This window comes from Streptomyces sp. NRRL S-920 (assembly GCF_000717945.1).
In the GTDB taxonomy this organism is placed as follows: domain Bacteria; phylum Actinomycetota; class Actinomycetes; order Streptomycetales; family Streptomycetaceae; genus Streptomyces; species Streptomyces alboniger.
Genome location: NZ_JODF01000002.1, coordinates 113,450 through 227,509, shown reverse-complemented (window position 1 = coordinate 227,509; position 114,060 = coordinate 113,450). Strand labels below are relative to the sequence as shown.

The following is a 114,060-nucleotide window of genomic DNA, read 5'->3' as shown; positions in this document are numbered from 1 at the left end:
CGGAAGAAGCGGCAGAAGTACGCCGGGTCCCCGAACCCGACCCGCCCCGCGATCTGACGCACCGACAACTCCGTGCGCAGCAGCAGGCGTTTGGCCTCGTGCACCCGGGCCTGCCGGATCAGTTCGCCGGGCGTACGGCCCGTGGACGCCTTCACGGCCTCGCTGAGATAGCTGACCGAGACGCCCAGGTGCTCCGCGCACGTCCGCACCGAGTGCGGCGCGCCCTCGGGAGTGCCGAGCAGCGCCACGAACTCCGCGGCCACCGAACCGGGCCGCGAGGGCGGCGGCAGGACCGCGGGCTGCGGTGCGGGCTGCCGCGCCGCCCGCACCACCAGGACGTGCAGCAGGGCCCGCAGCACACCCGGAAACCCCGCGGCACCCGTGCGGTACTCGCTGTCCAGTTCGGCGACGAGGCGAGCGGTCCACTCCGCCGCCTCGTCGGACAGTTCGAGCCAGGAGCGCCGCGCGAGCCCCCGCAGAAGGGCGCGGTCGGCGGGGTGGTCCAGGAGGAAGTCGTCGGTGAAGAGGACGACATGACCCTCCAGGCCGGTCACTCCCTCCCAGTGGTGGACCTGCCCGGGGGCGATGAAACACAGGTTGGGCGGGCGCAGCGTGAAGCCCGTGAGGTCGACGACGTGCCTGCCGGTGCCGCCGGTGACGTGGACGATCTCGTGGAAGGTGTGCCGGTGCGGGAACGGCGCGCGCGCCATCGGACCGAAGGCGTCGAACGTGCCGATGGCGAACGGCAGCGCGTTGGGCATCGGCACCTCCAGGCGGTGCGTCGGCATGCCGTCCCCGGTCGGCTCCCCGCTGTTCCCCTCGCCGGGCAAGACCGTTGTGCGCATTGCGTACGCTCCTCATCCCTACGCCGTCCGCCACGGCCGCCACCATGGCACGCGCGGTCACCGCCGGGGAGAGGACGTACGGCGGTGGCCAAAAGGCGCGTACTCGTGCGACCCGCACTGTCCCGTGCGGCGTACGCCGATCACGGCGGCGTCAGGGGCACGTCAGCGCTCCCGGCGAGGATCGCGACGACACGGAACCAAGCCGCCAGGAGGCAGCTGACATGGCCGTCGCACACCACGCACCCGACCGGAACGGGAACACGCCCGGCGCGTGCCGCCGCCGGGGCGGGCGAGGCCTGCGGGCCGCCCTCGCGGGCGCCGTCGCCTGCGCCGCGGCCCTGGCCGTCCCACCGGCCTCGCAGGCCACCGCCGCCACGAGGTCCGCCACCACAGCGGGCTGCCAGGCGCGCGCCGACGCACGGCACACCGACTGGACCGGGATGCACTTCCTCGGGGACGTGGTCTGCCCGCACAACACCGGCTCGGTCCGGGTGCAGTCCACGACCGAGAGTTCCGTCAACGGCCAGATCGCCTTCTCTCCCAGCTGGTTCGTGTGCTGGAAGCGCGGCAGCCCGTACCAGGGAGGGGACATCTGGTACTACACGCAGGGCGACACGGTCTCCGGTGCCAGGACCGCGAAGGGCTGGGGGTACCTCCCGGCCGCCGAACTCGCCTCGGCCACGCATCCGGTGCCGGGCCTGAAGCAGTGCACTTGGTCGTGAGGACCAGTGCCGTTCTCTGGAGTACGCGCATGAGCCCCGCACTCGCACAGCACCCCCGAAAGCGCCGCGCCGCCCTCGCGGGAGCCGCGCTCTGTCTGACGCTGGCCGCCGGGCCGGTGCCGGCCGCACAGGCGAGCCAGGCAGCGCCCCGCGCCGGTGCGGCCGAGGCGTCGGCGACCTGCTCGCTGCGGCAGAACCAGCCGCACAGGGACACCCTGGGCAACGTCTTCAGCCTCGATCTGTACTGCGACAACCTGATCTCCGACACGTTCGGCCGCCCCGCCTTCAACGCGCCGGTCACCGGCCGCCTCAAGTACACGCCGAGCTGGTTCGTGTGCTGGACCGAGGGCGACCCCGCGCCCGACGGAAACAAGGTCTGGTACTACACGCAGGGCGACGAGGTCGTCAGCCTGCCCGGCATCAAGGGCTGGGGCATGGTGCCGGCCAGGGTCGTGGAGACCCAGAAGCACCCCTACCCCGGGCTGCCCCGCTGCCCGTGGTTCTGATCCGCATACCCCACCACACCGTTCGGGAGAGTTCACCGTGACGTCACGACCCAACCGACGCGACCGCGTCCGTACGCTCGCCGCCGCGCTGCTCGGCTGCGCGCTGCTGGCGGGACCCGCCGTGGCACTGGACGGGGCCGCGGACGACGTGCGCGTCCAGCAGGCCACCAACGGGGAGTGGCGCCACTGCCCGTACACCGGAACCCACCCGGAACTGGGCAAGGGCCACGCGAACGACGCCGTCGGGCACCTCCAGTGCGTCCTGAACAAGGTCTACGGCTACAAGAGCGTCACCATGGACAAGATCTTCGGCGACGCCACCCTGGCCGCGGTCAAGAACTTCCAGCAGAGCGTCGGCCTGAGCGCGGACGGGTTCGTCGGGCCCAACACCTGGGCGGCGCTGCATCCGTAACCACGTGGTGGACCGATGGATCTCCGCTCGGCGATCATGGGGCGCAGCCGAAGCGCGACGGCGAGACCGTCGTACACCCCCGGCGCCCAGGCGCCGCGACCCGCGGAGAGACCATGCGTGTGCTCGCCTTCGACCACCTCGTCCTGAACGTCGCCGACATCGAGCGCTCGCTCGCCTTCTACACCGGCCCGTTGGGCCTTGAGCCGGTGCGCGTCGAGGAGTGGCGGGCCGGCAAGGCCCCCTTCCCGTCCGTGCGCATCAGCCCCACCACCATCATCGACCTCGTCGCGGCCCCCGAAGGGCAGCCGGCGGGCTCCAACGTCGACCACATCTGCCTGGCGGTCGAGCCGCTCGACTGGCAGCAGGTCATCGACTCCGGCGTCTTCACGGTCCTGGACGGCCCCGGCGAGCGTTTCGGCGCCCGGGGCACCGCCCTCTCCCTCTACGTGCGGGACCCCGACGGCAACACCGTGGAGCTGCGCTGGTACCCGCAGGACGCCTGACACCCGGTCAGGCCTCCGGTCAGGCCTCCGAGAGGCCGAAGCGCCCGTGGAACGCGCGCAGGAAACCGGGCGCGTACCAGGCCGAGCGGCCGAGCAGCCGCATCGACGCGGGGACGAGGACACCGCGTACGGCGATGGCGTCGATGAGGATGGCGAGGCCGCTGCCCAGGCCGAACAGCTGCATGAAGCTGATCTCGGCCGTCCCGAACGCGAAGAAGCTCACCGCGATCAGCGCCGCCGCCGCGCTGACGACGCGCCCGGTGTGCCCGAGACCGTTCACCACGGCCGACTCGTTGTCCTCGCCCAGCTCGTGCAGCTCCTTGATCCGGCTGGTGACGAACACCTCGTAGTCCATCGAGAGGCCGAAGGCGACGCAGAACATCAGCACGGTCATCGACGTCTCCATCGGCTGCGGCGTGAAGCCGAGCAGACCGGAGAGATGGCCGTCCTGGAAGATCCAGGTCATGACGCCGACGGTCGCTCCCAGGCTGACCGCGTTGAGGGCCAGCGCGCGCAGCGGCTGGACGACGCTGCCGGTGAACAGGAAGAGCAGCAGGAAGGTGGTGACCACGATCAGGCCCACGGCGAGCGGGAGCCTGCCGCCGATCGAGTCGTTGGAATCGACCAGTTCGGCGTCGCCGCCGCCCACCAGCGGTTCGGTCCCCGAGGGCGGGGCGGCCGACCTGACCTCCTCGACCAGCTCCTTGGCCGCGTCCGACTTCGGCGTCAGCGCGCTCACCACGTTGAGCTGCTGCGCGCCGGGGCGGCCGAGCGCCGCGTTGCCGGGACCGGCCGCCGCGGCCCGTCCGTCGGTGTAGACCCCCGTACTGGCCTCGACGCGGGCGACGCCGTCGAGCCGGGACAGCCCGGCCGCGTACGCCTCCAAGGGGGCCCTGTCCACGGACTCGTCGATGACGACGCGCAGGGCCGCGGCGTCGTTGCCGTCGAAGTTCTCCCGCAGCGACACCGAGACCTGGCGGCTCTCGGCGCCCTCGGGCAGCACGCGTTCGTCCGCCGTGCCGAAGGTGATGCCGAGCAGCGGGCTCGCCGCCGCGACCAGCACCGCGAGCACGGGCAGCGCGGTGAGCGCGGGCCGGCGCATGACGGTCCTGGCAAGACGCCCCCACCAGGACGCCCCGGATCCGGAGCGCCCCGGCCTCGCCCACGGCATCCGGCCGCGGTTGACCCGGTGGCCGAGGACGTTGAGCAGCGCCGGCACCACGAACAGGGTGGCGAGGGCCGCGATGACGACGACACCCACCCCGGAGTAGCCGAACGAGCGCAGGAAGTACTGCGGGAACACCATGAGCGCCGCGAGCGCGGCGGCCACGGTCGCGGCGGAGAACGCGACCGTACGCCCCGCGGTGCTCATCGTCGCGCGGACGGCGTCCTCCACGCCCACCCCCGCCGCGAGCTGCTCCCGGAACCGGCTGACCATCAGCAGGGCGTAGTCGACGCCGAGGCCCAGACCGAGGGCCGTGGTCAGATTGACCGCGAAGACGGACACGTCGGTGACGCTGCCGACGAGGTACAGCTCGGCGAACACCCCCACGATGGCGATGAGCGCGATGGCCAGTGGCAGCAGCGCGGAGACCACCGTGCCGAAGACGACCAGGAGCAGCAGCAGGACGAGCGGTATGGCGATGGACTCCGCGAGGACGAGGTCCTCGCCGGTCTGCGGCCCCATCTCGTAGCTCACGCCGGCGCTGCCACCGGCCTTCACCGTGAGCGCGTCCTTGTACGTACCGGCGTAGACGTCGATGACGCCCTTGGCGTTCTCCTGCCGCTCCGTGTCGTGTCCCTTCACCCGGGCGAGGACGAGGGCCTCGCGGCCGTCCTTGGAGCGCAGGCCGGGACTGTTCGTGTCCCAGTACGAGACCACGTTGTCGAGGTCCCGCTCCTCCTTCAGCTCGGCCACCAGGGCCCGGCCGTTCCGTTCGGCTTCGGGACCGTCGACGCGGCCCTCGGAGGGACGGACCAGCAGCACCAGGTTGGTCTCGCCGCCGAACTTCTCGTCGATGACCTCCCTGGCCCGCGACGACTGGGAGGACGGATCGTCGAAACCGCCGCCGAGCAACTTCCCGAACGCGCCGGCGCCCAGGGCGCCCATGAGGGCCACGGCCACGACGGCTATGACGAGTACCAGCCGGGACCGGCGGATCGCCAGTTCGGCTATGCGTTCAAACACGCACGTTCTCCTTTGGTGTCCCCGCGTTTCCTACGGATGAAGGCGGATGAAACGGGGGTCGCACGCTTCGCCGCCGCGAGTGACGCTAGTGAGGACACGGAAGATCTGGCAGTGTCAGATTTTCTTCACGGCAGGCAACTGACCCTGGCGGTGCGGGCGTTACCGTCGTACCGTCGCCGCATGCTCGCCGACCGAGAAGCCGCCGCCCCGCCCACCCTGCGCCAGCGCCGAAGGGCCGCAGCCACTCAGGAGATCCTGGACGCCGCCGAGCTGCACATCACCGCACACGGGCCCCCGGCTCTGTCCCTGCGCGCCGTCGCCCGCAGCCTCGGCATGACCGTCCAGGCCCTCTACCACTACTTCCCGAACCGGGACGCCCTCGTCACGGCTCTCATCACCAAGGCGTACGGCGACCTGGCCGACGCCGTGCAGGCAGCCGTCGACACCGCTGCGGACGGCGCGGACGTGCCGCGCCTGGTCGTCGCGGCCGAGGGCTACCGCCGATGGGCCATCGCCCGCCCCGAGCACTTCCAGCTCCTCTACGGCACGCCGCTGCGGGAGTACGAGGCGCCCGCCGACGGCCCGACGACCCGGGCCATGCGCCGGATGAGCGCGATCTTCGAACGCGAGATGTTCGCCGGGTTCACCACGGCGCAGCTCGCCGAGGCCGACACCCCCGCGCTGTCGCCCGCGCTCCGGGCACACCTGGAACAGCTGCCCCCGGACGGCCTGGGGGAGCTGCCGCCGGCCGCGACCACGCTGCTCCTGAGTGCGTGGGGACATCTGCACGGCCTCGTGGTCCTCGAAGTCTTCGGCCACACCTCCTTCACCGGCGACCACCAGGCCGAGATCTTCCGCGCGGCCATGCGGAACCTGCTGGAGGACGTCCACCGCCGGATCCCGGCGCACGCGCCGTGACGCGCGCCGGGGCCGAGCGGCGCGTCAGGGATGCTGGCCCGGCCCCTGCTCGTAGTGGGCGATCCTGCTGGGGGACAGGTCCGTGGGGTCCTCACCCGCTTCCAGAAGCGTGTCGGCCGGGCCGATGATCAGCGGATCCGCCTCGCCCACGGCGTCCTTGTCCTTCGCCTCGTAGTCCATACGCAGCAACAGGTGCCGGATCGCCTCAAGACGCCCCCGGCGCTTGTCGTTGAACTTGATCACCGACCACGGGGCGTGAACCGTGTCCGTCGCCCGGAACATCTCCACCTTGGCCTTGGTGTACGCGTCCCAGAGGTCGAGCGAGGCCAGGTCCGTCGGGGACAGCTTCCACTGCCGTACGGGATCCACCTGACGGATCGCGAAGCGCGTACGCTGCTCCGCCTGCGAGACGGAGAGCCAGAACTTGATCAGCACGATCCCGTCGTCGGTGAGCATCTTCTCGAACAGCGGGGCCTGCTGGAGGAACTGCCGGTGCTCCTGCGGGGTGCAGAAGCCCATCACGGGCTCGACGCCGGCGCGGTTGTACCAGGAGCGGTCGAAGAAGACGATCTCCCCGGCCGACGGGAGCTGCGCCACGTAACGCTGGAAGTACCACTGGCCCGCCTCGCGCTCGGTGGGCTTGTCCAGGGCCACGACGCGAGCGCCTCGCGGGTTGAGGCGTTCGGTGAAGCGCTTGATGGTGCCGCCCTTGCCCGCGGCGTCCCGCCCCTCGCAGACGACCACGATGCGCTGCCCCTGCTCGCGGACCGTCTTCTGCAACTTCAGCAGCTCGATCTGGAGGAAACGCTTCCGGCGCTCGTAGGTCTTCCGCCGCATCTTCTCCCGGTAGGGGTAGTTCTCCTGCCAGGTCCGCAACGGCTCGCCCTGCTCGTCGAGCAGCACCGGACGCTCCGGCCGGGCCTCGTCCACCCGCAGCCCGTCGAGCAGGCGCTCACCCTCCTCCTCGGCCCCAGCCCCGTCCGATGCCATGGCGTCTCCTCTCATCGCTTCATCACCTCACCGCCGAGTAACACTGTCTACCCCCATATCGAGCGGCAACCTCGCAGAAATCGCCTCGACCGTTGTCCGGATCAGGTGGCGCGGGCCCCGCGGACCGGCGCGGACAATGACGTTCGGAGCCATGGTGGGCCGGGGGTGGTAGCTGTGCCGCGCGGAGAGCGACCGCTGGAGGACGACGGGGGCGAGCTGACCGCGTTCGCGGCCGACCTGCGCAAGCTGCGGGAGAAGGCGGGCGGCCCGCCGTACCGGCAGCTCGCGCGCGCCGCCCACTACTCGTCGACGACGCTGGCCGACGCGGCGGGCGGCCGCAGACTGCCGAGCCTGCCGGTCACCCTCGCCTATGTGCGGGCCTGCGGCGGGGACACGAGCGCCTGGGAGGCGCGCTGGCACGCGCTCAGCGCCCGGCTCGCCGCCGCCGAGGCACCCGACGAGGCCCCCGTCGCCGGTGACGGTGAGCGGCGCGGACCCTACGTGGGGCTCGCCGCGTTCCAGCCGGAGGACGCCGCCTGGTTCTTCGGGCGGGAACAGCTGACCGACGACCTGGTCCGCCGGGTCCGCGAGCGCCACTTCCTCGCCGTGTTCGGCGCCTCGGGGGCGGGAAAGTCCTCGCTGCTGCGGGCGGGCCTGCTCCCGCGCCTGCACGAAGGTCCCCACGCCGAGTGGACCACCGTCCTGTTCGCGCCCGGCGCCCACCCCCTGGAGGAGTGCGCCGCCCGGCTCGCCGCCGTCGGCGCGGACACGGCCACCGCCCTGCGCCGCGAGCTGGCGGCGGACCCCCGGGCCCTGCACCTGACCGTGCTCAAAGCGCTGGCCGAGCGGCCGCCCGGCGCCGAACTCCTCCTGGTCGTCGACCAGTTCGAGGAGGTGTTCACCCTCTGCGCCGACGCCGCGGAACGCACCCGGTTCATCACCGCCCTGCTCACCGCGGCCCAAGCGGCCAACAGCCGGACGCGCGTCGTCCTCGGCGTGCGGGCCGATTTCTACGCGCGCTGCGCCCAGTACCCCGACCTCGTCGAGGCGCTGCGCGACGCCCAGTTGCTCGTGGGGCCGATGACCACCGACGAACTGCGCCGGGCGATCAGCCGGCCCGCCGCCCGCGCGGACTGCACCGTGGAGGGGGCGCTCCTCGCCCGCGTGATCGCCGACGCCACCGGCAGGGCCACGGTGCTGCCGCTGGTCTCCCACGCGCTGCGCGAGACCTGGCGCCGCCGCCGCGGCAGCGCCCTCACCCTGTCCGGGTACGAGGCCGCGGGCGGCATCCGGCACGCCCTCGCCCAGACGGCCGAGGCGGTCCACGCCGGGCTCACCGGCGAACAGCGCCGCCTGGCCCGCGCCGTCCTGCTGCGCCTCGTCGCGATCGGCGAGGACGCGGATGCCACCGGACGCCGCCTGCCCCGCGCCGACCTGGACTCCCTCGACGAGGACCGGGCCGGTATCGGGACGGTCGTCGACGCGCTGGCTCGCGCCCGCCTGATCACGCTGGACACCGACACCGTCGAACTCACCCACGAGGCGCTGCTGCACGCCTGGCCGCGACTGCGGCACTGGATCGACGAGGACCGGGCGGGACTGCTGCTGCACCAGAGGCTGAGCGAGGCGGCCACCGCCTGGGACCGCGAGGGCCGCGACCCGGGGGCGCTGTACCGCGGCACACGGCTGGCGGCGGCCGAGGAGTACGCGGCCACGCCCGACGGCGCCCTGACCGCACTGGAGCGGGACTTCCTGGCCGCGAGCACCGCGGCCCGCGACCGCGAGCGGCGCGCCGCGGTCCGCACCACGCGGCGCCTGCGCCGGCTCACCGTCACCCTGTCCGTGCTGCTGGTCATCGCGCTCGTGGCGGGCCTGATCGCCTGGGACCAGGACCGGACCAGCGAGAGCCACCGGCGCGAGGCCGTCACCGAACAGCGCAGCGCCCTGTCGCGGCAGCTCGCCGCCCAGGCGTCCGTCCTCCTCGCCGACGAGTCCGACCTGGCCTCGCTCCTGGCCGTCTACGCCTACCGCATCCGCCCCACCGCCGAGGCCACCACCAGTCTCCTGGCCGCGGCCTCGCGCCCGCTCCAGCAGCGGCTCACCGGCCACAAGGGGGAAGTGGGGTCGGTGGCCATCAGCTCGGACGGCCGCACGGTGGCGAGCGGCGGCCAGGACGGCACGGTACGGCTGTGGAACGCGGCCACCGGCAGCGCGCGCACCACACTGGAGGGACACAAGGGGGCGGTGCACTCGGTGGCGTTGAGCCCCGACGGACGCACGCTGGTGAGCGGCGGCCAGGACGGGACCGTACGGCTGTGGGGCACGCGAACCGGCGAACAGCGAGCCCTGCTGGCGGAGCATCAGGGCACGGTGCGGTCGGTGGCGTTCAGCCCGGACGGCCGCACGGTGGCGAGCGGCGGACGCGACGGCACGGTACGCCTCTGGAACACCGTGACCGGCGAACTGCGCAAGCCGCTGAGGGGGCATCAGGGCCCGGTGCTCTCGGTCGCGTTCAGCCCGGACGGCGGCACGGTCGCCGGCGGGGGCGAGGACGGAGGCGTACGGCTCTGGAACACCAGCACCGGCGGGACACGCACCGCGCTCGACGGGCACGAGGGGGCGGTGAGATCGGTGGCGTTCAGCCCGGACGGCCGCACCGTCGCCACCGCGGGACACGACGGCTCGGTGAAACTGTGGAACCGGACGACCGGCGAGGACGGCCTCACGCTGACCGGACACGGCCGTGACGTCGAGTCGGTGGCGTTCAGCCCCGACGGGCGCACGGTCGTCAGCGGCGGCCGCGACGGGACCGTACGGCTGTGGGACACGGCGAGCGGGGCGCGGCGTGCCGTGCTGAGCGGGCCGGGGGGCGGCGTGCGGTCCGTGGCGTTCAGCCGGGACGGCAGCACGATCATCGGCGGCCGCCGCGACGGGACCGTCCGGCTGTGGGCCGTGGCCACCGGCAAGGCGCGCATCACGGTGTCCGGGCCCCGGGGGGCGGTGAACTCGGTGGCGTTCAGCCCGGACGGCCGCAGGGTCGCGAGCGGCGGGGACGACGGCACGGTACGGCTGCGGGACGCGGCGACCGGCAGGCCGCGCGCCACACTCGACGGTCACGAGGGGCCCGTGCGGTCGGTGGCGTTCGGCCCGGACGGCGGCACGGTCGCCAGTGCGGGCCAGGACGGGACCGTACGGCTGTGGGACACCGCCACCGGCGAGCAGCAGGCCGTGCTGACCGGCCATCGGGGCGGTGTGCGGTCCGTCGCGTTCTCCCCGGACGGCCGCACCGTCGCAGGCGCGGGCGGCGACGGGACCGTACGGCTGCGGGACACCGCAACGGGCAGACGGCGGCACGTACTGACGGGCCATCAAGGAGGCGTGGAATCCGTCGCGTTCAGCCCCGACGGGCGCATTCTCGCCAGCGGGGGGATCGACGGGACCCTGCGTCTGTGGGACACGGACACCGGCAGGGCCCGGCGCGTCCGCGGCGGGGGCGGCTCCCCCATCCGCTCGGTGGCGTTCGCCCCGGCCGGGTACACCGTGGCCGGCGGCAGCGACGACGGCATCGTGCGGCTGTGGGACGCGCGGTCGGGACGGGCCCGCGGCGAGCTGACCGGAGTCAGGCGCGGCGCCGAGACGGTGGACTTCAGCCCCGACGGCCGCACGGTGGCCAGCAGCGGTCGCGAAGGGACCGTACGCCTGTGGGACGCCACCACCAGCATGCAGAAGGCCGTGCTGCCCGGCCACGCGGGCCCGGTGCGGACGGTGGCGTTCAGCCCGGACGGCCGCACCGTCGCCAGCGGCGGCGACGACGGCGCGCTGCGGCTGTGGAACGTCCTCCTCAGCGCGGACGAGGCGATCAGCAGGATCTGCCGCTCCCTGCGCAGGGACCTCAGTCCGCAGGAACGCGCCCGGTATCTGCACGATCCCTACCAGCAGTCGCCCCGCCGGGCCTGCACGGGCTGACCCGGCAGGTGCGAGCCGTCCGGCTCCCGGAGCGTTGTCCGGCGCTTGTTGTCCGGTGCCCGGCCCCCGGCGCCGGACAACGCCGCACCGGTAGAAGCGAGACGTCGACCACTTGGCGGCCACGTCCGTGGCCACGTCCGGGAACAAGGAGCCAGCTGCGACCATGACGTCTTTGACCAGCACGTCGAGCACGACTGCGCCCTCGGTCGCCCCGCCACCGCCGCGCCGGGGGCGGTTCTGGCGCTCGCCGCCCGACCAGCCGCGTTGGGCGCGGCCCGGACTCCTCGGGATCGCCGCCCTCGCGGCCCTGCTCTACACCTGGAACATCACCAGCAGCGGGCTCGCCCCTTACTACTCGCTGGCCGCCCGCAGCATGTCCGAGAGCTGGAAGGCGTTCCTGTTCACCACCGTCGACCCGGCGGCGACCCTCACCATGGACAAGATCGGCGGCTTCCTGTGGCCGCAGGCCCTGGCGGCGCGGGTCCTCGGCTTCCACGACTGGGCCCTGACCCTGCCGCAGTGCGTCATGGGCGTGGTCTCCGTGCTGGTGATGTACCGGGTGGTGCGCCGCTGGCAGGGGCCCGCCGCCGGGCTGCTCGCCGCGGGCCTGCTGACGGTCACGCCCGTCGCGGCCTCGATGTTCGGCCACGCGATGATGGACGGCTCGCTCATCATGTGCCTCGTGCTGGCCGCCGACCAGTACCAGAAGGCGGTCGGCACCGCCCGGCTCCGGCCGCTGCTGCTGAGCGCCGTGTGGATCGGCCTCGGCTTCCAGATGAAGATGATGGAGGCCTGGATCGTCGTCCCCGCCTTCTTCGTCGGCTACCTCGTGGCGGCCCCGGCGCGACTCGGGCGGCGCCTTGGCAGCCTCGCGGCGGCGGGCGTGGTGCTCCTCGCGGTGTCGCTGTCGTGGGTGGCCCTGCTGACCTTCACTCCCAAGGACGACCGGCCCTACGTGGACGGCTCGACCAACAACAGCGCCGTCGCGATGGTCTTCGGCTACAACGGCTTCAACCGTCTGCACGCCGGACTGATCGAAGGCGGCGCGCCCGCGTCCGGCCGCCCGCTGCCGGACGACGGACGCGCGAACGCCGGTGACGCCGGCGACAAGAACGGTGCGGGGAGCGCGCCGACGGCCCCGCCCGCGAGCAGCGGGCCGGGGCAGCCCGGGAGCGGCCAGGAGAAGGGGGGCGCCGACGAGAAGGGAGGCGCCGGACGGCAGCCGTCCACGGCCCAACCGTCCGGCGCGCCCTCCGACGGCACCCGTGAGCCTCCGAAGCTCTCCGAGGCCGCCCTCTGGCTCAAGCTGGTGCGCGAGCCTTTGGCACCCCAGATCGGCTGGCTGTATCCGCTCGCCGTGATCGCCCTCGCCATGGGGTCGGCGAAGTACCGAGGGGCGGCCCGCACCCATCCGGCCCGCGCGGGCTTTCTGATGTGGGGCATATGGCTGGTCACCGCGGCCTTCGTGCTCAGCGCCATCAGCAACCTCTTCCACACCGCCTACCTGGCCGTCCTCGCGCCCCCGCTCGCCGCCCTGTCCGCCGCCGGGACCGTCGCCCTGTGGCGCGCGTACCGAGCCTCGCCCGGTGGCCGAAAGTCCTGGGTGCTGCCCGCGGTCATCGCCACCGAAGCCTGCTGGACGATGTATCTGGCCTACGACTACACGAGCTTCGCGCCCTGGCTCATCCCCTCGCTCGTGGTGGCCACGCTCATCGCCGTCCTGGCCCTCGGCTTCCCGCGGGGCAACCTCCGCCGGGCCGGGCTCATCGGGCTGCTCGCCGGGTGCGCGGCCATGTTCGCCGCGCCGACGGCGTGGTCCCTGTCCGTGCTGAACGAGCGGTACGCGGGGTCCGCGTTCGACGCGTCGGCGGGCCCGCCCCCCGGCGCGGGGGAGGGGGCGGGGCCCGGGAGGGTCATCGGCAGTCCGGACGATGCGGGCGGTGCGAGCGGCGCGGGTGACGGCGCCGGTACGGGCACGGGTGCCGGTAGGGGCGCGGGACTTGTGACCACGACCCACCAGACGCGCACCTCGCTGACCGCCGAGGAAGGCAGGCTCCTCGCCTACGTCCAGAAACACAACGGCGACGCCGAGTACACCATGTCCGCGGAGAAGACGATGCTCGCGGCCCCGTACATCTACGCCGAGGCGGTGCCCGTCCTGCCCGTCGCCGCCATGCACGGCGGCGACGTCCTGCCTCTCGCCGAGTACCAGGAACTCGTAGCCGCCGGTGACGTCAGGTTCGCGCTGGTCACCGAGGAGGGCGCGAAGAGGTCGAGGATCGGCTCCTGGGTCAGGTCGGCCTGCGCGGAGGTCGATCCGCGTGTGTACGGCGGCCGTGGCGCTGGTGACGACGGCGACCGTCGCTCGCCGAGCCTCTACCACTGCGAGGCGGCCGACGCGGCCAAGCCCTGACGCTCACACGACGTCGCACGACGCGACCACAGACACGGGGGACACGGGGGAACACGGGGGATCACGGGGGAACACGGGGGAAGGGGGAAATGGGGGAGCGGCGGCCGTCCCGGCCAACACCGGGACGGCCGCCACGACGTCACCTCACCGGACGTGGGCGCTCAGCGGTACGGGCGTCAGCCGTCCGATGACCGCCTGTCCGTCGCTCGGCCGGGTGCCGGGTTCGGCGTCGGGCAGTGCGCGGATGCCGAGGGTGTAGATCAGCGCGGTCTTGTCGGTGGTCCCGGTGTTGAGGTGCGGGTTGGACGACACCACGAGCGTCCTGCCGCCGTCCTCCAGCTGGGTTTCGAGGTTTCCCGTCACGTACGGGGTGACGAAGTAGTAGCCGTAGGAGGCGCCGCCGGTGAAGGCGAAGCCGGTGGGGGCGGTGAAGCGCTGCTCGATGGTGCCGGGGTTGACCGGCTGGTTGTTGAGCGAGCGGATCTCCAGGTTGAACGTGGTGGTCTGGCCCGGCGCGGCTTCGGGGACCGACTCCTGCACCACGCGCAGCGCGGTCTCGTTCTGCGCGCTGCCGGTGATCCTTCCGGAGAGCTGGACGGGGGTGTGCCTGCCGACACTGGCCGAGCCGTTGTCGTACCGCCCGGGGGCGGCGTCGGCCCTGGCCTGGACCGGGATGGTGTAGATCACCGAACCGGTGTCGCTGGTGGTGGTGTTGAGGTGCGGGTTGGCCGTGATGAGCAGGGTGCGGCCGCTGTCCTCGATGCGGTGGCTGAGATTCCCGGAGATGACTCCGTGGATGGTCTCGTAGTACGCGTACGTGGGCTGGCCGGTGAAGACGAAACCGCTCGGTGCGGTGAAGCGCTGGGTGATCGTGCCGGGGTTGACCGGCTGGCCCGCGGGCGCGGTGTACTTCAGGTTGAAGGCGGTGGACTGGCCCGGCGCGACGTCCGGGATGGTGTCCTGGAAGATCGTCAGTGCCGTCTCGTCCGCCACGGAGGCCGGCACGACGACGGTCACGGGGAGGACGAAGGCGTTGTCCTTCAGGTTCAGGTCGCCGCCGTACTGGATCTCCAGCGTGGAGGTGTACGTGCCCGGCGGGGTGCTCTCCGGTGCGCTGACCCGGAACACCCCGTCCAGCGCGCCCTGGTGGGCCACCAACTGCTGCCCGGTGAAGGTGCGGGTGAGCCGTCGGCCCGAGGTGCCGGGGCCGCCGGTCAGGCCGTCGGCCAGGTTCAGTACGACGGTCACGTACCGTCCGTCGGCGGAGTTGGGGCCGCGGTTGCGGATCCGGGCGCCGAGGTCGAACTCCTGGCCGCGCTGCACCCGGTAGGGGCTGACGACCTCGCCGTGCAGGTCGGCGGAGGGCGGGGGCGGCGGGGTCATCTGGGCGACGGCCGTGACGCCCCGGACCCGGTGGTTGTGGCTGTCGGCGATGTAGAGGTTGCCGGCCCGGTCCAGCGCTATCCCCCAGGGGTGGTAGAGGCGGGTGCCCGCCGCGGGGCCGCCGTCGTCCACGTACCCGGCGGTGCCGTTGCCCGCCACGGTGGTGATGATGCCGTCCGAAGTGACCCTGCGGACACGGTGGTTGTGCCCGTCGCCGATGTAGAGGCTGCCGGCCTCGTCGAGCGCCAGCCCCCAGGGGTAGTGGAGCCGGGTGCCGATCGCCGGTCCGCCGTCGGAGACGTATCCGGCGGTGCCGTTGCCCGCCACCGTGGTGATGATGCCGTTGGGGGTGACCTTGCGGACGCGGTGGTTGTAGCGGTCGGCGATGTACAGATTGCCTTCGGCGTCCACGGCCAGCCCCATGGGGTGGTAGAGCTGTGTCGAGATCGCCGGTCCGCCGTCGGAGACGTATCCGGCGGTGCCGTTGCCCGCCACGGTCGTGATGTTGCCGTTGGGGGTGACCTTGCGGACGCGGTGGTTGTGGTGGTCGGCGATGAAGAGGTTTCCGCCGCGGTCCACGGTCAGCGCGTGCGGGTAGTGGAGCCGGGTGGCGATGGCGGGCCCGCCGTCGGAGATGTATCCGGCCTCGCCGTTGCCGGCCACGGTGGTGATGTTGCCGTTGGGGGTGACCTTGCGGACGCGGTGGTTGTTGGTGTCCGCGATGAAGAGGTTGCCCGCGTCGTCCACCGCCACGTCAGCGGGGTAGTGGAGCCGGGTGGCGACCGCGGGTCCGCCGTCGGAGATGTATCCGGCGGTGCCGTCGCCCGCGACGGTGGTGATGGTGCCGTTGGGGGTGACCTTGCGGATGCGGTGGTTGTAGCGGTCGGCGATGAAGAGGTTGCCGTTCTTGTCCACGGCCACCCCCATCGGGTGGTAGAGCCGGGTCAGCGCCCCCGGCCCCCCGTCGGACATGAACCCGGCCACGCCGTTGCCCGCGACCGTCGCTATGGCGCCTTCCATCAGGCCCGCGGGCTGCGGACCGGTTCCGGTGCTGGTGGAGGTGGTCATGAGAGCACTCCTGTCTGAGATCGGAGGACGTGCGCGGAAAGGGACATCGGGATGGCCATGACTGGCGCTCCTCGTCTGCTACGTGACGCGTGCCGTGATGGGCGTCGGCGCGAGGCGGCCGGCACTGATCCTTCCGGCACCGGGAACCTCTCCACCCGCGTCGAGGACGGCGGCAAGATCCTGATCGTCGAGGGCCGTGATGGTGCCGAAGGGCATGTCGACGCGGGCGCCGACCGCGGGCCCGCCGTCGCCCGCGGACTCGGCCCGGCCGGTGCCCGCCACCGTCGCGATCGTTCCGTCCGCCATCTGCTGAGGTGTGCTCACAGCTGCTCCTCGGTGTCCGTCGGAAGGTCGTCGGGCCGGGGCCGGGCGCCGAGCAGCCAGCCGCAGGCCGCCGCGCAGCGGGCCGCGGCCCGCCCGTCGCCGTACGGATTTCCGCGCGACGGGGTGCGTGGCCGAATGGCGCCGCCCGAAAGAACGCCCTCCCGAGCGAATTCCTTTTCCGCGGCCGCCACGATCTCGGATTCCTCGGTGCCCACCAGTCTGGCCAGACCGGAATCAATCCCTTCGGTACGTTCGGTGTGATCGCGGGTCACCAGAACAGGAACACCGAACGCGGCCGCCTCTTCCTGTATCCCGCCGGAGTCGGTAATGGCGAGCGCCGAACGTGCCAGTAACCGGGCGAAGGAGCCGTACGGAATCGGCCCGGGCAGGTGGACATTGGGCAGCCCGCGCAATGAATGCTCAAGGGCGGACCGGACGGAGGGGTTCATGTGGGCGGCCACCACGAACACCACTTCCGGATATCGACGGCCGATATCGGCCACGGCCCTGCCGATCCGGCGGATGGGTTCCCCCCAGTTCTCCCTGCGGTGCGCGGTGACCAGAACGAGCGGCGCCCCGGACAGCTCGATTCCGCGCACCAGCGGATCTCGGCCCTTGACGGGCCGCCGACTCGCCGCGATCACCGCGTCGATGACGGTATTTCCGGTCACCACGATCCGATCCGGTGCCATGCTCTCGGCGAGCAGGTTCCGGTGGGCGGTGTGGGTGGGCGCCAGATGGAGATCGCTCAGCTCGGCGATCATCCGGCGGTGGGCTTCCTCGGGGAACGGACTGCGCAGGTCCCCCGAGCGCAGCCCCGCCTCCACGTGGACGACGGGAAGGTGGGCGAAGAACCCGGCCATGGCCCCGGCCAGCGCCGATGAGGTGTCTCCCTGCACCATCACCGCGTCGGCGGCCGAGGACCGCAGCTGGCTGCCGAGCCCGCTCAGCAGCCCGGCGGTCAGGTCGGTGACCGAGGTGCCGCCGGGCGGCAGGGCCAGTTCGGCCTGGGCGCGCAGCCCGAAGCAGGCGAGGGTTTCGCGGACCACCTCGCCGTGCTGCCCGGTGGTCACCACGATCGGCTCCGCCCAGTCCTGCCGACTCAACTCCTGGGCCACCGGCGCGAGTTTGACGGCTTCCGGGCGGGTGCCCACGACCATTGCGATGCGCTGTCGGACATTCAACGCTCTCTTATCTCCATCCGTCGCGCCGGAAATTAGAACACTATTTCGATGGCGTCGCGCAGGGAATGGTGGCGCACTGGATCACCGCCCGTCACTTAGCAGTGCGGAAGATCGGGAATGGGCGCGGAAGTTGAAAGGGATACCGGCCTCTCGCGGGGTCGGGGCGAGGGCCGCTGCTGAAGCTAACTCCCCGTGCGTGCGTCGTGCAATGGCGGTTCCCGGGCGAATGGCCGGATCGGAGCCGCATGCGCATTTCCCGAGCGGAAATTCCCTGCTGCGCCTGGCGGATAACGCAGTCCGGTTCCCCCGGAGTCGGCGTGAATCCAACTGCCGCTGTCGTATTCGCTCCGCATCGGGGTCTGGTCACCGGCGGTTTTCTGAGCGAGAGTGAACCGGCTCCCACGCTTTGCACTTGACGTGCCCCCTGCTGCCCGGAGGTGCCGCCGCACGATGTACACGGGATTCACCTGGCCGCTGGTGGGCGGCATGGCGGCGGCCCGTGCCATGGGCGGTACGAGGCCCGGCAGGGGCGCCCTGCTGGCGCTGATCGGCGCGTCGGTGGTGCCCGTCGGCTTCGTCCTGGGGCGGGAGACCCAGCGCCGGCTGACCGGAACGGGACGCCCGGCACCGGCCCGGGAGACCGGTAACGAACCGCTGCCGCCCGCCCGTGCGGAGCCCCTGCCTGCCGTTCCCGTGGCGGTGCCGACAGGGGGACATCGGCAGGTGCCGGCACCGGGACGCCGGCAGGTGCGGGCGCCGGGACACCGGCAGCGGCGGAAGGGGGAGGTCCATCGGTGAGACGCGCTCTGCTCAAGGCCGTTGACACCATCGGCTACACCGTCATCGGCCTGTCCGCGGGCTACCTGGCCCTCGCCATGGGCGCCGGGCTGCTCGAACTGCGGCGCCAGAAAGCCGCGTTACGGGTCCAGGGCGACACCGCCTACGGCAGCCCGCACGCGGGCCGACGCGACCGCCGCCACCTCTACGTCCTGGTCCCCTGCCTCAACGAGGAGTCGGTGATCGGTACGACCGTCACCGGGCTGCTCGGACCCCGTACCACCGTCGTGGTGATCGACGACGGCTCGGACGACGCCACCGGCGAGGCCGCCCGGCAGGCGGGGGAGGAGGCGCGGGCGGCCGGCCGGGAGGGGGAGGCGACGGTGCTGCGCCGAGAGCCTCCCGACGCCCGGCAGGGCAAGGGCGAGGCGCTCAACCACGGCATCCGGCTGATCCGCGAGCGCGTCGCGGCCCGCGGCCAGGACCCCGCGGAGACGATCGTCTGCGTCATGGACGCCGACGGCCGCCTCTCCGACCGGGCGCTGCGGCACATCCTGCCGCTCTTCGACGACGCCCGGGTCGGCGGCGTACAACTGGGCGTACGCATCCGCAACCGCCGCGGCAACTTCCTGACCTGGTTCCAGGACTACCAGTTCTGGGCAATGGCCGCCGTCACCCAGTTCGGCCGCAACCTCACCTCCACCGTCAGCCTCGGCGGAAACGGCCAGTTCACCCGCCTGACCGCGCTGGACGCCCTGGGCGAGCGCCCGTGGTCCCAGTCGCTGACCGAGGACCTGGACCTGGCCATCAGCCTGGCCGTACGCGGCTGGCGGCTGCGCACCACCGCCCACGCCTCCGTGGACCAGCAAGGGGTGAGCGACCTGCGGCGCCTCATCCGCCAGCGCACCCGCTGGTACCAGGGCCACATGACCGCGATCACCCGCATGGGCGAGATCTGGCGGGCGCCCCGCATGCGCCACCTCGCCGCCCTGGAGATGGCCGCCTACCTCCTCGTCCCCTGGATCCTCGACCTCCCCTGGTCCCTGCTCTTCCAGTACTGCCTCATCTGGTTCCTCCGCAGCCCCAACGTCCTGGTCCTGCGCGGCAGACGGGCCGCGGCCCTCAACACCACCTGGCTCAAGTGGCCGGCCAACCTCCTCGCCTGGTACCTCCTCACCTTCGCGCCCGCGCTCGCCACGTCCTTCACCTATCTGCGCCGCGACAAGGAGGTGGGCCCGGCCAGAGCCCTCCTCCTCGGCCACTCCTTCGTCCTCATGAACTACCTCTCCTTCCTCTGCGCCTGGCGCGCCCTCTTCCGCATGCTGCGCGGCCGGACCGCCTGGACGAAGACCACCCGCGAGACGGAGGCTCCTGCCGCGTGATCCGTTGGCCTGCCGCCACCGACGCCAGGGGCGCGTTCACTAGGCCATTGGCCCACCCCAAAGGGCTTCGGTTGAGCCGGGTGGTGGGTTAATGGTCTGATGGGTCTGTCGATGGCGCTGCGGATCCCCGTGGCGCCTTTTTCATGCGGGCCCATCGCGGGTGTACCGAGCGACAACCGGCGCGGGCGTACCGAGCGACAACCGGAAGGGGCGGAAGAGCTGTGCTGAAGAGGGTGTTCGTGGCGCCGGATCCGGGGCGGGCGCGGTTGCGTTTCGCCTCGCGGGCCGTCCTCGGCATCGCGCTGGCCGTGGCCGTGTGCGGGCTGCTCGGCCATTCGCTGGTGGCCGCGATCACCGGAGGCCTCGCCGCGCTGCTCGCCCTGTTCACGGTGACCGACTCGACCGTGCGGGCGCAGGCGGCCACCACCGCGCTGCTGCCGGCCGTCGGCTTTCCGGTACTCGCTCTCGCCGCCGCTCTGCACGACGTCCCCGTCGCGCGGGACGCCGCGTTCCTGGCCGTGATGGGCGCCGGGGTCTACGCGCGGCGGTGGGGGCCGCGCGGGCACTCGCTGGGCGTGTTCGCGTTCATGATGTTCTTCGCGACGCAGTTCCTGCACACCGTCCCCGCCCAGCTCCCCGAGCTGTACGCCGCCGTACTGCTGTCCCTGTGCGCCTCGTCGGCCGTGCGGTTCGGCGCGTGGTGCTACGAACGCCGCCTGCCGCCCCCCGTCCTTCCCGCGGCGCCCGCCGGCACCGGCCTCGCCCGGACCACCACGCGCCAGGCGATCCAGGCGGTCACCGGCGGCGCCTTCGCCCTCGCCGTAGGCCAGGTGCTCTCCGACGAGCGGTGGTACTGGGCCGTCGGCGCCACCTGGTGGATCTTCGTGAACACCGCGTCCAGCGGCGAGACCCTCGTCCGCGGCTTCCGCAGGGTGCTCGGGACCGTGCTCGGCATCGCCCTCGGCCTCGTCGTCGCCGTCCCGCTGAACGGCGCGCCCGTACCCTCGGCGATCATCGTCGCCCTCAGCGTCTTCGGGATCTTCTACACGGCTGCCGTCTCCTACACCTGGATGATGCTCGCCGTCACGGTGATGGCCGGGGTCCTCTACGGCCTGCTCGGCGTGCTCAACCCGGCCCTCCTCGCCCTGCGCGTCGCCGAGACCGGCGTCGGGGCGCTCGGGGCCGCCCTCGCGGTGCTCCTCGTCCTGCCCGTCACCACCCACGCCACCACCAACGCCTGGATCCAGCGGGCCCTGCGGTGCGTGCACGCCTGCACGGCGGAAGCCGCCGCACGCCTGGCCGGGTCCGAGTCGGCCGACCCCGCGCCGCGCGTCGCCGAACTGGAACAGCTCCTCGGCAGGGTACGGCTCTCGCTCGCACCGCTCGTCCACCCGCTCAGCCCGCTGCGCGCCCGCAAGGAACGCGCGCGCCAGGTGCTCCTGCTGCTCGACGACTGCGCCCGCCAGGTCCGCGGCCTGGCCTCCATCGCCGCCGACCCCGAGGCCTCCCACGACGACCGCCTCGCCGCCGCCTGCTGGCGGGTGGAGGTCGCGGTGGAGGCGCTGACGGCCCCGGCGGAGGGTGCGCGCGGCCGGGCGCTCAAGCCCGCCACCGTGCCGCACGGCGCCGTGGCCGAACCCGCGCTGGCCCATCTGCACGGCCTGGAGAAGGCGCTCGCGGAGCTTGCCGACCCCCTGCACAGCCCCACCCGCACGCCGCTGATCGGGGCCTGAGAGCCGAGCCTGAGAGCCGACGACGCGCCGCCGGACCCGAACGTCGCGGCGGAGAACGTCGCGCCGGACATGAGAAGACCCCGGCTGGACGGGGGAGACCAGCCGGGGTCGTCGATGGTGACGTGCGGAGGGCGGTCGCCTCTCGGCGAAAGGCTCCATGGGGCTTCAGCCGAACGATCGTCCCCATGGGCTATAGGTGAGGCCCGGGGACACTGTCCCCTCCGCAGCCACATGGGTAAGAACGGCGGACCCCACCGCGTTGTTCCGGCCGACCGCCCGGCGCCCGCGTGACCTGTGACACGTGCAAGCGGACAGGCCGGTACGACGGTCCGCCCGGCGCGGGGAGGCCGCTTGGTCTAGACCGCCTGCTAGCGTCGGCCGCACGGGCGGCGCCAGGGACGCGGCGCCCCGGCCGAGAGGGGACAGCAGTGGGCGACGGCAACCACGCCGGACGGGCGTACATCGGATCCTTCACCGCCGCGGGAGGCCTCGGTGTCCTCACCGCGGCCGTCGACGAGGACACCGGCGCGCTCACCGTCCTCGGCGCCACCGACGCGGTCGCCGACCCGTCCTACCTCGCCCTCTCGCCCACCGGCGACACGCTCTACGCGGTGAGCGAGACCTCCGACGGCGCCCTCGCCGCGTACCGGCTCGAAGGGGACAAGCCGCAGCTCGCCGGCCGCCCCGTGCCGGTCGGCTCGGCGCCCACGCACCTCGCCCTGTACGACGGCCACGTCCTCACCGCCAACTACCGCTCGGGCAGCGTGAGCGCCGTCCCGCTGCGTGCCGACGGCAGTCTCGCCGCCCCGGCGGGCGAACTGCGGCACACGGGCTCCGGGCCGCACCCGCAGCGCCAGCAGGGCCCGCACGCCCATCAGGTCCTCGCGGACCCGAGCGGCCGTTGGGCGGTCAGCGTCGACCTCGGCACGGACTCCGTACGCGTGTGCGCCCTCGGGGACGGCGGGCTCGCGCTGCACCGCGAGGTGGCGCTGCGTCCCGGCTCGGGGCCGCGGCACCTGGCCTTCCACCCGCGCGGCGACCGCGCCTACGTCCTCAACGAGCTGACCCCCACGCTCACCGTCTGCGCCTGGGACGCCGACGACGGCATGCTCAAGCCGCTCAGCGAGGTCGCCGTCCTCGTCGACGCCCCGGACGGCGACGTCTTCCCCTCGGAGGTCGTCGTGGCGCCCGACGGGCGCTTCCTGTGGGCCGCCACGCGCGGCGCGGACGTCATCTCGGTCCTCGCGCTCGACGCGGCGGGCGAGGCGCCGCGGCTGACGGCCACGGTGCCGTGCGGCGGGCACTGGCCGCGCGACCTGGCCATCGACCCCTCGGGTCGGCGCCTGTACGCCGCCAACGAGCGGTCCGGCGACGTCACCTGGTTCACGATCGACGCCGGTACGGGGATCCCCCGCAAGGCCGGCTCGATCGAGGCACCGGCCGCCTCCTGCGTGATCTTCAACTGAGACGGCCCCTCCGGTACGTACGCCGATGGGCCCGCCCCCACATCGGGGCGGGCCCATCGGCGTACGTGCGCGGGGCTCAGTGCACCGGCGTGCCCGACGGCTGCTGCGGGGTGATGCCGAGCGTCGTCATGTACTTGGAGAGCGCCAGCTTGCCGATGGCCGGGTAGGGGCCGAGCGGCTCGGCGACCGAACAGCCCGCGTCCTTCGCGGCCACGTCGAGCAGACCCGGGTCCAGCTCGGGGCCGATCAGGTACGGGGCGAGCGCCAGCTGGGCCGAGCCCGATCCGCGCAACTGCTCCGCGATCGCCGCGACGGAGCCTTCCTGGTCGAGCGCGGCGGCCATCACCGGCACCGCGAGGCGCGCGGCGAGCAGCATGCCGGTGATCCCGGCGGCCTGGACGGCCTCCTCGCCGCCGACCGTGGCGAGGACGATGCCGTCCGCCGCGGTGGCCACGGTGAACAGGCGGGCGCGGTCGGCGCGGGCGAGCCCGGCCTCCGAGAGGCGCACGTGCAGGGCCTCGGCGAGCAGCGGGTGCGGGCCGAGCACGTCGGTCAGCTCGGCGGCGGCGCGGCTCTCCACGACGGCCTGCCGGATGCGGCGCATCAGCGCGCTGTCGGGGCCCGCGAGGAGCGGTACGACGACCGCGACGGGACCGTCCGGCTCGGCCACCTCGGCACCGGCGGCCCGCGCCCGCTCGACGCGGGCGGCACGCTCGGCGGACGCGTGCGCGAGCACGGACTGGAGCGAGGGGAACTGGGGGAAGGACGTGACGGTGGCGTCCTCCTCACCGTCGACGTAACCGATTCTGGCGTCGAGGCCGGGCAGCTCGGAGCGGGCGATGCTCACGACTTCCTCGGCGAGGCTGCGCGTGGTGGTGCTGGGGGCGCCCGGCACGGCGAGGACCAGTGCGGGCGCGCCCTCAGGAGCCGCGACGGGCTCCGGACGGCGGTGCCGGCCCGGCTGACGGGGGCGCGGCATTCGTACGGGCAGGCCGGATGCGGGCCCAGTGGAGGAGCTCATGCGCCCGCATGCTACTGGCTTGCGGGACCTCCCTGTTCGGGGAGGGTGCAGGTGGGCGGTATAAGTCCGTTTTTGTCTGATGAATTACGTAGAGGTCAACTGTCGCCTTGCTGATGGACGGAGAGCATGCGCGCGTCGACCGGCAGCCGCAGCCCGCCCCGGGCGATATCGACCGCTATGCGCAGGGCGCCGTCCAGCGGGTCACCGGCCGCGGGAACCGTTCGCGCGTACGGCAGTTGGCCGGCCAGTTCCTCGCGCAGCGGGGCGAGCAGCGGCTCGCCCAGCTTGAACAGGCCGCCCGTGAAGGCGACTTCACATACCCCGGCCGCCGGGCGGACCGCCACCGCGGCGTCGGCGATATGGCGGGCCGCGTCCCGCAGGATGCCGCACGCCACGGTGTCGTCCGCCGCGCAGCGGGCCACCTCGGGCGCGAAGGAGGCGAGGACCGCGGGCCGGTCGGCGCGGGGATAGAGCCGACCCGGCAGGTCCGCCAGGGGGCCGAACATCTTCTGCGCGCGGGCGAGGAGCACCGCGGAGCCGCCGCGTCTGCCGTCGTGCGCCCGCATCGCCGCCTCGAGTCCCGCACGGCCGATCCAGGCCCCGCCGCCGCAGTCCCCGAGCAGATGGCCCCAGCCGTCGGCGCGGCGCCAGGCGGTGAGGTCGGTGCCGATCGCGATCATCCCGGTGCCCGCGGCGACGACCGCTCCCGGGCGCTCCCCGAGCGCGCCCGCGTAGGCGGTGACGGCGTCCGCCGCGAGCGCCAGGCGCCGTACGCCCAAGGTCTCCTGGAGCGCGGACGGCAGCTCGGCGCGCAGGTCCTCACCGAGGGCCGCCATCCCCGCGGCGCCGACCGCGACAGCCGTGATCCGCCCGCCGCCCGCCCGCTCCAGCAGCGCGCCTGCCATGGGCAGCAGCTGCTCCATGAAGTGCCCGGCGTCGATGCCGCGCGACCCGGTGCGCACCGGGACCGTGGAGCGCACGGGCTCCCCGGAGTGCACCAGGTCCCGGCGGGGCGTGCCGTCCGGCGGGGCGAGGGCGGCCCGCAGCCCGGAGCCCCCCGAGTCCACGCCCAGCACCCACGCCGGGCCGGTCACGGCAGCCGCCAGTCCACCGGCTCCGCCCCCTGCCGCACCAGCAGGTCGTTGGCCCGGCTGAAGGGGCGCGAGCCGAAGAAGCCGCGGTCCGCCGACATGGGGGAGGGGTGCGAGGACTCCACCGACGGCAACTGCCCGAGCAGCGGCCGCAGATTGCGCGCGTCACGCCCCCACAGGATCGACACCAGCGGCTTCCCGCGCGCGGCCAGCGCCCGGATCGCCTGCTCGGTGACCTCTTCCCAGCCCTTGCCGCGGTGCGCCGCCGGTTTGCGCGGGGCCGTGGTGAGCGCTCTGTTGAGGAGCAGGACGCCCTGCTGGGTCCAGGGGGTGAGGTCGCCGTTGGACGGCGGGGGCAGGCCCAGGTCCGTGTTCAGCTCGCGGTAGATGTTGAGGAGGCTGCCGGGCAGCGGCCGGACGTCGGGCGCGACCGAGAACGACAGCCCCACCGCGTGGCCGGGCGTGGGGTAGGGGTCCTGGCCGACGATCAGGACGCGGACGTCGTCGAAGGGCTGCTGGAACGCGCGCAGCACGTTCGCTCCCGCGGGGAGGTAGGTGCGTCCCGCGGCGATCTCCGCGCGCAGGAAGTCGCCCATCCCGGCGATCCGTTCGGCCACCGGCTCCAGGGCCTTGGCCCAGCCGGATTCGACGATTTCATGCAAGGGTCGTGGTGCCACGGCGTCACCCTACTGCCGTAACGCGCGCGCCGATCAATCGATGACCGCCGCCCGCACGCAGAGCACGTCCGGCAGGTGCGAGGCGAGCAGCCGCCAGCTGTCGCCGTCGTCCGCCGAGGCGTACACCTCGCCGTTGCGATTGCCGAAGTACAGGCCCGCCGGGTCGTTGCCGTCGCTGCACATGGCGTCGCGCAGCACCGTGCCGTAGTGGTCCTCCTGGGGCAGGCCCGCGCTCAGCGGCTCCCAGCTCTTGCCCGCGTCGGCCGTGCGGTAGACGCGGCAGCGGTGGTCGGCGGGGACCCGGTCGCTGTCCGCCGTGATCGGGAAGACGTACGCCGTGTCGGCCCGGCGGGGGTGCGCGACCACCGCGAAGCCGAAGTCGGAGGGCAGGCCGCCGCCGATGTCCGTCCAGTGCGCGCCCGCGTCGTCGCTGCGGTACACCCCCCAGTGGTTCTGGAGATACAGCCGGTCCGGATCGGCCGCGTCCCGCGCGACCTTGTGCACGCACTGGCCGAACTCCGGGTTGGGCTCCGGGAGGAACACCGCGGAGACGCCCTTGTTCGAAGGGGCCCAGCTCGCGCCGCCGTCCAGGGTGCGGAACACCCCGGCGGCGGACACCGCGACCGTCACCGCCCCGGCGTCGCGGGCGTCGGTCAGCACGGTGTGCAGACCCTCCCCGCCGCCGCCCGGCATCCACTGGGAGCGGGTGGGGTGCTCCCACAGCGGGCGTACGAGCGCGAAGCTCTCGCCGCGGTCCTCCGAGCGGTACAGCGCGGCGGGCTCCGTGCCCGCGTACACCACGTCCGGCTCGGCGGCCGAGGGGTGCAGCTGCCACACCCGCTCCAGTGACGCCCCGGTGTCCTTCGGGAACTTCACGGCGGGCTTCGCGGGCTCGGTCCAGGTCCGGCCGAGGTCGTCGGAGTGGAAGACGGAGGGGCCCCAGTGCGCGCTGTCTCCGCCCACGAGGAGGCGGGGGGCGGGGCCCCGGGTGTCGATGGCGACGGAGTACACCGCCTGCGCGTTGAAGTACGGGCTGTCGTCGAACTCCCAGGCACCGGAGCGCCTTCGGCCGATGAACAGGCCCTTGCGCGTGCCTACGGTCAGCAGTACATCGGCCATGGCGGCCACCTCCGCGACGTCGTTGTCTCAGGTATTCGTCAGTCTGCACCCGACCACTGACAGTCACCTTCCGACGCGGCGTTCTCGCAGGTAGACGCCGTGTCCTCCGTTCGTCGGCCGCGATCCTCGGCCCGCGGTCCTCAGCCCGTCGGCCGCCCCGGCGACGCCAGCTCCGCGGCCACCTCCGCGATGGCCGCGGGGCCCACTCGGCAGCACCCGCCGACCAGCCGCGCCCCCGCCGCCCGCCAGCCCGCCACCCGACCCGCAGCGAACCGCGCGGGGCCGCGCCAGGACCGGGCCCCGGCGTCCCACGTCTCGCCGCTGTTCGGGTAGACGACCACGGGCTTGCCGGTGACGCGCGAGGCCCGCGCGACGGCCGCGTCGGCGTCGCGCGGATCGCAGCAGTTCACGCCGACCGCGATGACCTCGTCCACGTCGGCGGCGAGCGCGAAGGCCTCGTCGAGGGGCTGGCCCGCGCGCGTGCGGTCGCCCGCGACGCTGTACGACAGCCAGGCCGGCACCCCGAGGCCGCGCACCGCCCGCAGCAGGGCCCGCGCCTCGTCGGTGTCGGGGACCGTCTCCAGAGCGAGGACGTCCGGTTCCGCCGTGGCGAGGGCTTCGAGGCGGGGCCGGTGGAAGCGCTCGAGTTCGTCCACGGTGAGGCCGTACCGCCCCCGGTACTCGGAGCCGTCGGCGAGCATCGCCCCATAGGGGCCCGCCGACGCGGCCACCCACACCTCACGCCCGAGCCCGGATCCGGCGGCCCGCGCCAACTCCACGCTCAGGCGCAGCAATTCGGTGGTGCGGTGCGCGTCGATGCCGTGCCGGGCGAACCCCTCGTACGTCGCCTGGTAGCTCGCGGTGGTGGCGACCTCGGCGCCCGCCCGGTAGTACGCGCGGTGGGCCGCCTCGATCACCCCGGGCTCGTCGGCGAGCAGCCGCGCCGACCACAGGGCGTCACCCAGGTCGTGCCCGGCGGCCTCCAGCTGGTTGGAGAGCCCGCCGTCGAGCACGACCGGGCGACGCGAAAGAACATCGACGAATCTCACACCGCCGACGTTAGCGAAGGCGCTGCCGACGGAAAGTGGCAGGCCACCTGGTGGCCCGGTCCGTTCGGGGTGCTCGCGGGCGGTTCGGTCGTGGCGCACACGTCCTGGGCGAGGGCGCACCGGGTGCGGAAGCGGCAGCCCGACGGGGGATTCGCCGCCGAGGGGGTCTCGCCCTTCAGCGGCGCGCGTTCCGTGGGGGAGGCGGCCTCGGGGTCGGGGAGGTTGACCGTGTCGAGCAGGCCGCGTGTGTAGGGGTGCAGCGGACGTGCGTACACCTGTTCGGCCGGGCCCGACTCCACCAGCTTGCCGAGGTACATCACACCCACGGTGTCCGCCAGATGGCGTACGACGGCCAGGTCGTGCGAGATGAACAGATAGGTCAGGCCGCGCTCGCGCTGGAGGTCCCGCATCAGGTTCAGGATCTGCGCCTGCACGGACACGTCCAGCGCGGAGAGCGGCTCATCGGCGACCACCAGATCGGGCGAGAGCGTCAACGCCCGTGCCAGGCCGAGGCGTTGACGCTGGCCGCCGGAGAACTCGTGGGGGTAGCGGTGCACCGCGCCGCGCGGCAGACCGACGGCGTCGAGGAGTTCGCCGACCAGCCTCTCCCGCTCGGCGCGGCTGCCGACGCCCTGGATCACCAGGGGCTCGCGCAGGATCTCGCCGACCCGCATCCGTGGATCCATCGCGGCGGTGGAGTCCTGGAACATCAGCTGCACGCGGCGCCGGTGCGCGCGCCGCTCGGCCCGCGACATCCGCGCCGGATCGACGCCCCTGAAGCGCACCGCCCCGGCGGTCGGCTCCTCCAGGCCCGCGACGATCCGCCCGAGCGTGGTCTTGCCGCACCCGGACTCGCCGACCATGCCGTACGTCTCGCCCTCGCGGATCGTGAGCGACACCCCGCCGACCGCGCTGACCGTGCCGCGCCTGCGCGAGAACGGGCCGCCCTTGAGCGGGAACTCCTTGACCAGGGCGTCGAGTTCGAGGAGTACACCACCGGGCTCCGCGGCGGGCGGTACGGGTGGTGGGGCCACGACCTCCTCCGGCGTGACGGCCTCGTCCGGCACCGGGTGGAAGCACGCGAACCGGTGCTCCGCGCCGCGGACCTCGTCGTCGGCGAGCAGGGGTTCGCCGGTGCGGCACTCGTCGGTGGCGAAGGCGCAGCGCGGTGCGAAGCGGCAGCCCGTGGGGCGCACCGCGAGGTTCGGCGGCAGGCCCGGGACGGTGTGCAGTGCGGTGCCGCTGCCCGCCGCCCGCTCGGGCAGTGCGGCGAACAACGCCTCGGTGTAGCGGTGGCGCGGGCGCGCGAACAGGTCGCGTACGTCCGACTCCTCGGCGACCTTGCCCGCGTACATCACCGCGACCCGGTCCACGCGGTTGGCGATGACGCCCAGGTCGTGGGTTACCAGGATCATCGCCATGCCCAGCCGGGAGCGCAGGTCGTCGACCAGCTCCAGGATCTGGTGCTGCGTCGTCACGTCCAGCGCGGTGGTCGGTTCGTCCGCGATCAGCAGCTTCGGCTCGCAGACCAGGGCCATGGCGATCGCCACGCGCTGGCGCATGCCTCCCGACAGCTGGTGCGGGTAGCCCTTCATGCGCTCGGCGGGCTGCGCCAGGCCGACCAGGCGCAACATCTCCTCGGCCCGCGTCCACGCCTCCTTCCTGCCGATGCCCGGGCGGTGCAGCAGCAACGGCTCGGCGACCTGCGCGCCGATCGTCATCGTGGGGTTGAGGGAGGTGAGCGGGTCCTGGAAGACCATGCCGATGGCGTCCCCTCGTACGCCCTGAAGGACGGGCGCGGGAGCGGCGGCGAGGTCACGGCCTTCGAACAGGACGCGTCCGCCGGTGATCGCGCCGCCCGGCGGCAGCAGCCCGAGGACGCTGAGCGCGGTCATCGTCTTGCCGCAGCCGGACTCACCGACGATGCCCAGGGCCTCACCGGGGGCGAGGGTCAGGCGGACGCCGTCGAGGGCGTGGACGGTGCGCTCGCGCGAGGCGATGTCGACGCGCAGGTCCTCGATGGTGAGCAGGGGTTCCGTCGCGGGCCGGGGCGCGGCCGCGCACTGGGGCTCGGTCATCTGTCGTGTCTCCCGTTACTTCCGCAGCCGCACTTCGAAGGCGTCCCGCAGCCCGTCACCGATGAAGTTGAACGCGGCGACGACCAGCACGATCGCGATGCCCGGCGGGAAGATCAGCCACCAGTAACCGTTCTGCGTGTAGGTGATGCCGGCGGACAGCATCGATCCCCAGTCGGCCGAGGGCGGCGGGATGCTCAGCCCGAGGAAGGCGAGGTAGCTGACGTAGAGGATCGCGTCGGCGATCTGGAACGTGCAGTTGACGATGACCGTGCCGATCGCGTTCGGCACGATGTGCTTGAAGACGGCCCGCGCGCCGCCGCCGCCCATCATCCGCATGGCCTGGACGTACTCGCGGTCGCGCAGCGCCAGGGCCTCGCCGCGCACCAGGCGGGCGGGGGACAGCCACGCCACCGCCGCGATGATCATGATGAGGACGCCCTTGCTCGGTGTGACGATCGCGGCGACGACGACGAGCAGGAACATCGCGGGGATGGCGAGCGCCGCGTCCGTGATCCGCATCATCACGGCATCGGCCCAGCCGCCGAAGTAACCGGCGACCGCGCCGTAGACGGTGCCGAAGAGCGTGGCCAGCAGGCCTGCCGCCAGGCCGATCTCGAGCGACGTCCGCCCGGCCACCATCAGCCGACCGATCATGTCGTAGCCGAGGTCGGTGGTGCCGAGGAGATGGCCCGGGCTGCCGGGCGGGAGGTTCGCCCGGGAGAGGTCGGTGTGGACCTGCTCGGTGGAGTACAGGAGCGGGCCCAGGTAGCTGAACGCGAGCAGCAGGAGCAGCACCACCACGCCCGTCAACGCGAGCTTGTTGCCGGTGAAGACCTGGAGCGTGCGGCGTGCCAGCGAGGGCGTGGCCCGCGCCGCCTCCTCATGGCCGGGGGCGGTGACGGGGGCTGCCGTGGTACTCATGCCACGCTCCGTATCCGGGGGTCGAGAACGGCGTACAGGACGTCGGTGAGCAGCGAGCCGACGACGGTGGCGACACCGACGACGAGCGTCACGCCGAGCAGGACGGGGAAGTCGGAGCCCTGCGCCGCGTTCCAGAACAGCAGCCCCATGCCTGGGTAGTTGAACATCGACTCGACGACGAGGGCGCCGCTGAAGAGGGTCGGGAGGTAGAGGCCGAGGAGGGTCGCGAGGGGGATCAGCGCGTTGCGCAGGACGTGCCTGACCATGATCCGGCGGTTCGACTGGCCCTTGGCCATCGCCGTGCGGACGTAGTCCCCGGTGAGGTTGTCGAGCACTGCCGAGCGCATGTAGCGGCTGAACATCGCGATGATGCCGAAGGCCATGGTGACCACGGGGAGCACCAGACCGGAGAGGTCGCCGAGGAGTTCGCCGACCGTCTCGCCCTGGGGTGCCTCCGCGGGGAGGACCGGCATGACCTGCGCGAACAGGATGATCATGATGAGGCCGAGGAAGAACACCGGCGTCGCGTACAGCAGGAAGGCGAGCCCCGTCAGCGCGTAGTCCGACGCCTTGCCGCGCCGCACGGCCTGGAGCAGGCCGAGCGGGACCGCGATGATCACCGCGAGGGCGGTGGACAGGACGGTGAGGAGCAGTGTCTTCGGCAGGCGCTGTCTGAGCAGGTCGAGGACGGGCGAGTTGAGTTTGAAGGACTCGCCGAGGTCGCCCGTGAGCAGCCGCTTCAGATACATCGCGTACTGCGTGGGCAGTGAACGGTCGTACCCCTGCTGGTGGTTGAAGCGCTCGATCTGCTGCGGCGTGCCCTTCGGGCCGAGGATGGCGCGCGCGGGGCCGCCCGGCAGCAGGTGCAGCAGTACGAAGACGATGACCGACACCAGGAAGAGCACGACGACCGCCTGGAGGAGGCGTTTGACCAGAAAGCCGGTGAAGCCGGTGGAGCCCTTGCTGCCGGTCACTTCCCGGCCCCCTTCTTCTTGACGTAGTACCAGTGCTGGGGCGTGAAGCCGACCGTCGGGTTCTGCACGACGCCGCGCAGGTCGTTGCGGATCACCGAGACCTGGTACGCCGGGTTGGGCATCCACATCACGGGCAGCTGCTCGGCGAGGTACTCGCCGTACTCGTGCACGGCCTTCATGTCGGGGGAGTACTGCACGCCCCGGATGACGCGGTCGGCCCGCTTGTCGCTGTAGTTGCCGAAGTTGGCGGAGGCCCCGGTCGAGAAGAGCTGCTCGCCGCTGGGGTTGAGCGGGTAGTACCAGCTGCCCGCGGTCCCGAAGAAGGACATGTCCCAGTCGCAGCCGGGGTCCTTCGCCTCGCACGGGACGGAGTTGCCGAGGACGGAGTTGAGCGGCTGCTGACGCACGCTCAGCTCGATGCCGGCCTTGGACAGCGACGACTTCAACTCCTGCATCATGTTCGTCGTCTCGGTGGAGCCGGACTGGGAGAGCAGGGTCAGCTCCAGCGGCGCGTCCTTCTCGATGCCCTTGCCGCACCGGTCCTCGCCCGTCCCCGGGCGTACGCAGCGGGCCGTGCCGTCCTTGGTGCGCCAGCCGTGCGCGGCGAGGAGACGCCGGGCCTCGCGCACGTCGTACGGGTACCGGTTCCGCTCCATGGCCTTGGACAGGTACCGGCTCTTCGGTGTCGTCGGCACGGGACCGAGCGTCGGGGTGGCGCTGCCCTGCCAGACGACGTCGCTCATCGCCTGCTGGTCGACGAGGTGCTGCATGGCCTGGCGGATGTAGAGCTGGTCCATCATGGGGCCGCCGTGCGTGGAGTTGAAGTTGTAGACGATGTACGTCGCCGCCCACCCCTCCCACGGATCGACGCGGTAGCCCTTGTCCTCGAACTTCTCCTTCTGCGCCATCACCGAGGGAGGGATGTAGCCGTAGTCGACGCCGCCCGAACGCAGCACGTTGAACTCGGAGTCGGCCGTCGTGAACGGCTTGAAGACGACCTTGTCCAGGTGGGGGCGTTCCGACGCCGGGCCGGTGTACTTCTCGTTCGGCACGATCGTGACCTGACCGCTGTCCCGCCAGCCCGCGAGCTTCCACGGCCCGTTGACGGTCTTCCACAGCGGGTCGGAGCCGTACGAGCCGAGGCTCTTCGCGTGTTTCGTGAGCCGCGCGAAGACCGCCCTGGCGCCCTCGGCCGTGCGGTCCCAGTCGCCGATCCGCCCGCCGTCGGTCTTCGCGTCCCAGGCGTGCTGGGGCAGCGCCCGCAGTAGCGTGAGCTGGTTGGCGGTGAACCAGTCCGGGTTGTACGCGCGTGCGAGGTGAATCCGTACGGTGTGCTCGTCGAGCGTCTCGAACCGCTTGACGTTGTCCGGCATCGCGCCGACCGAATAGCCGCCCCACTCCGCCTTGTTGGCCTTGACGAGGCGGAACCAGAACTCCAGGTCGCGCGCGGTGACCGGCTTCCCGTCGGACCACTTCACGCCTTCGCGCAGCGGCACCGTCACCGTCTTGTTCCCGTCGCTGTACTTCGGGGCGAGACCGAGCGTGCCGGGTCCGTGCGTGGTCAGCTCGCCCTTCGCCGTGTCCATTACGGCGTCGTACACCGGCGTGAACAGAAGTGAGTAGATGCCGCTGTTGTACGAGGCGCCGTAGCCGGGCGCGCCGATCGGGAAGATCCAGTTGGGTGTCGCGGCCGGGGGCAGGGCCATCGTCGCCGTGCCGCCCTCCACGGGGGTGCCGCCGGTGGGGCCCATGTCGATGCGGCCGCCCTCGCGGACGCAGCCGGTGAGGACCATCGCGAGGACGAGCAGAGCTGCCGCCGCGGAACGAGGTGAGCGCATGGCGATGGGCCTCCCAGGGGGACGGGGGCGGCCCCGTGCCGGAGAACGACGGGGCGGCGCCCGAACGCTAGGCCGCACGCGAAAAACAAGTCAATAGCTTCGTTCGGAAGAGACCCGAAAACCCGGCGGGGGTAGCGGACTTGATTCGAGGAGACCTAGTCTTCGTGCCGCGATCGAAGTAGAACATCGAAGCAACAGGCAGCAACAGGCAGCAACGGGGGGCGGCATGGCCGGAACACCACTCGGCGGACCAGGGTCGGCGCAGCACATCGTCCACCTGGTCTCCTCGGGGGCGGCCACCTCCCGGGCCGATCTCGTACGCGAGTTGGGCCTCGCCCCCTCGACGGTCTCCCTGCGCGTGCAGGAACTGGTCGACGCGGGGCTTCTCAGCGAGTCCGGCGAGGGAGCGTCGCGCGGCGGTCGCAGGCCACGGCTCCTGCGGGTCGCCGCGCACGGAGGCGTCGCGGTCGCGGCGGACCTCGGCAGCCACCACGCGCGGCTCGGCGTGGTCGACCTGGGCGGCACCGTCACGGACGCCGTCGATCTGCCGCACGACATCACCGCGGGACCCGAGTCCGCCGTGGACTGGCTCTGCGACCAGGTCGACCGCCTCATCGCCCGCCAGTGCGAGGAGGGCCGTGCCGTACGCGCGTTCGGTGTGGCGTTCCCCGGGCCTGTGCAACCGGATACGGGCCGCGTCCTGAGCCCCTCCCGCATGCCCGGCTGGCACCGCTACCCGCTCAGGGACGTCCTCGCCGAGCGGCTCGGCATCCCCGTCACCGTCGACAACGACGCCACGATGATGGCCGTGGGGGAACACCGCGTCGCCCGCCCCGGACTCGACCACCTCGTCGTCGTCAAGGCCGGACGCGGCATCGGCAGCGGCATCATCTCCGCGGGGCGCCCGCACGGCGGCGCCAACGGCAGCGCGGGCGACATCAGCCACGTCCGCGTCGACGCCGCGGGCGACCGCCCGTGCAGCTGCGGCAACATCGGCTGCTTGGAGACCGTAGCCAGCGGCGCCGCCCTCATCCGCGAACTCGCCCGCCAGGGCGTCGAGGCCGCCGACACCGGCGACCTGCTGCGCCTCGTCGCGGACGGCGACCCGCAGGCCACCACCCTCGTCCGCACGGCGGGGCGGCACATCGGCACCGTCCTGTCCGTCGTCGTCAACTTCTTCAACCCGCAGGCCGTGGCGCTCGGCGGCGTCCTCGCGACGGCCGAACCCCTGGTGGCCGCCGTGCGGGGCGTGCTCTACGAACGGTGTCTGCCGCTGGCCACGGCCGATCTGGAGATCACCACCACCGTCACTGGCGTCGACGCCGGCCTCCTCGGCGCCGGCCTCACCGCCCTGGGCCACCACCTGCCGACCTCGCCGGCCGCCCCCACCCCCCAGGAAGCGAGTGCCCCCGCATGACGCCCACCGCGAACCGCCGCCTGCGCATCGGCATCGGCGGCATCGGCATCGAGTCCTCCACCTTCTGCCCGCACCGCTCCACCACGGACGACTTCCGGCAGACCCGCGGCCAGGACCTCCTCGACCGCTACACCTGGACGCGCCCCGGCTCCGACCTCGCCGCGGCCGTCGAGTGGGTGCCGCTGCTGCACGCGACCTCGCTGCCCGGCGGCCCGGTCGAGGCCGCGTCGTATCTGACCCTCAAGGACGAACTGGTCACGCGCATACGGCGAGCGGGCCCGCTCGACGGCCTCGTCCACGACATCCACGGCGCGATGAGCGTCGTCGGGCTCACCGACGCCGAGGCCGACCTCACCGAAGCGGTGCGCGCCGCTCTCGACTCCGTCGGCACCCCGGACGGCACCGGCCGCCCGATGATCTCCGCAGCCATGGACCTGCACGGCAACGTCTCACGCCGTTTCGCCGAGCCCGTCGACCTGCTCACCGCCCACCGGCTCGCCCCGCACGAGGACGCCTGGGAGACCCGCGAGCGCGCGGCCCGCAACCTCGTCCGCTGTCTGCGCGAGGGCATCCGCCCGCACCGCGCCTGGGTACAGGTGCCGGTGCTCCTGCCCGGCGAGAAGACCAGCACCCGCCTGGAGCCCGCCAAGTCCCTCTACGCCTCGCTCGCCGAGATCGAGAAGCTGCCCGGCATCCTCGACGCCGCGCTGTGGGTCGGCTACGCCTGGGCCGACGAGCCGCGCTGCAAGGCCGCCGTCGTCGTCACCGGCGAGGACGCCGCACTCGCCGCGGCCGAGGCCGAGAAGCTGGCCCGCCGCTACTGGGACGCCCGCCGCGACTTCGTCTTCGTCGGACCGACGGGCAGCGCCGAGGAGTGCGTCGAGCGGGCGGTCGTCTCGTCCCGGCGGCCCTTCCTGATCAGCGACTCGGGCGACAACCCGACGGCGGGCGGCGCGGGCGACCTCGCGTACATGCTGGGCAAGCTCCTTGAGAACGACGCGATCCGCTCCGGGCGGGTCACCGCCGTCCACCCCGGCGTCACCGACCCGGCCGCCGTCGCCCGCTGCTTCGAGGCGGGCGTGGGCGCGGAGGTCACGCTGAGCGTCGGCGGCAAGGTCGACGCACACCACGGCGGGCCGTACGAACTCACCGGCACCGTCGTCGCCTTGCAGCACGCCACCGACCAGAAGGTCCGCGCGGAGGGCGGCGCCTACGACCGCGGGGTCGACATGGCGGCCGTCCGCACCGGCGGCCTCACCGTGATCCTCGTCGCGCGGCGCAAGCCGTTCCACACCCTGGCCGACTTCATGGGCCCGCGGGACGGCGGACTCGGCATCGACCCTCGTACGTACGACATCGTGGCCGTCAAGATCGGCTACCTGGAGCCCGAGCTGTACGACATGGCGGCGGACTGGCTGCTCGCGCTCACTCCCGGCGGCGTGGACCAGGATCTTTGCCGCCTCGGGCACCACCGCGTGGAGCGGCCGCTGTACCCGTTCGACGCGGACGCCTACGCTGACGGGGGCCCCGATCTGACCGCAGTGCGGCTCGCGCCGCTCGACTAGTGAGAAGGCTCCGTGAAGCGTGCCGCCGCCTTGTCCGCCCTTGTCTGCCTGCTGGCCGCCACCGCCGCCGCGCCCGCTCTGCCCGACGCGGGCGCGCGCCCGGACCGCCACCGCGGCAGCCTGCTGGACTCCGTGCCGAAAAAGGGCGTCCTGAAGGTCTGCACGACCGGCGACTACGCGCCGTTCACGAAGCTGGACCCCGTCGGCAAGAAGTACAGCGGCGTTGACATCGAGATGGCGCGCGACCTCGCCAAGAGCCTCGGGGCCGAACCGAAGTTCGTGGCGACGACCTGGGCGAACCTCACCAAGGACGTCGCCGCGCGCCGCTGCGACATCGGCGTCGGCGGCGTCTCGATCACCCTGCCGCGCGCCCGCCACGTCTACTTCGGCGAGCCCACGCGCGAGGACGGCAAGACGCCGATCGTGCGGTGCGCCGACAAGGACAGGTTCGGCGCGGGGACGCTGAAGGACATCGACAAGCCGGGCACCCGGGTCATCGTCAACCCCGGCGGCACCAACGAGGAGTTCGCGCGCGCCCACATCAAGCGGGCGACGATCACGCTCCACCCGGAGAACACCACGATCTTCCAGGAGATCATCGACGGCCGGGCGGACGTGATGATGACGGACGCGAGCGAGACCCGCTACCGGTCGAGGATCCACCCCGAACTCTGCTCCCTCCACCCGGAGAAGCCGTTCACCTTCTCGGAGAAGGCGTACGCGATCCCGCGCGGCGACGACGAGTTCAAGGCGTACGTCGACCAATTCGTGCACCTCGCCACGCACGACGGGACGTACGCGAAGTACGAGGCGGAGTGGATGAAGTGACCCGGCACCCTCGTTTGGCCGGGAATCGCGGGGGGACCCGCCCGTCATGACCGTTCACAAAACCGCCGTGCTTGTCCTGGACTGTTCGGAGCCCGAGCAGCTCGCCGAGTTCTACGCCGGGCTGCTCGGCGCGGAGGTCCGGCTGAGCAAGGACCCCGACTACGTCGAGATCACCAATGAGAACGGGGTCTGCCTGGCCGTCCACAGGGAGCGCGACTACATCCCGCCGAGCTGGCCCCGCCCCGAGGACTCGCAGCAGGCGCACCTGAGGATCATGGTGGCCCGGCACGACATGGACGAGGCGGAGCGCGAGGCGGTCGGCCACGGCGCGCGCCCCGTGGACACGAAGAACAACAGCGGTCCGCGGGACACCCGCACCTACTCCGACCCGGCGGGCCACTCCTTCACCCTGGCGGCCATCCCCGAATGACCCGCGTGCACGGCCGGGGCGTGCTCAGACGGACCGGTGGTACTGGTCCGGCACGTGCACCTCGGCGCCGACCTCGCGAGCCGCGTGCCGCGCCCACGAGGGGTTGCGCAGCAGCTCCCGGCCCAGCAGGACCGCGTCCGCCTCGCCGCCCGCGAGGATCTTCTCGGCCTGCTCCACGTCGGTGATGAGGCCGACCGCGGCGACCGCGAGATCCGTCTCGGCCTTCACCCGCGCGGCGAACGGGACCTGGTAGCCGGGCTCGACGGGGATGCGGACGCCCGCCGCGTTGCCGCCCGTGGACACGTCGAGCAGATCGATCCCGTGCTCCTTGAGCGCGGTCGCGAAGCGCACGGTGTCGTCGGCCGTCCAGCCCGCCTCCTCCAGCCAGTCGGTGGCCGAGATGCGGAAGAACAGCGGCTTGTCCTCGGGCCACACGGCCCGTACGGCGTCGACGACCTCCAGGGCGAAACGCGTGCGGTTCTCGTACGAACCGCCGTACGCGTCGGTGCGCTTGTTGCTGTGCGGGGAGAGGAACTCGCCGATCAGATAGCCGTGTGCGCCATGGATCTCGGCGACCTCGAAACCGGCGTCGAGCGAGCGCCGCGCCGCGTCGGCGAACTGCCCGACGATCTCGCGGATCTGCTCGACGGTCAGCTCCGTCGGCACGGGGTGGCCCTCGTCGAAGGCGACCGGGCTGGGCGCGACTGGCTGCCAGCCGTGCTCCCGCGGACCCACCGGCCCGCCGCCCGTCCAGGTGCGCCCCGTGGACCCCTTGCGTCCGGAGTGCGCGATCTGGATGCCGGGGACGGTGCCCTGGCTCTTGAGGAACGCCGTCGTGCGGCGGAACGCCTCCACCTGGGCGTCGTTCCATATGCCGAGGTCGTACGGGCTGATGCGGCCCTCGGGGCTGACGGCGGTCGCCTCGACGATGATCAGGCCCGTGCCGCCGACGGCACGCGCGGCGTAGTGCGCGAAGTGCCAGTCCAGCGGGACACCTGCTTCGGGCCCCTCCGGGAGGGCCGAGTACTGGCACATCGGGGGCATCCAGACCCGGTTCGGGATGGTCAGCGATCGCAGGGTGTACGGCTCGAACAGGGCGCTCACGGCGGACTCCATTACTCGCGGCTGGTCTTCCGCTCGTACGATAGACCTCGTAGTACGGCAGTTGTCAAACTACGGCGATCGTCAAACTACGGCGCATGCCGAACTACGGTGACTGTCGTACGATGGCGCCATGACGACCGCCGCCGCCAGCAGCAGGACGCTCGCCCACCCCGAGCCCGAGGAGATCCGGCTCGACGCGGTGCTGCACGCCCTCGCCGACCCCATGCGGATGCGGATCGTCCGGGACCTCGCCAAGGAAGAGGGAGCGGAACTCGCCTGCTCGCACTTCGGCCTGCCCGTCACCAAGTCGACGAGCACGCACCACTTCCGGGTGCTGCGCGAGAGCGGTGTGATCCGGCAGATCTATCGGGGCACGGCCAAGCTGAGCGTGCTGCGCCGCGACGACCTGGACGCGCTCTTCCCCGGCCTCCTCGACAGCGTCCTCGCCGCGGCCGCCCGCGAGGCGCAGAGGCTCGGCGCCGACGGCTGACCGGCAGCCGCGAGAAGACCCGCCCGCCCTGCGGGCGAACGACGGGACTTCACGGAGACGCCCTAGCGCCCCTGCGCCGCCCGCCGCAGCCCCGCCCAGTCCGGGATCTTCACCACGCCCCGGCCGAGCGAGCGCCCCAGCTCGGCCTCCGCGCGTTCGATCGCCAGCCACCCCGGCCACTGAACCGGCCGCACACCCGCCGCGCGCAGCCCCGCCAGCGGATCCTCCGGAACGTCCCTGCGTACGAGTTCGGGGGCGTCGTCCAGCAGGGACCGCACCGTCTCCTTGGCGCAGGGGCGGTTGGTGCCGATGACGCCGGTCGGGCCCCGCTTGATCCACCCGGCGACGTACTCGCCCGGCGACGGCGCCCCGTCGCGCAGCACCCGCCCGGCGGCGTGCGGGACCGTGCCCCGCTCGGGGTCGAACGGCAGCCCGTCCAGCGGCACCCCGCGGTAACCGACCGAGCGCAGGACCAACTGCGCCGGGATGTCCTCGTACTGCCCCGAACCGCTCACCCCGCCCCGGCCGTCCGGCAGCGTGCGCTCGAAGCGCGCCCCGGCGACGCGGCCCGCGGCCCCGGCCGTCAGGGCGACAGGACGCAGGAAGAAGCGCAGGCGGATCCGCCGGGGCAGACCGCGCGGCGGACGCTCGGCCCAGCCGCGCAGCACCTCGATGTTGCGACGGCTCGCGGCGGGCAGCCCGGACGGGTCGGCGTACGCGGGGTCGAGCGCCAACTCCGCCGGGTCCACGACGACTTCGGTGTCCGGGAGCGAGCCCAGCTCCCGCAGCTCCTTGGTGGTGAACCGCGCCTGCGAGGGCCCGCGCCGCCCCACCATGTGCACCTCGCGCACCCGGCTCCCCGCGAGGACGCCGAGCGCCGCGTCCGGCATGTCCGTGGGCAGCAGCTCGGCCGCGCCGCGGGCGAGGATCCGGGCGACGTCCACCGCGACGTTCCCCACGCCGATGACGACGGCCGACTCCACGCCCCGTACGAAACCGTCCTGTTCGAAACCGTCCGTCAGCACGTCCGGATGCGCGCTGTACCAGGAGACGAACTCGGTCGCCGAATGACTGCCCGGCAGATCCTCGCCGGGCACTCCGAGCCTGCGGTCCGCCGCCGCGCCGACGCAGTAGACCACCGCGTGGTACAGATCGAGGAGCCCGGCCGGCGGCAGGGCGCCGGGGCCGATCTCGACGGCCCCGAGGAAGCGCACGCGCTCGTGCTCCAGGACCGCGCGCAGATTGTTCTGGAGCGACTTGATCTTCTCGTGGTCCGGCGCGACGCCGTAGCGCACGAGGCCGTACGGGCAGGGCAGCCGGTCGAGCACATCGACCCGCACCCCCGGCACCCGGTCCTGCTGGACGAGGGACTGCGCGGCGTACACCCCGCTGGGACCCGAACCGACGACGGCGACGTGCAGCACGGTGGTGCTCCCTCCGCGAGGCGACCCCGGGACGGTTTCAGGATCGCACTCGGGGTGCCCGCTGTCAGGGTGCGCGGCCCAGCCGTTCCGCGACGCCGCCGTCGGCATCGGGTGGCGCGCCACTGGGCGGGACGCCGAGCGCCCAGTCCAGTCCGTACCGCTGGAACAGCTCGGCCCGCAGTGTCGCGAGCGGCATCGGAGCGCCCGGGATGAGCAGGGCGAAGACCGCGCCCATGAGCAGAGCGCGCAGCAGCGGATAGTCCCTGTCGACGTCATCCGATCCGTACCGCGCGACGGTGTCCCGCAGCAGCTCCGCCAGACGCTGCTGCTCGGGGCACTGCACGAACCCCTCCGCCTGGAGAATGCCCGCCATGTGCGTGCGCATGAGCAGCGGTTCGTCCCGGGCCAGGCCCAGGATCGCGTCGATGGCGCGCGCCAGCCGCTCCGCACCCTCCGCGCCGTCGGTGCGGTCAGTGCCGCCATCGGGGGGCGGCTCACGCTCCAGGGCGGCTTCCAGCGTGCGGTGCATCAGCCGGTGCACCGCCGACTGGAGGAGCTGACGCTTCCCCGGGAAGTAGTACGACACCAGACCGCGGGCCGCGCCCGCCCGGTCGGCGATGTCCCCGAGCGTCGTCGCCTCGTAACCGCGCTCGCCCACCAGCTCCACCGTGGCCTGGAGCAACCGCTCGCGCGAACGCCTGCGCAACTCTTCATTGACCGACGGGCTACGCGGGGACATTCTGTAACTCCTGCGTTGACTGGCTCTGAGCCAGTATACTCGTCGTGTCCCGCACCGAGGTCGTCATCAGGCCAGGCGCGGGTCGAAACAGCCTGGGGCAGGCAGCACTGCGGGGGAGTGTTGCCTGCTCACAGGTGTTTCCGCAGGCCCCAGGTGGTTCTACAGCCCACAGGTGTTCGACGAGGTCTTCGACGCCTCACCTCACCCGGCCAGGTCGAGCACCGGCCGCAGCGCGTGCGGGCGCCGGTCGGCCGGCAGATGGTCGACGAAGTGCACCGCGCACCCGAGCGCCGCCGCCCCGCCGTCGGCCCGTCGGTCGTCACCCACCATCAGCGTGTCGCGGGGATCGGCTCCCAGCGCCTCGCAGGCCAGCGCGAACAGGCGCGGGTCCGGCTTCTGGATGCTGTGCTCGTACGACAGGACGTACGCGTTCACATACGCGTCGAGCCCATGGGCGCGGAAGACGGGCCGCAGATCCCACCCGATATTGCTGACCACCGCCACCGGGACACCCCGGCCGCGCAGCCCGGCCAGGACCTCCGCCGAGTCACCGTAGGGACGCCACGCCTCGGGAGTCATGTGCCGCTCGTACAGCGCGTCGTACAGCCGGGGATCCGGCAGCGCCACCTCCCGGGCGACCCCCGTGTACGCGGCGCGGTGCTGCTCGGCGCTCCGGTCGCGCTGCGCCCACAGTTCGGCCAGCCGCGCGGGCACCGAGACCGGCACGGTCCCGCCGGGCATCGCTCCCACCCGCTCCAGGCCGGCCGCGGCCCGCGCCAACTCCTCGTCGGCGAACGGCACTCCGAGATCGTCGGCCACGGCGCGCAGCCAGGCTTCGGTGGGCTCGATGCGGAAGAGGGTTCCGGAGAAGTCGAAGAGTACGCCCTTGATCGTCATGGTCAGGATCCTCCGCGGGCGCCCGACGACCGGTCAAGAGCCGCTCGCGCCATGCCTGCCGGGCCCGTACGCGTACGTCGTGATGGCCAGCGCCACCGTCAGCGCGCCGAGCAGCCAGCCGCCGAGGACGTCCGTGGGCCAGTGGACGCCGAGCCAGACGCGGGTCACCCCCACCCCGGCCACCGAGAGCACGGCGAGGGCCACGGCCGCGCGCCACGCGGTGCGGCCCACCCCGTACAGACGCAGCAGCCACAGCAGCATTCCGCAGACGACCGCCGCCGTCATCGCGTGGCCGGAGGGGAACGCCGCGTAGTGCGCGGAGTCCACGGGGTCCGACCACACCGGACGCGGGCGGTCCACCGCGGCCTTCAGCGACTGCTGCACCACCGAGGCCATCACACAGGTGCCCGCCAACCAGAACGCCAACCGGCGGGCGCCGCGTGCCGCGAGCCAGACGACGGCCACCGCGCACAGCGCGCGCATCGTCCATGGGTCCCACACCCAGTCGGTGAGGATCCGGCTCGCCCGGGTGAGACCCGGGTCGGCCACCGCCCAGCGGTGCGTGGTGCGGGCGATGCCCTCGTCGAGCGAGATCAGCGGCTTCCACTCCAGCGCCACCAGGAGGAGCAGCAGGAGGGACGGGACGCAGAACAGCGCCGCGGCGCGCGCGGCCCGGCGGGCGGGCGGTCGGGTGGGGGAGTCCAGTGTCGCGGGGTGCATACGGGGATCCTCGCCGACGGAAGGGGATGGAAACCATCTCCGGGCGAGCGGCGCGGCGTCACCCGGGACGGCCCGGTGCGGGTACCCGCGATCGCGCGGGGTGCCCATCGCGACCCGCGGCGGCCACCTCGCGGAAGGCTTTCCGGCCGCACCCCGGCCCGCCGACGTGCCCTAGGGCGTGTCCGCGAAGTCCCGTCTGCGCCGCGGCGCGCGGCACGCACTCTCGCCGCGTCGGCCGAAAGCCCGAGTACGCCCAGTACGAGGGCCTCCGGCCGGCACGCCGAGAGCACGCACCGGACGCCGCGACGCCCGCCCTGCGGGCGAACGACGCGACTTCGCGGACCCGCCCTAGCCCAGCGCCCGCAGACCCGGTACGAAGGTGACGAGGACGGGGATCACCGGGACCAGCGCCGCGGTGGCCGTCAGGCGCAGTCTGTGGGCCGCGGTGAGGCGCGGGTGGGCGGAGAGCAGCCGGTGCACGCGGTGCGGGACGTGCGCGTGCGGCGTCGGGCAGGGGCCGAACACGCCGCGGTCCTCGTTCAGTTCGACGAGGGCGAGCGCGATCGTCAGCCGCCCGAAGCGGCGCGACGCCACGTCGTCGGCGGCCAGCTCCACCAGGCGGTGCATCTGGTCGCGGAACGCGGCGAACACCCGTACCTGCGGGAAACCGGCGGCCAGCGCGCCCGAGCAGTGCAGCAGCCAGTCGTGCCTGGCCTGCGCGTGCCCCTGCTCGTGCGCGAGCACCGCATCGAGCTGACGGCCCTTCAGGCGGCGCAACGCGGCGGTGGTGATGACCAGTTGAGGCGCCTGGCCCGGCAGCCACCAGGCGTCCGGACGCTCGCCCTCCAGGACGACGAGGCGGTCGGCGCCCGGCTCCTCCCCGGGCAACAGCGGGGCACGCACGAGCAGCTCGGCCCGGCGCCCGGCCCGGCGGGCTCGCGCCAGTGCGATCTCCCGGGTCAGCATCGCCGCGGTCCACACGCCACCGCAGGCCAGCGCCACGGCGGTGGCGGCCGCCCAGGGGCCCGGCGCCTGGAGGGCGTACGCCTCGACCACGGCATGCGGGGCGGGCGCGAAGAGATGGCCGCGCACGGCCTGCCACGCGGCGGCCGCGCTGAGCGTCATCGACAGCGCGCAGCAGAGCAGGACGCCCGCCACCACGCACTGCCAGGCCCAGAGCGCGACCACCGGTTCGCGCTCCGGCCAGTCGGCCCGCGCGAGCATCCGGGGGGCGACGACCGCCGTCAGGGCGCCCAGCAGCAACAGTGCGACGGGGACCATCATGCCGCCCAGCCTATGAGGGCCGGGCTACCGAGGGGTATGGGCTGTCTCCTCAAGTGATGGACGCCACGGCCGATGTCCGCACGTCGCATAGGAAATGGGCCCCGATCGGGTCGCTCCGTTCCGCCGCCGAGTGGCGTCCGCCCGCGCGCGCGGGCGGACGCCGTAGTGTCGGAAGATGATCGAGACCATCGTGTTCGACGTGGGGGAGACCCTCACCAAAGACGACCGCTACTGGGCATCGTGGGCGGACTGGCTGAAGATGCCGCGGCACACCGTGTCCGCGCTCGTCGGCGCCGTCGTCGCGCAGGGCGGAGACGGCCAGGACGCGCTGCGGCTCATCAGCCCGGACATGGACATCGCCTCCGCCTATCACGCGCGCGAGTCGGCGGGCCGCGGTGAGCATCTGTCCGAGAGCGACCTCTATCCGGATGTGCGGCCCGCCCTCGGCGGTCTCCACAAGCTCGGCGTCCGCGTCATCGTCGCGGGCAACGCGACATCACGCGCCGCCGAACTCCTGCGCGGCCTCGATCTGCCCGTCGACCTCGTCGTCACCTCGGGGGACTGGGGCGTGGCGAAACCGGACCCCGCCTTCTTCGCACGGGTGCTCGAAGTCGCCCAGGCCGGGCCCCGCGAGACGCTCTACGTCGGCGATCACCCCGCGCACGACGTCTTCCCCGCCCAGCAGGCGGGACTGCGCACCGCGCACATCCGCCGCGGCCCGTGGGGCCATCTGTGGGCGGACGACGCGGCCGTGGCCGAGGCGGCGGACTGGCAGATCGACAGCCTCACGGCGTTGGCCTCGCTGATCGGCCACTGAGGCGTCCGGTCCGGGAGGAGCCGGTGCGCCCAGGCCGGCCCGGCGGGGGTCAGAGCGTCAGCAGCATCGCCAGCATGCCGATCCCCATCGACAGCCGGCACGCCCGCGCCAGCTCCGGCCGGTCGCCCCAGCCGAGTACCCCGGGGCCGCCGCCGCCCCGGCCCGCCACGGCCGTCCGCGCGGGGGCGAGCCGCGCGCCGGACCACAGGACGTACCCGGCGAAGTAGAGCAGGAGGGCACCCGTCAGCGCGGGCAGGCCCGCACCCCCGTGACCCGCGTGCGCGCCCGGCGTCGTGATCATCGCCAGCGACATGTACACCATGGCGGACGCGCCGATGAGGTGGTGGAGGTGGTGACGGCTCGTGCGGGCCGTCAACAGCGCGTGCAGCGCGGCCGCCCCGAACACCGCGGCGTAGCCGAGCCAGGCCCAGCGCGGCAGCGCGATCACCGCGGCGGGCACGGCCATCACCGCCATCCCGAACCCCATGAGCGCCTCGCCGCCCGCGGTACGGCGCTGTTCCTCGATCCGGCTGCGCATCCGCAGCAGACAGTAGGCCCCGGTCGCCGCGCACAGCGCGACGAGCAGCCAGGCGGCCTGCGTCGGTCCGTGCACCGCGCACCTCCCCCTGTCGACGGTGTCGTCGGGTCGATGCCCAGGCTCGCGGAGCCGTACGCGAGCGCACGGGGGTGCATGGGGAGCACAAGGGGGAGCGAGGCGCCGCCCGCCGAGGCATGTAGTTTCTCGGTAAAACACTTGCTAATGTTTTAGGTATGAACAGTACGCCACCCCCACCGCAGGCCCCGCCGCCGTCATCGCCCCCGTCCCCTCCCTCCACCCGTCCGCGTCGGCTCGCGCTCGCCGGGGTGCTGCGTCCGGGCAAGCCGTCCGACATCTGGTTCAAGCCCGCGTGCAGCGTGGTCGTGGCCACCGCGATACCGAACCTGACGCTGCTGGCCCTCGGGCGGCTCGACCTCGTGATGTACACGATGGCCGGTTCGTTCTGCGCGCTGTACGCCCACAACCTCCCGTACGCCGCCCGGGCGCGCGCCCTGGCGGGGGTCGTCGCCGGGATGTCGGCGAGCGTGGCCGTCGCGCTGGTCACGGCCTCGCTGACCAGTAGCGCCGTGGTCCTCGTCGTCGTCGGCGCAATCCTCGCCGCCACGCAGAAGGCGCTGTGCGACGCGGCCCGCATCGGGCCGCCCGGCCACCTGATCCTTACCTTCATCAGCTCGGCCACCCTCTTCGCCCCGCAGAGCCTCGGGCAGGTTCCCGGCCACCTCGCGCTCACCCTCGCCGGCGGGGCCCTGGCCTGGCTGATCGGCATGGCGCCCGCCGTCGTACGGCCGCACGGCCCCGAGCGCCGGGCCACCGCACGGGCCCTGAACGCGGTCGCGGCGTACGCCGAGAGTGCTCAGGCCGCGTCCGCCGACGGCCAGGACTCCGCGCCTGCCGTCGAGCGGGCCCGTGCCGCCGCGGCCGGTGCCGTGCACGCCGCCTGGCAGTCGCTGCTCGCCACCGGCGCCCGGACCGCCGAGGCCCGGCACGCCCTGGCCCGCCTCGTCATCCGCGCCGAGGAGGCCCTGGCCGCGCCCGCCACCGCCGACCCCGCGGCGCTGCGCGCCTGGGCGGCCGGCCTGCGCGGCACGGGCGTCGTCCCGCGCCCCGGCGGCGTACGCCCCGGTGAGCGCGACGAACTCCTCGGCGTCGCCGCCGAACTGGCCGGGCCCAAGGTGCCGCCGTGGCGTCGGCTCGCGCCCGGCTCCCCCCTGCTGCCCATCGCGCTGCGCACCGCCGTGGGCTGCGCGCTCGCCGGATACGGCTCGCTCGCGCTCGGCGTCGGCCGCCCCTACTGGGCCCTGGTCACCGCCGCCGCCCTCTACCAGGCCAACGTGACGCTCACCTGGAACCGGGGGGTGCAGCGGGTGGTCGGCAACCTCGTCGGCGTACTCGCCTTCGCCGCCATCGCGCCGTTCGCCCACCTCGGCCACGCCGAACTCGTCGTGAGCTGCCTCGCTCTCGCCTTCGGCGCGGAGGCGCTGATCAGCCGCAACTACTGGCTCGGCACCGTGTGCGTGACGCCGATGGCGCTGCTCGTCACCGAGTTCGCGCGGTTCCAGCAGCCCGGCGAGCTGATCCTCGACCGCGTCGTCGACACCCTGCTCGGCGCCGTGCTCGGCGTCGCGGCGGCCGTCCTCGTCACCAACCGGCGGGCCGTCGACCAGATCGAACAGGCCGTCGATGCCGTGGACCGGGCCAGGGAGCGGGCCGAGGCCGAACTCGCCGGGGCGGGCGCGGTCGAACCGGCGCGGCGCGCGCTCACCGCGGCCCTCGTCGATCTGCGTGCCGCGGCCGACGTGGCCGCCGGGGAATGGTGGCCCGGGGCCCTGCCCGAAGAGCGGGTCATCGCGGCCGAGCGCGCCGGACACCGTACGCTCGCGGCGACGGTCCGACGACGGAGTGACGAGAACGGTCAGGGGACGCGGCCTCGCGCGAGGGCCGCCGACGCCTGGGAGGGCGCACGAGCATGAGAGCAGAGAACGGTCCGGTGGCGGGCCCCGGTGGGGACACCGTGGCCGCGGTGGTGCGGCAGTGGCAGGCGGTGCGCCCCGACATCGACACCGGGCCGATGGAGGTGATCGGCCGCATCAACCGCTGCGCGGCCCTCCTCCAGCAGGCCGAGGACGCCCCGCTGCGCAGGGCGGGCCTGACCCGCGCCGAGTTCGACCTGCTCGGCGCGTTGCGCCGCACCGGTCATGAGCTGACGCCCGGGGAACTGGCCCGCGAGACCTTCTCCTCCGGGGCCGCGGTCACCAAGCGGCTCAAGCAGCTCCAGGAGCGCGAACTGGTCGACCGCCGCCCCGACGCACGGGACCGCCGCGTCGCGCACGTCCGACTCACGGACGCGGGCCGCGACCTGGTCGACGCGATCCTGCCGGAACAACTCGCCTACGAGACAGTGGTCCTGTCCGTACTCGACGGCACCGGCCAACGCGAACTGAGCGGGCTGCTGGGGGAGTTGCTGACCCAACTGGAGGGCCGACTCGGGGTGCGACGGGGCTGACGCGGGCGGGGCGGTCCCGGCGATCTTCTTGGCGCCGCGCCGGTTCACGCCGCGCACGGGCCGCCGCCCAAGATCCGATGGTTGACCCGGCCCGAACGTGGCGGCAGAGTACGGGAACTCACCTGGTCCGACCGGCTGACCGGGCGACGCGTCCCGAACGGCGCCCGCGGTCGATCACGCGGTCGGCCGGACGACTTGGAGGTTCTCCATGGCCACCGCACCCCCCACCGTCCCCGCCGTCGACATCGATGCCGCCGTCGCCTTCACCCAGGACCTGGTGCGGCTGCGCACCGTCAACGCCGCCGGGGCCGCCGAGGTCGAGCGGCCGGCGGCGCTCCTCGTCCAGCGCCTCTTCACCGCGTTCGGATGGACGTACGACGTCGTGGAGGTCGCCCCGGGCCGGCCCAACACCGTGGCCGTCGTCGAGGGCGGGGGCGGCGAAGGACCGACCCTGATGTTCGAGGGGCACATCGACGTCGTCACCGAGGGAGATCCGGCCGACTGGAGCGTCGACCCCTACGGGGCGCTGATCCGCGACGGCAGGCTCTGGGGGCGCGGCGCCGCCGACATGAAGTCCGGCGTCGCCGCCATGATCTACGCCGTACGCGCCCTCCAGCTCGCCGGGCCCTTCCCCGGCCGGATCGTCGTGGGCGTGCTGTGCGACGAGGAAGGGCTGATGCTGGGCGCGAAGGCGTTCGCTGCCGCGCCGCTCGCGCGGTCCGTGGACGCCGTCATCGTGTGCGAACCCGAGGGGTACGAGGTGTGCACCTCCGCCCGCGGCGGCATCCGGCTCCGGCTGGACCTGCACGGCGTCATGGCGCACGGCGCGATGCCGCAGGAGGCAAGGAGCCCGATCGTGGCGGGCGCCCGCGTCGTCGAGGCGCTGGCCGCCGTCCAGACGTGGGCCGAGGAGCGCTACGGCACGCATCCGCACGCGGGGCGCGTGACCGTCACGCCGACCGTGCTGCTCGGCGGCGACCCCGACCAGCTCAACGTCATCCCCGCGCACGGCGTCGTCGGCGTCGACGTGCGCACCATCCCGGGCACCGACCACGCCGAACTCATCGACCGCGTAGAGGAATCGGCGCGCGCCGCGGCCGCCACGGTCGGAGTGGAGATCGGCCTGACCGTCGTCGACGACCGGCCCGCCGTCGAGATCGCCGAGGACCACCCCGTAGTGAGTGCGCTGGTGGCCGGGCACCGCCAAGTCCACGGCGCGCCACCACCGTTCGGCGCCGTCCCCGGCACCACGGACGGCACGATCCTCACCCGCGACGCCAAACTGCCCACCGTCGTCTACGGCCCCGGCGGCAAGTGGATCGCGCACCAGAAGGACGAGTACGTCGAGGTGCGCGAGATCGGCGAGTACGCGCGCGTGTACGCCGCCGCGGCGCGCACCTTCCTCACCGGGGGCGCCCGGTGACGACGTACACCACCACGTACACCCCGCCCCCGGACGGGCTGCCCATCGGGGACGCCTGGGTCTCCGCGCCGGGCCGCCGGGCCGTCACCTTCCCCTACGACGGCAGCGAGATCGCCCGCGCGCCCGTCGGTGACGCGGCGCTCGCGCGGCAGGCCGTCGAGCACGCGGCCGGACTGCGCAGGACGGTCGGCGCGCTGCCCGCCCACACCCGGCGCCAGGTGCTCGCCGACGTCGCGGCGGCGCTCACCGACGAGCTGCCCGGCCTCGTGGACCAACTGGTCCTGGAGACCGGCAAGCCGCGCGTGGACTGCGACATCGAGATGCTGCGGACCGTCGCCACCTGGCAGGCCGCCGCCGACGAGGTGGGCCATCTGCACGGCGAGACCGTGCCGTTGGACGTCCAGCCGTCCGGCGAGGGGCTCTTCGGATTCTGGACGCGGCGCCCCGTCGGCGTCGTGGTCGGCATCGCGGGCTTCAACTACCCCCTGCTGCTGGCCTCCCACAAGATCGCGCCCGCGCTCGCCGCGGGCTGCCCGGTCATCGTCAAACCGGCCCCGGCGACCCCCCTGGCCACTCTGCGCCTCGTCCACCTCGTCCGCGAGCGCCTCGCCGCGGCCGGCGTCCCTGTCGGAGCGGTCCAACTGGTCACCGGAGGAGCGGAGGTGGGCCGCACCCTCACCACCCACCCGGACGTCGCCGCGGTCTCCTTCACCGGCTCCGCGGCCGTCGGCCACCGCATCGGGCGCGACGCCGCGCCCCGCAAGGTCGTACTGGAGCTGGGCTCCAACGCCGCGCTCGTCGTGGCCGCGGACGCCGATCTCGACGCGGCGGCGGACGCGGTGGTGCGCGGCGGGTACTACGCGTCCGGGCAGGCCTGTATCTCCGTGCAGCGGGTCGTCGCCGTCGACGCGGTCGCCGAGATGCTGGAGAGGAAGATCGCCGAGCGGCTGCGGGCGGTGGTCGTGGGCGACCCGCGCGATCCGGCCACCCGGGTCTCCGCCCTCATCGACGAGGCGGCCACCGAGCGGGTCGCCGACTGGATCCGGCGGGCCCGCGCGGCGGGCGCCCGCGTGGTCGCCGGGGGCACGCGGGAGGGCCGCTGCCTCACGCCGACGCTGCTCGCGGGCGTGCCGGACGGGGAGCCCGCCTGGGACGAGGAGATCTTCGGCCCGGTGGTCTGCCTGCGCGCGGTTCCGGATCTGGAGACGGCGTACGACGTCGTCAACGCGAGCCGCTACGGCCTGCACGCGGCGCTCTTCACCCGCGACCTGGGCGCCGCCTTCCGCGCGGTCGAGGAACTGGAGGCGGGCGGCGTCGTGATCAACGAAGTGCCCGGCTACCGCAGTGACATCGCGCCCTACGGCGGCGTCAAGGCCTCGGGCATCGGCCGCGAGGGCCCGCGCTTCGCGATCGAGGAGCTGACGGTGACGCGGATGACGGTCGTCCGGCCCTGACCGGCCGGCCCCCGCCACCGCCGGCCCGCCCCCGCCACCAGTGACACCCGGCGAGTGAGAGAGGCAGCGACACGATGGAGTACGCCAGTCTGTTCCGGCTCGACGGGCGCCGCGTCGCGGTCGTCGGCGGCGCGAGCGGCATCGGCCGCGAGGCGGTGCGCGCGCTGGCCGCGCAGGGCGCGCATGTCATCGTCGCCGACCGCGATGAGGCGGGCGCGGCGGAGACGGCACGGCAGGCCCCCGGTGCGACTCCCTACCCCCTCGACGTCCTGGACCCCGAGGCCGTACGGGACGCGGCCGCCGCGTGGGGCCCGCTGGACGGCCTCGTCGTCACCGTCGGCGTCAACGTCCGCAAGCGCGTCGCCGATTACAGCCTCCAGGAGTTCGACCGGGTCATCGGGCTCAACCTGCGGTCCTACCTCACGCTCATCCAGGCCGTCGCCCCCGGCATGGCCGCACGCGGGCGGGGGAGCGTCGTCGGATTCGCGTCCATGCGGGCCTTCCAGGTCGAACCGGGGCAGGGCGCCTACGCCGCGTCGAAGGCCGGGCTCATCCAGCTCCTGCGGACGGCCGCCGCCGAGTGGGGGCCGCGCGGGGTGCGGTTCAACGCCGTCGCGCCCGGCGTCGTCCGCACCCCGCTGACCGATCAGATCGCCGCCGACCCGGCCTGGTTCGCGGCGTACGCCGAGGCCTCCGCGCTGAAGCGGTGGGCACGGCCCGAGGAGATCGCGGGGGCCGTGGTCTACCTCGTATCCGACGCGGCTACCTTCGTCACCGGCAGCGTCCTGACCGTCGACGGCGGCTGGACAGCGGTCGACGGGCGGTACGACCCCTCGCTGTGACGCCCCCGCCCCACGCACCACCGCACGACCGAGAAGGAGCACGATGTCCCGCCCGGAGAACCCAGGCCCGCCCCCGGCGGACCCCCTCGACGGCCTGCCGAGCCTCCGCGGCGCCGCCCGCCCCTCCCTGTGGCTGCTGCTCGTGCCCGTCCTGCTCTACGGCGCCGCCCCGCTGGTCGCCAACCGCGTCGAGCCGCGCGTCCTCGGCGTCCCCTTCCTGCTCGCCTGGGTCATCGCCGCGACGGTCGTCAGCCCGCTCGCCATCTGGCTCGCGGCCCGCCTCGACCCGGCGTACCGGCTGAACGCGGTCGAGCCGATCCCCGCGGACGACCACGAAAGCGACCGCGCCCGGGGAGACGACCGATGAGCGGGTCCGCCGCGATCGCGACCACCGTCTTCGGGCTCGCCATGGTCGCCACCATCGCCATCGGCGTGCTGAGCGCCCGCGGCCGCTCCAAGGGCCTCACCGAGTGGTCCGTGTCCAGCCGCGGACTCGGCGTGCTGTTCATCTGGCTGCTGATGGCGGGCGAGACGTACACCAGCTTCTCCTTCCTGGGGACGGCCGGCTGGTCGTACTCCTTCGGCGCGCCGATCCTCTACCTCGTCGCTTATCTGACGGTCGGCTTCGCCGTCGCCTACGTCGTGGGCCCCGCCCTGTGGACGTACGCCTCCCGGCACGGCCTCATCTCGATCGCCGACATCGCCGAATTCCGCTTCCGGTCACGGCCGGTGGGCATCCTCGTGGCGGTCGTCGCGACGCTCTTCATCGTGCCCTACATCCAGGTGCAGATCCAGGGCATGGGCGTGGTCGTGAACGCCATGACGTACGGCGGCGTCGACCTGAAGGTGGCGGCCGTCATCTCCTTCGTCGTCGCCGAGGTGTTCATCCTCGTATCCGGGCTGCGCGGTTCGGCCTGGGTGAGCGCCTTCAAGGACGTCCTGGTGATCCTCGCCGTCGTCTTCCTCGCCGTCTACATCCCGACGCACTACCTCGGAGGCGTCGGCGACCTCATGCAGCGCATGGTGACCGAGAAGCCCGAGTGGCTGACCTTCCCCGGGCACGCGTCGGGCGGCCGGGACTCGGTGTGGTTCCTGAGCACTGTCGCCCTCAACGCCGTGACCATCACCATCTTCCCCACGACGGTCGCGGGCTATCTGAGCGCCAAGAGCCCCAACGCCCTGCGGCGCAACGCCCTGTTGCTGCCCTGGTACCAACTGCTGCTCTTCGTGCCGATGGTCGTCGGCGCCACCGCCCTCTTCGTGATGCCGACCCTCGGCAACCCCGACCTCGCCCTGTTCAGCCTCGTCACCGACTCGCTGCCCGCGCCCGTCGTCGCCGTCATCGGGGTCGCGGGCGCGCTGTCGGCCATCGTGCCGATGAGCGTCTTCATGCTGTCCATCGGCACGCTCTGGGGGCGCACCATCCTGGGCGGCGGCAACGGCTCCGACCCGCGCCGCCCTCCCGCCGCCGACGGCCGCGCCGAGGCACGCGACAGCCACGCCAAGCGGCTCTCCCAGGCCGTGTGCGTCCTCGCCGGACTCGTGGCGCTCGCGGGCAGCCTCTTCTACCCGAACACCCTGGTGGAGCTGTCCGTCCTGTCGTACGAGGGTCTCGCGCAGCTGGTGCCCGTCGTGCTCCTCGCCCTGTTCTGGCGCCGGCTGACGGCGCGTGCGGCCGTCGCGGGGATGCTGGTGGGCCTCGCGGTGATGTTGGGGCTGTGGGGCACGGAGAACGATCCGTGGCACGGGATCAACGGCGGCATCATCGCGCTCGCCGCCAACCTCGTCGTGACGGTGGCCGTCACCCGGCTCGCCCCGGGCCCGGCCCCCGCGCGCCCATCGGCCGAGCACATCAAGGTGGAGGCAGGACGATGACCCATACCGATGCCGAGAGCGATACCGGTACCGAAGCGACGGAGTTCGAGGTCCCGGGGCTCGCCGAGCCGGTGGAGATCCTCATCGACCGGTGGGGCGTCCCGCACCTGTACGCCGCCTCGCCGGACGACCTGTTCCTCGCCCAGGGCTTCAACGCCGCCCGCGACCGGCTCTTCCAGCTGGACCTGTGGCGGCGGCGCGGACTCGGCCTGCTCGGCGAGGTACTGGGCGAGGCCTACACCGAACACGACCGCGCCGCCCGCCTCTTCCTCTACCGCGGCGACATGGCCGAGGAGTGGCGGGCCTACGGCGACGGCACCGAGCGCGTCACGACGGCGTTCGTGAACGGCATCAACGCCTACGTCGCGCTCTGCCGCCGCGAGCCCGCCCAAACCCCTCCGGAATTCGCCCTGCTGGGATACGAACCGGCCTACTGGGAGCCCTCCGACGTGGCCCGCGTCCGCAGCCACGGCCTCCAGTACAACCTCCACGACGAAGTCGCCCGCGCCCTCACCCTGCGCGACCACGGCCCCGAGGCCGAGGAGCTGCGCAGGCGCCGCGAACCTCAGCCGCACCGCCTGCGCGTCCCCGAAGGCCTCGACCTGTCCGTCATCCCCGACGACGTCCTGCGCGTGTACACCCTCGCGACCATCCCGCCCTGGGCCGCCGGCACAGCACCGCGCCAAGGCCTCGACGGCTCCAACAACTGGGTCATCGCCCCCGCCCGCACCGCCACCGGACGCCCCCTGCTCGCCAACGACCCGCACCGCGGCATCACCCTGCCCGCCCTGCGCTACCTCGCCCATCTGAGCGCTCCCGGCATCGACGTCATCGGGGCGGGGGAGCCCGCGCTGCCCGGCATCTCCATCGGCCACAACGGCCACCTCGCGTTCGGCCTGACCATCTTCCCGATCGACCAGGAGGACCTGTACGTCTACCGCACCAACCCCGCGAACCCGCACGAGTACTGGTACCAGGACCGGTGGGAGCCGATGACCCTGGTCACCGAGGAGATCCCGGTGCGCGGCGGCCAACCGGTCACCGCCGAGCTGTGGTTCACCCGGCACGGCCCGGTGATCCGCGAACGCCCCGAGCGCCACGCGGCGTTCGCGGTCCGCGCCGCCTGGCTCGGCCCCGGCATGGCCCCCTACCTCGGCAGCATGGAGTACCTGCGGGCACACGACCCCGACGCCTTCGTCACCGCGATGCGCAGCTGGGGCGCGCCCGGCGAGAACCAGGTCTACGCCGCCCCCGACGGCACGATCGGCTGGTGCCCCGCGGGCCGCGTCCCGGTGCGCCGCGGCTGGGACGGCACGCTCCCGGTGCCGGGGGACGGGCGCTACGAATGGGACGGCTTCCTCGACAGCGAGGAACTGCCCTCGGCGCGCGACCCCGAGCAGGGCTGGTTCGCCACGGCCAACCAGATGAACCTGCCGCCCGGCCGTCCCGCCGACGCCGCGACCATCACGTACGACTGGTACGCCCCGACGCGCCACGACCGGATCCGCGAGGAACTCGCCGCGCGCGACGACTGGACGGTACGGGACTGCGTACGCCTCCAGACGGACTACGCCAGTCTCCCCGCGCGCCGCGTCCAGGCACTGCTCACCGGCCTCAGCGCCCAGGACGCCACCGTGGCCGCCGCGCTGGACCTGCTCCGTCACTGGGACACCCGTCTGACGCCGGACTCCGCGGCGGCCGCGCTCTTCGAGGTCTGGTACCGGCGGCATCTGCGCCCCGCCCTGCTGAAGCGGGCGCTCGGCGCCGCGGGGGTCGGCCCCGACGCCCTGGCGCGGATCCTGCCCGTGGAGGACGCCGCCGCCGACCCCCGCGTCGACCTGCCCCTGCTGACCGCGGACCCGGACCCCGCTCTGCTGCGCGCCACCCTGGCCGCCGCGGTCGGTGAGGTCTCCGCGCTGCTCGGCCCGGACCCGGCCCACTGGGCCTGGGGCGCCCTCCTCCACGCCCACCCGCACCACCCCGTCGCCGCCCTGCTCGACGGCCGCCCCGCCCCGCCGTGGGCATCCGTCGGGCCGGCCCCGCGCGGCGGCAGCGGCGACACGGTAGGAGCCGCCGCCTACGGCCCGGGGTTCCGGCAGACGACGGGCGCCACCTTCCGCCTGGTCGTGGACGTCGGCGCCTGGGACAACTCGGTGGCGATGAACTCCCCGGGCCAGTCCGGCGACCCGCGCGACCCGCACTACGCCGACCTGTTCGACTCCTGGGCGGCCGACGGCTCCTTCCCGCTGCTCTACTCCCGGCAGGAGGTGGAGAAGCACACGGTCCGCACCCTCAGCCTGCGGCCCGCCGAAAGCTCACAGCCCGCCGAAGGCTCACAGCCCGGCCGAGGCCACCCGCGCGCTGATCTCCTCCCGTGACAGATACGCGTCCGTCATCTCGAAGTCCTTGAGCGTGGCGGGGCGTTGCGCCTGGAAGCCGGTGCGGACGTAGTCGTCGCCCGCGACCGCGTTGAGCCCCCAGTTGGCGGCCGTGCGGAAGCGGGCGGTCAGCGTGCGCAGCGCCCCCAAGTGATAGCCGCGCGCCACCACCTGGGCGGGCAGCCCGGTCAGCTGCACGCCCAGCGGCTTGGACACCGCCTGGATGCCGCCGAGGTCCACGACCAGGCCCATGTCCTTGTGCCGGTAGTCGGCGAGCGGGAAGCCGCGCAGCGCCGCGAGGACGTTCTTCGCGGCGGCCCAGCCCTGGCGCATGGCGTGCTGCGCGGTCGGCGGGCAGACGGCGTCGCCGCCCTTGGCGAGGTCCGGCACGGCCGCCGCGTCGCCGAGCGCGAACACGCCGTCCAGGCCCGGCACCGTCAGATCGGGGCGCACGACCAGGCGGCCCTTGTTGGTGTCGGCGCCGAGCGTGGCGATGAGCGGGCTGGGCGCGACGCCCGCGGTCCAGATCAGGGTGCGGCACGGCAGGACGCGGTCGTCGGTGAGCGTGACGGTGTCCTCGGTGGCCTTGGCCACGGACACCCCGAGAGAGACGTTCACGCCGCGGCGCTGCATGATCTCCATCGCCTTCTCGCCGAGCCGGTCGCCCAGCTCGGGCATCAGCTTCGGGGCGACGTCCACCACATGCCACTTGATCTGCGACACGTCCAGACCCGGATAGCGCTTGACGGCGGCGCACGTCAGCCGCTGGAGGTAGGCGGCCGTCTCCACGCCCGCGTAGCCGCCGCCGACCACGACGAACTGCAACCGCTGCTCGCGCTCCTCGCGGTGCGAGCTGGCCGCGGCCAGGTCCAGCTGGGAGATGACGTGGTCGCGGATCCAGGCGGCCTCGGCGAGCGTCTTGACGCCGACCGCGTACTTGTCGACGCCCGGGATGTCGAACTGCCGCGTCACACTGCCCGGCGTCAGGACCAGGTAGTCGTAACGCTCCACGACCTCCTCGCCGTTGATCTTCCGCACGATCACGGCCTTCGCCTTGGTGTCGACGCCGATGGCACCGCCCGGCACGATGGCCGTGCGGCGCAGCATCCGGCGCAGGGGCACCGCGACCGACTGCGGGGTGAGCACCCCGGAGGCGACGTGGGGCAGAAGCGGCAGATAGAGCTGATGGTCCATCGGACTGATCAGGCGCAGCTCCGCCTCGTGTGGCGCGAGTTTCCTCTCGAGCTTGTGCGCGCACTCCATGCCGGCGAAGCCGCCGCCGACGATGAGGATCCGGGGAGCTGCCATGTGATGTCACTCCAAGACTGTGGGAGATCGTCTTGCTGGACCTTCTCGGGACCGTACCTGTGGCCTTGTACCCCTGCATCCCGGATGGATGAATCGTGTGACGTGCTTCACAGCGCGCCGCGCCCTCGCGGCGCGGGGTCCGTCAGATACCCGGCCGGTAGCGGATGGGGTGGTCGTGCGGGACCTCGACGAGGACGATCCTGAGGCCGTCCGGGTCCTCGATCCACATCTCGACCAGGCCCCACGGCTCCTTGACCGGCGGCCGCACCACCGCCACCCCCCGCCCGGCCAGCTCCGCGTGCGCCGCGTGGACGTCCGGGACCTGGAGCCACAGCCGGATCTCTGGCGAGGGCGGGCTGTCGGAGCGCCCGGAGAGTTCGAGGAAGCCGCCGCCGAGGAAGTAGACCGTGCCGCGCTCGGGCCCCGTGCCGAACTCGCGGTAGACGGCGAGGCCCAGCGCCTCGCCGTAGAACGCGCGGGAACGCTCCGGGTCGGTGGGGTGGAGGAGGGTCCTGCTGCTCAGTACATGCACCATGCAGCCGCACCCTAGTGGCGGGTTAGGCTCGGCGGAGCAGCAAGCCGCGCCCAGATCGGAGAAAGAGACCGATGGACTCCGCCCCGCGTCCCCCCACCGGTGCACTCACCTTCCGCGACGCGGCGCCCCGTGACGTCGACGCGCTCGTCGCCCTCATCGAGTCGGCGTACCGCGGGGAGACGAGCCGCGCCGGGTGGACCTCCGAGGCGGACATCCTGGACGGGCAGCGCACCGACCCGCGGGGCGTCCTCGACGCCATCGAGTCGCCCGTCGGCCGTCTGCTCACCGCCGAACGGGACGGCGAGATAGTCTCCTGCTGCCGGCTCGAACACCGCGGCGACCACGGCTACTTCGGCATGTTCGCGGTGAGCGTGTCCCAGCAGGGCGCGGGCCTCGGCAGGCTGGTCCTCGCCGAGGCGGAACGCATCGCGCGCGACGAGTGGGACGCCCGTGAGATGCACATGACCGTCATCTCCGTACGCGATGACCTCATCGCCTGGTACGAGCGGCGCGGCTACCGCCGTACGGGCCGGATGAGCCCCTTCCCGTACGGCGACGAGCGCTTCGGCATCCCCCGCCGCCCCGACCTGGAGTTCGAACTCCTGGTCAAGGACCTCAGGCCGTGAAGCGGCCCGTCCGCTTGATCTCCGGATAGTCGGTGGTCGCGCCGTCCAGCTGGAGCGCGCGCACCAGACGCAGGTCGTCCTGCGTGTTCACCACCCAGCCGATGATCCGCAGGTCGGCCTTCCTCGCGTGCTCGACGATCTCCAGCGTCAGCCGGCGGATGTTGAGGACGAGCGTGGTGGCGCCGACGGCGGTGGCACGCTCCACGACGTCGGTGCCGTAGCGGCTGGCGACGAGCGCGGTGCGCACCCCGGGGACCAGGCGGGCGATCTCCGCGATCGCCTCGTCGTGGAAGGAGATCACCTCCACGCGCGAGACCAGGTCGCGGCGGTGCATGACCTCGGCCAGGGCGCGCGCGGCCGCGACGTCCTTGATCTCGGCCTGGAGCGGTGCCCGCACGGCGTCCAGGACCTCTTCGAACACGGGGACGCGCTCACCGCGGCCCGCGTCGAGTTCCCGGAGTTCGGCGAGGGTCTTCTCGGCGATCGGTCCCTTGCCGTCGGTCGTACGGGCCACATCGGCGTCGTGCATGACGACGAGGGCGCCGTCCTTGCTCAGATGCAGATCCAGCTCGATGAGATCGAGGCCCGCGGCTTGCGCGGCGATGAAGGAACGGAGGGTGTTCTCGGGCTCGACACCCATGACCCCGCGATGACCGATGGTGAGGAAGTTCAAGGTCCACTCGCTTCCGTCGACGGCGGCTCGGCGACCGCGGGGCGAGGACGGAGGAAGCCACGCGGCAATGTCGCAGCCTAACGGCCCGCCTCGGCGACGGAACCGGCCGGACGAGGGTGAACGGAGTCCTCCGCTCTCGTCCCCACGATGCCGAGGACCAGTCCGGTGACGAGCGCGGCGACAAGGACGGCACGGGTGCTCACGGGTGCGCTGCTCCCTACGGGCGGGGAAGGTGACCCCGCCCGTCCTACCGGCAGCGGGCCCACCGGGGCGAGCCGCTTCACCCGCAGGTGGGCGAGTCCTTCACGGGTTGACCGGGCGGCGCCGGGCCGCCGCCAGCGAGGCCGTCCGGGCCAGCTGGGTGATCTCGTCCTCCGGGTCGGCCGGGCTGTAGACCGCCAGCGCCCCGCGCCGCTTGTCGAGGAGCAGGGTGTCCGGCGCCGGCGCCCTCTCGCCGTCGTACGCCAGGTCGGCCACGGACTCCAGACCGCTGATCCGCAGCCGCTCGACGCGTTCGGCCCGGTAGACGTGGGAGCGCCGCAGCGCCCCGGCCAGCGCGGACAGGGCCAGCCGGGTGCGGGCCAGCGGCGCCTCGGCGTCGACCGTACGGACGTCCAGCAGCCCCTCGTCCAAGTGGGGCCGGTGCGAAGGGGCGAGGCCGTCGGGCAGATAGCGGCCGTTGCCCGCGAAGAGCAGCCACAGGACGCGGTCGTGGCCGTCGAGGCGGACCCGCAGCGGCGTCGCGTCGCGCAGCACGCCCAGCAACGACACCGTCGCGGCGGGCCACTTGCCGATGCGGCCCTCCAACCGCTCGCGCCTGCGCACCAGTTCCGGATAGAGCCCGATGCTGAAGGTGTTCACGAAGCCCGTGACGTCCGCGCCCGCCCCGTCGCGGACCCGCGCCAGGTCCACCCGCACGGCCTCGCCGCGCCGCACGGCGTGCGCGGTGTCCTCGAAGGTGGCCGTGCCCGCGTCCAGCGCGAAGTGGTTGAGGGTGCCGCCCGGGAAGACCGCCAGCGGAAGCCCGGCCGCGACGGCCCGGCGCGCGGCGGCGTTGACCGTGCCGTCGCCGCCGCACACCCCGAGCGCCCCGCCCGACTCGGCGGCCCGCGCGATCGCCTTGTCCAGGACCTTGCCCAGGTCGTCGCCCGGCCCGCACTCCAGGACCTCGGCCCCGGGCAGCAGCAGCTCCACATACCCCCGGGCCGGCGGACGCCCCGGAACCCCCTTGCCGGAACCGGAGTTGACGACCACCACCAGCCCCTCGCCGTCCGGCAGCGCGGGCGCCGGGACCCGGGTCCGCTCGATCCGCGCGGGCGCGGGACGGGGCGGCCACCAGTAGCAGGTGACCGCCGCGGCGGCCGCGCCCAGCGCGATTCCGGCGAGCACGTCACCGGGGTAGTGGACCCCCACGTACACCCGCGAGAAGGCCACGGCCGCGGCGACCGGCGCGACGACGGCGCCGTAGGGGGGCGACTCCAGGGCCACCCCCGTCGCGAACGCGGCCGCGGACGCCGCGTGCCCGGACGGGAACGACGACGTCCACGGCGTCTTCGCCAGCCGCCGTACCAGGGGCACCGCGTCGAGTACGGGACGGCTGCGGCGTACGGCGTACTTGGCGACCGCGTTGGTGGTCAGCGAGGCCAGCGCCAGGGCCCCCACACCACGGCGTGCGGCACGCCGGGCCGCGGGTCCGCCGGCGGCCGCGAGGAGCGCGGCCGCGCCGAACCACAGCCGTCCGTGGTTCGCCGCGGAGCTGAGCGGCGGCAGCACCTGCTCCGCGCCGGCCAGCCGCGCCGCCGCCACGCGTTCGAACCACCGCCGGTCGATCCTGCCGATGCGTCCCGTCATGGCCTCACTGCAACAGGGCCCGGGGCCCGCGGCCCGCGCTGCTCGCCCGAACGGGTCACGCGCGCGGCCCGCCCATCGGGGTGACCATGCCGACATCACCCGGCTCGGCCGTTGTGGCCTCGCGCGCGACAAGCGGGGTATACGGGGGGCATGAAAGATCTCTTGACGCACCGTGCCCAGCGCCTGCTCGGCGCCGACCACCGACTTCTGTTCTGCGGGATCGCCGCCGGGATGTGGATGTTCGGCGGGGTGCGGGGGCGGCGCGCGGCGGTGCGCGGCGTCACGTCCCTGGCCCTGGCATCGGCCACGGTCAACGCCCTCGGCAAGCACACGGTGGGCCAGTCGCGCCCGGCCAAGGGCGCGGCCCCCCTGCTGCGGCGCCTGCCCCGGCAGCCGCTCACCGGCCCCTACCCCTCCGGGCCCTCCGCCTCGGCGGCAGCCTTCGCGGCGGGCGCGGCGCTGGAGTCGCCGGGCTGGGGCGCGACCGTGGCCCCGGTCGCCGCGTCGCTCGCCTACGCCGAGGCCCGCGGCGGCATGCGCGGCCCCCGGGACGTCCTGGTCGGCGCGGCCCTCGGCGTCGGCGCCGCCTACGCGGTGCGCGGCATGGTGCCCACGCGCGCCCAGCTCCCGCCGCCCGCACGGCCGCGCGTCGACGCGCCCGCGCTGCCCGAGGGCGAGGGTCTGGTCGTGGTGGTCAATCCGTCCTCCGGGGCGCAGCCACAGCTCGCCGATCCCGTACGCCAGTTGAGGACCGCTCTGCCGCGCGCCGAGGTGGTGCTGTACGAGGAGGAGGCGGGCGCCCTGCCCAAGGTCCTGGAAGAAGCGGCGCGGGAGGCCGCCCGGCGCGGCGGCGTGCTCGGGGTGTGCGGCGGCGACGGCACGGTCAACGCGGCCGTGGCGCCCGCCCTGCGGTTCAAGGTGCCGCTGATGGTGCTGCCCGGCGGCACGTTCAACCACTTCGCCGCCGACCTCGGGGTCGACACGGTCGCGGACGCCTGCGCCGCCGTCGCCGAGGGCAGCGCGGTGCGCGCCGACGTGGGGCGCGTCAAGCCGCTGGCCGGTATCGGCCCCGCGGGCAGGACCCACGCCGAACCGTCCTACTTCCTCAACACCTTCAGCCTCGGCAGCTACCCCGACCTCGTCCGCAGCAGGGAGTACTGGTCCCCGAAGATCGGCGGTCCGCCCGCCACGCTGCTCGGCGTCGTCCAGATCCTGCGCACGGGCCGCCCGCTGCGGGCCGTGGTGAACGGCCGCCGCCGCTCCATATGGCTCCTCTTCGCGGGCAACGGCGCCTACCGCAGCGTGGGCATCGCCCCGGTGCGCCGCCACGACCTGGCCGACGGCCTGCTGGACGTCCGTATCGCGCACGGCGGACGCTTCGCGCGCAGCAGGCTGCTGGCCGCCGCGCTCGCGGGCCAGCTGACCCGGACCCGCGTCTACGCCGCCGCCAGGCCCCAGCGGCTCCTCGTCTCCGGCCTGCCCGAGGGCACGCAGATGGCGTTCGACGGCGAGGTGGCGGACGCCCCCACCGCGCTCCTGATCGACAAGCTGCCCGAGGCCCTGACGGTGTACCGCCCGACGGTCGACTGACCTCCCCGGTCAGGGGAAGGTGACGGCCGTGTCCAGGGGCGTCAGGACGATCCAGCGCAGCGCGGTGTCGTCGAAACGGCCGTAGGTCATCACGCGTACGTCGACCGGGTCGGGCGAGACCAGCGGGAAGTACATCGGGCGGGCCCGCGCGTCATCCGGGTCCGGGACGTCGGCCGCGCCGTCCCACAGCGCGGCGACCCCCGGCTCGCCGCGCACGGCCCGCACCACCTCGTCCAGGCGTTCGTTGTCCGGCCAGCGCTGCCAGGCCAGGCGCAGCCGGGCGAGCAGCGGACCGGCCCAGCGGGTCTCCCAGTCCCGCAGCTGATAGCGGGCCTGCGGCGAGAAGGCCCAGGTCATGACGTTCGCGTGCGGGCGGACCAGCCAGGGGCAGTGGCGCGCGGCCACGGCGTTGGCCGCGACCACGTCCCAGGCCTGGTCGCAGATCCAGCTCACGCGGCGCTGCTGGTGCAGCAGATCGAGCATCGCCTCGTCGGGACCGGCCCCGGCGGACCCCGTGCCGTCGGCCGGGCGGCGTGGCGGCCGGTGGCCCGTGCCGCGGTACAGGGCGTCCGCCCGCGCGGGGGAGAGGTCCAGGATCCGGGCCACCCCGGCGATCATCTCGAGCGCGTACCCGCGGTCCTCGCCGCGCTCCAGCGCGCGGTACCAGCGTTCGGACACGCCGAGGAGCAGGGCCATGTCGAGCTGCGTGAGATAGCTGCGGTGGCCGCGGAACGGGACGGGGTCCGGCAGCAGTCGCGGGTCCCGCGCCATCCGCCAGGCGCGCAGCATCCGCCCGAGGTCTTCGCGTCGCACGTCGGGCAAGGGTAAAGACCTCGCAAAGATGGGGCCGATGAGGGGGCTGTCGGACGGGCGGGCGCGCGTGGCCTGCGCCATCGCGCGCCCGGACCGAGGCAGGTTGACAGCGTCGCACAGAAAACCGAGGACCGGAACGCAAGAGTGCCGGTAGCGAAGCGTGCCGTTCTTCACGGCGGGAGGAGGTCCATGGTGGGCGCCGCGCCCCAAGGGCCGCACCAGCCGCACCGAGAGGCCGCACCCGCCCCACCGAAAGGCCACGCCCCCAAGGGCCGCACACCCTGCGCCACCGCACACCCGCCGCAGGCCCCGCACACGTACGGAGAGACTCACCGATGAGCTACTTCCTGCCGGAGACCCACCCCGTGCTGACCGCCGCCCGCGGTCTGGCCCTCGCCCACTCCGGGATGATCGAGGTGCACAGCTCCCCCCTGTACCTGCGGACGCGCGACCCGCACCCCGACCGCGTCGTCGCACTGGTCTCGGGCGGCGGCTCCGGCCACGAGCCCCTGCACACCGGGCTCCTGGGGCGCGGGGGACTGGACGCCGTCTGTCCCGGCGAGATCTTCGCCTCCCCGCACAACCGGCAGATCTACGAGGCGAGCGCGGCCGCGGCCAGGAGCGGCGGCGTCCTGCTCATCATCAAGAACTACACGGGCGACGTGATCAACTTCCAGATCGCGGCGGAGCGCCTGCGGCACGACGGGATCCCGGTCGCCACGGTGCTGGTCGACGACGATCTCGCGACCGACAGTGTGGACAGCGCGACCGGCCGCCGGGGCACCGCCGCCACGGTGGTCGTCGAGAAGCTGCTGGGCGCCGCCGCCGACCGGGGCGCCACCCTGGAGGAACTGGCCGATCTGGGACGGCGGATCGTGGCCGCGTCCCGCAGCATCGCCGTCGCCGCCCGCGCCCAGACCTCGCCCACCACCGCGGGACCGGCCTTCACCCTGGACGAGGGCACCCTCGACTACGGCGTCGGCATCCACGGCGAACGCGGCACCCGCACCATCGCCCGCCCCGGCATCGGCGACCTCGTCCGGCGGATGACCGACGACCTCCTCGACGCGCTCCCCGAGGGCCCCAGCGAGGTCCTCGCCCTCGTCAACGGCCTCGGCGCCACCACCGAGCTGGAGCTGAACGCCATCGGCGTCCTGCTCAACGACGAGCTGATCGCCCGCGGCCTCCGGCCGGTCCTCATCGTGCCCGGCACCTACACCGCCGCCCTGGACATGGCGGGCTTCTCCCTCACCCTGACGCGGCTCGACGAGGGCTGGGCCGAGCTGTGGACCGCCCCGACCCGCACCCCGCTCGTCCTGCCGCGCCCCACCCTCACCGCCGAAGGCCTGGAGCGGTCCCCGCAGGAACCCGCGGCCCCGGCGGCCTCGACGGGGGACACCGCCCCCGCATCGGCCCCGAGCGGCGACCGGGCCCTCCTCGACCGCTACGCCCAGACGGTCACGCAGGTCCGCGACAACCTGACCAAGCTCGATCAGCTCGTCGGCGACGGCGACTTCGGCGACAATCTCGCGGGCGGCGTACGACGGGCGGTGAAGCTGGCCGACGAGCGCGGCCTGGACGGCACGGCGGCCCTCGCCGAGGCCTTCCTCAACGACGTCGGCGGCACCAGCGGCCCGTTGTTCGGCCTCCTCTTCCAGCACCTGGCCTCCGCCTCGCCCGCGGACGGCCGGGCACCATCGGCAGCCGCGCTCGCGCAGGCCGCCGAGGCCGGGTTCGCCGCCATCCACCGGGTCGGCGGCGCGAGCCCCGGCGACTGCACGCTGGTCGACGCCCTCGCCCCCGCCGCGCAGTCGCTGGCCGCCTCCGCGCGGGACGAGGCCGCCGAGGCGCCCCTCACCGAAGCGGCCCAGGCCGCCATCCGCGGGGCGCTCGCCACCGCCTCCCTGCGGCCCCGCCGCGGCCGGGCCAGCTACGTGGGCGACCACGCCCTCGGCGTCCCGGACCCCGGCGCCCTCGCCGTGGCCCTCCTCTTCATGGCCCTGGCCGACATCCACGAGCCCACCACGGCCACGCGCCTGCCCGCTCCGGGATACATCACCGTGCCCTGACCCCGGCAGAGGCACCGACCTCCAGCCGCGGCCAGTGCGCGAGGTCCCGCAGCAACTGCCGGTCGTGCGTCGCGACGACGACCGCGGCGCTCGTGGCGCGGACCGCCTCGGTCAACTCCTCGACCAGCGCCGCCGACAGATGGTTGGTCGGCTCGTCGAGCAGCAGGAGACCGGGCCGGCCGGCCAGCGCGAGCGCCAGGTCGAGGCGCCGCCGCTGCCCCTGCGACAGGCGACCGACCGGCGTGCGCGCCGCGTCGGAGTCCAGCAGGCCGAGCGCCCCGAGCGGGACCGCGTCGGCGTCGCGGAGCACGCCGCGCGCCACCAGCCGCCCCACGTGACGGGCGTGCACCTCGCGGGCGGTGAGACCGGGGTCGTGCGCGGCGGTCTCCTGGGCCACCCGGACGATCCGCGCCCCGGGCGCCGCCCGGACGTGCCCGTCCGTGGGCCTGATCGCCCCGGCGAGGACCGCGAGCAGCGTGGACTTCCCGGCGCCGTTCGGCCCGGTGACGAGCAGCCGGTCACCGCCGTCGACGGCGAGGTCGACGGGCCCCGCGAGCCGCCCGCCGACCGCGACGCCGTACGCCCGCACCTGCGGGGCCCCGGGCCGGATCCCCGGATCCGGCCAGCACAGCGCGGGCGGCGGCTCCGGTACGTCGATCCGGTGCGCCTGAAGGGCGTCCTGCTGCCGCTTCAGGGCCTGTACGACGCCCGGCGCGCGGGACTGGCGCTGGTGCTTGCCGGTCCCCTTGTCGGGACGCCAGCCGGTGGAGAGCCGGTCGCGGGCCCTCGCCACGGAGTCCTTCAGCCGCCGGTGCTCGGCCTGCTGCTCCTCGTAATCCTGCTCCCAGCGTTCACGCTCGCGGCGCCGGGCGTCCTGCCAGGCGTCGTAGCCGCCCGCGTACAGGCGCGGCTTCCCGTCGCGGGCCGGATCCAGGTCGAGGAACCGGTCGGCGACATCGCGCAGCAACGCCCGGTCGTGGCTGACGACGGCGAGACCGCCGTCGTGCTCGCGCAGCCTGCGGGTCAGGAAGTCGAGGCCGTCGGCGTCGAGATGATTGGTCGGCTCGTCCAGGAGCAGGACGTCGTGGCGCGCGCCGAGCAGGCACGCGAGGCGGACCCGGTAGCGCTGCCCGACCGACAGCGTCGACAGCGGGCGCTCGCGGTCGGTGCAGGCGCCGAGGGCTTCCAGGGCGACATCGACGCGGCGTTCGGCGTCCCACGCGTCGAGCCGGGTGGCGGCGTCGAGCGCGAGGGCGTAGCGGTCGTCGGCGGTGGGCTCGCCCGCGGCCAGCGCGAGGGTCGCCTCGTCCAGCGCGGCGAGCGCCGTGCGCGAGGCGGCGAGCGCCTCGCAGGTCAGGGTTCCGACGGTCGCACCGTCCCGCGCGGACAGCTCCTGGCGGGCCAGGCCAATCGTGCCGGCCCGGTGCACGCTGCCCTCGTCGGGCGTGAGCACTCCGGCGAGGACGTGCAGCAACGTCGTCTTGCCGCGGCCGTTCTCGCCGACGACGGCGATCCGGGAGCGGGCGGAGACGGTGAGGGAGACGTCGTCCAGGACGCGCCGGGACCCGCGGCTGAGGGTGACGCCCTCGGCGCGGACGTGCGCGCTGCCGCCCGCCCGGACGGGCAGCGACAGGGACAGGGACATGGCTTCGGGGGTCGGGTCGAGGTTCAAGGGATGCTCCGCAGCTCGCAGGGGAGCCGGGCAGCAAGAAGCGGCCGCCCGGCAGAACCGGGACGGCGAGCGCGCGTTCAGCAGGGAAGGGGCGCCGCCGTCAGCGGGCGGAGCGGACCTTCTGCGACCAGATACCTCGTGCCATGACAGCCATATTAGCGACGGGTCCGCGGGCACGCCTCACAAAATGTCCTCGGCCCAGTCGAAGCGGCGCGGATCGCCCCGCCGGGGGCGGTACATCGCCCGGCCCCCGGCACCGAACCGCCCCAACTCGGTGGGCAGCACGACCCCCGTGTCCGACTCGGCCCGCCCCCAGTCCGCGCTCGTCCACGCGGTGACGTCCAGGAGCAGGCCGTCCAGCGGGCCGCCGACCAGCTCGGCGTAGCGCTGTCCCGGCCGCGGGCCCGGGCTGTCGTGATCCTGGCCGTAGACCCGGCCGCGCAGCAGCTGTTCGTCGTCGCTCTCCATACCGCCCAGGCTGCCAGCCGCCACTGACAACGGCACGACCCGTGCCGTACGAAGTGCTCAGTCCGGGCAGGCCTTCTTGTCGCCCTTGTCGCCCTTGTCGCCGTCCCTGAACGTCCGGTACAGCGGCAGAGTTTCCTTCGACGCCTTGCCGCTCTTGGCGGCCGGGTACTCGACGATCGGCACCGGCTTGCAGACCGCCCATTGGTCGTTCGCCCCCGGACCCTCGAAGCCGTAACTGCCCGCGGCGCCCCGCAGGCAGTTGCTGCACCCGTTCGCGGAGATGCTCGGCATGATCAGGGTGTTGTAGACGTCGTTCTTCGTCGGGATCAGCGGAGCGCTGTTCCCCTTCGGCTTCCCCGCACCTTCGTTGATCTCGCTGTACGTGCGGTCCACGGCGTCGGCGAGCAGCGTGAACGCGTCGTGGTACATCACCGCGTACCCGTCGTTGAGCGGCTTGGTCCCCAACTCGTGCTGCCTGTCCAGCTTGTCGAAGCGGTCGAGGAAGCGGCCGAGCGCCCGCGGCGGATCGTTCTTACCGTCCCACCAGGCCGGATCCACGGACGACGCGTCGACGATCGTGGCCCGCGCCTCATTGAGCCAGCGCGTGGTCTCGCCCGTGGTGAGGGTGGGTTCGAGTCCGATACCCACCTTGAGCAGGCGCAGGACCGAGCCGCGTCCGCAATCGCCCTCCTGCGCCAGGCGTTTGACGAAGGCCGGCAGGTCCTGGTCGCGTCCGGCGAAGAAGACGGTGTCGGACCGGGCGGTGCAGATCTTCTGCACGGCATCGGTGAACCGCTGGGGGATGCCCTTGTCGGCGCCGGATGAGCCGGTGAAGTTGGAGTTGTGGCCCTTGAAGTCGTACGCGTCGTCGAAGTGCTTCTCGAAGACCCGCCGCAGATTCCGCGAGTACACGTCCTCGCTGCGGTTGTCCCAGACCAGGAACCCCTTGCCCCGCTCGGGCCGCTTCTCGAGGTACTGCTTCAGGGCGCGGGCGAACTGGTCGTTGTTCGGGGACGTCTTGAAGAAGTGGCCGGCGTTCATGTCGGCCGCGGTGATGACGGGCCCGACGGTGGGGATGCCGTGTTTGCTGAGCGCGGCGATCGTCCGCCGTGTCTCCGGGGTGCTGCTGGGAATCCCCGTCACGCCGACCAGCGGGGCACTCTTGTCCTTGGCCAGCTCGCTGAGCCGCTCGACCACGGGCTCCCAGTGGTCGAGGTTGCGGCCGTCGGGTGCCAGGAGCAGCTGGTAGTGGGGCCCGCTACCGCTGTTGGCCTCCTGCTGAGCGGCCAGCGCCCCGGCCAGAGCGCGGCGGATCATGTCGGTGGTCATCGCGCTGGACTCGTCCGACGTGTACGGCATCATCAGCGCGATCCGCACGTACGGGATCTTGGCGCCGTTGTCCGCGGGCGACTCGGCGTCCCGCCTCACCTCGGCGTTCTCCTCGGCCACCGCCGCGATGAGGCTCTTGAGGCGCGGGTCGGCGTGGAAGGCGCTCTCGGTCACCCCGACGCAGTCCCCGCCCAGCTCGCGCAGGTCGTCACCGCACTTGCCGGGCCCGCGCGCGCCGAGGGTGACCACGACGACGGCGACCCCGGCCACCAGGGCCAGCCCCAGAACGGCGGCCCACTCGATCGGTCCCCACTCGCGGGGATGGCGACGGAACAGCATGCTTCCTCACTGTCCTGGTATGGGGAGGGGGCGCTTGTCCCGGGCGGCGGCGGGCCATCGGCGGGCCGCCTGGCCGAGCGTGACGCGCCAGGAAGGATGGCGCAGGGAGAGATAGGCCAGCTCCTGCTCGATGGCCGTACACGTGTCGGGATCCGGTTCCGTGTGCGGCTCGGACAGGTACCACAGGGCGTGCAGCAGGCGGTTGACGCACCGCTCGGTGTCGTCGAGATGGGCGTAGCGGCGGCCGTCGTGCGCACCGAGCGCGATCCGCAGACGGTCGTCCTCCCAGTCCCGCGCGGGCGGCGTGGGCGCGGTCGCGGCATGCCGCAGACAGCGCAGCCAGTGCCCCGCGCCCCGCTCGTCCCGCTCGGACTGGAACGACTCCGCCAGCGAGGCGACCACCGTCTCGACGCCGCCCGCGGCGAGCATGTGCCGCAGGGCGTCGGCCTCGCCCTCGTCGGCGCGCTGGGCGTGGTGGTCGTGCAGGAAGCGGTGGATCTCCTGCCAGCCCCGGCTGTCGTCGGGCCCCGGGGAGAGCCGACGGGCCTCGTGCACCAGGAGTTTCTGGAGCAGTGGATCCGTCACCAGCGGGCTCTCGGGCGGCGTCAGGCGCTGCCAGTGCTGCTGTTCGAGGTAGTCGGTGACCGCGTTCGCGGGCAGCTGCTCCGGGCCCTCGAGACGCAGCCGGGTCGCCAGCGCCTCGGCGGCCGTACTGTCCCTCGCCAGGGACAGGAGCGTCAGCCGGTCACGCTGGCGCCGGTCCGGGAGCAGCCGCTCCAGCAGCGCCTCGCCGACGGGGCGGCCGTCCTTCGCGGACAGTTCGAGGAGGTCCCGCGGCGCCACGGCCAGACCCGCGCGGGTCGCGGCGCGCACCGCGGAGCAGAGCATGGTCGTCGCCGCGGGATGGCCGCCGGTCAGCGTGTGCAGGGCGGAGGCGAGATAGGGGTGGAGGGGGGCGCCCGCCGAACCGGCTTCCAGAAGCGGCAGGACGTCGTCGCGGCTCAACGGCGTGAGGGGGACGGTGAGCAGGCCCGCGGACGGCGCGGTGCCGCGGCGCTCCCAGCCGGATGTGCGCACCAGATCGGCCAGTTGGCGCCGGACCGGGCCGGGGTCGTTGCCCGGCGGTTCGCCGAGCCGGGTGGCCACGACGACCAGTTCCTCGCGCTCCGGGGACTCGGGCGTCGCCCGGTGTTCGAGGAGCAGGTCGAGGAAGCGCCGCCCGGCGGGCAGATGTACGTCGTCGAGGAGCACCAGGGGCCACGGCTCGCGGTTCCAGCGCTGCAACCGGCCGTAGGAACCGGCGACATCGTGGCGGAAAGCGGCCACGAGCGTCCGCTCGACCGAGCGCCGGTAGTCCCCGCCCTGGTGGTACCAGTCGCCGAGCAGCTCCACGGGGTCGGCGTCCTCGGTGAGCTGGGGGAAGCGGCCGCGGTACCAGTCCCGCTCGGCGCCCGCGCGGTACCGGTGCGCGTACTCGCGGTGCAGCGCGCGGGAGATGCTCGCGGCTCCGCTGCCCGGCCCGCCGGGCGCCCGGGGGACGACCGGTTCGACCCGGGCCTCGACCGCGCCGGCCCACGCCTGGCGCAGCTCCTGTTCGGGCTCGTCGGCCAGGTGGCAGGCGATCAGCAGACGGGCCAGCCGCAGACAGGCCGCGTCCCGGTCGACGTCGTCCCCCGGGTCCCAGCTGGAGACGGCGAACAGGCCGGGCAGCAGGACGGGGAAGGGGCGCCGGTAGGAAGGCGCCAGCTGACGCGCCAGCTCCATGAGGACGCCGACCAGATCGGTGGCGACGTCACCATCGGCGTCGGACGCGGCCGGTGAGTACGCCGTGTAACCGGCAGGCGCGATCCGGACATGGGCGAGGGGGAGCCGGTCGCGGTAGTGCGCGGCCAGCTCCCGCAGCACCGCGCTGCGCCCCATGCCGTGCCGCCCCGTCACCAGGACGACGGGCAGGTCGTGCTGGAACTCGCGTGCGGTGCGCGCGCGTTCGTCGTACTTGAGGCCGGTCAGCCGCGGGACGAGCGCGCGCAGGAGAGGGTCCCTGCCGTACAGCGGCACGTCTTCCGCACTGTCCATCCGACTGGATCCCCCGTCTGAGTGGTACCGCTCCTTGTCAACCGTGCTTGGGGCCATAGAACTTACCGTCTGCGCACAGCCGGTGTCAGTCCGTCGATCACGGCCGCGGACAGAATCAAGGCCGCGGGCAGGTATCCGCGGGCAGATATCCGCGGGCGGAGATCAAGGCTGCGGGTAGACGGACAGCTCCACGTCGCCCGCGAGCGCCTCCGAACCGCGTACCGCACCGGGATACGCCAACCGCACCCGGCGCAGCCGGTGCAGCGAGCCGAGCGAGGCGAGGTCGACATCGGCCGCCTCCAGAAGCTGGATCTCCTCAAGGCCCGGCAGGCGCAGGGCGATCCGGCGCAGCGGCACGGCGGCGCCCGCCCCGGCGTGCACATTCAGCCGGGTGACATGGGGAAGCTGCGTACGCGGCGCGAACAGCAGCATGCTCAACTGCGCCGAGGTCAGCGTGAGCGTACGCAGTCCGGCCAGCTTGCCCAGTTCCGCTCCCCAGGAATCCGGCGTCAGCCGCTCGCTCGCCTCCTGGAGGTGCAGCTCGGCGAGGCGTTCGCAGGCCGCGATGTCCGTGAGGCGGGTGGCGGTCGGCGGCAGCGAGAGGACCTGGAGCCGCTCGGGGCAGGGCAGGTCGGTGAGGCCGCGCCAGGGAACGTCCGCGCCGATCAGGAGTGTGTCGAGCCGCGCGCAGCCGGCCAACTCGTGCAGCGGCTCGAAGCGGGGCAGGTCCCGCAGCGCGAGCCGCCGCAGCCGCGGGAGCCGGGTGAGCGGCAGCGGATCCTGGAGGTTGCGGCAGCCGCGCAGCCCGAGCGACTCCAGCTCGGTGTAGCCGGACAGCACCTCCAGGGAGTCCAGCGACAGGATGTCGCGCAGCCGAAGCTCCCGCAGATGGCGTGCGTCGAACGCCGAACGGACGTCGTCGGGCGTGAAGTCGCCCCGCAGGCTGACGCGCTGGTAGCCGGACATGGTGCGCAGCGCGTCCAGCTCGGCGCGCGAGCGCACGGTGACCAACTCCTCGGGCGCGATGTCCAGGAGCGGCCGGACGATCTCCTCCGCGTACACCTCGGGGTCGAAGCGGTCCCAGTGGTGCAGCAGCTGGGCGCGTACGGCGCTCTGGCCGGTGTGCAGGAACTGCCGCAGGCGCGGGATGGCGGCGTCCCCGCCGATCTGGCAGATCGCGTGGACGGTGGCCAGCTCCTCGTCGCCCGTCAAGGCGTCGGCGCCGGGCAGCAGGCCGAGCAGCAGCGGCCCCGTCCGCGCCAGGGACCTCGCCTCGCGCAGACTGCGCGGCGGCACCATGCGCGCCGCCTGGTCCTCGATGGCCTCGCGCACCGCCGGGGCGACGCTGGTGGCCTGCTCCAGGGAGGCCAGCGCGAGCAGCCGCAGCCGCGCCTGGACGGCGGGGTCCCTCTCGCGCTCGCCGCGCTCGCGCAGCCGGGTGAGCAGTTCGCCCCGCTCGTGATGGCGGGCCTGGGCGACGACCATCTGCACCACGTCCTCCCACTGCTCCAGGTGGGCGTTGTTCACCAGCATGCCCATGTCCCGCTCCTCGAGCACCGCCTGGGCGCCGAGGAAGTCCTGGAAGGTGCGGTGGATGAAGTCGACGGCGCCCTGGGCGGGCTCGCGCAGCAGTCCCGAGCGCTCCAGGAGGAGCTGGAGGACGTCCTCCGCCTCACCGATCTCCGCGAGGCGTTCCACCGACGGCATCAGACGGCGTACGACGTCGACGGCGTCCGCGCGGTCCAGCTGGGTCCGTTCGTTGCGGATCAGCCAGTACGCGAGGCGCCGCAGCGGCTCGGTGGCGGACCTCTGGTCGAGCTGCGGGGTGCCGTTGCCGCCGCCGTACACCTCGCGCTCCACGTCGCGCCGCTCCAGGAGCATGGCGAGCGCGGCCTCGTAGAGCGAGGCACGCCCGCGCGGCAGGAAACCGCGGCGCTCCCGGTGCAGGGCGCAGATCAGCCCGCACATCAGCGGATTGGTCGCGAGGCGGCTCAGCTCCGGCCTGCTGCGCAGCGCGAGCGTCAACGACTCGCCGAGCCGGGCGGGCGCCCCCGCCGCCGAGTGCCAGCGCTCGATGAACCGCCGCATGTCGGCGGGCCGCATCTCGCTGAGCGCGAACTCGTGGAAGCCCTCCTGGCCGAGCCAGCCCTGCTCCAGGGCGGAGGGACGCGAGGTGAGCAGCCACAGGTTGCCGGGGAAGACGGCGAGGAGCTTCTTGAGCCACGTCTTGACGCGGCCGCGCTCACCCTTCGGGATCTCGTCCGCCCCGTCGATCAGCATCACCGCGCGGCCGTTCTGCAACACGCGCGTGGCCCACCCCTCGGGCTCGGTGCCCAGCAGCGGGCAGTCGATCCAGCGCAGGAAGTCCTGGGGCATCGGCAGCTCGGCGCCCTTGCGGGCCAGGGCGCGCAGCGGCAGCACGAACGGCACACGGCCCAGGAGCTGGGAGAGCGAGCCGGGCACCCGGTCCTGCCGTGCCGTGGTCAGCGCCAGCCACTGCACGAGCGTCGTCTTGCCGGTGCCCGCCACGCCGCGCAGCAGGATCCGGTCGTGGGTGGCGAGGGTGGTCTCCACCGGCGCCGCCGCGCGCTCGGGCGACTCGCCGTCCGCCAGCGGGGCGGCCTCGGACGGGCCGCTGCGGTAGGGGGTGGCCTCCAGGCTCAAGTAGGCCGCCTCCAGCGGCCATTCCTGGCCCGCGGGCTCCCGCAGGTCGACGCCGTGGATGGTGAGCCTGCCGTGGCTCCGGACGACGTAGCGCGCGTACTCCTCCTCGAACCGGGCGTCCTGCGCGGAGATGTCGGGAAGGCGCTCCAGGATCCGGTCGAGCCGCTCGCTCTGCTCGCGGACCTCGCGGCTCTGCTCGATCTGCGTGCGCGCCGCGAACCCCGGCTGCTCGCTGAAGAACCGCACCACATGCACACAGGCCGTCTCCAGGAGCCGGTCGTGGAAGCGGGCGGCGTCGTCGCTGAGGAGCCTGCGGGTCTCGGGCCCCGCCCGCCTCGACAGTTCGGCGGCCAGCTGCTCGGGGCCCAGGGCGAACGCCTGTACGTCGTCCATGTCGAGGTCGCCGAGCGCGTGCAGGGTCCGGGTCAGCGCCAGCCCCACCGCGTCCTTCTCGTCGGCGCCGACCGGCGGGTCGTAGGGACCGGCGGCCCGCACCGCGCGCCGCACCAGCTCGCGGGCGATCCGGTGCAGATCGTCCTCGGTGAGGGTGCGGTGCTCGCGGGAGAAGGCCATGAGGCGCCGGACCGGGATCGGCCGGTCCGGGAACTGTGCGCCCGGCGCCTTGGCGGGAGGCAGCAGCAACCGCTTGAGCAGCGGCGCGATCACCGCCGACGCGATACGCAGCCCTACAGTGCCACCGTCCACGCACCCTCCCTCTGCCGAGCCGCCCCCGCGTGCGGGGTGGTGACCTGACAAGGGTAGCCGCGGGCCCGGCCCGAACCACCGAAAACACCTCTATGTCAGGGCAGTTGGGCACCGCTGTCTCCAGGAGCATCTCCAGGAGTGCCCGCTCCCCGCCGAGCGCCTCGGCGCCCGCGACGGTCGGCCGCCCGCATCGGATGCCCGGCGAGATGCGGGGCACACTCCCCCATGAGAGTGCCGATCACCGAGCGTCGCGGGCGTAGGGTGGCGCCGCGTAGAGATGGAGGCGCCGATGTCCACGCAGATCCGTCGTCTGACCATCACCGAGCTGGCGAGCTGTGACGCGTGCGCGGTGCTGCGTGTCACCGGTGAGCTGGATCAGAGCGGCGAGGCACACTTCCTGGGCACGCTCGGCGCGTACGTCGACTCGGGGCACCGGCACCTGGTCCTTGACGCCACCGCCCTGACGTTCTGCGACTCGCGCGGGCTCAACTGCCTGCTGGCCATGCGGTGGCTGCTGGACCGCCGCGAGGGCAGGCTCCTCCTGGCGGGGGCGGGCCGCCGGCTGACGGAGCTGCTGGCGCAGACCCGCAGCGACGAACTGCTCCCCAGCCACAGGACCGTCGCCCACGCCCTGGCCGAACTGCCGGAACCGCACCGCCCGGTCTGGCCGCCCACCCAGGACTGAACGAGACTGAACGGGGGCGCCCCAGGCCGCTCAGGGCTGAAAGGGGCAGGCCGCTCAGGACTTCACGATGCGACGGACGTTCTCGATGCTTCCGCACTCCGCCTCGAGCTGCTTGGCGCGCTCCTTGGTGAAGGCGGCGCCCAGCTCCTCGCGGCGCTCCATCGCGACGTTCTCGCGAGCGCCGTTGAGGATCGTCCGCTCCTCCTCGTCGGCGTGGTGGGTCACCGCCTCGACCAGCTCCTCCAGCTTCTCGTCCCAGTCGTCGGAGCCGACCTCGTGGACCTCCAGAAGAGCGAGGAGCGCCTTGTTGCCCTCCTCATGCTCCTCGACACCGTGTTCGACCTCGTCGTTCTCGATGTCCCGGTAGCGCTTGAGCGCGGGATAGACCTCGGCCTCCTCGGCGAGCGCGTGGGCGATGAGCAGATCCGCGAACTCCCGCAGGGCCGCGGCCCGCTCGCCCTCCACGCTGCGCATCTCGCGGAAGAGGTCCTCCATACGCCGGTGGTCGTCGAGGATCAGCTCGACGACGTCCTTCGCCGTGTCCTTGCTCGCCATGCCAGTGCTCCTTCTCGGCCGTTCAGTGGGGCTCCTGCGATGAGTACCCCCGTAACCGATAGGTAGCGCGCACCTTCACCCGACAGGTGTTCCGGCGTCCCGGCCGGCGCGTGTGTCACTCCTGCGGCCCACCACCCGCGGCCGGGACGGGAGCCGTACGGCCGGCCCTAGGATTCCCAGACGACCCGACTCGACCCGCCCCGACCCCAGGAGTGCGAAACCGTGTTCGACCCCGCCCCGCAGCACCCGTACCCCGACGCCCACGGCCCCGACGAGTCACCCGCACCGCACCCGCTGCTCACGCCGGTGCTCGGTCTCCTCGGCACCTGGCACGGCCGGGGCAGCGGCGGCTACCCGACGCTCGACGGGGACTTCGCCTACGCGCAGGAGGTCACCTTCAGCCACGACGGCCGTCCCTTCCTCCATTACGAGGCGCGAGCCTGGCTCCTCGACGCCGACGACCAACCCCTGCGCCCCTCGGCACGGGAGAGCGGCTGGTGGCGGCTCCAGCCCGACGGCCGGGTCGAGGCGTTGATCACCCAGCCCACCGGCATCGCGGAGATCGCGGTCGGCCACGCGGCCGGCGACACGGTGGACCTCGCCACGCACGAGGTGGCCCTGACGCCCACCGCCAAGAAGGTCGACGCCACCCGCCGCCGCTACACCCTGACCGACCCCGGCGCCCTCACCTTCACCCACGACCTCGCGGCCGTCGGCCAGACGCTCCGGCACCACCTCTCGGCGACCTTGCGGCGCAGGGGATAGCCGGACGCCGTCAGCCGGTGGGGGAGCGGAAGCGGACGGCCAGGGCGAGCGTGTCGTCCTCGTGGAGGACGTCGGTCAGCATGTCGCGCGCTATGGAGCCCGGGACGTCCTGCGTGGGCCGCGCGCGGTAACGGCGGGCGGTCGACACCAGGCGCTGCTCGCCCTCGCGCGGGTCCCTGCGGCTCTCCGTGAGGCCGTCGGTGTACAGGATCAGCAGGTCGTCGGGGCGGAGCGTGGTGGTGAGGATCCGCTCGCTGCCCGGCAGGGGGAAGCCGACGCCCCGGCCGCGGACTTCGAGGAAGTCGGCCTCCCCGTCGGCGCGCATCAGCAGGGCCGGGGGGTGGCTTCCGTTGGCCAGGGAGAGCCGCCCGCTCGCGGGGTCGAGGTGGGCGAGCAGCAGCGTGGCCATCACGTTCTGGTCGAAGGGGGCCAGGATGTCGTCCGTGCGCGCCACGATGCTCTCCAGCGGGTGGCCTTCGAGCGCGAGCGTGCGCACGGCGTGGGTGACGGTCAGCGCGGTGCGCGTGCTCGTGATGCCGTGGCCGAGGGCGTCGACGATGGTGATGTGCACCGTCCCGTCCGGGAGGGTGAACCAGTCGTACAGGTCGCCGCCGGTGGGGGTGTCGTCGCTCGCGGGAGCGTAGTGGACGGCGAGGTCGAGGCCGTCGACGTGCAGCGGACGCGGCCGCAGCGCGTCCTCCAGGGCGCGCAGGGTCCGCCCGTGCGCCTTGCGCAGCTCCTCGTCCCGCTCCTCCAGCTGTACGTAGAGGGCGAGCACCCCGCTGTTGGTCTCGGCCAGCTCGTGCTTGAGCTTGCGGTGCTCGTCGGCGAGGTGATCGGCGCGGGCGAGCGCCGCGCGCAGTTCCTCCTCCAGCAGCGCGAGGTCGGCGTCGCCGTTGCGGGAAGCGGCGGCGCCCACGGGAGCCGGGGCAGGCCGCGGCAGTACGGCGGTGACCGGCGCGGCCACCGGGGCCGTGACCTGGGGCAGGGGGACCCGCCACACCACCGTGCCGTCGGGGGATGCCTCGCCGGGCAGCGGAAGCTGATCGGTCATCACCTGGACGTCCTCACGGCGGGGCAGGCCCAGCGCGAGGGTCAGCCGGCCGGCTCCGTCGTCACCCGCGTCGTCGGTGGTGGTCAGCGTGACCGGCCGCCCGGCGTTCAGCGCGGTGGCGGCCGTCTCGCTGAGGGACAGCACGATGCGGGCCCTGTCCTCGGCGGGCAGCCGGTAGGCGAGGGCGATACCGCGAACGGTGCGGCGCAGGGCGGCGGGTGTGCGGAAGGTGGCGGTGGTCATCCGATTCCCAGAGGGCTGCCGAGAGCGAGGACGGTGGCGTCGTCGCGGTGACGCCTATGGGTGTGGGCCAGGGACGCCGCGAGCAGGGCCGGCGGCAGGCTCAGTCGGCCGGGGGGCGGATCCTGTGTCCACCGGTGGTCGATCCCGTCGCTGTACAGGACCACGGCCGTACGGTCGGGCAGGTCGAAAACCCGGCTCCGCGGCGTGGGCAGATTGAAGCCGACGATGCCCGCGTGCCCGGTGAGCTGCCGGTGGACGCCGTGGACGGACACGGCCGCCGCGCGGATATTGCCCACCCCGCAGTACTCGGCGCGACCGGAACCCACCCTGACCGCCGCCGCCGCGGCGCCGCGCGTGTGCCGCAGGGCGCTGTGCAGGGCGTTGAGCACCTCGGGCAGCGGGGCGTCCGCGCAGGACAGGAAGGTGCGCACGGCCCGCTGACTGGCCGCCGCCGCTTCGGGGCCGTGGCCGAGCCCGTCGATGACCAGGCCCGTCCAGTTCCCGTCGCCCTCGACGACCGCGTACCCGTCCCCGCAGATCTGCTCCCCGGCGGCCGGCAGGCACAGGGCGCCGATGTCGGCTCCCGGCCGCCGCCCCCGCGGGACCGCGAGCCGCGCGTGGGCGAGGGTGCCGCCACCGGCCGCGGAGCGCAGGGCGAAGTCCGTGGCGATGCGCCGCACCGCGCCCAGACCCGCGCCCATGGTCTTGGTGGTGCTGTAGCCGTCGGTGAGGCTGAGGCCGATGTCGGGGATGCCGGGGCCGTTGTCCACGGCGACGATGTCCAGCGCGGTGTCCAGCGGGGAGCGCCCGCTCAGGGGCGACGGCTGGAGGAAGAGCGCTCCGTTGCTGGCGTGCTTGCTGATGTTGCTGGCGAGTTCACTGGCCAGCACGGCCGCCTGGTCCGGCAGCGCTCCCGGCATACGGCAGGTGTGGGCGAGGGCGCGGGCGCGGTTCGCCGCGGTCTGCACGGCGCTGTGGTGATCGATGGGAACGTGCAGTGTGGTGGGGGTCACCAAGGCGTTCATGGCGCCCGCGCCGCCCATGGCGTTCGTCTCGTTCACCGCGGTCCGTTCCAGCGGACGGCGGTGACGGTCGTCCCCCGGCCCGGCGTGCTGGTCACCTCGAACTCGTCCATGAGGCGGCGCGCTCCACCGAGCCCGTGCCCGAGGCCGGCGCCGGTGGTGTAACCGTCGGTGAACGCCGCGTCGAGGTCGGCGATGCCCGGCCCGTCGTCGCTCACCGACAGCCGCAGCCCCTGACGGCCGCTCCGCTGGACGGATTCGATGACCAGCGTGCCGCCTCCGCCGTGCACGTAGGCGTTGCGGGCGAGTTCGCTGGCCGCGGTGACGATACGGGTCTGGTCCACCAGGCCGAAACCGGCGTGCAGGGTGGCTTCGCGCACGGCGTGCCGCGCGGAGAGGAGGTCCTCCTCGGCGCGGATCTCATGGGTCACTCGGGAATGGGTCACACGGGAACTGTCGGGCTCGGGACGGCGGTCCGCGGATGTGGGGGGCGGGATCGTGGGGATCTCGTCGAGGTCGCCGTAGAGGGTCAATTGATCCCCCTCCCGGTCGCCGGCGCCGGCGCCTTCTCCCAGCCCAGCGCCCGCATGCCCTGCTCCGCGTTCAACGTGGTCTCCACGCCGGACAGTTGCAGACCCAGTTCGACGAGGGTGATGGCCACGGCGGGACGCATACCCGCCACGACGACCCGGGCGCCCAACAGGCGCGCCGTCGTGGTCAGCTCCATCAGGGTGCGGGCGACGAAGGAGTCGATCAGCTCCAGGCGGGAGATGTCGATGAGCACCCCGTGGGCGCGGTCGTCGACGATGCGCTCGGTGAGTTCCTCGGTGAAGGCGATGACGCTCTTGTCGTCGAGTTCGTTGAGCAGTCCGGTGACGAGTACGTCGCCCAGACGCAGGATCGGCACTCCGCCGCGGGGGGCGCCCGTCATCGCGGGCCCACGGGGTCCGCCGAGCGCAGCGGCCGGTCGGTGAGGGTGATGGCCGCGGCCAGGGCGTCGGCGAGGGTCGCGCGGGTCAGGATGGCGGACAGGTCGATGCCGAGCTGGGCGATGATCTGGGCGATCGGCGGGCGGATGCCACTGATCACACAGTCGGTGCCCATGAGGCGTACGGCGTTGACCGTCTGCATGAGGTGGTGCGCGACGGCCGTGTCCACCGTGGGCACGCCGGTGATGTCGATGATCGCCACCTGCGCCTCGTCGCGCTCGATGGCCTGGAGCAGGTTCTCCATCACCACCTGGGTGCGGGTGGTGTCGAGCGTGCCGATCAGCGGGACGGCAAGGACCCGGTCCCACAGCCGGACCACCGGGGTGGAGATCTCCAGAAGCTGCCGGCTCTGTCGACGGATGATCTCCTCGCGGCCCTCCACGTAAGTGGCGAAGGACAGGGCGCCCGCGGTGTCGAGGAGGCGGTTGACGAACACGGCCGCGTGGTACAGGGCGTGGGTGTCGCGCGCCTGCTCCTGCACCGCTTCGAGCACCGCTTCCTTGAGGGCCAGGACGGCCAGCGAGGTCGCGGTGGGGGTGGCGCCGCCCCGCGCTCTGCGCAGCGAGAGGTCGGCGATCGCCTGGCGCAGTTCGGGGTGGGCGGTCGCCACCCGGTCGACCGGATGTCCGGTCTCCAGTCCCGCGCGCAGGGCGTCCACGAAGGCGTCCGCCTCCTCGCGAAGCTCGGCTTCGGTGAGGCCCGCTCCCAGAACGGATCGTTCCAGCTGGAGCTGCACCCAGCGGTCGGCCACTTTCTCCCCCTGCTCGCGCAGCGCCGCACTGACGCTGAGCCGGGCCTCGGGTTCACTGGCGTTCATTACATCCACCTTAGCAATTGTTGTCGCACGGCAAACGTTAGTCGAGGATGTCGATCATCGAAAGCCCGCCCTTCGGTGACCTGCCGTCAACTCGTCCGCCCGACCGGCACAACGAGGCGGAAGCGCACAGGGCACAGTCCCGGCGGACCGGCGTGCGGCGGGCGTGGAGCCGGGGCGCACGACGAGGTGAGGGCCCATGACGACGCGATCGCGTACGGCGCGGCGAGCGCCTCGGCCGGACGGGGATCAGGCGGTCTCCACCGCGTCACCGGCCGCGGGCGCGCTCCGCGGGGAGGTCTCCTCGACGGCCGAGCGGAACCCGCTCAGACCTTTTTCGAGTGCTGCCCGGTCTGCCGCGGTCATGCCGGAGATGACCTCGAACAGGGCACTTTCGCGGCGTGCGCGCAATTCTTTGAGGTAGCTTTCTCCCTGGCCCGACAGGCGCAGCTCAAGCTCGCGACGGCTGGCCGAACTGAGAGAGCGCTCGATGAAGCCCAACGCGTGAAGGCGGTCGCACATACGGCTCACCGACGAGGGGGCGGACCCGAGCACCTCACCGAGTGTGCGGAGGTTGATCCCCCGGGCGCCGTCCAGGATGTACAGCACGCGCAGTTGTGACGAGGACACCGGGGCGGTCGTCGTGATGTCGCGGCCCTTGTTCCACAGCACTTCGAGCAGTTCGATGACATCCCGGACCGCGTGTGCGGCGGCGTCTTGATCGCTGCTGCCGGCGAGGTCGGGATTCATGCCCTCAACTGTGACACTTCGCAATGGCCTTGTCAGTCGCTGAGACATGCGGGGCCGTTCGCTCCTTCTTGCCATGTCATTCCAGATAGGCGGTAACCCGCAGGTGGACAGATTCAGGGCGGTGGAACGCGCGCTGCGCACAGCCGCGCCGCACGCGCTCCTCGAAGCGGTACGGGACGCACTCACCGCCCATTACGGCGCGGTGTCCGTCGACCTCCTGGTGGCGGATTACGCGACGACCATACTCCAGCCCGTCGACGCGCTCCCTTACACATCCGAGCCCATCTCGGTCCACACCAGTGCCCCGGGCCGGGCTTTCGGAGCCCAGGAACCCCACGTCGAGCGGGCCGGCGCGGCCGGTCCCGTGACCGTGCACCTGCCCGTCAGCGTGCGCGGCGACCGCATCGGCATCCTCACCGTCCGGCTCCCGGCGGACGCCCATGACAGCGTCACCGAGGGGGAGCTGGAGGAAGTCGCGGAGGTCCTCGGCCACGAGATCGTCGTCGCGGAGCGGGACACCGACCTCTACCTCCAGGCCCGCCGCGCCGACCGGCTCACCCTGGCCGCCGAGATGCAGTGGCAGCTGCTGCCCGGCCGCTCCTGCTCCCGACCCGAGTACGAGCTGGGGGCGCAGCTCGAACCCGCGTACGCGATCTACGGCGACAACTTCGACTGGTCGGCCTCGGCCGACCACCTGACGCTCACCGTCACCAACGGCATGGGGGAGGGGATCGAGGCCGCCCTCCTGACCAACCTCGCGATCAACGCGCTGCGCAACGCCCGCCGGGCCGGCCTGTCGCTGCCCGACCAGGCGTGCCTCGCGGACCAGGCGGTCTACGGCCACTACCGCGGCGACGTCCACCTGTCCATGCTGCTGCTCCGGTTCGACCTGGAGACGGGGGAGGCGGAGGTCATCGACGCCGGTTCCCCCAAGATGTGGCGCATACGGCAGGGCAAGGCGGAGGCGGTCGAACTCGAGGCGCAGCTCCCGCTCGGCATGTTCGAGGACACCCTGTACGCCACCCAGCGCTTCCACGTGGAGCCCGGGGACCGGCTGCTGTTCGTCAGCGACGGCGTCTACAACGTGGCCTCGCCCGCGGGTGAGCGCTACAGCGAACGAGCGCTCACCCGCGCCATGGCCAGTACGCGCCTGCTGCCGCCCTCGCAGGTGCCGCGGGCCATGCTCCACGAGCTGGCGGGTCATCGGGGTCCCACCGACGCGGAGGACGACGCCATGATCGTCTGTCTCGACTGGCACGGCAGGAGCTGATCTCCGGGGCCCGGCCTCAGCCGGCGGCCGGGAGCATTCCCTTGCGCAGGCTCGCCAGGGTGCGCGAGAGCAGACGGGAGACCTGCATCTGGGACACCCCGAGGCGTTCGCCGATCTGCGACTGGGTCAGCTCCTCCACGAAGCGCAGATGCAGCAGCTCCCGGTCGCGCTCGGGGAGTTCGGCGACCAGGGGGGCCAGCGCGTGGAAGTCCTCCACCAGCTCCAGGGAGGGGTCCTCCTCGCCGATGAAGTCGGCCAGGGGCGTCTCGTCGTTGCCGTCGCCGTGCAGGACGGCGTCCAGGGACGCGGAGTTGTAGCCGTTGGAGGCGAGGCGGGCCTCGATGACCTCCTCCGGCGTCAGGTTCATCAGCGTGGCCAGCTCGTCCACGGTGGGGGAGCGCCCCAGGCGGCTGCTCAGCTCCTCGGTGGCCTTGGCCAGCTCCACCCGGGCCTCCTGAAGACGGCGCGGGACGTGCACCGCCCAGGACGTGTCACGGAAGAAACGCTTGATCTCTCCAACGATATAAGGGACCGCGAAAGTGGCGAACTGCACCTCGCGGGTCAGCTCGAACCGGTCGATGGCCTTGATCAGGCCGATCATGCCGACCTGGACGATGTCTTCCATCTCGTCGCCGCGGTTACGGAAACGCCCGGCCGCGTACCGGACCAGCGACATGTTCAATTCGATCAGGGTATTGCGTACGTACTGGTATTGGGCCGTGCCCTCTTCGAGCACCGCGAGCTGATCGAAGAACAACTGGGACAAGGCACGGGAGTCCTTCGGCGTCACCGCCTGCGGATCCACCACCTCCGGCAGCTCCGTGATGCCGGTGTCCATCTGCGTTCTGGTGGCCATCGTCATGTCTACCTCCCTGTCCGCCAGCCCCCCTCGTCCCCTGTGGGCTGGTGAGGCAGCGACTACCCGCCTCCTCGCGCTTCATGTCCCCATCAACACGAGGAGGTTGCGTGACGCCCACCACACACTTGATCTTCGTGGACCTCGTGACGCCGCGTCAGGGCGGGGTGGCGGGCCGTGCCGGCCGCGGCGGTGGGCGTTAAGAAGTCGGCTTCGGGGGCAAGAGACCCATTCGTACAGTCCACCCCTGATCGAGGAGGGGCGTATGAGGACGGACCATTCGCGGTACGGCAGCAAAGTCCTGGATCGAACGGTCTTCGACAAGCGGCCGGAAGTCGTAGCGCAGGCACGGGATTTCGCCCGCGCCTTCATGAGCGGGCTCAGTCCGGCCATGGACGAACAGGCGGCGGCGAGCGTCGAGCTGACCGTGTCGGAGCTGGTCACCAATTCCATACGGCACGCACGCGGCGACGCCTGCTCGCTGCGTCTGGTGGCGCATCGTGACGCCCTCACGGTCGCCGTCACCGACGCCGACCCCCGGCCGCCGCGCGAGCGGACGCCGGATCTCGCGGGAGGGACCGGCGGCTTCGGCTGGCCGATGGTGCGGAGCCTGGCCCTGGCGGTCGAGGTGAGCACGGGCCCGCAGGGCAAGACCGTACGGGCGGACCTGCCCCGCCGCTGAAGCGAGCGCCTCACTCCTGGGGGACGGGAAAAAGCGCGGCGAAGGAGGGGGTGGCGCAGGATAATTTCCGGAGGTGCCCCTTGTCCCGGAGAACCTTGCACACATACGGTGTCCATACGCGAGGTTCTCCCGTGGAAGGTGGGACATGACGGAAATTCTTGTGCAGGCGGGTACGGAGGGCGCGGTTCCTCCCGCTGAAGTGCGGGTGGTGGACCACCCGGCGTGGCCGGTGCTCAAGGAGGCCGTGGAGGAGATCAGGCCCTGGCAGTCCGCGGACGGCTCCATCGACTTCGCGGCGGAGGGCGCCCCGGCGAAGGCCGCCGCCGAGCTGGCCGTGGACCGCGTGGTCGCCTCGGTCGAGCAGCTCAGCCCGCTGCTGCCGCACGACGCCGCCTACCACCGCGCGCTCGTCGCGGACTTGCGCCGCTGGGCGGAGGACGGCTTCACGGTGCCGGACTTCCTGGACTCGCTGCTCGCCTTCCAGCCCGCGGCCGACCGCCGGGACGGCCTCCAGCACCTGGTCGTCTTCCCGATGTACACGCAGAACGGCAACCCCGACCGCAACCTCGAAGCGGTCGTGCTGCGCATGGTCTGGCCCGAGTGGCTGGCCGAGCTGGAGCGCACGCGCTACGACAACCCCTTGTTCTGCGGCATCACCTTCGAGGACTTCACCGCCGGGTACGACACCAACTCGGCCGTCCTCTTCCCCGAGACGATCGCGGTGCGCGAGGCCCCCGAGCGCTTCTCCTGGGGCGGCATCTTCTGCGACCGCGAGGCGGCCCGCTTCCGCCGGGTCACCGAGGCCGCCGTGGACATCCTGGGGCTCGAACTGCCCGACGACATCCGTGAGATGGTCGGCGACCAGGACCGCTGCCAGCAGGCCTTCGTGCTCTGGGACATGGTCCACGACCGCACCCACAGCCACGGCGACCTGCCCTTCGACCCGTTCATGATCAAGCAGCGCCAGCCGTTCTGGATGTACGGCCTGGAGGAGCTGCGCTGCGACCTCACCGCCTTCAAGGAGGCCGTGAAGCTGGAGGCCGAGGGCAACCGGCACGGCCGGGACGTGCAGTACGCGGTCCTCTTCGACCGCATGTTCCGCTTCCCCGTCACCGGGGACCGGACGCGCAACTACGACGGGCTCGGCGGCCAGCTCCTCTTCGCCTACCTCCACAAGCACGGTGTGGTCCGCTGGACCGACAACCGGCTGCGGATCGACTGGGAGCGCGCGCCGCGGGTCACCAACCAGCTGTGCGGCGAGATCGAGGAGCTGTACCGCGCGGGCATCGACCGCCCGAAGCTGGTCCACTGGTTCGCCGCCTACGACCTGGTGTCCACCTACCTCGCCCCGCACCCCGGATCGCGCTGGGCCAAGGGCCCGGACGCCCTGGACACCTCGCTGCCGCCGCGCAAGCTCGTCGACGACGTGCTTCCGGACGAGTTTCCGCTCAGCATGTTCTATGAGGCGCTCTCCAAGAAGCTGAAGCACGTGATCGCCTCCACCAAGGGGATCACCGCCTCGGGCGCCGAGAGGGTCGCCGCGTGAGCGGCCGCCAGGAGGAGGCGAGGACCATGTCCGTACTCGATGGAGCCGTGATCGCGGTGGCCGGCGCCGCCGGGGCCGCCGGGCGCGCCACACTGCTGAGGCTGGCCGAGGCAGGGGCCACGGTCGTGGCGTCGGACGCCGATCCGGCGCGCCTCGCCGAGGCCGTGGACGCCGCGCGATACGCGCACGGCGGGGCCACCGTCATCGGTGACACGGTCGATCTCCTGGACCTGGACGCCGCCCGCGAGTGGGCGACGCGCACGGAGAAGGAGTTCGGGCGGATCGACGGTCTCGTCCACCTCGTCGGCGGCTGGCGCGGCAGCAAGAGCTTCGCCGAGACCGACCTCGCCGACTGGGACTTCCTGGAGAAGCTCCTGATCCGCACCGTGCAGCACACCACCCTCGCCTTCGAGGACGGTCTGCGGCGCAGCGACCGCGGCCGTTACCTGCTGGTCAGCGCGGCGGGCGCGTCCAAGCCGACCGCGGGCAACGCGGCGTACGCGGCCTCCAAGGCGGCGGCCGAGGCCTGGACGCTCGCTCTCGCGGACGCCTTCCGCAAGGCGGGGGGCGAGGAGGGGCCGCGCGCGGCGGCTGCCATCCTGGTGGTCAAGGCGCTGGTGCACGACGCGATGCGCGCGGAGCGTCCCAACGCGAAGTTCGCGGGTTTCACGGACGTCACGGAGCTGGCCGAGGCCATCGCCGGCGTCTGGGAGCGGCCCGCCGGGGAAGTGAACGGAAACCGCCTGTGGCTGACCGAGAAGCCGTGACCGCTGCCGCCAGAGAAGCCGTGAACCCTCCGAAGACCGACGCCCGGCGCCGTCACGACCCGGACGTGCGGGGCTTCGCGAGCGACAACTACGCGGGCGCGCACCCCGAGGTCATGGCCGCCCTGGCCCTGGCCAACGGCGGCCACCAGATCGCGTACGGCGAGGACGACTACACAGCCGGCCTCCAGCAGGTGATCCGGGGCCACTTCGGCCCCACCGCCGAGGCGTTCCCGGTGTTCAACGGCACGGGCGCCAACGTCGTCGCGCTCCAGGCGGTCACCGACCGCTGGGGCGCGGTGATCTGCGCCGAGTCCGCGCACATCAACGTCGACGAGGGCGGCGCCCCCGAGCGCATGGCCGGCATCAAGCTGCTCACGGTGCCGACGCCGGACGGCAAGCTCACCCCCGAGCTGATCGACAAGCAGGCGTTCGGCTGGGAGGACGAGCACCGGGCGATGCCGCAGGTCGTCTCGCTCGCGCAGAACACCGAGCTGGGCACGCTGTACACGCCCGACGAGATCCGCGCGATCTGCGACCACGCGCACCGGCTCGGCATGAAGGTGCACCTCGACGGCTCGCGGATAGCCAACGCGGCGGCCGCGCTGGACGTGCCGATGCGCACGTTCACGAACGCGGTCGGCATCGACATCCTCTCGCTCGGCGGCACCAAGAACGGCGCGCTGTTCGGCGAGGCCGTCGTGGTGATCAACCAGGACGCCGTGCGCCACATGAAGCACCTGCGCAAGATGTCGATGCAGCTCGCCTCGAAGATGCGTTTCGTGTCCGTGCAGCTGGAGGCCCTGCTCGCCAAGGACCTGTGGCTGCGCAACGCCCGGCACGCGAACGAGATGGCCCAGCGCCTCGCGGACGGTGTCCGCTCGGTGCCCGGCGTGGAGATCCTCTACCCGGTGCAGGCCAACGCCGTCTTCGCGCGCCTGCCGCACGACGTGAGCGAGCGGCTTCAGAAGCGGTACCGCTTCTACTTCTGGGACGAGGCGGCGGGCGTCGTGCGCTGGATGTGCGCGTTCGACACTCGTGCGGAGGACGTCGACGGGTTCCTCGCGGCGCTCAAGGAGGAGATGGCGCGCTGACCGCGCCCCTCACTCTCCTTGTCTGATCGCCCCTCTGGCTGCATGAATATGCGGCGGACCGTAAAGTCATTGACTTGCGGTCCGTCGCATTTCTATGCTCCCGTGACATGCAGCTGATCCAGGAAACCCCTGACCTGTCCGCCTACTTGGCCGCCGACGAGGTCATCGACCACCGGCACCCCCTCGTGCGCGAGACGGCCGCACGCCTGGCCGCGCAGTCCGCCGATTCATACGTATACGCGCAGGCCGCCTACGAGTTCGTGCGGGACGCCATCCCGCACTCCGCCGACAGCGGCGATATGCGCGTCACGTGGCGTGCCTCGGACGTCCTGGAGCAGGGCACCGGCATCTGTCACGCGAAGGCCCACGCGCTGGCCGCGCTGCTGCGCGCCGAGGACGTCCCGACCGCACTCTGCTATCAGCGGCTGACCCATGGCGCCGGAAGCGGCCACTGCGTCCATGGCCTCGTCGCCGTGCGCTTTTGCGGGAAGTGGCACCGGCAGGACTGTCGCGGCAACAAACCGGGCGTCGACGCCCAGTTCTCCCTGGCGGGGGAGCGGCTGGCCTTCTTGCCCGATGCCGAGTCCAATGGGATGGACTATCCAGTACTCTATGCTGCACCGCACCCGGTGGTCCTGAGCGCCATGAAAAGCGCCCCGGATCGGCCGCACCTGTGGGAGAACCTCCCCGACGCGCTCTGACGAGCCCCGACCAAGCAAGGGCCCCCATGACAGTCCCGCCGCACGCGCCCCTGACGCTCACCGTCTCCGACGAGGTGCGCGCCCTCGCGCCCGGCTTCACCCACGTCGCCATCGAGGCCCGCGGCCTCGTCAACGGACCCAGTACCGACGACAGCTCGGCCCTGCTCGACGAGGCGGCGCGGCGTCTGGCCGTACGACTCGACGGCCGCGCCCCGCACGAGGACCCGCACATGGCCGCCTGGCGCGCCGCCTACACGGCCTTCGGCGCGAAGCCCTCGCGCACCCGCAACTCCGCCGAGGCGCTGGCCAAGCGGGCGCTCGCCGACGGCGGGCTGCCCAGGATCAACACCCTCGTCGACCTCTACAACGCGATCAGCGTGGCCCACCTGATCCCGGTCGGCGGCGAGGACCTGGACCTGATCAAGGGCGGTATGCGCCTGGTGCGGGCCACCGGCACCGAGGACTTCGTGACCGCCGCGGCGGGGGAGCCGGTCGTCGAGCACCCCGACGCCGGTGAGGTCGTCTGGTGCGACGACGAGGGCGTCACCTGCCGGCGCTGGAACTGGCGCCAGGGGCCGCGCACCCGCCTCACCGAGGAGTCGGTGAACGCGATCTTCCTGCTGGAGGGCATGGGGCCGGACGCCGGTCTCGTATCCGCGGGCGCCGAACTCGCCGAACTCCTGGAGAAGTACAGCCCCGGCGCGCACGTCACCGTCCACGCGCCGCGGTAGGGCGAGGGCCGGTCAGCCGGCCTCGGCGGCCTTCACCTCGGCCGGGGTCGGCGCCGTCCCGCCGAGGTGGGCCGGCATCCACCAGGTGTCGTCAGGGCCCTTGGGGCGCACCGGGTAGGCGCGCTGAGCGGCCTCCAGCAGCTCCTGGCAGCGCTCCCGGACCCGCCGGGTGATCGCGCCCGCGTACTGGTCCTTGGGCGCCTCGACCGGCTCGCCGACACGGATCGTGATGGGCAGGTGGCTGCGTCTGAAGTTGCGCGGGTGACCCTTGGTCCACAGCCGCTGCGTGCCCCACAGGGCCATCGGGATGATCGGCACCCCGGCCTCCTGGGCCAGGCGCGCGGCGCCCGACTTGAAGGTCTTGAGCGTGAAGGACTGCGAAATCGTCGCCTCGGGGAAGACGCCGATGATCTCCCCGGAGCGCAGCGACTCCAGCGCGTGCGCGTATGCCGTCTCACCCTGCTTGCGGTCCACGGGGATGTGCTTCATCCCCCGCATCAGCGGCCCGGAGATCTTGTGCCGGAAGACCGACTCCTTGGCCATGAAGCGCACGAGGCGCTTCTGCGGCAGCGCTGCGAGCCCGTCGAAGATGAAGTCGAGGTAGCTGATGTGGTTGCTGACGAGGACCGCGCCGCCGGACCGTGGGATGTTCTCCGAGCCTTTGCAGTCGATCTTCAGGTCCCATGCCTTGAACAGCGTTTTCGCGGCACCGATGACCGGACGGTAGACAAGCTCTGCCATGGGTGGGGAGGGCCCTTCGTTTCTGCCTGGGGAGGGGGCTCCGGGCGGGAGGTTACGCAGCCGTAGGTTTTTCGGCGTTGCGCAGATCGTGCCCCAAGAACGGACGAGTGACCAGCCTTGGTGCCCTCAATCCGGGAGATTCTCGTCACGTCGGAATCTTTCGCGGGTACGCGAGCGCTGAACCGGGGAGGCGACCACAACAAGAACGAGGGGCGGGAGGCGTACGTGGCAGGACGCGACACCGGGCGAAGGCTCGGCGCGACGGACATCGGACAGGGGCTGGGGGAGCGGGCGACGCTCGTACAGTTCTCCAGCGCCTTCTGCCAGCCCTGCCGCGCGACCCGCAGAGTCCTCGCGGAGGTGGCCTCGATGGTCCCCGGCGTGGCCCATGTGGAGATCGACGCGGAGGACCGCCTGGAGCTGGTCCGGGAGCTGCGCGTCCTCAAGACGCCGACGGTGCTCGTCCTGGACGCGCACGGCCGCGTGGTGCGCCGCGCCGCCGGACAACCCCGCAAGGCCGATGTGATCGCCGCGCTGGGGGAGGCCGTATGACCGTCCGTTCCCCGGCCGGGTGCCCGCCAGTGACGTGCCTTTCATATGCGGTGACGGACTTGACTGCACACCGCACCTGTCGCGAGCCTGCTGCCATGCCCCGGGACCTCCTGCTGTACGAGCGTGTCCACCTGGACCTCGCCCGCCACGCCAGTGCGCGCTGTCCGCAGCGCTGAGCACCGACGTCTTCGCTCGCACCTCCGGCAGAAGGACCACTCGATGACGGCATCGCCCGCCCTCGGCACCCACACGACCGCCACCCCCGATCTGCTGCGCTCGGTCTTCCGCCGACACGCCGCCGGGGTCGCCGTGATCACCGCGGCGCACGGCTCCCGCCCCGTCGGCTTCACCGCCACCTCGCTCACCTCGGTCTCGGCCGAGCCCCCGATGATCTCGTTCGGTATCGGCACCGGCGCCTCCAGCTGGCCCGCGGTCTCCGAGGCGGAACACGTCGGCGTCCACATACTCGGCGAGCACCAGCGGGACCTCGCCGCCACCTTCGCGCGCAGCGGCGCGGACCGCTTCGCCGCGCCCACCAGCTGGCGCGAGGGGCCCGAGGGGGTGCCCGTGCTCGACGGCGCGCTGGCCTGGCTGGTCTGCCGGGTCGTGGCGCGCGTGCCCGCGGGCGATCACCGCCTGGTGCTCGCGGAGGTGGTCACCGGCGATCCCGCGGGCGAGGGCCGCCCGCTCCTGTATCACCAGGGGCGCTTCAACGGCCTGCGCGACTGAGAGTCCCCGCGCCTCGGAGGGTTCCCGTCCGGCGGGTGCGCGGCCCGATTACGGAGCGTTGGGAAGGTCACAGTTCAAAGCGCTTGCTCAGCGGGAATGAACTGGGTGTACTCATGAGTAATATTTCGGTCGGAGCGCGGGCCGCCCCGACCGGGATCCGCCGCTTCAGGCGCCTATGCTGCCTGCAAGAAGGCAGTAGCCAAGCCAAGGCAGCAGCCCAGTAAAGACGATGCAGTAGGAGAGCCGGCGTGAGCTTGAGGATCGTTGTCTGTGTGAAGTACGTGCCCGACGCCACCGGCGACCGGCACTTCGCCGATGACCTGACCGTCGACCGCGACGACGTCGACGGCCTGCTGTCGGAGCTGGATGAGTACGCGGTCGAGCAGGCGCTCCAGATCGCCGACGAGGCGGACGACGCGGAGATCACCGTGCTGACCGTCGGCCCCGAGGACGCCAAGGACGCGCTGCGCAAGGCGCTCTCCATGGGCGCCGACAAGGCCGTCCACGTCGAGGACGACGACCTGCACGGCAGCGACGTCATGGGCACCTCGCTGGTGCTCGCCAAGGCCATCGAGAAGACCGGTTACGACCTGGTCATCTGCGGCATGGCGTCGACGGACGGCGTCATGGGCGTGCTCCCGGCCATTCTCGCCGAGCGCCTGGGCGTCCCGCAGGTCACGCTGCTCTCCGAGGTCTCCGTCGAGGACGGCACCGTGAAGGGCCGCCGCGACGGCGACGCCGCCTCCGAGCAGCTGGAGGCCTCGCTGCCGGCCGTCGTGTCCGTGACGGACCAGTCGGGCGAGGCCCGCTACCCGTCGTTCAAGGGCATCATGGCCGCCAAGAAGAAGCCGGTGGAGGCCCTGGAGCTGGACGACCTGGACATCGACGCCGACGAGGTCGGCCTCGCGGGCGCCTGGACCAAGGTCGACTCCGCCGCCGAGCGTCCGGCCCGCACCGCCGGCACGATCGTCAAGGACGAGGGCGAGGGCGGCAAGCAGCTCGCGGAGTTCCTCGCGGGCCAGAAGTTCATCTGAGCTTCGGTCACCTTTCCCACCGCCCCCAGATTCTTCGCACTCGCAGGAGATTGAAGTCCCATGGCTGAAGTTCTCGTCTACGTCGACCACGTGGACGGTGCCGTCCGCAAGCCCACCCTTGAGCTGCTGACCCTGGCCCGCCGCGTCGGCGAGCCCGTCGCCGTCGCGCTGGGCAACGGCGCCGCCGACACTGCCGCCACGCTCGCCGAGCACGGCGCGGTGAAGGTCCTCACCGCCGACGCCTCCGAGTTCGCCGACTACCTCGTCGTACCGAAGGTGGACGCGCTCCAGGCCGCGTACGAGGCCGTCTCCCCGGCCGCCGTGCTGCTGCCGTCCTCCGCCGAGGCCAAGGAGATCGCCGCCCGTCTCGCGGTCCGCATCAAGTCCGGCATCATCACCGACGCCATCGACCTCGAGGCGGGCGACGAGGGTCCGGTGGCCACGCAGTCCGCTTTCGCCGCCTCGTACACCACCAAGTCCCGCATCACGCAGGGCACCCCGGTCATCACGGTCAAGCCGAACTCGGCTCCCGTGGAGGCCGCCCCGGCCGCGGGCGCCGTCGAGGCCCTCTCGGTCTCCTTCTCCGAGAAGGCGACCGGTACCAAGGTCGTCTCGCGCACCCCGCGTGAGTCGACGGGCCGCCCCGAGCTGACCGAGGCCGCGATCGTGGTCTCCGGCGGCCGCGGCGTCAACGGCGCCGAGAACTTCTCGGTCATCGAGGCGCTCGCCGACTCGCTCGGTGCCGCCGTCGGCGCCTCGCGTGCCGCCGTCGACGCCGGCTGGTACCCGCACTCCAACCAGGTGGGCCAGACCGGCAAGTCGGTCTCCCCGCAGCTGTACATCGCCTCCGGCATCTCCGGCGCGATCCAGCACCGCGCGGGCATGCAGACCTCGAAGACCATCGTGGCCATCAACAAGGACGCCGAGGCCCCGATCTTCGACCTCGTCGACTACGGCGTGGTCGGCGACCTCTTCGAGGTCGTGCCGGCCCTCACCGAAGAGGTCAAGTCCCGCAAGGGCTGATCCCTCCGCTCCGAAGGCCCCCGCCCCGCGCACGCGGGGCGGGGGCCTTCGCGCGTCACAGCGTCAGCGTCGCCTGCACCGGCAGATGGTCGCTCGGGTACTGCCCGCCGAGCGAGAACGTGTTCATCTTCGCCGAGTGGACCTGCGCCGTCGGCCGCGTCAGGATCCAGTCGATGCGGCCGCCGCCCAGGACGGGCGGCTTGTAGCCGCCGAACGTGCCGTACGCCGGGCCGCGTTCCTTCGCGGCGTCCCAGGTGTCGACGAGACCGGCGCCGAGCATCGTGGTGTAGACGGCGCTGTCGTGCGCCGTCGCGTTGAAGTCGCCCGTCACGATGAGCGGCGTGCTCGTCTTCATGAGGGCGATGCGCTCGGCCATGAGGGTCGCCGAACGCTCGCGCGCGTTCTGGCTGACGTGGTCGAGGTGCGTGTTGAGGACGTAGAGCTGGGTATCGGTGACCAGGTCGAGGAAGCGCACCCAGGTGGCCATGCGGGGCGAGTTGGCGCCCCACGTGTTCGACGCGATGGTGTACGGGGTGTCCGAGAGCCAGAAGTGTTCGTATTCGAGCGGGAACAGTCGCCGGTTGTCATAAAAGACGGCCATGAACTCGTCGCGGCTGCCGCCGCCGACCCCCGTGCCGACCCAGTCGTAGTTCGCGCCGATGTCGCTCTCGATGTCCTGCAACTGGTAGTAGAGGCCCTCCTGGGTGCCGATGATGTGCGGTTGGGCGCGCAGGAGCATCTCCTTTGTCGCCGGGCGGCGTTGGGCCCAGGTGTGCGGCGGGTTGTTGCTCGCGAAGCGGACGTTGTACGACATGACCTCCAGGCGGGCCTCCCCCTCGGCGGCATGGGCCCGCCGGGGGGACAGCGCGGTGCCGAGCGTGGGGAGCGCCACGGTCGCGGCGAGCGCGGCCCGCAGACCGGAGCGGCGCGTGAAGGGGGAGTCGATCGGCACACAGGCTCCTTGGGTTCGGCCCGCGCGGCCGGCACCGGGGGCGCGGGGAGGATATGGGCCACAGACTGTCCGCATCGGCCGCCGACCGGGCCCGGGACACGCGTGAAGGCGCGCGGTCGGCTACGGATGCAGGACACGGGAAGGTGTTGACCAGCACGAAGGTCACGGATAACTTCGCTATACGGATTGTTGATTCCGTGGAGCGGAATTGCCGGGCGCGGCACCGAGCGTGTGGAGGATGCAGGAATGGGTCAGCAAGAGAAGGTGGCAACGAGCCTCGCCGGCGCGGTCAGCGAGGGCATCAGCGCTTCCCTCGCCCCCGTGGACGCGGAGCTGGAGCGCCGCTACCCCGGAGACCCCGGCACCCGCCAGCCCGTCCACACGGTGTACGTGCCCGGTGAGAGGTTCGCCGCCGACACCATCCGCACCTGGGGCGACAAGGCCCTGGAGATGCTCGACGAGCACGCCCCCGACGCCGCCTCCTTCGCCGCGGTCCTCGGCCTGGGCGACGACCTCGCCGAGGCCGTCTACACGCGCGTACGCACCAAGTTGGAGCGCGAGCCCGTGGAAGACCTGCGCGTCGACTTCGAGGACGGCTACAAGGGCGCCGACGAGGACCAGGACGCCGCCCGCGCGGCGCGCCTGATCGCCGAGGCGTACAAGAACGGCACCTCCGCCCCGTACATGGGCATCCGCATGAAGTGCATGGAAGAGGCGGTACGCGACCGCGGCATCCGCACCCTCGACATCTTCCTGTCCGGCCTCATGGAGGCGGGCGGCCTGCCCGACGGACTCGTCCTGACGCTGCCGAAGGTGACCTACCCCGAGCAGGTCACCGCGATGGTGCGGCTCCTGGAGGAGTTCGAGAAGGCGCGCGGCCTGGAGCGGGGCCGGATCGGCTTCGAGATCCAGATCGAGACCAGCCAGTCCATCCTCGCCACCGACGGCACCGCCGCCGTCGCCCGCATGATCCAGGCCGCCGAGGGCCGCGCCACCGGCCTGCACTACGGCACCTTCGACTACAGCGCCTGCCTCCACGTGAGCGCCGCCTACCAGGCCAGCGACCACCCCGCCGCCGACCACGCCAAGGCCGTCATGCAGGTCGCCGCCGCCGGCACCGGGGTCCGCGTCTCCGACGGCTCCACCAACGTCCTGCCCGTCGGCACCACCGAGCAGGTCCACGACGCCTGGCGGCTGCACTACGGCCTCACCCGGCGCGCTCTGGCCCGCGCCTACTACCAGGGCTGGGACATGCACCCCGGCCACATCCCCACGCGCTACGCCGCCGTGTTCGCCTTCTACCGCGAGGGCTTCGAGGCCGCCGCCAAGCGCCTGGCCGCCTACGCCGGTCACCACGAGGGCGGCGGCGTGGCCGACGAGCCCGCCACCGCCAAGGCACTCGCCGGCTATCTGCTGCGCGGCCTGGACTGCGGCGCCCTCGACGCCGGCGAGGTCACCCGGCTCACCGGCCTGACCCTGGCCCGCCTCCAGGGTTTCGCGGGCCCACGCCGCGGCGATCTCACGGGCTCGGGCAAGTAACGGGCCACCTGCGACGGGGAGGGGGGCGGTGTGCGCCGCGGTGGGCGCCGCCCCAGTCAGGCAGACGGCGGTGGCCACGGAGAGGGCTGCGGCAGCCGGCGGGGGGTTCGTCCGCCGGGCCGATGCCGCACTGTGTGGGGCTTGGGGAGGCGTGCGGGAACCGGGCGGTGCCGAGCCTTAGTCTGTACGCCACGGAAAGTGGCGTCAGACGGACGGGGCAGCGGTGTTGTCGGGGGACCAGGAACAGACGGGCGAGGCGGGCAGACTCCTCGCGGGGCGCTACCGCGTGGTGGCGCAGCTCGGCCGGGGCGGCATGGGCGTCGTATGGCGCGCGGTCGACGAGGTGCTGCACCGCGAGGTCGCGGTGAAGGAACTGCGGACGTTCACGGACGCGGGCGGCCCCGAGCTGGCCGACCTGCGCCTGCGGATGCAGCGCGAGGCCCGCGCGGCCGCCCGCGTACGCCACCCGGGAGTCGTCGCCGTGCACGACGTGGCGGAGGTCGACGGACGGCCCCTCATCGTCATGGAGCTGGTCGACGGCCCCTCCCTCGACGACGTGCTGCGCGAGCGCGGCGCCCTCGACCCCCGAGAGGCAGCGGCCATCGGCGCAAAGGTCATGGAGGCCCTCGCCGCCGCGCACCGCGTGGGCGTCCTGCACCGCGACGTGAAGCCCGGCAACATCCTCCTGGAGACCGGCGGCCGGGTCGTTCTCACCGACTTCGGCATCGCCACCATGGAAGACCCCGGCGACGGCTCGGCCACCCACCTCACCCGCAGCGGCGAACTGGTCGGCTCGCTCGACTACCTGGCGCCCGAGCGCGCCCAGGGCCACGACCCGGGTCCCGCCTCCGACGTCTGGGCCCTCGGCGCCACGCTGTACGCCGCGGTCGAGGGCTCCTCGCCCTTCCGCCGTACGTCGACGTGGTCCACGCTCACCGCGATCGTGACCGACCCGATGCCCGAGCCGCGCCGCTCGGGTCCGCTGACACCCGTACTGCACCGGCTCATGGACAAGGACCCGCAGGCGCGCCCCGACGCGGAGTCGGCGCGGCAGCTGCTCGACGCGGTCGCCGGAGCGGGAGCGGGAGCAGGAACTGGGGCCGGTGCCGGGTTCGGGCCGCGCGGCGGCACCGAGCGCAGTATTCCGAGCACGCCGCCACCGGGCTTCGGACCGCCGCCTTCGGTGGCCCAGCCGGCACCCCGGATGCCGGTGCCTTCAGGGCCTTCAATGCCTTCAGGGCCTTCAGTGACGCATCCCTCGCCGCAGGCGCCGTCGCCCGCGTACCTGTCGCCGCAGGGGCCGCCCGTCACCGTCGGGGAGACGCGCTCCACGCAACGCCCGCGCCGAGGCAGGGCGTTGCCCGCAGCCGTCGCCGTGGCCGTCGTCCTCGTGGCGACCGGCGCGACCTTCGTCTTCCTGAACGGCAAGGACGACCGCGGCGGCCAGTCGCGGCAGGACGCGGCCCCGGCCGGGTCCGGCTCGACCGCGGACGACGGCAGGAGCGGCTCGCTGGGAGGCGAGTCGAAGCGCCCCCGACCGGACAAGCAGGACGAGGGGAAGTCCCGCGAGCCGGACGCGAAGCGCTCCAAGGGCGCCGACAAGGACGACACCGGCGGCGCGGAGCGCGACAAGGGCAAGGCACGGGACAAGGCCAAGGACCGCGACGAGCCGGTCTCGCGCCCCGACCCCACCGCCAAGCCGAGCGACGCGAGCAGGCCGGACGACGGCGGCGGCTCCGCCGAGGACCCCGTCTGCCACCCCGTCGGCGGCGGCAAGTACAACTGCTCGGTGTGGACGACCGCGAAGTCCTACACCGCCGCGGGCACCGAGGTGGGTGTCCTGAACTCGGGCACGAACTATTTCTACTGCCAGCAGAACCTCGGCCGCCGCGAGACCCACGGCCAGTGGACGAACGTCTGGTGGGCGAAGACGGACGACGACAAGGGCAACACCAACGTCTTCGTCAGCGACGTCTACATCAAGGGCGGCGACAACGACAAGCCGCTGCCCGGCCTGCCCACCTGCTGAAGCGGCGAGATCGGACGACGCCCACATGAACGACGCCTCGGGCCCGGACGACCGCGCGGCCCGGAACGACCCCTCCGGCCCGCGCGGCGCCGAGGCACTGCGCGCCCGCGCCGAGGCCGCGACCACCGGCACGCCGTACCGCTATCGGCGGACCGAGCCGGGATTCGACCTGATCGTGGACGTCCCGCAGCCGAGCGGCCGGGTCACCCAGGTGCACACCTACCGCGTCCGACTGCGTCCGGCCGAGGGGACCTTCACGCTGACGGACGTGGTCCGCACCCATGAGCGGGGGCCGTTCGGAACCACGCAGAAGACCGTGGAGACCGGCCGGGCCCGGTACCGCACCTGGAGCCGCTCACTGGACGGCACCGAGCGGCACTCCTTCTCCTCGGCCGAGGGACACCGCCTGATCCGGGGCATGGCACGGGAGCTGGGCTGGCGCGAGACCAGGCCCGCCACCGAGAGGGCCGCACTCGTCGCGGGCGCCCTCGGCGGACTCATCGCCCTCGGCACGCTGGTCGCTCTCGCGGTGGCCTTCTGGCCCTGACCGGACAGGCGCTGGGGGGACACGGCCTCACGGGCCGTCGCGCATTCGGAGGCACCCCTGGTGCGCACACTTCGACCGCACACGAAGCTCGGTCAATAACCGCTGTTTCCCGGAAACCGCTGTTTCCCCGACGCGAGGAACCTCAGGAGCAACCATGCGTGTGCCCACCGTCGTGACCGCCCTCGGCCTGACCACTGCCGGCATCCTGGCCGCCACTGTCCCGGCAGCAGCCGCCACCTCCCTCCCCGACCGTCCCCCCGTCGGCACCCACGCCGCCGCGGAGGCACCCGGCCAGGCCACGGCCGCCCCCACACCCCCCGGCCAGGAACAGCTCGGCGGTGTCCTCGGCTCTCTCCTCAACCTCGTCACCGGTCTGCTCGGCGGCCTCGTCGGGCCGGTGGCACAGGACCCCGGGACCAAGGACCTCACCAACAACGGCGTGACCGAGGGACGTCAGGCGCCGCTGACCCCGCTCACGACACTGTCCGACGTCGGCGGCAGCCGCCCCTGAACTGAGGGCTCACCTTCCGCGGCGTCCGCTCAGTCGGCGGGCGGCAGTTCGCCCGACCCGCGCGTGATGAGACGCGTCGGCAGCTCGACCCGCTCCGGAGCAACGGACGCGCCGTCGAGCTGCCGGAAGAGCCGCTCCGCCGCCGTCCTGCCCAGCTGCGCCGCGTCCTGCGCCACGACACTCACGCCGGGGTTCAGCAGATCGGCCAGCTCGATGTCGTCGAAGCCCACCAGCGCGACGGGGCGGTCGAGTGCGGCAAGGACCCGTACGACCGTCACGGTCACGCGGTTGTTGCCCGCGAAGACCGCCGTGACCGGCTCGGGGCCGCGGAGCATCGCCTCCGCCGCCGCGCGCACCCGCTCCGGGTCGGTGACGCCCAGCGACACCCACTTCTCGTCGACGGCGATGTCCGCGTCCTCCATCGCGGCACGGTAGCCGCGCAGCCGCTCTATGGCGGTGTGGATGCGCGGCTGGTCGCCGATGAAGCCGATGCGGCGGTGGCCGTGCGCGATCAGGTGCGCCACGCCGTCCCGCGCCCCGCCGAAGCTGTCGGAGAGCACCACGTCGGCGTCGATCCTCCCGGCGGGCCGGTCGACGAAGACGGTCGCCACCCCGGCGGCGATCTCCGGCTCCAGATAGCGGTGGTCGTCACCGGCCGGGATGATGACGAGTCCGTCGACCCGGCGCGCGCACAGCGCGAGCACCAACTCCTGCTCGCGGTCCGGGTCCTCGGCGCTCGACCCGTTGATGAGCAGCGCGCCGTGCGCCCGCGCGACCTCCTCGACGGCGCGGCTCAGCGGGCCGTAGAACGGGTCCGCGAGATCCTCCAGGACGAGGCCGATGCTGGCGGTGCGGCCCTTGCGCAGTACGCGCGCGCTGTCATTGCGGCGAAACCCCAGGGCGTCGATGGCCTCCTGGACGCGGCGTTCGGTGTCGGGGGTGACGCCGGGCTCGCCGTTCACGACCCGCGAGACCGTCTTCAGGCCGACTCCGGCGCGGGCGGCGACGTCCTTCATGGTCGGACGGTTGCCGTAGCGGTTGTCGGGTCGTCGGGCGGCGGTCTCGGCCACGGTGCGCTGTCCTGTCCTGTCGTCGACGAACTGTCACGGATCTTGCCTACGAGCTTTCTCGGACCCTTACTCTCTTGGGGCATGAGGCGGTCCCTGAGCCCGTGGCGTCGAGCATAGGGCCTGGACAACGTTGTCAGATGCGAGGGAGACTGACCTTCGCACTCTCCGGCCTGCCCATACACCAGGAGACCCGACACAGATGCACATGGACCTCGTCGCCGCACTCGACATCGGCGGCACCAAGATCGCCGGCGCCCTGGTGGACGGGCGGGGCCGCATCCTGCTGCGCGCCCAGCGGCCCACGCCCGCGCGTGAGGACGGCGACACGGTGATGCGGGCGGTCGAGGAGGTCCTCGCGGAGCTGACCGCGGGCGACCTCTGGCGCGAGGTCACCGCCGTCGGCATCGGCAGCGCGGGCCCGGTGGACGCCTCGGCGGGCACGGTCAGCCCCGTCAATGTCCCCGGCTGGCGGGGCTATCCGCTGGTGGACCGGGTCCGCGCGGTGACGGACGGGCTGCCGGTCCATCTGGTCGGCGACGGCGTGGCGATGACCGCGGCCGAGCACTGGCAGGGCGCGGCCCGCGGCCACGACAACGCGCTGTGCATGGTGGTCTCCACCGGCGTCGGCGGCGGCCTCGTCCTCGGCGGCAAGCTCCACCCGGGTCCCACGGGGAACGCGGGCCACATCGGTCACATCAGCGTGGACCTGGACGGCGACCCCTGCCCGTGCGGGGCGCGCGGCTGCGTCGAGCGCATAGCCAGCGGGCCGAACATCGCCCGCCGCGCCGTGGAGGGCGGCTGGCGTCCGGGCCCCGACGGCGACACGTCCGCGGCCGCCGTGGCGAGCGCCGCCCGCGCGGGGGATCCCGTCGCGCTCGCCTCCTTCGAACGCGCCGCCCAGGCACTGGCCGCCGGGATCGCCGCCACGGCCACGCTCGTCGAGATCGACATCGCGGTGATCGGCGGGGGAGTGGCGAAGGCGGGCGACATCCTCTTCACGCCGCTGCGCCGGGCCCTGCGCGAGTATGCCACGCTGTCCTTCGTACACCGGCTGACCGTGGCCCCCGCCTCGACGGGCACGGACGCGGGCCTGGTGGGAGCGGCGGCGGCCGCGCTCAACGGCACGCCGAGCGCGAAGGTCGCCTCGCGTTCCGCGGTGGGCGGCTGAGTCCGGCCCGTACGGGCGGGGGCCGGTGCGGGCGCGGGATGCGCGGAGATGAGCGGCGTGCGCGTGCGCGCGGATGGAGCGGCGGAGGGAGTGCCTGTTCAGCGCACGAGGAGCCGACCGGAACAGGCTTGTGGGCCCGGCGCCGGGCGTGAGCCGCTCACGTGAGCCGCTCACGTGTACCCGCGCCGGGGGCCCCGAGCGGCTCGCGGCGGGCCGAGACCCTCGCGCGAGCCGCCCGCCCCGCGGCCGTCAGCAGCTGAGCGTCGCCCCGGCCCAGTCGCCGTGATCGGCGTAGATGCCGTCGCCACCGTCCGTGACGACCAGGCGTACGACCTGGGCGCCGGTCACGTCCGCGGTGAGCGGCTGGGCCGGCATCGCGTTGGTGAGGGTGCCCGTCGACGCCACCTTCTTGTCGTCGGCCCAGATCTCGAAGGCGACCGTGCCGTCGGTGCGTGTCTCGTCGTCGACTCCGACATCCGCGGTGACCTTCTCGCAGGCTCTGCCGGTGTAGAAGGCGACGTCGCTCGCGGCGTGCGCGCCGAGCCCCTTGTCGTACACCTTTCCGCCGATGGTGAGGGGCCTGCCGTCGCCGGCCGCGCCCTCACCATTGCTGGTGTTCCGCTCCACGGGCCCCCAGCCGTTGCTCATCGACAGCCACGGCAGATCGCCGAGCGCCGAGGCGCCCGAGGGCGGCGCGAGGACCACCCGCGCGGTCAGGGGCAGGACGTTCTCGGCGCGCGTGCCCGTGGGGGAGCGGTACGTCGCCGCGACCTTCACCTCGTACGAGCCGGGGGTGGCGTCCGGTGGCGCGGTGAGCTGCCACGAGGTGCGCAAGGTCTTGCCGGGCGCCAGTGTCCGGGCGGTGGTGGGCGAGGTCGCCTCGGTCCGCCAGCCGCCGGGCGCCTCGACCTCGGCGGTCACCTGGCGGGCCGGTACGCGGCCGAGGTTGGTGACCGACGTGGTGAGAGGCGTGCGCTTGCCGGCCTCGAAGAAGTCGCCGCCGTCCACGCCGAGTTCGACGGCGGGCGGGTGCGTGGCCCACTTGCCGTCGGCCGACACGCGCAGCAGGACCGTGGCATGCGCGGGAACGGTCGCGGAGATCCTGCCCGCCGTGTGGTAGCTCTTGTGCCGCCACAGGTCGCGCAGCGTGTACGCGGGGGCGTCGGGGAGCCCGACGGCCTTCGCGGTCGTGGAGACGGTCCGCGCGGTGCCGGTCTCGTTGAAGAGGGCGACGGCCCGGCTGCCGTCCTTCATCTCCTTGGCGACGACCCACCGGCCGTCCTGCGACGAGACGACCTTGCCCTGCTTGCCGAGCGGGTCCTGGTCGACGGCGATGACCTCCCTGTTGCCGAGGATCTCGAAGGTCTTGGGGGAGGCCTTGCGCAGGTCGGATCCGATGAGCAGCGGCGCGGCCATGATCGACCACATCGAGAAGTGGGTGCGGTACTCGGTGTCCGTCATGCCGCCGTTGCCGACCTCCAGCATGTCGGGGTCGTTCCAGTGCCCGGGCCCCGCGTACTCGTCGAGCGGCAGATTCTGCTTCATGATCGACAACATCGAGTTCCAGCTGTCGCTGATGTCGCCGGTGGTGCGCCACAGATGGCCGACATCCGCCGCCCACTCCCACGGCTTGTTCTCGCCCCACTCGCAGATGCTGTAGACGATGGACCTGCCGGTGGTCTCGGAGGCGGCCTTCAGCGCGTCGCGCATCGCGATGTACCGCTTCTTGGCGTCCACGCCCTGGTTGTTGCAGTTGTCGTACTTGAGGTAGTCGACGCCCCACTCCGCGAACTGCTGGGCGTCGCTGCGCTCATGGCCGAGCGCGCCGGGGAACCCGGCCACGTTGCAGGTCTTCGTACCCGCGCTCGTGTAGATGCCGAACTTGAGACCCTTGGAGTGGACATAGTCGGCGACCGCCTTGATCCCCTGGGGGAAGCGCTTGGGGTCGGGCACCAGCTTGCCGTTGGCGTCACGCTCGGGCAGCGCCCAGCAGTCATCGATGTTGACGTACTGATAACCGGCGTCCTTCAGGCCCTTCTCGACGAAGATGTCCGCGATGCCCTTGACCATCGCCTCGTCGAACTCGGCCCTACAGTGCGTGGAGTTCCAGTTGTTGAAGCCCATGGGCGGTGTGGCCGCCAGGCCGTCGGGGAGCTTCACGGCGGGTTCGGCGGCGGTCTGCCCGGCAGGGGCGCGGGCGGCGGCGGGCTGCTCGGTCGTGTCATGTGCGGCGGCGGGGGCGGCGAGGACACCGGCGCACAACACGGCGGCGGCGAGCGATCCGGCCGCTCTTCGGTGGGGGGTGCGGGAGGCAAGGTGACGCATCGTTACGTTCCTCCGTACTCGCGGAAGATGGCGTGCTGCTGGATGCGCGGCCGCCGGAGCCGCACTCCTACTATCCGCGGGTCGTTTGCCACCGCAAGAGTCGCTTTGAGAAACAGCGGCGGGAACAGGCCAGTCACCCCGGGCCGCCCCGGGCGGGAAACACGCCCGCGCCCCCCGCACAGGGCGGGGGGCGCGGCACGCACAAGGCCGAAAGGTCTTTAGGAGTCGTCCCGCTTCATCGAGTCCTTCATGCCCTTGGCCTTGTCACGGGCCGATTCCATCGCGTCCTTGGCCTCGCCCTTGGCCCGGTCCGTCCTGCCCTCGGCCTCGCGACGGTCGTCGCCGGTGGCCTTGCCGGCCATCTCCTTGGCCTTGCCCTTCAGCTTGTCCATGCCGCCTTTGTCACCCATGGTCACTCCTCTGCTTCGCGCTGGGGGACTTACCTGGCCAACGTAAGACGAGGAGGCGCGGCGCGCTCGCTCAAGCGTCGCGCTGCGTGACATCACCGAGAACGGCCCGCGCCGCCGCCACGGTCGGCGCCGGGGAGAGGGCCCCGGTCAGACCCGTGAGGCGCAGCATGCGCAGGGTCAGCGGGTGGGTGCAGACGACGCGCAGCGTGCCGCCTCTGTCGCTCACCCGCCGGTGGGCCCGCACCAGCAAGGAGATGCCGGAACAGTCGAAGAAGTCGACCTCACTCAGGTCGACGACCACGATCGGTTCCGGCCCCGCGGCCACGGCATCGAACAGCGGGGCCAGCCGCTGATAGGCCACGAGGTCGATCTCGCCGCGCAACTCGATCACGATCGTACGGTCGAGGCCGTACACGCGTGGTTGATGGAGGTTCTCGCGCGCGTATCCGCTCAGTTCTTCCTGCCGCATCAATCCCCCAGTGCCTGCGCCGTCGCTCTACGAGGAGGGGGCGGCGCACCGTGCATGCCAGTTCTCTTGGAGCACCGGGGACCGGGGCGCCCGGAAGGCCACGCTAGCCGGGCCCGGCGCACTCTGGAGTGCGGGAACGATTCGCGGAAAGTCAGCATCATGCGATCGGGTGAAACCTAAACAAACCGCTTGACATTACGCCCGGTAACGCGAGACTTCCTCACCCATCAGTGCCTGGTTTCCGTGACAGGGTGTTGCGGGCAAGCCACAGGGGGCCGACGGAAGAGGGGGAACCGTGATCGTCTGGCTCAACGGCGCGTTCGGTGCGGGCAAGACCAGTGCCGCACGGGAACTGATCGAGCTGATCCCGAACAGCACGCTCTTCGACCCGGAAGTCATCGGCGGCGCACTGCCCTATCTGCTGCCGCCCAAGCGCCTCGCCGAGGTGAGCGACTACCAGGACCTGCCGATCTGGCGCCGTCTCGTCGTCGACACGGCGGCCGCGCTCCTCGCCGAAGTGGGCGGCGTCCTCGTGGTGCCGATGACACTGCTGCGCCAGGAGTACCGCGACGAGATCTTCGGCGGCCTCGCCTCGCGCAGGATTCCCGTACGCCACATCGTGCTCGCCCCGGACGAAACGATCCTGCGAGGCCGAATATCCGGCCGTGACGTCCCCCCGGACCTGCCCGACGGCGACCTGCGCGTACGGCAGTGGTCGGCCGACCACATCGAGCCGTACCGCACGGCCCTCGCCGGCTGGCTCGGCGCGGACGCCCACCGCGTCGACACCAGCGCGCTCACCCCCTACGAGACCGCCGAACGCGTCGCCGACGCCGTGCGCACCGGCGCCGCGTCCGCCTGCGACATCGTGCAGACCCCCGAACCCACCGCGGAGACCCTCGCCGCCGGTGTGCTGCTCTTCGACGAGCAGGACCGGGTGCTGCTCGTCGACCCGACGTACAAGGCGGGCTGGGAGTTCCCCGGCGGTGTCGTCGAACCCGGCGAGGCACCGGCGCGCGCGGGCGTGCGCGAGGTCGCCGAGGAGACCGGCATCCGACTCCCCGACGACCTCCGCCTGCTGGTCGCCGACTGGGAGCCGCCCAAACCGCCCGGCTACGGAGGCATGCGGTTCCTTTTCGACGGCGGCCGGCTCGACAGCACCGAGGCCCACCGCCTGCTGCTGCCGGGACCCGAGCTGCGCGACTGGCGCTTCGTCACCGAACGGGAAGCCGCCGACCTGCTGCCGTCGGTGCGCTACGAACGGCTGCGCTGGGCACTGCGCGCACGCGAGCGGGGCGCCGCGCTCTATCTGGAGGCGGGCGCCCCGATCGACGGCTAGCCGCCCCTGCCGAGGAAGGACGGCTCGCGGGCGGTCAGCTCTTCGCGTACTTCCGCAGGAACAGCGCCTCGGCGTACGAGAGCCGCTCCAGCTCCTCGGGCGACACGCTTTCGTTGACCGCGTGGATCTGCGCCTCGGGCTCGCTCAGGCCGATCAGCAGGATCTCCGCGTCCGGATAGAGCGAGGCGAGGGTGTTGCACAGCGGGATCGAGCCGCCGTGGCCCGCGAACTGCATCTGCTGGCCCGGGTAGGCCTCACCCATCGCCTCGGCCATCGCCGTGTACGCCGGGCTCGTGGTGTCCGCGCGGAACGCCTGGCCCTGCCCGATCTGCTCGGTGTGCACCCGCGCGCCCCACGGCGTGCGCGCCTCCAGATGGGCCCGGAGCAGCTTCGTCGCTTCGGCGGCGTCCACGCCCGGCGGCACCCGCAGGCTGATCAAGGCCCGCGCGCCCGCCTGCACGGACGGCGTCGCGCCGACCACCGGCGGGCAGTCGATGCCGAGGACGGTGACGGCGGGGCGCGCCCAGATCCGGTCGGCGACCGTGCCCTCGCCGATCAGCCGCACCCCGTCGAGGACCTTGGCGTCCTTGCGGAAGGTGTCCTCTTCGTACTGAAGCCCGTCCCAGACGGCGTCGCCCGCCAGTCCGTCGATCGTCGTGGAGCCGTCCTCGGCGCGCAGCGAGTCGAGGACGCGGATCAGCGCGGCGAGCGCGTCCGGGGCGGCGCCGCCGAACTGCCCCGAGTGCAGGTTCCCCTCAAGGGTGTCCACCCTGACGCGTACGAGGGTCATACCGCGGAGCGTCGCCGTCACCGTCGGCAGGCCGACCCGGAAGTTGCCCGCGTCACCGATGACGACCGTGTCGGCCGCGAGCAGCTCGGGGTGCTCCTCCGCGTACCGCTCCAGGCCGCCCGTGCCCTGCTCCTCCGAGCCCTCCGCGATCACCTTGACGTGCACCGGGACGCCGCCGTTCGCCTTCAGGGCGCGCAGCGCGAGCAGGTGCATGATGATGCCGCCCTTGCAGTCGGCGCTGCCGCGGCCGTACCAGCGGCCGTTCCGCTCGGTCAGTTCGAACGGCGGGGTGGCCCACCCGGCCTCGTCCAGCGGCGGCTGCACGTCGTAGTGCGCGTACAGCAGGACGGTCGGAGCGCCCTCGGGGCCCGGCAGGAAGCCGTACACCGACTGCGTGCCGTCCGGGGTGTCGAGCAGCGCGACGTCCTGGAAACCCTCCGCGCGCAGCGCGTCGGCCACCCAGTTCGCGGCGGCCTCGCTCTCGCTCTTCGGGTACTGCGCGAAGTCCGCCACCGACTTGAAGGCCACCAGTTCGGTCAGCTCCGCCTTCGCCTTCGGCATGAGTGAGGCGATGGTCCCGGCGATCGGATCCGGCGACATGGGCACGCTCCTCGTGGGTGCGACGTTGTATGTGTGGATACAGGTGATCCTCCCACAGGAGGGTTCCCGGGGCCTCGGCCGTAGGATGCCTGGGGACAGCGCGGCCAACAGCGGGATCAGGAGCGGTAGACCAACGTGAGCAGCGAGAACTCAGCGGACGACGCCCGGTACGTGTGGGACGTCGTCGTGGTCGGAGCCGGCCCCGCGGGGGCCTCGGCGGCCTATGCGGCGGCCGTCGCGGGACGCAGCGTGCTGCTCCTGGAGAAAGCCGAACTGCCGCGCTACAAGACGTGTGGCGGCGGCATCATCGGCCCCTCGCGCGACTCCCTGCCGCCCGGCTTCGAGCTGCCCCTGCGCGACCGGGTGCACGCGGTGACGTTCTCCCTGGACGGCAAGTTCACGCGTACCCGCCGTTCCCGGCAGATGCTCTTCGGGCTCATCAACCGCCCGGAGTTCGACCAGCAGCTGGTCGAGCACGCGCAGAAGGCGGGCGCCGAGTTGCGCACGGGCGTCACCGTCGCGCGCGTGGAGCAGCACGGCTCCGAGGTGCCCGACCGGCGGACCGTCGCCGTCGTGCTGCAAGGCGGCGAGACCGTCCTCGCCCGCGCCGTGGTCGGGGCCGACGGCAGTGCCAGCCGCATAGGGGCGCATGTCGGCGTCAAGCTCGACCAGGTCGACCTCGGCCTGGAGGCCGAGATCCCGGTGCCCGCGACCGTCGCCGAGGACTGGGCGGGGCGCGTCCTCATCGACTGGGGCCCCATGCCGGGCAGTTACGGCTGGGTCTTCCCCAAGGGCGACACGCTCACCGTCGGCGTCATCTCCGCACGCGGCGAAGGCGCCGCCACCAAGCGGTACTTGGAGGACTTCATCGCCCGCCTCGGCCTCGCCGGGTTCGAGCCCAGCATCTCCTCCGGGCACCTCACCCGCTGCCGCAGTGACGACTCGCCGCTGTCCCGGGGGCGGGTCCTGGTCTGCGGCGACGCGGCGGGCCTCCTGGAGCCGTGGACCCGCGAGGGCATCTCCTTCGCGCTGCGCTCCGGACGGCTCGCGGGGGAGTGGGCGGTACGGATCGCGGAGGCGCACGACGCGGTGGACGCCCGCCGCCAGGCCCTGAACTACGCGTTCGCCATCAAGGCGGGCCTCGGCGTCGAGATGAGCGTCGGCCGCCGCATGCTCCAGATCTTCGAGCGCCGCCCCGGCATGTTCCACGCGGCGATCACGGGCTTCCGCCCCGCGTGGAACGCCTTCGCGAAGATCACCCGCGGTTCGACGACCCTGGGCGAGCTGGTGCGGACGCACCCCCTGGCGGGACGAGCGCTGAGCACGATGGACCGCTAGACAGGCGACTGCGCCGCCGGGACGGGCGCGGATACTCCCGCGGGAGTACACGTGATCACCACGCCCGGCGGACGCCCGCCGACCCGCGTGGCGCATAGCGTGAGCGGCATGGACGAGCAGCGCGAACGCGACTTCCGTGGCCCGCTTCCGGTCCCGGCGGACGGAGCGGCGCGGCAGGGGCCGCCCTGGTGGATGCCCGCGGAGGGGACGCGACGCCGACTGCCCTGGCCGACGACGCTCGCGCTCACCGTGTTCGTGCAGATCGGCTCCGGCTTCGCCGGACACGCCCAGCCCGACCGTGCGGCGCTCGGGCCCTTCGCCAGGGTGCTGCTCCTCCTGGCCACGGCCGTGCTGCTGCTGCGCCACCGCTACCCGGTCACCGTGGTGTACGCCGCCGCCGGGCTCACCCTGGTCTACCTCGCCGCCGGGTACCCGTACGGCCCGGTCCTGCTCACCGTCGCCGTGGGCTGCTTCGCCGCGGTCGTCGCGGGGCACCGGCGTGCGGCGTGGGGAGCCGTCGGCGCGCTCTGGGCGGGGCATCTGCTCCTCGCGCACTGGCTCTACCGCTGGCTGCCGCCCGGTGACGACGGGGCCGGCCGCTGGAGCGAGGAGATCGTGGTCGCGGTCTGGGTGGTCGCGATCGCCGCCGTCTCCGAGCTGGGCCGCGTACGCCGCGAGCAGTGGGTCAAGGAGCGGGCCGAGCGCGCGCGGGCCGCCGAGCGGCGGGCCGACGAGGAGCGGCTGCGCATGGCCCGCGAACTGCACGACGTCCTCGCGCACAGCATCTCCGTCATCAACGTCCAGGCCGGTATGGGCCTCGCCCTCCTCGACTCCGACCCCGAACAGGCCCGCACCGCGCTGACCACCATCAAGGCCGCCAGCAAGGAGGCGCTCGGGGAGGTGCGCCAGGTCCTGGACACCTTGCGGGCCCCCGGCGAGGCGCCCCGCGCCCCCGCCCCGGGGCTCGACCGGCTCCCCGAACTCGTCGATCAGGCCGGGAGCGCGGGGCTCACCGTCGACGTCACCACGCAAGGCGCCCCCGCGAAGCTGCCGCCGGGCACGGACCTCGCCGCGTTCCGCATCGTCCAGGAGGCGCTGACGAACGTCGTACGCCACTCCGGCTCACGCCACGCGCGCGTGCTGGTGCGCCACGAGAAGGCGGCGCTCGTCCTGCGCGTCGACGACGACGGACCGGCCACCGGCGCCGACGCGGGTGGCAGCGGCAACGGACTTGCCGGGATGCGCGAGCGCGCCGCGGCCCTGGGTGGCACGATCGAGGCGGGCCCGCGCCAGGACGACGGCTTCCGTGTGACCGCCGTGCTGCCCCTTGCGGCGGGCCGGGACTCCACGGCCCGTACGGCACCCCGGGAGGACCAGTGATCCGCGTACTGCTCGCCGACGACCAGTCGTTGGTCAGGGCGGGCTTCAAGGCGCTTCTCGACGCGCAGCCGGACATCGGGGTCGTCGGGGAGGCCGCGGACGGCGAGCAAGCGGTCCGGATGGTGCGCGAGGTGCGCCCCGACGTCGTCCTGATGGACATCCGCATGCCCCGGCTGGACGGTCTCGCCGCGACCCGTCGCATCACCGGCGAACCCGGTCTGGACGGTGTGCGGGTGGTCATGCTCACCACTTTCGAACTCGACGAGTACGTCTTCGAGGCGATCCGCTCCGGAGCCTCCGGGTTCCTCGTCAAGGACACCGAGCCCGATGAACTGCTGCGCGCGGTGCGGGCGGTGGTCGAGGGCGACGCGCTGCTCTCGCCCGGGGTGACCCGCCGGCTCATCGCCGAGTTCGCGGCCCGCTCCAAGGAGCCGGCCGCGGCCGACGCCCTCGCCGAACTGACCGAGCGGGAGCGGGAGGTGATGGCGCTGGTCGGGATCGGACTCTCGAACGAGGAGATCGCCCGCCGCCTGGTGGTCAGCCCGCTCACCGCCAAGACGCACGTGAGCCGGACGATGGTGAAACTGGGCGCCCGCGACCGCGCCCAACTGGTCGTCCTCGCCTACGAGTCGGGTCTGGTCCGCCCCGGCTGGCTGGGCTGAGACGCTTCCGGACGCCGGTCGTGGAACTTCCACAGCACGGTGGCCACCCGTACGACGAACGCCACCGCCGCCAGCGAGACCCCGGTCACCTTGAGCGCGCTCACGACGGCGCGCGGCGGGTCGAAGGCCAGGAGCGGACCGGCGATCACCACACCGATGACGGCGAGGGCGACGACGAGCCCGCTGACGAGCGCGTATCCGATCTCGATGGTGATCGCGTCCCGCTCGGCGGCCGACCGCCGCCCCGAATACTCCGTCGTTGCCATGGGAGGAAGTGTCACAGCCGGGTGCCCGGCGGGCAAGCGACCGCCGCCGGGCACCCGGCTCACCTCGGGGGGACGCCTCAGTCGCGCACGGCCACGCGCTCCCGCTCGGCCGCCTCCCGCTCGGCCTCCGGCGGGACGGACTTCGTGACGACGAGCGATCCCCGGCTACGCGGGGCGCGCAGTCCGGTGAGGGTGATGAGAAGCCCGGCGACCGCGATGGCGGTCACCACGATCAGGCCCGGCCGGAAGCTGTCGAGGACGGCCTGCGGCGAGGAGTCGTCGGCGTGGGAGGACGCCGTGACCACGGCGGTGACGATCGCGAGGAAGATCGCGCCGCCCACCTGGATCGAGGTGTTGAGCAGCCCGGAGACCATGCCCTGCTCGTCGTCGTCCACGCCGTTGGTGGCCTGGATGTTGAGCGAGGGGAAGACCAGGGCGCACGCGAAGCCGAGCAGGATCATCGACGGCAGCACCACCGCGGCGTACGAGGGGGTGAGGCTGATCCGCAGGAACAGCACGTACGAGGCGACGAGGAGCACGAACCCGGCGACGATCACGCGAGGCGTGCCGAACCGGTCGATCACCGAGCCCATCTTCGTCGACGACAGGGCGACCAGCGCGCCCGCGGGCAGGAAGGCGAGCGCCGTCTCCAGCGCGGACCAGCCGAGCAGCGACTGGAAGTACTGCGTGGCGAGGAACTGGAAGGACACATAGCCGCCGAAGAACGTCATCGCGCCGAGCTGGGCCCGCAGTTGGGGCCCCGAGCGCAGGACGCCGAGGCGGACCAGCGGGCTGGCCGTGCGCAGTTCGATGCGGACGAAGACGGCGAGCAGGGCGGCCGCGGCGAGGAACGACAGGAGGGTGCGGGCCGAGGCCCAGCCCACCTCGGGGGCCTCCACGACGGTGAAGACGAGAAGCAGCATGGCGGCCGTGCCGGTGACGGCGCCCGGCACGTCGTAGCCGCCCTTGTTCTGCTCGCGGGCGCTGCGGGGAATCAGTTTGAGCCCGGCGATCAGCGCGAGCACCGCGATGGGCGCGGGCAGCAGCATGGTCAGGCGCCAGCTGGCCTCGGTGAGCAGTCCGGACAGGACGAGGCCCATGGAGAAGCCCGTGGCGGCGCAGGTGGTGTAGATGGTGAGGGCGCGGTTGCGGACCGGGCCCTCGGCGAACGTGGTCGTGATGATGGACAGGCCGGCGGGCGCGGTGAACGCGGCGCTCAGGCCCTTGATGAAGCGGCTGGCGATCAGCAGCGGGCCCGAGTCGACGAAGCCGCCGAGCAGCGAGGCGAGCGCGAAGACGCCGAGCGCGATGAGGAAGACGCGGCGGCGGCCGAGCAGGTCGGCGGCGCGTCCGCCGAGGAGCAGCAGCCCTCCGTAGCCGAGGATGTAGCCGCTGACGACCCACTGGAGGGTCGAGGTGGAGAGGTTCAGTTCGGAGCCGATGGAGGGCAGGGCGACGCCCACCATCGATACGTCGAGCGCGTCGAGGAACATCGCGGCGCAGAGCACCAGCAGCGTGCCCCACAGACGGGGGGTCCAGCGCTCCGGGGACGCGGAGACCGGCGTGAGCGGAGAAGTCATGCGGAGTAACTTACATGCGTATGCATTGAGTGCAAGTGCATTTAATTACGATGCAACAATGGGGGTCTTCTCTGCTACCGTGCGATGTCATGGCGGCGAAAACGGCCGAGCAGGAGCTCGTGGATCAATGGCGGGGCATCCTCGCGGTACATGCGCGCACCCAGTGCGAGCTGGACCGTGAGCTTCATCCGCACGGCCTCGGGGCGAGCGACTTCGAGGTCCTCGACGTGCTGGCCGAAGGGTCGTCGGACGACGGCGGCTGTACGTTCCGCGTGCAGGAGATCTCCGCACAGGTGCATCTGAGCCAGAGCGCCCTCTCCCGCCTCATCGGTCGGCTGGACAAGGACGGGCTCGTCGAGCGCGGCATGTGCAGTGAGGACCGGCGAGGCGTCCGGGTCTCCCTGACCGCCAAGGGGCGCGAACTCCACCGCGAGGTGCGGCCGCTGCAACGGGCGGTCCTCAAGCGGATGCTCGCGGAAGGTGCCGCGGGCACCGCATGCGACAGCTGAGCGGGGCGCCCACCGGGCCGGCCCAGGCGCCCGCCCTCAGCGCATGACGATGCCGGACTTCTGCCGCCACAGTGCCGCGAGCGAGCGATCGCCGGTCACCTCGGGGAACGGCAGCCGGTTCCACAGCGCCAGATAGAGCCGCGCCGCCTGCCCGGACACCTCGCAGTCGGCGGCGGCCGTCGCGCCGCGCTCCGCGATCGGCGGCCCCTCGGACAGGCGTATGGTCCAACTCCACTCGGCGGCCGCGTCCGTGGCCCGCACCCGCAGCACCCGGGGGCCGGCGCTGCGCACCTGGCTCTTCTCGCGGGCGTGGAAGCCCAGCAGCAGTTCCTCGATCCCGTCCACGGCGAACTCGACGCCCACCGGCGACGGCGTGCCGCCGCGCGCGGCCTCGGCGTCGACCCGGTGGACGGTCGTCTCGTTCGCCTGCCGCCGCGCCCAGAAGGCCAGCGGCGAGGGGGAGGGCAGGAACGCCCAGCACTCGACGTCCGGCGGCGCGGTGGTGAGCGTGTCCACCAGGGCGGCGTGCCCCTCGCGGAACCAGTCGAGGAGCGCCGCGCCGTCCAGGTCGGGCAGCTGACCGCCGAGCCGGAACTCGGTGCGCCGCTCGGTGATGAACGCCGCGGCCCAGCGGTGCACCATGCCGGTGTGCCGCAGCAGGTCCCGTACCTCCCAGTCCGGACAGGTGGGCACCTTGGCGTCGGGCCCGGCCTCCTCGGCGGCCCGGGCCAGCAACCGCCCTTCCTCGCTGACTACTTGAATGTGCCGGGAAATGTCCATGCGGGGATTGTGTCGGATGGAGCGCGGTCGAACGGAAGGCTCCGGAATATGTCAGACCGTTTCCGTGGATCGCTTGCGCTCCGGATGCGCTGTGTGCTCCGTACGCTCCATGCGCCCCGTGTGCTCCGAACGATCTGTACGCTCCGTGCGCGCCGGCCATGAACCCGATGAGGGGCGGCCC

The 114,060-nt window shown here is 72.8% G+C and carries 102 protein-coding genes (1 of these 102 running past the window's edge); 51 read left to right on the top strand and 51 right to left on the bottom strand.

What is annotated here, in order from left to right:
• Nucleotides 1-845, bottom strand: partial view of a helix-turn-helix transcriptional regulator gene (locus IG54_RS0102520; RefSeq protein ID WP_030776715.1) — the 5' portion only. Its footprint begins 103 nt before the window's first position; 845 of the gene's 948 nt are visible here — the first part of the coding sequence; the start codon lies at nt 843-845; its stop codon lies beyond the left edge, outside the window.
• Between the two features lie 221 nt (nt 846-1,066).
• Between IG54_RS0102520 and IG54_RS0102515 the strand changes: the two genes are divergently transcribed.
• The 4 genes from IG54_RS0102515 to IG54_RS0102500 all read left to right on the top strand — a co-directional run bounded on the left by IG54_RS0102515 (nt 1,067) and on the right by IG54_RS0102500 (nt 2,988).
• Nucleotides 1,067-1,567 (top strand): hypothetical protein, encoded by a 501-nt coding sequence (locus IG54_RS0102515; RefSeq protein WP_030776712.1) that lies wholly within the window; start codon nt 1,067-1,069, stop codon nt 1,565-1,567.
• Nucleotides 1,568-1,596: 29 nt separating this feature from the next.
• A complete protein-coding gene (locus tag IG54_RS0102510) occupies nt 1,597-2,073 on the top strand; it encodes a hypothetical protein (RefSeq protein WP_030776709.1) in 477 nt (158 codons plus the stop codon).
• Nucleotides 2,074-2,110: 37 nt separating this feature from the next.
• On the top strand, nt 2,111-2,485 hold the full coding sequence (locus IG54_RS39050; protein ID WP_051819213.1) for a peptidoglycan-binding domain-containing protein: 375 nt from the start codon (nt 2,111-2,113) through the stop codon (nt 2,483-2,485).
• A gap of 113 nt (nt 2,486-2,598) precedes the next feature.
• The gene (locus tag IG54_RS0102500; RefSeq protein ID WP_030776704.1) at nt 2,599-2,988 is read left to right on the top strand and encodes a VOC family protein; all 390 of its coding nucleotides are present in this window, start codon (nt 2,599-2,601) and stop codon (nt 2,986-2,988) included.
• Nucleotides 2,989-3,007: 19 nt separating this feature from the next.
• On the opposite strand, the gene IG54_RS0102495 is transcribed toward IG54_RS0102500, so the two are convergent.
• Entirely contained in the window at nt 3,008-5,176 is a 2,169-nt protein-coding gene (locus tag IG54_RS0102495) for an MMPL family transporter (RefSeq protein WP_030776701.1), read from the bottom strand.
• Nucleotides 5,177-5,356: 180 nt separating this feature from the next.
• On the opposite strand from IG54_RS0102495, the gene IG54_RS0102490 reads away from it, so the two are divergent.
• Complete coding sequence (locus IG54_RS0102490; protein WP_030776699.1) at nt 5,357-6,094, top strand: TetR/AcrR family transcriptional regulator; 738 nt, start codon at nt 5,357-5,359, stop codon at nt 6,092-6,094.
• Between the two features lie 24 nt (nt 6,095-6,118).
• On the opposite strand, the gene ppk2 is transcribed toward IG54_RS0102490, so the two are convergent.
• Nucleotides 6,119-7,084 carry a polyphosphate kinase 2 gene (gene ppk2, locus IG54_RS0102485; RefSeq protein ID WP_030776697.1) on the bottom strand — a complete coding sequence of 322 codons (966 nt, stop codon included), beginning with the start codon at nt 7,082-7,084 and terminating at the stop codon, nt 6,119-6,121.
• Nucleotides 7,085-7,258: 174 nt separating this feature from the next.
• On the opposite strand from ppk2, the gene IG54_RS0102480 reads away from it, so the two are divergent.
• Nucleotides 7,259-11,050, top strand: coding sequence for a WD40 repeat domain-containing protein (locus tag IG54_RS0102480; RefSeq protein ID WP_063756178.1), 3,792 nt, complete (start codon nt 7,259-7,261; stop codon nt 11,048-11,050).
• Between the two features lie 163 nt (nt 11,051-11,213).
• Nucleotides 11,214-13,463, top strand: coding sequence for an ArnT family glycosyltransferase (locus IG54_RS42445; RefSeq protein ID WP_078593624.1), 2,250 nt, complete (start codon nt 11,214-11,216; stop codon nt 13,461-13,463).
• A 144-nt stretch (nt 13,464-13,607) separates the two neighbouring features.
• Here IG54_RS42445 and IG54_RS0102470 read toward each other — a convergent pair whose 3' ends face one another.
• The 3 genes from IG54_RS0102470 to wecB form a co-directional block, all read right to left on the bottom strand.
• Nucleotides 13,608-15,914 carry an NHL repeat-containing protein gene (locus tag IG54_RS0102470; protein WP_078593622.1) on the bottom strand — a complete coding sequence of 769 codons (2,307 nt, stop codon included), beginning with the start codon at nt 15,912-15,914 and terminating at the stop codon, nt 13,608-13,610.
• Between the two features lie 78 nt (nt 15,915-15,992).
• A complete protein-coding gene (locus tag IG54_RS0102460) occupies nt 15,993-16,238 on the bottom strand; it encodes a hypothetical protein (protein WP_158708776.1) in 246 nt (81 codons plus the stop codon).
• Nucleotides 16,235-17,422, bottom strand: a complete 1,188-nt coding sequence (gene wecB / locus IG54_RS0102455) for a non-hydrolyzing UDP-N-acetylglucosamine 2-epimerase (RefSeq protein ID WP_158708775.1) — start codon at nt 17,420-17,422, stop codon at nt 16,235-16,237. Before wecB ends, IG54_RS0102460 begins: the two co-directional genes overlap by 4 nt.
• A 450-nt stretch (nt 17,423-17,872) precedes the next feature.
• Between wecB and IG54_RS41785 the strand changes: the two genes are divergently transcribed.
• The 4 genes from IG54_RS41785 to IG54_RS0102435 all read left to right on the top strand — a co-directional run bounded on the left by IG54_RS41785 (nt 17,873) and on the right by IG54_RS0102435 (nt 22,780).
• On the top strand, nt 17,873-18,220 hold the full coding sequence (locus tag IG54_RS41785) for a hypothetical protein (protein ID WP_030776673.1): 348 nt from the start codon (nt 17,873-17,875) through the stop codon (nt 18,218-18,220).
• A complete protein-coding gene (locus IG54_RS0102445) occupies nt 18,217-19,581 on the top strand; it encodes a glycosyltransferase family 2 protein (protein ID WP_030776670.1) in 1,365 nt (454 codons plus the stop codon). The genes IG54_RS41785 and IG54_RS0102445 overlap by 4 nt, the downstream gene beginning before the upstream one ends.
• A gap of 221 nt (nt 19,582-19,802) precedes the next feature.
• The gene (locus IG54_RS0102440; RefSeq protein WP_030776667.1) at nt 19,803-21,314 is read left to right on the top strand and encodes an FUSC family protein; all 1,512 of its coding nucleotides are present in this window, start codon (nt 19,803-19,805) and stop codon (nt 21,312-21,314) included.
• 428 nt (nt 21,315-21,742) lie between these two features.
• A complete protein-coding gene (locus IG54_RS0102435; protein WP_030776664.1) occupies nt 21,743-22,780 on the top strand; it encodes a lactonase family protein in 1,038 nt (345 codons plus the stop codon).
• A 76-nt stretch (nt 22,781-22,856) separates the two neighbouring features.
• Here IG54_RS0102435 and IG54_RS0102430 read toward each other — a convergent pair whose 3' ends face one another.
• From IG54_RS0102430 to IG54_RS0102390, 9 genes are all read right to left on the bottom strand, one after another.
• The gene (locus tag IG54_RS0102430; protein WP_078593620.1) at nt 22,857-23,801 is read right to left on the bottom strand and encodes a sirohydrochlorin chelatase; all 945 of its coding nucleotides are present in this window, start codon (nt 23,799-23,801) and stop codon (nt 22,857-22,859) included.
• Nucleotides 23,802-23,896: 95 nt separating this feature from the next.
• Nucleotides 23,897-24,895 carry an N-acetylglucosamine kinase gene (locus tag IG54_RS0102425; RefSeq protein ID WP_030776661.1) on the bottom strand — a complete coding sequence of 333 codons (999 nt, stop codon included), beginning with the start codon at nt 24,893-24,895 and terminating at the stop codon, nt 23,897-23,899.
• Entirely contained in the window at nt 24,892-25,569 is a 678-nt protein-coding gene (locus IG54_RS0102420) for a uracil-DNA glycosylase (RefSeq protein ID WP_030776658.1), read from the bottom strand. Before IG54_RS0102420 ends, IG54_RS0102425 begins: the two co-directional genes overlap by 4 nt.
• Before the next feature lie 33 nt (nt 25,570-25,602).
• Nucleotides 25,603-26,688: a WD40/YVTN/BNR-like repeat-containing protein gene (locus IG54_RS0102415; RefSeq protein ID WP_030776655.1), complete on the bottom strand. Its 1,086-nt coding sequence runs from the start codon at nt 26,686-26,688 to the stop codon at nt 25,603-25,605.
• Between the two features lie 140 nt (nt 26,689-26,828).
• Nucleotides 26,829-27,737: a homocysteine S-methyltransferase gene (gene mmuM / locus IG54_RS0102410; protein WP_030776652.1), complete on the bottom strand. Its 909-nt coding sequence runs from the start codon at nt 27,735-27,737 to the stop codon at nt 26,829-26,831.
• A complete protein-coding gene (locus tag IG54_RS0102405) occupies nt 27,734-29,815 on the bottom strand; it encodes a dipeptide ABC transporter ATP-binding protein (RefSeq protein WP_030776649.1) in 2,082 nt (693 codons plus the stop codon). The genes mmuM and IG54_RS0102405 overlap by 4 nt, the downstream gene beginning before the upstream one ends.
• 15 nt (nt 29,816-29,830) lie before the next feature.
• Nucleotides 29,831-30,736 carry an ABC transporter permease gene (locus tag IG54_RS0102400; protein ID WP_030776647.1) on the bottom strand — a complete coding sequence of 302 codons (906 nt, stop codon included), beginning with the start codon at nt 30,734-30,736 and terminating at the stop codon, nt 29,831-29,833.
• On the bottom strand, nt 30,733-31,710 hold the full coding sequence (locus IG54_RS0102395) for an ABC transporter permease (RefSeq protein ID WP_051819209.1): 978 nt from the start codon (nt 31,708-31,710) through the stop codon (nt 30,733-30,735). The genes IG54_RS0102400 and IG54_RS0102395 overlap by 4 nt, the downstream gene beginning before the upstream one ends.
• Nucleotides 31,707-33,548, bottom strand: a complete 1,842-nt coding sequence (locus tag IG54_RS0102390; protein WP_030776643.1) for a peptide ABC transporter substrate-binding protein — start codon at nt 33,546-33,548, stop codon at nt 31,707-31,709. The genes IG54_RS0102395 and IG54_RS0102390 overlap by 4 nt, the downstream gene beginning before the upstream one ends.
• Nucleotides 33,549-33,774: 226 nt before the next feature.
• On the opposite strand from IG54_RS0102390, the gene IG54_RS0102385 reads away from it, so the two are divergent.
• The 4 genes from IG54_RS0102385 to IG54_RS0102370 are packed head-to-tail and all read left to right on the top strand — an operon-like array spanning nt 33,775 to nt 37,788.
• The gene (locus tag IG54_RS0102385; RefSeq protein ID WP_030776641.1) at nt 33,775-34,965 is read left to right on the top strand and encodes an ROK family transcriptional regulator; all 1,191 of its coding nucleotides are present in this window, start codon (nt 33,775-33,777) and stop codon (nt 34,963-34,965) included.
• Nucleotides 34,962-36,530, top strand: coding sequence for a M81 family metallopeptidase (locus IG54_RS0102380; protein WP_030776638.1), 1,569 nt, complete (start codon nt 34,962-34,964; stop codon nt 36,528-36,530). The genes IG54_RS0102385 and IG54_RS0102380 overlap by 4 nt, the downstream gene beginning before the upstream one ends.
• A 12-nt stretch (nt 36,531-36,542) precedes the next feature.
• Entirely contained in the window at nt 36,543-37,358 is an 816-nt protein-coding gene (locus IG54_RS0102375; RefSeq protein WP_030776635.1) for a transporter substrate-binding domain-containing protein, read from the top strand.
• A gap of 46 nt (nt 37,359-37,404) precedes the next feature.
• Complete coding sequence (locus IG54_RS0102370) at nt 37,405-37,788, top strand: VOC family protein (protein ID WP_030776633.1); 384 nt, start codon at nt 37,405-37,407, stop codon at nt 37,786-37,788.
• A 24-nt stretch (nt 37,789-37,812) separates the two neighbouring features.
• Here the strand turns inward: IG54_RS0102370 and IG54_RS0102365 are convergent, their stop codons facing one another.
• Nucleotides 37,813-38,892 carry an NADH:flavin oxidoreductase/NADH oxidase gene (locus IG54_RS0102365; RefSeq protein WP_030776629.1) on the bottom strand — a complete coding sequence of 360 codons (1,080 nt, stop codon included), beginning with the start codon at nt 38,890-38,892 and terminating at the stop codon, nt 37,813-37,815.
• Between the two features lie 130 nt (nt 38,893-39,022).
• Between IG54_RS0102365 and IG54_RS0102360 the strand changes: the two genes are divergently transcribed.
• Complete coding sequence (locus IG54_RS0102360; protein ID WP_030776626.1) at nt 39,023-39,382, top strand: ArsR/SmtB family transcription factor; 360 nt, start codon at nt 39,023-39,025, stop codon at nt 39,380-39,382.
• Nucleotides 39,383-39,444: 62 nt separating this feature from the next.
• Here the strand turns inward: IG54_RS0102360 and IG54_RS0102355 are convergent, their stop codons facing one another.
• The 5 genes from IG54_RS0102355 to IG54_RS0102335 all read right to left on the bottom strand — a co-directional run bounded on the left by IG54_RS0102355 (nt 39,445) and on the right by IG54_RS0102335 (nt 44,446).
• Nucleotides 39,445-40,806 (bottom strand): FAD-dependent oxidoreductase, encoded by a 1,362-nt coding sequence (locus IG54_RS0102355; protein WP_030776624.1) that lies wholly within the window; start codon nt 40,804-40,806, stop codon nt 39,445-39,447.
• Between the two features lie 64 nt (nt 40,807-40,870).
• Nucleotides 40,871-41,545: a TetR/AcrR family transcriptional regulator gene (locus IG54_RS0102350; RefSeq protein ID WP_030776622.1), complete on the bottom strand. Its 675-nt coding sequence runs from the start codon at nt 41,543-41,545 to the stop codon at nt 40,871-40,873.
• 201 nt (nt 41,546-41,746) lie between these two features.
• Entirely contained in the window at nt 41,747-42,442 is a 696-nt protein-coding gene (locus IG54_RS0102345; RefSeq protein ID WP_030776621.1) for an HAD family hydrolase, read from the bottom strand.
• A gap of 33 nt (nt 42,443-42,475) precedes the next feature.
• Entirely contained in the window at nt 42,476-43,162 is a 687-nt protein-coding gene (locus IG54_RS0102340) for a phosphatase PAP2 family protein (RefSeq protein WP_030776618.1), read from the bottom strand.
• 348 nt (nt 43,163-43,510) lie between these two features.
• On the bottom strand, nt 43,511-44,446 hold the full coding sequence (locus IG54_RS0102335) for a M56 family metallopeptidase (RefSeq protein WP_030776616.1): 936 nt from the start codon (nt 44,444-44,446) through the stop codon (nt 43,511-43,513).
• Between the two features lie 175 nt (nt 44,447-44,621).
• Between IG54_RS0102335 and IG54_RS0102330 the strand changes: the two genes are divergently transcribed.
• The gene (locus IG54_RS0102330; protein WP_030776613.1) at nt 44,622-45,263 is read left to right on the top strand and encodes an HAD family hydrolase; all 642 of its coding nucleotides are present in this window, start codon (nt 44,622-44,624) and stop codon (nt 45,261-45,263) included.
• Nucleotides 45,264-45,312: 49 nt separating this feature from the next.
• On the opposite strand, the gene IG54_RS0102325 is transcribed toward IG54_RS0102330, so the two are convergent.
• Nucleotides 45,313-45,876 (bottom strand): DUF5134 domain-containing protein, encoded by a 564-nt coding sequence (locus IG54_RS0102325; protein WP_030776610.1) that lies wholly within the window; start codon nt 45,874-45,876, stop codon nt 45,313-45,315.
• Between the two features lie 158 nt (nt 45,877-46,034).
• On the opposite strand from IG54_RS0102325, the gene IG54_RS0102320 reads away from it, so the two are divergent.
• From IG54_RS0102320 to IG54_RS0102285, 8 genes are all read left to right on the top strand, one after another.
• On the top strand, nt 46,035-47,792 hold the full coding sequence (locus IG54_RS0102320) for an FUSC family protein (RefSeq protein ID WP_051819208.1): 1,758 nt from the start codon (nt 46,035-46,037) through the stop codon (nt 47,790-47,792).
• Nucleotides 47,789-48,325: a MarR family winged helix-turn-helix transcriptional regulator gene (locus IG54_RS0102315; RefSeq protein WP_037896064.1), complete on the top strand. Its 537-nt coding sequence runs from the start codon at nt 47,789-47,791 to the stop codon at nt 48,323-48,325. Before IG54_RS0102320 ends, IG54_RS0102315 begins: the two co-directional genes overlap by 4 nt.
• A gap of 208 nt (nt 48,326-48,533) precedes the next feature.
• Complete coding sequence (locus IG54_RS0102310; RefSeq protein WP_030776603.1) at nt 48,534-49,748, top strand: M20 family metallopeptidase; 1,215 nt, start codon at nt 48,534-48,536, stop codon at nt 49,746-49,748.
• On the top strand, nt 49,745-51,202 hold the full coding sequence (locus IG54_RS0102305; protein ID WP_030776600.1) for an aldehyde dehydrogenase family protein: 1,458 nt from the start codon (nt 49,745-49,747) through the stop codon (nt 51,200-51,202). The genes IG54_RS0102310 and IG54_RS0102305 overlap by 4 nt, the downstream gene beginning before the upstream one ends.
• Nucleotides 51,203-51,276: 74 nt before the next feature.
• The gene (locus IG54_RS0102300; RefSeq protein WP_030776597.1) at nt 51,277-52,044 is read left to right on the top strand and encodes an SDR family NAD(P)-dependent oxidoreductase; all 768 of its coding nucleotides are present in this window, start codon (nt 51,277-51,279) and stop codon (nt 52,042-52,044) included.
• 43 nt (nt 52,045-52,087) lie between these two features.
• Nucleotides 52,088-52,411, top strand: coding sequence for a DUF3311 domain-containing protein (locus IG54_RS0102295; protein ID WP_063756177.1), 324 nt, complete (start codon nt 52,088-52,090; stop codon nt 52,409-52,411).
• Entirely contained in the window at nt 52,408-53,919 is a 1,512-nt protein-coding gene (locus tag IG54_RS0102290) for a sodium:solute symporter family protein (RefSeq protein WP_037896062.1), read from the top strand. Before IG54_RS0102295 ends, IG54_RS0102290 begins: the two co-directional genes overlap by 4 nt.
• Entirely contained in the window at nt 53,916-56,297 is a 2,382-nt protein-coding gene (locus IG54_RS0102285; protein WP_051819207.1) for a penicillin acylase family protein, read from the top strand. Before IG54_RS0102290 ends, IG54_RS0102285 begins: the two co-directional genes overlap by 4 nt.
• Here IG54_RS0102285 and IG54_RS0102280 read toward each other — a convergent pair.
• Together IG54_RS0102280 and IG54_RS0102275 are read right to left on the bottom strand one after the other, a co-directional pair.
• Complete coding sequence (locus tag IG54_RS0102280) at nt 56,253-57,605, bottom strand: NAD(P)/FAD-dependent oxidoreductase (protein ID WP_030776588.1); 1,353 nt, start codon at nt 57,603-57,605, stop codon at nt 56,253-56,255. The two genes, IG54_RS0102285 and IG54_RS0102280, sit on opposite strands and share 45 nt — an antisense overlap.
• A 142-nt stretch (nt 57,606-57,747) precedes the next feature.
• Nucleotides 57,748-58,140, bottom strand: a complete 393-nt coding sequence (locus IG54_RS0102275; protein WP_030776586.1) for a VOC family protein — start codon at nt 58,138-58,140, stop codon at nt 57,748-57,750.
• A 71-nt stretch (nt 58,141-58,211) separates the two neighbouring features.
• Between IG54_RS0102275 and IG54_RS0102270 the strand changes: the two genes are divergently transcribed.
• Entirely contained in the window at nt 58,212-58,766 is a 555-nt protein-coding gene (locus IG54_RS0102270; protein ID WP_030776582.1) for a GNAT family N-acetyltransferase, read from the top strand.
• On the opposite strand, the gene IG54_RS0102265 is transcribed toward IG54_RS0102270, so the two are convergent.
• The 3 genes from IG54_RS0102265 to IG54_RS0102255 form a co-directional block, all read right to left on the bottom strand.
• Nucleotides 58,756-59,439 (bottom strand): glycerophosphodiester phosphodiesterase, encoded by a 684-nt coding sequence (locus tag IG54_RS0102265; protein WP_030776578.1) that lies wholly within the window; start codon nt 59,437-59,439, stop codon nt 58,756-58,758. The genes IG54_RS0102270 and IG54_RS0102265 overlap by 11 nt on opposite strands.
• A 77-nt stretch (nt 59,440-59,516) precedes the next feature.
• The gene (locus IG54_RS43425) at nt 59,517-59,642 is read right to left on the bottom strand and encodes a hypothetical protein (RefSeq protein WP_267883629.1); all 126 of its coding nucleotides are present in this window, start codon (nt 59,640-59,642) and stop codon (nt 59,517-59,519) included.
• A 100-nt stretch (nt 59,643-59,742) separates the two neighbouring features.
• Nucleotides 59,743-61,290 (bottom strand): bifunctional phosphatase PAP2/diacylglycerol kinase family protein, encoded by a 1,548-nt coding sequence (locus tag IG54_RS0102255; protein ID WP_037896058.1) that lies wholly within the window; start codon nt 61,288-61,290, stop codon nt 59,743-59,745.
• Between the two features lie 150 nt (nt 61,291-61,440).
• Here IG54_RS0102255 and IG54_RS0102250 point away from each other — a divergent pair, with 150 nt between their 5' ends.
• Nucleotides 61,441-62,880, top strand: coding sequence for a diacylglycerol/lipid kinase family protein (locus IG54_RS0102250; RefSeq protein ID WP_234335930.1), 1,440 nt, complete (start codon nt 61,441-61,443; stop codon nt 62,878-62,880).
• 9 nt (nt 62,881-62,889) lie between these two features.
• Here IG54_RS0102250 and IG54_RS39040 read toward each other — a convergent pair whose 3' ends face one another.
• The gene (locus tag IG54_RS39040; protein ID WP_158708774.1) at nt 62,890-63,693 is read right to left on the bottom strand and encodes a helix-turn-helix domain-containing protein; all 804 of its coding nucleotides are present in this window, start codon (nt 63,691-63,693) and stop codon (nt 62,890-62,892) included.
• Between the two features lie 335 nt (nt 63,694-64,028).
• Between IG54_RS39040 and IG54_RS0102240 the strand changes: the two genes are divergently transcribed.
• Nucleotides 64,029-65,762: a dihydroxyacetone kinase family protein gene (locus tag IG54_RS0102240; RefSeq protein ID WP_030776567.1), complete on the top strand. Its 1,734-nt coding sequence runs from the start codon at nt 64,029-64,031 to the stop codon at nt 65,760-65,762.
• Here the strand turns inward: IG54_RS0102240 and IG54_RS0102235 are convergent.
• The 5 genes from IG54_RS0102235 to IG54_RS0102215 form a co-directional block, all read right to left on the bottom strand.
• A complete protein-coding gene (locus tag IG54_RS0102235; protein WP_037896055.1) occupies nt 65,749-67,434 on the bottom strand; it encodes an ABC-F family ATP-binding cassette domain-containing protein in 1,686 nt (561 codons plus the stop codon). The two genes, IG54_RS0102240 and IG54_RS0102235, sit on opposite strands and share 14 nt — an antisense overlap.
• A 180-nt stretch (nt 67,435-67,614) precedes the next feature.
• Nucleotides 67,615-67,902, bottom strand: a complete 288-nt coding sequence (locus tag IG54_RS0102230) for a hypothetical protein (RefSeq protein WP_030776562.1) — start codon at nt 67,900-67,902, stop codon at nt 67,615-67,617.
• A 57-nt stretch (nt 67,903-67,959) separates the two neighbouring features.
• Nucleotides 67,960-69,570 (bottom strand): ABC transporter substrate-binding protein, encoded by a 1,611-nt coding sequence (locus tag IG54_RS0102225; protein ID WP_051819205.1) that lies wholly within the window; start codon nt 69,568-69,570, stop codon nt 67,960-67,962.
• A gap of 6 nt (nt 69,571-69,576) precedes the next feature.
• A complete protein-coding gene (locus IG54_RS0102220) occupies nt 69,577-71,646 on the bottom strand; it encodes an ATP-binding protein (RefSeq protein WP_030776556.1) in 2,070 nt (689 codons plus the stop codon).
• Nucleotides 71,647-71,808: 162 nt separating this feature from the next.
• A complete protein-coding gene (locus IG54_RS0102215; RefSeq protein WP_030776553.1) occupies nt 71,809-75,015 on the bottom strand; it encodes an NACHT domain-containing protein in 3,207 nt (1,068 codons plus the stop codon).
• Nucleotides 75,016-75,304: 289 nt separating this feature from the next.
• Between IG54_RS0102215 and IG54_RS0102210 the strand changes: the two genes are divergently transcribed.
• Nucleotides 75,305-75,700 carry an STAS domain-containing protein gene (locus IG54_RS0102210; RefSeq protein WP_030776550.1) on the top strand — a complete coding sequence of 132 codons (396 nt, stop codon included), beginning with the start codon at nt 75,305-75,307 and terminating at the stop codon, nt 75,698-75,700.
• A gap of 54 nt (nt 75,701-75,754) precedes the next feature.
• Here the strand turns inward: IG54_RS0102210 and IG54_RS0102205 are convergent, their stop codons facing one another.
• The gene (locus IG54_RS0102205; protein WP_030776548.1) at nt 75,755-76,255 is read right to left on the bottom strand and encodes a hemerythrin domain-containing protein; all 501 of its coding nucleotides are present in this window, start codon (nt 76,253-76,255) and stop codon (nt 75,755-75,757) included.
• Between the two features lie 222 nt (nt 76,256-76,477).
• On the opposite strand from IG54_RS0102205, the gene IG54_RS0102200 reads away from it, so the two are divergent.
• Nucleotides 76,478-77,020 carry an FABP family protein gene (locus IG54_RS0102200; protein ID WP_030776545.1) on the top strand — a complete coding sequence of 181 codons (543 nt, stop codon included), beginning with the start codon at nt 76,478-76,480 and terminating at the stop codon, nt 77,018-77,020.
• Nucleotides 77,021-77,030: 10 nt separating this feature from the next.
• Here the strand turns inward: IG54_RS0102200 and IG54_RS0102195 are convergent, their stop codons facing one another.
• From IG54_RS0102195 to IG54_RS0102170, 6 genes are all read right to left on the bottom strand, one after another.
• Nucleotides 77,031-78,317: a PP2C family protein-serine/threonine phosphatase gene (locus tag IG54_RS0102195; RefSeq protein ID WP_030776542.1), complete on the bottom strand. Its 1,287-nt coding sequence runs from the start codon at nt 78,315-78,317 to the stop codon at nt 77,031-77,033.
• The gene (locus IG54_RS0102190; protein ID WP_234335929.1) at nt 78,314-79,378 is read right to left on the bottom strand and encodes a SpoIIE family protein phosphatase; all 1,065 of its coding nucleotides are present in this window, start codon (nt 79,376-79,378) and stop codon (nt 78,314-78,316) included. The genes IG54_RS0102195 and IG54_RS0102190 overlap by 4 nt, the downstream gene beginning before the upstream one ends.
• Nucleotides 79,375-79,785 (bottom strand): anti-sigma regulatory factor, encoded by a 411-nt coding sequence (locus IG54_RS0102185; RefSeq protein ID WP_030776537.1) that lies wholly within the window; start codon nt 79,783-79,785, stop codon nt 79,375-79,377. The genes IG54_RS0102190 and IG54_RS0102185 overlap by 4 nt, the downstream gene beginning before the upstream one ends.
• An 83-nt stretch (nt 79,786-79,868) precedes the next feature.
• Nucleotides 79,869-80,270 carry an STAS domain-containing protein gene (locus tag IG54_RS0102180; RefSeq protein ID WP_030776534.1) on the bottom strand — a complete coding sequence of 134 codons (402 nt, stop codon included), beginning with the start codon at nt 80,268-80,270 and terminating at the stop codon, nt 79,869-79,871.
• Complete coding sequence (locus IG54_RS0102175) at nt 80,267-81,145, bottom strand: STAS domain-containing protein (protein ID WP_030776531.1); 879 nt, start codon at nt 81,143-81,145, stop codon at nt 80,267-80,269. The genes IG54_RS0102180 and IG54_RS0102175 overlap by 4 nt, the downstream gene beginning before the upstream one ends.
• Nucleotides 81,146-81,391: 246 nt before the next feature.
• Nucleotides 81,392-81,892, bottom strand: coding sequence for a MarR family winged helix-turn-helix transcriptional regulator (locus IG54_RS0102170; protein ID WP_037896052.1), 501 nt, complete (start codon nt 81,890-81,892; stop codon nt 81,392-81,394).
• A gap of 73 nt (nt 81,893-81,965) precedes the next feature.
• Between IG54_RS0102170 and IG54_RS0102165 the strand changes: the two genes are divergently transcribed.
• Entirely contained in the window at nt 81,966-83,162 is a 1,197-nt protein-coding gene (locus IG54_RS0102165; protein WP_106976925.1) for a PP2C family protein-serine/threonine phosphatase, read from the top strand.
• Between the two features lie 16 nt (nt 83,163-83,178).
• Here the strand turns inward: IG54_RS0102165 and IG54_RS0102160 are convergent, their stop codons facing one another.
• Nucleotides 83,179-84,024, bottom strand: a complete 846-nt coding sequence (locus IG54_RS0102160; RefSeq protein WP_030776523.1) for an RNA polymerase sigma factor SigF — start codon at nt 84,022-84,024, stop codon at nt 83,179-83,181.
• A gap of 259 nt (nt 84,025-84,283) precedes the next feature.
• On the opposite strand from IG54_RS0102160, the gene IG54_RS0102155 reads away from it, so the two are divergent.
• The 6 genes from IG54_RS0102155 (at nt 84,284) to IG54_RS0102130 (ending at nt 89,536) form a co-directional block, all read left to right on the top strand.
• A complete protein-coding gene (locus IG54_RS0102155; RefSeq protein ID WP_030776520.1) occupies nt 84,284-84,700 on the top strand; it encodes an ATP-binding protein in 417 nt (138 codons plus the stop codon).
• 145 nt (nt 84,701-84,845) lie between these two features.
• A complete protein-coding gene (locus IG54_RS0102150; protein WP_078593616.1) occupies nt 84,846-86,246 on the top strand; it encodes a DUF6421 family protein in 1,401 nt (466 codons plus the stop codon).
• Between the two features lie 26 nt (nt 86,247-86,272).
• Nucleotides 86,273-87,013 carry an SDR family NAD(P)-dependent oxidoreductase gene (locus IG54_RS0102145; RefSeq protein WP_030776515.1) on the top strand — a complete coding sequence of 247 codons (741 nt, stop codon included), beginning with the start codon at nt 86,273-86,275 and terminating at the stop codon, nt 87,011-87,013.
• Nucleotides 87,014-87,033: 20 nt separating this feature from the next.
• Nucleotides 87,034-88,104, top strand: coding sequence for a threonine aldolase family protein (locus IG54_RS0102140; RefSeq protein WP_030776512.1), 1,071 nt, complete (start codon nt 87,034-87,036; stop codon nt 88,102-88,104).
• Nucleotides 88,105-88,211: 107 nt separating this feature from the next.
• Nucleotides 88,212-88,805 (top strand): transglutaminase domain-containing protein, encoded by a 594-nt coding sequence (locus tag IG54_RS0102135; RefSeq protein WP_030776509.1) that lies wholly within the window; start codon nt 88,212-88,214, stop codon nt 88,803-88,805.
• A gap of 26 nt (nt 88,806-88,831) precedes the next feature.
• Nucleotides 88,832-89,536 (top strand): B3/4 domain-containing protein, encoded by a 705-nt coding sequence (locus IG54_RS0102130; protein WP_030776506.1) that lies wholly within the window; start codon nt 88,832-88,834, stop codon nt 89,534-89,536.
• A 12-nt stretch (nt 89,537-89,548) separates the two neighbouring features.
• Here IG54_RS0102130 and IG54_RS0102125 read toward each other — a convergent pair whose 3' ends face one another.
• Complete coding sequence (locus IG54_RS0102125) at nt 89,549-90,277, bottom strand: lysophospholipid acyltransferase family protein (RefSeq protein WP_030776503.1); 729 nt, start codon at nt 90,275-90,277, stop codon at nt 89,549-89,551.
• Nucleotides 90,278-90,454: 177 nt separating this feature from the next.
• Here IG54_RS0102125 and IG54_RS0102120 point away from each other — a divergent pair, with 177 nt between their 5' ends.
• The 4 genes from IG54_RS0102120 (at nt 90,455) to IG54_RS0102105 (ending at nt 93,615) form a co-directional block, all read left to right on the top strand.
• Nucleotides 90,455-90,829, top strand: coding sequence for a thioredoxin family protein (locus IG54_RS0102120; RefSeq protein WP_030776501.1), 375 nt, complete (start codon nt 90,455-90,457; stop codon nt 90,827-90,829).
• Between the two features lie 219 nt (nt 90,830-91,048).
• On the top strand, nt 91,049-91,558 hold the full coding sequence (locus IG54_RS0102115) for a flavin reductase family protein (protein WP_030776499.1): 510 nt from the start codon (nt 91,049-91,051) through the stop codon (nt 91,556-91,558).
• A 248-nt stretch (nt 91,559-91,806) separates the two neighbouring features.
• Nucleotides 91,807-92,592: an electron transfer flavoprotein subunit beta/FixA family protein gene (locus IG54_RS0102110; protein WP_030776496.1), complete on the top strand. Its 786-nt coding sequence runs from the start codon at nt 91,807-91,809 to the stop codon at nt 92,590-92,592.
• 60 nt (nt 92,593-92,652) lie between these two features.
• Nucleotides 92,653-93,615 carry an electron transfer flavoprotein subunit alpha/FixB family protein gene (locus IG54_RS0102105; protein ID WP_030776493.1) on the top strand — a complete coding sequence of 321 codons (963 nt, stop codon included), beginning with the start codon at nt 92,653-92,655 and terminating at the stop codon, nt 93,613-93,615.
• A 55-nt stretch (nt 93,616-93,670) separates the two neighbouring features.
• On the opposite strand, the gene IG54_RS0102100 is transcribed toward IG54_RS0102105, so the two are convergent.
• Complete coding sequence (locus tag IG54_RS0102100) at nt 93,671-94,567, bottom strand: endonuclease/exonuclease/phosphatase family protein (protein WP_030776490.1); 897 nt, start codon at nt 94,565-94,567, stop codon at nt 93,671-93,673.
• 246 nt (nt 94,568-94,813) lie between these two features.
• Here IG54_RS0102100 and IG54_RS0102095 point away from each other — a divergent pair, with 246 nt between their 5' ends.
• From IG54_RS0102095 to IG54_RS0102080, 4 genes are all read left to right on the top strand, one after another.
• Nucleotides 94,814-96,106, top strand: a complete 1,293-nt coding sequence (locus IG54_RS0102095) for a DUF6986 family protein (protein ID WP_030776487.1) — start codon at nt 94,814-94,816, stop codon at nt 96,104-96,106.
• Nucleotides 96,107-96,329: 223 nt separating this feature from the next.
• Nucleotides 96,330-98,135, top strand: coding sequence for a serine/threonine-protein kinase (locus IG54_RS0102090; RefSeq protein WP_030776485.1), 1,806 nt, complete (start codon nt 96,330-96,332; stop codon nt 98,133-98,135).
• Between the two features lie 25 nt (nt 98,136-98,160).
• Nucleotides 98,161-98,682 (top strand): hypothetical protein, encoded by a 522-nt coding sequence (locus IG54_RS0102085; protein ID WP_030776482.1) that lies wholly within the window; start codon nt 98,161-98,163, stop codon nt 98,680-98,682.
• A gap of 154 nt (nt 98,683-98,836) precedes the next feature.
• Complete coding sequence (locus IG54_RS0102080; RefSeq protein WP_030776479.1) at nt 98,837-99,193, top strand: hypothetical protein; 357 nt, start codon at nt 98,837-98,839, stop codon at nt 99,191-99,193.
• Between the two features lie 29 nt (nt 99,194-99,222).
• Here IG54_RS0102080 and IG54_RS0102075 read toward each other — a convergent pair whose 3' ends face one another.
• Complete coding sequence (locus IG54_RS0102075) at nt 99,223-100,263, bottom strand: LacI family DNA-binding transcriptional regulator (protein ID WP_030776476.1); 1,041 nt, start codon at nt 100,261-100,263, stop codon at nt 99,223-99,225.
• 199 nt (nt 100,264-100,462) lie between these two features.
• Here IG54_RS0102075 and IG54_RS0102070 point away from each other — a divergent pair, with 199 nt between their 5' ends.
• Nucleotides 100,463-101,431 (top strand): ROK family protein, encoded by a 969-nt coding sequence (locus IG54_RS0102070; RefSeq protein ID WP_030776472.1) that lies wholly within the window; start codon nt 100,463-100,465, stop codon nt 101,429-101,431.
• 249 nt (nt 101,432-101,680) lie between these two features.
• Here the strand turns inward: IG54_RS0102070 and IG54_RS0102065 are convergent, their stop codons facing one another.
• The 3 genes from IG54_RS0102065 to IG54_RS0102055 form a co-directional block, all read right to left on the bottom strand.
• Nucleotides 101,681-103,756 (bottom strand): NPCBM/NEW2 domain-containing protein, encoded by a 2,076-nt coding sequence (locus IG54_RS0102065; RefSeq protein WP_030776469.1) that lies wholly within the window; start codon nt 103,754-103,756, stop codon nt 101,681-101,683.
• A gap of 218 nt (nt 103,757-103,974) precedes the next feature.
• On the bottom strand, nt 103,975-104,166 hold the full coding sequence (locus IG54_RS0102060; protein WP_030776465.1) for a CsbD family protein: 192 nt from the start codon (nt 104,164-104,166) through the stop codon (nt 103,975-103,977).
• A 70-nt stretch (nt 104,167-104,236) separates the two neighbouring features.
• The gene (locus tag IG54_RS0102055; RefSeq protein ID WP_051819204.1) at nt 104,237-104,635 is read right to left on the bottom strand and encodes an STAS domain-containing protein; all 399 of its coding nucleotides are present in this window, start codon (nt 104,633-104,635) and stop codon (nt 104,237-104,239) included.
• 295 nt (nt 104,636-104,930) lie between these two features.
• Between IG54_RS0102055 and IG54_RS0102050 the strand changes: the two genes are divergently transcribed.
• Nucleotides 104,931-105,974: an NUDIX hydrolase gene (locus IG54_RS0102050; RefSeq protein ID WP_030776460.1), complete on the top strand. Its 1,044-nt coding sequence runs from the start codon at nt 104,931-104,933 to the stop codon at nt 105,972-105,974.
• A gap of 34 nt (nt 105,975-106,008) precedes the next feature.
• Here IG54_RS0102050 and IG54_RS0102045 read toward each other — a convergent pair whose 3' ends face one another.
• Nucleotides 106,009-107,364 carry a dipeptidase gene (locus IG54_RS0102045; RefSeq protein ID WP_030776457.1) on the bottom strand — a complete coding sequence of 452 codons (1,356 nt, stop codon included), beginning with the start codon at nt 107,362-107,364 and terminating at the stop codon, nt 106,009-106,011.
• A 135-nt stretch (nt 107,365-107,499) separates the two neighbouring features.
• Here IG54_RS0102045 and IG54_RS0102040 point away from each other — a divergent pair, with 135 nt between their 5' ends.
• The 3 genes from IG54_RS0102040 (at nt 107,500) to IG54_RS0102030 (ending at nt 110,744) form a co-directional block, all read left to right on the top strand.
• Nucleotides 107,500-108,702 (top strand): geranylgeranyl reductase family protein, encoded by a 1,203-nt coding sequence (locus IG54_RS0102040; protein WP_030776454.1) that lies wholly within the window; start codon nt 107,500-107,502, stop codon nt 108,700-108,702.
• A gap of 108 nt (nt 108,703-108,810) precedes the next feature.
• The gene (locus tag IG54_RS0102035) at nt 108,811-110,082 is read left to right on the top strand and encodes a sensor histidine kinase (protein ID WP_051819203.1); all 1,272 of its coding nucleotides are present in this window, start codon (nt 108,811-108,813) and stop codon (nt 110,080-110,082) included.
• Nucleotides 110,079-110,744, top strand: a complete 666-nt coding sequence (locus tag IG54_RS0102030; RefSeq protein ID WP_030776449.1) for a response regulator — start codon at nt 110,079-110,081, stop codon at nt 110,742-110,744. The genes IG54_RS0102035 and IG54_RS0102030 overlap by 4 nt, the downstream gene beginning before the upstream one ends.
• On the opposite strand, the gene IG54_RS0102025 is transcribed toward IG54_RS0102030, so the two are convergent.
• Entirely contained in the window at nt 110,705-111,010 is a 306-nt protein-coding gene (locus tag IG54_RS0102025) for a DUF6332 family protein (RefSeq protein ID WP_030776448.1), read from the bottom strand. The two genes, IG54_RS0102030 and IG54_RS0102025, sit on opposite strands and share 40 nt — an antisense overlap.
• Before the next feature lie 77 nt (nt 111,011-111,087).
• Entirely contained in the window at nt 111,088-112,590 is a 1,503-nt protein-coding gene (locus tag IG54_RS0102020; RefSeq protein ID WP_030776444.1) for an MFS transporter, read from the bottom strand.
• Between the two features lie 89 nt (nt 112,591-112,679).
• On the opposite strand from IG54_RS0102020, the gene IG54_RS0102015 reads away from it, so the two are divergent.
• Entirely contained in the window at nt 112,680-113,099 is a 420-nt protein-coding gene (locus IG54_RS0102015) for a MarR family winged helix-turn-helix transcriptional regulator (RefSeq protein WP_030776441.1), read from the top strand.
• 36 nt (nt 113,100-113,135) lie between these two features.
• Here the strand turns inward: IG54_RS0102015 and IG54_RS0102010 are convergent, their stop codons facing one another.
• A complete protein-coding gene (locus IG54_RS0102010) occupies nt 113,136-113,879 on the bottom strand; it encodes a maleylpyruvate isomerase family mycothiol-dependent enzyme (protein WP_030776439.1) in 744 nt (247 codons plus the stop codon).
• Nucleotides 113,880-114,060: the final 181 nt, after the last annotated feature.

Coding starts and splice junctions, on each gene's coding strand:
- IG54_RS0102515 (WP_030776712.1), top strand. CDS start 1,067: ATGGCCGTCGCACACCACGCACCCGACCGGAACGGGAACACGCCCGGC.
- IG54_RS0102510 (WP_030776709.1), top strand. CDS start 1,597: ATGAGCCCCGCACTCGCACAGCACCCCCGAAAGCGCCGCGCCGCCCTC.
- IG54_RS0102500 (WP_030776704.1), top strand. CDS start 2,599: ATGCGTGTGCTCGCCTTCGACCACCTCGTCCTGAACGTCGCCGACATC.
- IG54_RS0102490 (WP_030776699.1), top strand. CDS start 5,357: ATGCTCGCCGACCGAGAAGCCGCCGCCCCGCCCACCCTGCGCCAGCGC.
- ppk2 (WP_030776697.1), bottom strand. CDS start 7,084: ATGGCATCGGACGGGGCTGGGGCCGAGGAGGAGGGTGAGCGCCTGCTC.
- IG54_RS42445 (WP_078593624.1), top strand. CDS start 11,214: ATGACGTCTTTGACCAGCACGTCGAGCACGACTGCGCCCTCGGTCGCC.
- IG54_RS0102470 (WP_078593622.1), bottom strand. CDS start 15,914: ATGACCACCTCCACCAGCACCGGAACCGGTCCGCAGCCCGCGGGCCTG.
- IG54_RS41785 (WP_030776673.1), top strand. CDS start 17,873: ATGTACACGGGATTCACCTGGCCGCTGGTGGGCGGCATGGCGGCGGCC.
- IG54_RS0102430 (WP_078593620.1), bottom strand. CDS start 23,801: ATGAGCTCCTCCACTGGGCCCGCATCCGGCCTGCCCGTACGAATGCCG.
- IG54_RS0102415 (WP_030776655.1), bottom strand. CDS start 26,688: ATGGCCGATGTACTGCTGACCGTAGGCACGCGCAAGGGCCTGTTCATC.
- IG54_RS0102405 (WP_030776649.1), bottom strand. CDS start 29,815: ATGACCGAGCCCCAGTGCGCGGCCGCGCCCCGGCCCGCGACGGAACCC.
- IG54_RS0102400 (WP_030776647.1), bottom strand. CDS start 30,736: ATGAGTACCACGGCAGCCCCCGTCACCGCCCCCGGCCATGAGGAGGCG.
- IG54_RS0102390 (WP_030776643.1), bottom strand. CDS start 33,548: ATGCGCTCACCTCGTTCCGCGGCGGCAGCTCTGCTCGTCCTCGCGATG.
- IG54_RS0102385 (WP_030776641.1), top strand. CDS start 33,775: ATGGCCGGAACACCACTCGGCGGACCAGGGTCGGCGCAGCACATCGTC.
- IG54_RS0102380 (WP_030776638.1), top strand. CDS start 34,962: ATGACGCCCACCGCGAACCGCCGCCTGCGCATCGGCATCGGCGGCATC.
- IG54_RS0102370 (WP_030776633.1), top strand. CDS start 37,405: ATGACCGTTCACAAAACCGCCGTGCTTGTCCTGGACTGTTCGGAGCCC.
- IG54_RS0102360 (WP_030776626.1), top strand. CDS start 39,023: ATGACGACCGCCGCCGCCAGCAGCAGGACGCTCGCCCACCCCGAGCCC.
- IG54_RS0102350 (WP_030776622.1), bottom strand. CDS start 41,545: ATGTCCCCGCGTAGCCCGTCGGTCAATGAAGAGTTGCGCAGGCGTTCG.
- IG54_RS0102345 (WP_030776621.1), bottom strand. CDS start 42,442: ATGACGATCAAGGGCGTACTCTTCGACTTCTCCGGAACCCTCTTCCGC.
- IG54_RS0102340 (WP_030776618.1), bottom strand. CDS start 43,162: ATGCACCCCGCGACACTGGACTCCCCCACCCGACCGCCCGCCCGCCGG.
- IG54_RS0102335 (WP_030776616.1), bottom strand. CDS start 44,446: ATGATGGTCCCCGTCGCACTGTTGCTGCTGGGCGCCCTGACGGCGGTC.
- IG54_RS0102330 (WP_030776613.1), top strand. CDS start 44,622: ATGATCGAGACCATCGTGTTCGACGTGGGGGAGACCCTCACCAAAGAC.
- IG54_RS0102320 (WP_051819208.1), top strand. CDS start 46,035: ATGAACAGTACGCCACCCCCACCGCAGGCCCCGCCGCCGTCATCGCCC.
- IG54_RS0102315 (WP_037896064.1), top strand. CDS start 47,789: ATGAGAGCAGAGAACGGTCCGGTGGCGGGCCCCGGTGGGGACACCGTG.
- IG54_RS0102310 (WP_030776603.1), top strand. CDS start 48,534: ATGGCCACCGCACCCCCCACCGTCCCCGCCGTCGACATCGATGCCGCC.
- IG54_RS0102300 (WP_030776597.1), top strand. CDS start 51,277: ATGGAGTACGCCAGTCTGTTCCGGCTCGACGGGCGCCGCGTCGCGGTC.
- IG54_RS0102295 (WP_063756177.1), top strand. CDS start 52,088: ATGTCCCGCCCGGAGAACCCAGGCCCGCCCCCGGCGGACCCCCTCGAC.
- IG54_RS0102290 (WP_037896062.1), top strand. CDS start 52,408: ATGAGCGGGTCCGCCGCGATCGCGACCACCGTCTTCGGGCTCGCCATG.
- IG54_RS0102285 (WP_051819207.1), top strand. CDS start 53,916: ATGACCCATACCGATGCCGAGAGCGATACCGGTACCGAAGCGACGGAG.
- IG54_RS0102280 (WP_030776588.1), bottom strand. CDS start 57,605: ATGGCAGCTCCCCGGATCCTCATCGTCGGCGGCGGCTTCGCCGGCATG.
- IG54_RS0102275 (WP_030776586.1), bottom strand. CDS start 58,140: ATGGTGCATGTACTGAGCAGCAGGACCCTCCTCCACCCCACCGACCCG.
- IG54_RS0102270 (WP_030776582.1), top strand. CDS start 58,212: ATGGACTCCGCCCCGCGTCCCCCCACCGGTGCACTCACCTTCCGCGAC.
- IG54_RS0102255 (WP_037896058.1), bottom strand. CDS start 61,290: ATGACGGGACGCATCGGCAGGATCGACCGGCGGTGGTTCGAACGCGTG.
- IG54_RS0102250 (WP_234335930.1), top strand. CDS start 61,441: ATGAAAGATCTCTTGACGCACCGTGCCCAGCGCCTGCTCGGCGCCGAC.
- IG54_RS0102240 (WP_030776567.1), top strand. CDS start 64,029: ATGAGCTACTTCCTGCCGGAGACCCACCCCGTGCTGACCGCCGCCCGC.
- IG54_RS0102230 (WP_030776562.1), bottom strand. CDS start 67,902: ATGGAGAGCGACGACGAACAGCTGCTGCGCGGCCGGGTCTACGGCCAG.
- IG54_RS0102225 (WP_051819205.1), bottom strand. CDS start 69,570: ATGCTGTTCCGTCGCCATCCCCGCGAGTGGGGACCGATCGAGTGGGCC.
- IG54_RS0102220 (WP_030776556.1), bottom strand. CDS start 71,646: ATGGACAGTGCGGAAGACGTGCCGCTGTACGGCAGGGACCCTCTCCTG.
- IG54_RS0102210 (WP_030776550.1), top strand. CDS start 75,305: ATGTCCACGCAGATCCGTCGTCTGACCATCACCGAGCTGGCGAGCTGT.
- IG54_RS0102205 (WP_030776548.1), bottom strand. CDS start 76,255: ATGGCGAGCAAGGACACGGCGAAGGACGTCGTCGAGCTGATCCTCGAC.
- IG54_RS0102195 (WP_030776542.1), bottom strand. CDS start 78,317: ATGACCACCGCCACCTTCCGCACACCCGCCGCCCTGCGCCGCACCGTT.
- IG54_RS0102180 (WP_030776534.1), bottom strand. CDS start 80,270: ATGACGGGCGCCCCCCGCGGCGGAGTGCCGATCCTGCGTCTGGGCGAC.
- IG54_RS0102175 (WP_030776531.1), bottom strand. CDS start 81,145: ATGAACGCCAGTGAACCCGAGGCCCGGCTCAGCGTCAGTGCGGCGCTG.
- IG54_RS0102170 (WP_037896052.1), bottom strand. CDS start 81,892: ATGAATCCCGACCTCGCCGGCAGCAGCGATCAAGACGCCGCCGCACAC.
- IG54_RS0102165 (WP_106976925.1), top strand. CDS start 81,966: ATGTCATTCCAGATAGGCGGTAACCCGCAGGTGGACAGATTCAGGGCG.
- IG54_RS0102160 (WP_030776523.1), bottom strand. CDS start 84,024: ATGACGATGGCCACCAGAACGCAGATGGACACCGGCATCACGGAGCTG.
- IG54_RS0102155 (WP_030776520.1), top strand. CDS start 84,284: ATGAGGACGGACCATTCGCGGTACGGCAGCAAAGTCCTGGATCGAACG.
- IG54_RS0102150 (WP_078593616.1), top strand. CDS start 84,846: ATGACGGAAATTCTTGTGCAGGCGGGTACGGAGGGCGCGGTTCCTCCC.
- IG54_RS0102145 (WP_030776515.1), top strand. CDS start 86,273: ATGTCCGTACTCGATGGAGCCGTGATCGCGGTGGCCGGCGCCGCCGGG.
- IG54_RS0102135 (WP_030776509.1), top strand. CDS start 88,212: ATGCAGCTGATCCAGGAAACCCCTGACCTGTCCGCCTACTTGGCCGCC.
- IG54_RS0102130 (WP_030776506.1), top strand. CDS start 88,832: ATGACAGTCCCGCCGCACGCGCCCCTGACGCTCACCGTCTCCGACGAG.
- IG54_RS0102125 (WP_030776503.1), bottom strand. CDS start 90,277: ATGGCAGAGCTTGTCTACCGTCCGGTCATCGGTGCCGCGAAAACGCTG.
- IG54_RS0102115 (WP_030776499.1), top strand. CDS start 91,049: ATGACGGCATCGCCCGCCCTCGGCACCCACACGACCGCCACCCCCGAT.
- IG54_RS0102105 (WP_030776493.1), top strand. CDS start 92,653: ATGGCTGAAGTTCTCGTCTACGTCGACCACGTGGACGGTGCCGTCCGC.
- IG54_RS0102095 (WP_030776487.1), top strand. CDS start 94,814: ATGGGTCAGCAAGAGAAGGTGGCAACGAGCCTCGCCGGCGCGGTCAGC.
- IG54_RS0102085 (WP_030776482.1), top strand. CDS start 98,161: ATGAACGACGCCTCGGGCCCGGACGACCGCGCGGCCCGGAACGACCCC.
- IG54_RS0102080 (WP_030776479.1), top strand. CDS start 98,837: ATGCGTGTGCCCACCGTCGTGACCGCCCTCGGCCTGACCACTGCCGGC.
- IG54_RS0102070 (WP_030776472.1), top strand. CDS start 100,463: ATGCACATGGACCTCGTCGCCGCACTCGACATCGGCGGCACCAAGATC.
- IG54_RS0102065 (WP_030776469.1), bottom strand. CDS start 103,756: ATGCGTCACCTTGCCTCCCGCACCCCCCACCGAAGAGCGGCCGGATCG.
- IG54_RS0102060 (WP_030776465.1), bottom strand. CDS start 104,166: ATGGGTGACAAAGGCGGCATGGACAAGCTGAAGGGCAAGGCCAAGGAG.
- IG54_RS0102055 (WP_051819204.1), bottom strand. CDS start 104,635: ATGCGGCAGGAAGAACTGAGCGGATACGCGCGCGAGAACCTCCATCAA.
- IG54_RS0102045 (WP_030776457.1), bottom strand. CDS start 107,364: ATGTCGCCGGATCCGATCGCCGGGACCATCGCCTCACTCATGCCGAAG.
- IG54_RS0102035 (WP_051819203.1), top strand. CDS start 108,811: ATGGACGAGCAGCGCGAACGCGACTTCCGTGGCCCGCTTCCGGTCCCG.
- IG54_RS0102025 (WP_030776448.1), bottom strand. CDS start 111,010: ATGGCAACGACGGAGTATTCGGGGCGGCGGTCGGCCGCCGAGCGGGAC.
- IG54_RS0102020 (WP_030776444.1), bottom strand. CDS start 112,590: ATGACTTCTCCGCTCACGCCGGTCTCCGCGTCCCCGGAGCGCTGGACC.
- IG54_RS0102015 (WP_030776441.1), top strand. CDS start 112,680: ATGGCGGCGAAAACGGCCGAGCAGGAGCTCGTGGATCAATGGCGGGGC.
- IG54_RS0102010 (WP_030776439.1), bottom strand. CDS start 113,879: ATGGACATTTCCCGGCACATTCAAGTAGTCAGCGAGGAAGGGCGGTTG.